The organism is Aeromicrobium sp. Root472D3 (assembly GCF_001426485.1).
GTDB lineage: Bacteria > Actinomycetota > Actinomycetes > Propionibacteriales > Nocardioidaceae > Aeromicrobium.
Genome location: NZ_LMET01000001.1, coordinates 2,827,646 through 2,939,259 on the forward strand (window position 1 = coordinate 2,827,646; position 111,614 = coordinate 2,939,259).

Genomic DNA, 111,614 nt, shown 5'->3' on the forward strand with positions numbered 1-111,614 from the left:
AGGTTGTAGCGCACCTGCGCGGGGATCTCGTCCTCGCTGCGGCGTCGGTAGCGCACCATCGCGTAGACGATGAGACCGAAGACCAGCAGGAAGATCACCAGCACGGCGATCCACGCACCGAGCCACAGCTCCCAGATGTCCTGGGTGCGATCGGTGCTTCCGACCGGCAGCGCGAGACGCGCGAGATCCGAGTCGGCGTCTGGTGCACACCCACTCAACACAACGGCGGCGAAGAACAGAACCGCCAATTTCATCCGACCCACGGGGCGCCTTTCTGGACCATGACTGTCACGAGATGACACATGAGCACCTTACTTCAGGTGAACGTGTCGGGAGCGGTGAGGTCCGCCTGACCTGGGCGCGCGTCGCCGCGCGCGGCGTCACGCCAGCGAAAGCGCTGCGTCGACCTCGGTGCGGGCGTCGTCGCCGTAGGCCAAGCCGAGCCGGTCGAGGAAGCCCGAGCGGTCGAGGACGTACTCCTGCGTGCCTGTCGTCTCGACGACGCTGGCCGCGATCGTGCAGCCGATCTGGGCCGAGCGCTCGAAGCCGAGGCCCGCGGCGATGCCGGCCAGGAACCCGGCGCGGAAGCTGTCGCCGACGCCCGTGGGATCGACCGCCGTGACGCCGGCGATGGCCTTGACCTCGACGGGCTCGCCGTCGGCCGGCAGGACCGTCACGCCGTCCTTGCCGCGGGTGATGACCTGCGTGCCGACGTGCGAGCGGACGTCGTCGGCGCTCCAGCCCGTCTTCTGCTGGATCAGGGACGCCTCGTAGTCGTTGCTGAACAGGTACGTCGCCCCGTCGATCAGCTCGCGGATGACGTCGCCCTCGGCCCAGGCCAGCTGCTGCGAGGGGTCGGCGGCGAACGGAATGCCGCCGTCACGGCACGTGCGCGTGTGGCGCAGCATGCCCTCGGGGTCGTCGGGGCCGATCAGCACGAGGTCGTAGCCGGAGCCGACCGCGAGCAGGTCGATGTCGCGGGCCTCGGCCATCGCGCCGGCGTAGAACGTCGCGAACTGGGCGAGCTCGGTGTCGGTCGTGCAGACGAACCGCGCGGTGTGGCGGGTGTCGGAGACGAGCACGCCGCTCGTGTCGACGCCGGCGGCGTCGAGCCAGCCGCGGTACTCGGTCTCGAAGTCGCGGCCGACGGCGCCGACCAGCAGGGGGCGGTGACCCAGCTTGGCCAGCGCGAAGGCGATGTTGGCGCCGCACCCGCCCCGGCGGACGTCGAGGTCGTCGACCAGGAACGACAGCGAGATCTTGTCGAGCTGGTCGGGCACCAGCGAGTCGACGAACTTGCCCGGGAAGGTCATGAGGTGGTCGGTCGCGATGGATCCGGTGATGGCGAGGTGCACCCGCCAACCATAGACAACGCCCCCCTGCGGCGCAGGGGGGCGTCGTGTGACGCATCTCGGCCGACCGGTCCGTGACCTCCGACGAGCTCGCTCGTCGGCGTCGGCGGAGCCGGCCGCCGTGAGGGCCTAGTGGAAGCTGTCGCCGCAGGCGCAGGAGCCCGTGGCGGCGGGGTTGTCGATCGTGAAGCCCTGCTTCTCGATCGTGTCGACGAAGTCGATCGTCGCGCCGCCGAGGTACGGCAGGCTCATGCGGTCGACGACGACGTTGACGCCGCCGAAGCCGAAGGTCTGGTCGCCGTCGAGCGAGCGCTCGTCGAAGAACAGCTGGTAGCGCAGGCCCGAGCAGCCGCCGGGCTGCACCGCGATGCGCAGCGCGAGGTCGTCGCGACCCTCCTGGGCGAGCAGGCTCGCGACCTTCTCGGCGGCGCCGTCGCTCAGGCTGACGCCGGACGCGACCTCCGTGGTCGGCTCGGAGGCGGTGGTCTGGTCGGTCTCGACTGTCATGTGTACTCCCGAAGGTGTGGTCTGCGGACTCGTCACGAGGGACGCTTCACGAAAGGCAACGAAGCGTGTGGCGATTCCATTCCATCGTACGCCGTCAGCCCAGCGGTCGGGGCGACCACGTGCGGGCGACGCGCTCGGCCAGGTCGGCCAGGTGCCGGGCCGGCTCGCCCATCGACTCCTCGACGGTGACCCGCTCGGTGACGCCGTAGGCCGACTCGACGCCCATCGCCCGCATCTCGCGCGAGCCCACGAGCACCTGCCCGGCCAGGACGATGCAGGGGCGTGCGGCCGCGGCGGCCACCGCGGCGACCCCGTGCACGACCTTGCCGGCCCGCGACGAGAAGTCGTACGTGCCCTCCCCCGTCACGACGAGGTCGTGGGCACCGGCCTCCGCGGTCAGCCCGACCGTCTCGGCGACGAGCTCGATGCCCGACACGACCGTGCCGCCGAGCACCATCAGCGCGAATCCCAGCCCGCCCGCGGCTCCGGCCCCCTTGGCGTCGGCAGGGCGGCGCTGCGCCGGCGACGGGCCGCACACCGCCACCACGAACCGGTCGAGCCAGCCGTCGACCTCGACGACCTGGGCGTCGGTCAGGCCCTTCTGCGGTCCGAAGGTCTTGGTGGCGCCGAACATGCCGAGCAGCGTGACGTCGACGTCGGCGGCCACGACCAGCTCGACGGCGCGCAGCCGCTCGACGGCCGGGGCCACGTCGACGGACCCGACGTGCGCGAGGGCCGCGGGGCCCGCGTCGAGCGGCACGTCGGCCGTCGCGCCGAGGGCGGCCAGCAACCCCGCTCCCCCGTCGTTGGTCGCGCTGCCCCCCAGGCCCACCACGACGCGCGACGCGCCGGCGTCGACCGCCGCGGCGACGGCCTGGCCGACCCCGTACGTCGAGGCGTGCAGGGGGTCCTTGGCCTCGACGAGGTGCAGCCCGCACGCCTGCGCGCTCTCGACGTACGCCGTGCCGTCCGCGTGCAGGACCGTGACCGGGACGTCGGCCCCGAGAGGTCCGCGGACCGTGACGACGTCGAGCCGCCCTCCGGTCGCGGCGTGCAGGACGTCGACGAGCCCGGGGCCCCCGTCGGCCATCGCCGCGGCGGTCAGGACGTCGTCGGGCGCGTGACGCCGCCAGCCCTCGATGATGGCGCGCGCAGCCTCGGGGGCCGACAGGGTGCCACCGAAGGAGTCCGGTGCGACGAGGACCCGCACGGCCCGCCCCGCCTACTCCGCGAGGGCGTGCTCGGCGGCCGCGATCAGGACGCTCGTCGCGAGCGCGTCGATCGCGAGCGCCAGCTCGTCGGGCGACGGGTACGACGGCGCGATGCGGATGTTGCGGTCGCGGGGGTCGTCGCCGTAGGGGAACGCGGCACCGGCCGGGGTCATCGCGACGCCCGCCTGGCGGGTCAGCTCGATGACGCGCGAGGCCGTGCCGTCGACGACGTCGAGGCTGACGAAGTAGCCGCCCTTCGGCTCGGTCCAGCTCGCGACGCCGTAGGGGGCGAGCCGGTCGGCCAGGATCGAGACGACGGCGTCGAACTTGGGGGCGAGGATCTCGCGGTGCCCGGCCATCAGGGCGTGCACGCCGTCGACGTCGCCGAGGTGGCGGGCGTGCCGCAGCTGGTTGACCTTGTCGGGGCCGATCGTCCGCTTGCCCAGGTGCGACAGGTACCAGGCGACGTTGTCGGCCGAGCTGCCGAAGAAGCAGACCCCCGAGCCGGCGAACGTGATCTTGGACGTCGAGGCGAAGATCACGGCCCGGTCGGGGTGCCCCGACGCGACGCACAGACCGAGGATGTCGGCGGTCTTGGTCTGCTCGTCGGTGAGGTGGTGGACGGCGTACGCGTTGTCCCAGAAGATGCGGAAGTCGGGTGCCGCGGTCTCCAGGGCCGCGAGCTCGGCCGCGACGGCCTCGCTGGTGACGGCGCCCGTGGGGTTGCTGTAGGTGGGCACGAGCCACATGCCCTTGACGGAGGGGTCCTTGACGGCCTCGCGCACGGCGTCGACGTCGGGGCCGTCCTCGTTCAGCGGCACCGGCACCATCTCGATGCCGTACTCCTCGAGCAGGGCGAAGTGGCGGTCGTAGCCCGGCACGGGGCAGATGAACTTGACCGACTCCTCGACGCCCCACGGCTGCTCAGACCCGGGGACGCCGTGGAACAGGGCGAAGACCAGGTTGTCGTGCATCATCGCGAGGCTCGCGTTGTCGCCCGCGACGACCTGCTCGACCGGCACCTGCATGATCGGCGCGAAGATCTCGCGCAGCTCGGTCAGGCCCGTCAGACCGCCGTAGTTGCGGGTGTCGACGCCGTCGCGGTCGCGGAAGTCGTCGCCCGGCAGCGTCAGCAGGCCGTTGGAGAGGTCGAGCTGCTCGGGCGACGGCTTGCCGCGCGTGAGGTCGAGCTTGAGGCCTCGCTCCTGCAGGGCGCGGTGCGCGGCCGTCTGCTCGTCGAGGAGGGTCTGGACCTGGTCACGGGAGAGATCGTCGAGGCTCACGGACCCAACCTATCGCCCGGACGGAATCAGGCCAGACCGGGCGCGCCCCAGATCGCGAGCCACCGGGCGAGGTCGGGCTCCACCGGCACGTCGCCACCGACGACGCCCCTGAGCTGCAGCTCGAGCGCGTTGTCGCGTCGCTCGGAGCCGTCGGGCGCGAACGGGTAGAACGTGCCGCGCTTGTAGAGGTAGACCAGGCCGACCGGCTTCCCGGCGGGGCTGGTGAACACGAACGTCGAGCACAGCAGCGCGGTGCCGAAACCGGCGTCGGCCAGCGAGCTGTTGACGGCGTGCAGGTCGGTGACGAGACCCGACACGTCGGCGTCGGCGCGCGTGACGGTGAGCCAGTGGAAGCCGAACCGGTCGTCGCTGCGGGTCACGGTCGACCCGGGCGTCGACGTGATGATCTTCTCGGCGTCGGCCATCACGGCGTCGTCGGCCTGTCCCTCCATGTCGCGGAAGCACACGGACCCCGACCCGGTCGGCACGAAGCCCTCCAGCTGCAGCGAGATGACCGCCTGCGGCACCGAGAACAGGACGTCGAGATCGGCCTCGGGCGGCTTGGACCGACCGAGGATGCCGTCGAGGAAGCCCATCAGCCCTGCTCGGAGAGCTCGGCGCTGACCTTGGCCAGCTGGTCGAGACGCTGCTGCAGCGGCGGGTGCGTCGAGAAGAGCGCGCCGATCGACTCGCGGTTGATCGCGGGCGCGAAGAAGAACGCGCTCATGGCCTGGCTCTCGCGCAGGTCGCTGTTGGGGATGCGCGACATGTCGCCCGAGATCTTGACGAGCGCCGACGACAGCTTGGACGGACGGCCCGTCATGTAGGCGCCGCTGCGGTCGGCGCTGAGCTCGCGGTAGCGCGACAGGCCCCTGATCAGGACGAAGCTGACGGCGTAGACCAGCAGGCTGACGAGGAACACCACGATGAACGCGGGCCCCCCGTTGTTGTTGCGGTCGCGGTTGCCCCCGCCGAACATGCCGCCGAAGTACATGCCGTAGCGCGTGATGAAGCCGGCCAGCAGGCCGATCGACGAGGCGACCGTCATGACCGTGACGTCGCGGTTGGCGACGTGCGACAGCTCGTGCGCCAGCACGCCCTCGAGCTCGTCGGCGTCCAGGCGCTGCATGATGCCGGTCGTGACGCACACCGCCGAGTGGTTCGGCGTGCGCCCCGTCGCGAAGGCGTTCGGCATGTCGGTCACGGCGATCGCCACGCGCGGCTTCGGCATGTCGGCCAGCGCGCACAGGCGGTCGATCATGGCGTGCAGCTCGGGCGCCTGGTGCGGCTCGACGACCTGCGCACGCATCGACTTGAGCGCCAGGGAGTCCGAGAAGTACCACTGCCCCCACGCCATCGCGAGCACGACGACGAAGCCCAGCGCGCCCAGGGGCGTCTGGTAGAGCACCGCCGCGAACAGCAGGTAGAGGACGCCCAGCCCGAGGCTCACGCCGCCCATGCGCAGCGAGAGCCCCCGATCAGTTCTGAACCGGCTTCTGGTCATCGTCACCCTCCACGTCTTGATCGGGTCGAGCCTGGTCGTGCGAGATCTGCTCGAGCTGGCGGTCGACCTCGGCCGTCGTGCCCGCGTCGAGGACGGGACCGGCGTCGGTGTCGGTGCCGAGCGCGGCGTCGAACTGCCGGGCCAGCGCATCGTCCGCCGACTCGCCCGCCGTGCCGATGACGCCCTCCTGCACGAGCTCGTCGACGGCGTCGGACCTCGCCTCCATCTCGCGCGTGCGCCGCTCGGCGGCCTCCATCGCCTGCCCGACCTCGCTGACGGTCGAGTTGATGCCGCTCGTCGCGCTGTTGATCTCGGCGCGCGCGGAGGCCGCCGTGTGGCGGGCCGAGAGCGTGTCCTTGCGGATGCGGAAGCTCTCGACGTCCTGCTCGATCGTCAGGGCCGACTGCTCGAGCTTGCGCTCCTCGGCCAGCAGGTCGTCGCGTCGGGCGCGCAGCTCGTCGGCGGTCTTCTCGAGCGCGACCTTGCGGGTCAGGGCCGCGCGCGCGTCGTCGTCGCGACCCGCGGCGACGGCGTCGCTCGCCTGCCGGTCGAGCTGCGCGGCCTGCTGGGCGATCGTGGTCAGCTGCAGGTCGACCCGCTTGCGGCTCGTCGCGACGTCGGCGACCCCGCGTCGCACCTGCTGCAGCAGCGCCGTCTGGGTGCGGTAGGTCTGGTCGAGACGGTCCTTGAGGGCACCCGCGTCGTCGGTGCCGGACTGCCGCGATCCCCACCACTTGGCGAGGCGATTGCCGATGCTCATGCTGTCCGCTCCGTGAAAAGGCAAAGATACGGAGCAGACACCATGAGGCGGTGCTGCCCGTTCACTCGCTGACGCTCGCTCATGCTGTCAAGCCTACGGGTAGGGTGTCGCGGGTGGCTGACGAGACAGAAGCAGGCAAGGGCCGTCCGACCCCCAGTCGCCGGGAGGCCGAGGCTGCCCGCAAGAAGCAGATGAAGACCCCCATGACCCGCAAGGAGCAGGCCAAGCGCGACCGGGCCGCCCGCGAGGAGATCCGCCTCAAGCAGCGCGATGCGCTGAAGTCGGGCGACGAGCGCTACCTGCCGGCGCGCGAGCAGGGTCCCGTCCGCCGCTTCACCCGCGACTACGTCGACCGTCGACGCAACTTCGCCGAGTACCTGCTGCCGTTCCTGGTGGTCCTGCTGGTGCTGTTCGCCGTCGCCGGCAGCATCAGCAGCAACGCCTCGGCCGTCCTGACGGCCTTCGTCTACCCGTTCCTGATCGTCGGCACGGTCCTCGACGAGATCATCATGGTGCGCGGCCTCAAGAAGCAGCTCAAGGAGCGCTTCGGCCCCGACAACGTCAAGGGCTCGACGACGTACGCCGTGCTGCGCAGCACGCAGCTGCGCCGCTTCCGCCTGCCCAAGCCGCAGGTCAAGCGCGGCGAGGTGCTGAGCGGCACCTACCGCTGACGCGGGCCCCGGCCGGCCTACGTGTCGGGGTGCAGCGACATCGGGCCGTAGATCTCGGCCTCGCCGTCGAACAGGCGCACCTGGTCGACGCCCTGCTCGAGCAGCTCGCCGAACGCCTCGCCGACCCACGACTCGGCGTCGCCGCGGCTCTCGAAGGCCTCCGACCGGCCGGTCACGTCGCCGGCCGAGGTCTCGAACGTCCAGGTCCAGCTCATGTCATGACTCCTTGGTCGACGGTTGCACGAACGGCGGCTTGGTCACCGTGAACGCCTCGGACCGGCCGCGGACGTCGACGACGACGGTGGCGCCATCCTCGACGGACTGGTCGAGGAGCGCAAGCGCGACGCCCTGCCGCAGGGTCGGCGAGAACGTGCCCGACGTGATCTCGCCGAGGGAGCCACCGTCGAGGTCGGCGACCACCATGCCGGGGCGCGGGATGCCGCGCTTCTGGGCCAGCAGGCCGCGCAGCGTGCGGACGGTCTTCCCGGCGCGCTGCGCCTCGAGTGCCGCCTTGCCCCAGAACGCGGGCTTCTTCCAGCCCACGGCCCAGCCGGCGCGGGCCATGACGGGGCTGATCTCGGCCGACAGCTCGTGCCCGTGCAGCGGGTAGCCCATCTCGGTGCGCAGCGTGTCGCGCGCGCCCAGGCCGCAGGCGCGGATGCCGAACGGCTCGCCGGCCGCGACGACGGCGTCCCAGACGTCGACGGCCGCGGCGGCCGGGACGACCAGCTCGTACCCGCGCTCGCCCGTGTAGCCGGTGCGGCACACCGTGATGGCGGCACCGGCGACCGTCGCGTCGGCGAACGACATGTACTCGTGGTCGACCGGCAGGTCGAGCGCCTGCAGGACCTCGTCGCTCGACGGGCCCTGGATCGCGAGCACCGCGAACTCGCGGTGCTGGTCGACGACGTCGATGCCCTCGGGTGCCGCAGCCTGCAGACGGGCCACGACCGCGGCGGTGTTGGCGGCGTTGGGGATCAGGAAGACCTCGAAGTCGCTGCGCAGGTAGGCGATCAGGTCGTCGACCGTGCCGCCGTCGTCGTCGCAGCACAGCGTGTACTGGGCCTTGCCCGGCGCGATGCGCTCGAGGTCGTTGGTGAAGCACGCGTTGACGAACTGCGCGGCGCCCGTGCCCCGCACCAGCGCCTTGCCGAGGTGGCTGACGTCGAACAGCCCGACCCCCTCGCGGACGGCCTTGTGCTCGGCGAGGACGCCTCCCCCGGCGTACTCGAGCGGCATCTCCCAGCCGCCGAACTCGGCGAGCTTCGCGCCGAGGGCCACGTGACGGTCGTGCAGCGGGGAATGAAGCAGATCCATGGTCCTCAACCTAGGGGACGGTTCCCCGACCCGAACCGGCAACCTTAGAGTGGCTGGCATGCCGTCCGTCACCCTGAGCACGTCCAAGCCGACCACCGCCAGCGCCGACGTCCTGATCCTGGGGATCCGGGGGGACGAGGACAAGGGCGACCTGGCCGAGACCCTCGACCTCCTGGGCTTCTCGGGCGAGAAGGGACAGAGCGTCCGCTTCCCGTCCGGAGGGCTCGTCAAGGCACCCGTCGTCGTGGCCGTCGCGCTGCCCGACGAGCCGACCGCCGAGGACCTGCGACGCGCCGCCGCGCGCGGCATCCGTGCCGCCAAGAACGCCACGACCGTCGCGATCGCCCTGCACCCCGCCGGCGTCGACGAGGTCGAGGCGATCGCCGAGGGCATCGACCTCGGCGCCTACCGGTTCGACACCTACAAGACCAGGAGCGCGGCCAAGGACGCCGCGCCCGTCGAGATCGCCAGCGCCGTGATCCTGACGCCCTTCGCGCGCCAGACCACCGCGACCAAGGCCGTCGAGCGGGCCTCGACCGTCGCGCTCGCGGTCAACACGGCCCGCGACTGGGTCAACACGCCGCCCGGCGACAAGCGCCCGGCCGATCTCGTCGAGGCCATCACGACGCACGTCACCGCGGCGGCCGGCACCGCCGTGAAGGTGTCGGTGTGGGACGAGAAGCGTCTCGCGAAGGAGCGCTGCGGCGGCATCCTCGGCGTCGGCCAGGGCTCCGACAGCCCGCCGCGCCTCGTGACGCTGTCGTACGAGCCGGAGAACGCGGTCGCGCACCTCGCGCTGGTCGGCAAGGGCATCACGTTCGACTCGGGCGGACTCTCGATCAAGCCCGGCGCCTCGATGCAGACCATGAAGCTCGACATGGCCGGTGCCGCCGCGGTCGTCGCGGCGACCGTCGCGATCGCGACGCTGGGGCTGCCCGTGCGCATCACGGCCTACGCGTGCCTCGCCGAGAACATGCCCAGCGGACGGGCGACCCGTCCGGGCGACGTCCTGCACATGCGCAGCGGCGCGACGGTCGAGGTGCACAACACCGATGCCGAGGGTCGCCTCGTGCTGGCCGACGGGCTCGCCCTCGCGGCCGAGGCTCAGCCCGACCACATCGTCGACGTCGCGACGTTGACGGGCGCGTGCATCGTGGCCCTCGGCTCGCACACCAGCGGCATCCTGGGCAACGACGACGACTTCTCCGAGACCGTGCTGGCGGCCTCCGCCGCGGCGGGCGAGTCGATGTGGCGACTGCCCATCACCGAGGAGATGAAGGGGATCGTGACGTCCTCGACCGTCGCCGACCTGCGCCAGCACAACCCCAAGCCGTACGGCGGCGCGCTGTTCGCGGCCGCGTTCCTGCGCGAGTTCGTCGGCGACGTGCCGTGGGCCCACCTCGACATCGCCGGCCCGTCGTTCAACGAGGGCTCGGCCGTCGACTACACGCCCGTGGGCGGCACGGGCACGGGCGTCCGCACGCTCGTGCGGCTCGCGACGGAGCTGGCCGGCTCGCGATGACGCTCGACGCCGCGACGGCGCGGGCCCTCGACCACCGTCTCGCCGTCGAGCAGTCGAAGCAGCGCCTCCCCTCGGTCGTCGCCGGCGTCGTGAGCGGCGGCGAGCTCGTCTGGTCGGGAGCGGCCGGGACGCTCGACGGTCGCGCCGACGGGGAGTCGCCGGGCGCCGACACGCAGTACCGCATCGGCTCGATCTCGAAGACCTTCGTCGCGGTCGAGGTGCTGCGGCTGCGCGACGCGGGGCTGCTCGACCTCGCCGACACGATCGGCGCCCACCTGCCCGAGGTCCCGTTCGGCCACGTGACCGTCGCGCAGCTGCTGACCCACACGTCGGGGCTGCAGGCCGAGACCGACGGCGAGTGGTGGGAGCGCAGCCCGGGCGGCACCTGGGACGACCTGCTGGCGTCCGGGGTGGCGGTCCGGTTCACCCCCGGCACGTCGTTCCACTACTCCAACACCGGCTACGGCGTGCTGGGCGAGCTGATCGCACGACGTCGACGCGTCCCGTGGCACGAGGCGGTCCAGGTCGGCATCCTCGACCCGCTCGGCATGGACCGCACGACGCGACGTCCCGTCGCCCCCGCCGCCCCCGGGCTGGCCGTGCACCCCTTGGCCGACCTGGTGCACGTCGAGCCCGAGCACGACCACGTCTCGATGGCGCCTGCCGGCCAGCTGTGGTCGACGACGACCGACCTCGCGCGGTGGGCGGCGTTCCTCGGCGGGCACACCCGCGACGTCCTCGACCGCACGACCCTCGCCGAGATGCTGCGGCCCGTCGCCGTCAACGACGTGCCGGGCGCCGCGTGGACGGGCGCCCACGGGCTCGGGTGGCAGACGTGGAACGTCGCGGGGCGCCGCTCAGCCGGTCACGGCGGGTCGATGCCCGGATTCCTCGCGAACCTGCGGGTCGACCTCGCGACCGGTGACGGCGTCGTGGCGATGGCCAACGCGACCAGCGGCATGGGTCCGCTCGCGGCCGACCTGCTCGACCTCCACCGCGATCGCGAGCCCGCGCGTCCGGCCCCCTGGCACGCCGACGCCGGCCACGCCGACGCCCTCGACGTCGTCGGGCCGTGGTTCTGGGGCACGTACCCGTTCACGCTCGCGCTGGAGGCCGACGGCGGCCTGCGGCTCGGCGAGCCGGGCGTCGGACGCGGTGCCCGCTTCTCGCGCGATGCCGAAGGCGACGGCTGGACGGGCCGCGAGGGCTACTACCGCGGCGAGCCCCTGCGCGTCGACCGCGACGCCGACGGGACGCCGCAGCGGCTCGTGCTGGCCAGCTTCGTGTTCACCCGCACGCCGTACGCCGCGGACGCCGACGTACCGGGAGGGCTCGACGCCCACCACTGGCACTGAGCCGTCGCACGACGGGGTCAGTCGGGCAGGCCGAGGGCGCGGGCGGCGTCCTCGACGGTGTCCCACTTCTCGCGGGCCCCACCCTGGCGATCGGGGTGCGCCTGCGACCTGGCCTTGCGGTAGACCTTCATGAGCTGGTCGAACGACGGGTCGTCGGGCAGCGGCTCGGTGCCGGCGACCGACTCGAGCGTCATGATCGCGCGCATCTCGCGCGGTGAGCGGCGGGCGGGAGCGGCCGGCGCCGGGGCGGACGTCGGCGTGGTCCGGGCGGACGTCGGCCCCGACGACGTCGTGCGCCCGGACGACGTCGCGCCGGCCTTGCGCAGGTCGTAGTCGCGCTTGCGGGCGGCGATCGGGACGAGGTTGGAGTCGTACACGGGGATCTTCAGCTTCTTGCGGGCGAAGTCGTGCCCCGCCTGCGCCGACGTGACCCGGCGGCGGATCGACTCGCCGTCGTGGGCGACCAGCAGGAGCGTCGTGTGGGTCACCGACGTCTGGGGCTCGATCCAGCCCTCGACGCCCTGGCGCGTCTGCACGAACTGCTTCAGCGCGTCGAGGTCGGCCCGGCTGGAGCCGCGGTCCGAGACGACGGCGCCGCCGTCCGTCCTGGCCTTCCGGCCTCCGAAGATTCCCATGCGTCAAGTGTGCCCGATGGTGGCCGACACCCGGTGAACCCCGGTGGTGCGCCGGTTGCGCGCAGTGACAAGATGACGATGCACACACTTTCTGGGAGGACACCGTGGCGGACGGCGCCGGCAACACCTTTGACATCGTGATTCTCGGCGGCGGAAGCGGCGGCTACGCCTGCGCGCTGCGCGCCGTCCAGCTCGGCAAGTCGGTCGCGCTGATCGAGAAGTCCAAGCTCGGCGGCACCTGCCTGCACTGGGGCTGCATCCCGACCAAGGCGCTGCTGCACTCCGCCGAGGTCGCCGACCTGGCGCGCGAGGGCGAGACCTTCGGCATCAGGTCGACGTTCGACGGCATCGACATGGCGCGGGTCAACACGTACAAGGACGGCGTCATCGACCGCCTGTACAAGGGCCTGCAGGGCCTCATCAAGTCCGGCGGCATCACGGTCGTCGAGGGCGAGGGCAGGCTCGTGTCGACCGACCCGAACGGCGGCGGCACGGTCGAGGTCGACGGCCAGCAGTACACCGGCACCAACGTCGTGCTCGCGACCGGCTCGGTCTCGCGCACGCTGGGCCTGGAGATCGGCGGCCGGGTCATCACGTCGACCGAGGCGCTGTCGATGACCGAGGTGCCCGAGAAGGTCGTCATCATCGGCGGCAGCGTGATCGGCGTCGAGTTCGCGTCGGTCTGGAAGTCCTTCGGCGCCGACGTCACGATCATCGAGGGCCTGCCCACGCTGGTCCCGCTCGAGGACCCGGCGCTCAGCAAGGGCCTGGAGCGCGCGTTCCGCAAGCGCAAGATCAACTTCAAGACCGGCGTCAAGTTCGACTCGGTCAAGCAGACCGACTCCGGCGTCACCGTCACGCTCGAGAACGGCGACACGATCGAGACCGACCTGGTCCTGGTGGCCGTCGGGCGCGGCCCCAACTCGGCCGGCATGGGCTACGAGGAGGCCGGCGTCACGGTCGACCGCGGCTGGGTGCCGACGAACGAGCGCCTCGCGACCAACGTCAAGGGCGTCTTCGCCGTGGGCGACCTGGTGCCCGGCCTGCAGCTCGCGCACCGCGGCTTCGCGCACGGCATCTTCGTCGCCGAGGAGATCGCGGGCCTCGAGCCGCAGGTCGTCGTCGACGCCGGCATCCCCCGCGTCACGTACTGCGAGCCCGAGATCGCCTCGGTCGGCATCACCGAGCCGCAGGCCAAGGCCAAGTACGGCGACGACAACGTCGAGATCGTCGAGTACAACCTCGGCGGCAACGGCAAGAGCCAGATCCTCGGCACCGCCGGCACCGTCAAGCTCGTCCGCGAGAAGGACGGCCCGATCGTCGGCGTCCACATGCTCGGGTCGCGCTTCGGCGAGCAGGTCGGCGAGGCATCCCTCATCGTGAACTGGGAGGCGTACCCCGAGGACGTCGCGCAGTTCATCCACGCTCACCCGACCCAGAACGAGGCCATCGGCGAAGCCGCCCTCGCGCTGGCCGGCAAACCCCTTCACTCGCACGCCTGATCCGGAGACCACCCATGGCAACTGAAGTCACCCTCCCCGCTCTCGGCGAGAGCGTCACCGAGGGCACCGTCACCCAATGGCTCAAGCAGATCGGCGACACCGTCGCGGTCGACGAGCCGCTGCTCGAGATCTCGACCGACAAGGTCGACACCGAGATCCCCTCCCCCGTGGCCGGCGTGCTGCTGGAGATCAAGGCCGAGGAGGACGAGACCGTCGAGGTCGGTGCGGTGCTGGCCGTCGTCGGCGAGGAGGGTGAGACGACCGACGACTCGGCCACCGCCCCCGTCTCGGACGAGAACCTCGTCGAGGAGAAGTCCGACACGTCCGGCGAGCAGGCCTCGGCCGGCGACGAGCCCGAGCCCGCGTCGGTCGGCGAGGAGCGGTCCAACCAGCCGTCCGACAGCGCCGAGGAGCAGCACGACGCCGCCGAGACGGCCGCCGCCCCCCAGGCCGAGACCGCTCCGGCGTCCGGTGGCGGCACCGAGGTCACGCTGCCCGCACTGGGCGAGAGCGTCACCGAGGGCACCGTCACGCAGTGGCTCAAGCAGGTCGGCGACGACGTCGAGGTCGACGAGCCGCTGCTCGAGATCTCGACCGACAAGGTCGACACCGAGATCCCGTCGCCCGTCGCGGGCAAGCTGCTCGAGATCCGCGCCGACGAGGACGAGACCGTCGAGGTCGGCGCCGTCCTGGCCGTCATCGGCGCCGAGGGCTCCACGACCACCGACTCGGCGACCGCGCCGGTCTCCGACGAGAACCTCGTCGAGGAGAAGAAGCCCGAGGCCGAGGCCGCGCAGGAGAAGGCTCCCGAGCCGGAGAAGGCCCCGGAGCCCGAGCCGGAGAAGGCCCCCGAGCCCACCCCGGCGCAGCCCGAGACGCAGGGCTCCCCCGAGCCCGCCCCGGCGCCCGCGGCGCCGAGCGACAGCGGCAACGGCAACGGCAGCGGCGGCTCGAGCGAGGGTGGCGACACCTACGTCACCCCGATCGTCCGCAAGCTCGCCAAGCAGCACGACGTCGACCTCGCCGCCGTCACCGGCACCGGCGTGGGCGGACGCATCCGCAAGCAGGACGTGCTCGACGCCGTCGCCGCCAAGAAGGCCGCCTCGGCCCCCGCCCCGGAGGCCCCCGCCCCCGCCGCCGCTCCCGCGGCCACCGCACCGGCCGCCGAGCCGTCGGCCCTGCGGGGCAAGACCGAGAAGGTCACCCGCCTGCGCAAGGTCATCGCCTCGCGCATGGTCGAGTCGCTGCAGGTCTCGGCCCAGCTGACGCAGGTGCACGAGGTCGACGTCACCGAGGTCGCCCGCCTGCGGGCCCGCCACAAGGACGCCTTCCTCGAGCGCGAGGGCGTCAAGCTGACGTTCCTGCCGTTCTTCGCCAAGGCCGCGATCGAGGCGCTCAAGTCGTACCCGCAGCTCAACTCGGCGCTCGACCTCGAGGCGGGCACGATCACGTACCCGGCCGGCGAGCACCTGGGCATCGCGGTCGACACCGAGCGCGGGCTGCTCGTGCCGACGATCAAGGACGCCGGCGACCTGTCGATCGCGGGCCTGGCCCGCAAGATCGCCGACGCCGCCGAGCGCACCCGCACCAACAAGATCACGCCGGACGAGCTGTCCGGCGCGACGTTCACGATCACCAACCTGGGCAGCAACGGCGCTCTGTTCGACACGCCGATCATCAACCAGCCCCAGGTGGCGATCCTCGGGACGGGTGCCGTCGTCAAGCGTCCGGTCGTCATCACCGACGACCACGGCAACGACAGCATCTCGGTGCGCAGCATGGTCTACCTGGCCCTGACGTACGACCACCGCATCGTCGACGGTGCCGACGCCGGTCGCTTCCTGACCGCGGTCAAGCAGCGCCTGCAGGCCGGTTCGTTCGAGTCCGAGCTCGGGTCCTGACGTCGTGCACGTGGTGGTGGGAGGGGCCTCGGGCTTCCTCGGCACGGCCCTGACCACCCACCTGCGTGCGCGCGGGCACGAGGTCACCCGGCTGGTCCGGTCGGGTGACGCCTCGGCCGACGCGTCCCGGTGGGATCCCTACGCCGGGAGCGTCGACCAGCGGCTGATCGACCGGGCCGACGCCGTCGTCAACCTGACGGGTGCGTCGATCTCGAAGTGGCCCCGCACCGCCAGCACGAAGGACGAGATCCGGTCGTCGCGCCTCGCCGCGACCACGACGCTCGCCAAGGCCGTCGCCGCCTCGGCGACGCCGACCGTGTTCATCTCGGGGTCCGGCATGTCGTGGTACGGCGACGACCGCGGCGCCGAGGAGCTCACCGAGGCCAGCAGCCCCGGCACGGGCTTCCTGGCCGAGGTCTCGCAGGCGTGGGAGGCCGCGGCGCAGCCGGCGGTCGACGCGGGAGCCCGCACGTGCTTCGTGCGCACGTCGCTCGTGCTGAGCAAGGACGGTGGCGTGCTCAAGCTGATGCTCCCCGTCTGGAAGCTCGGCGGCGGGGCCAGGCTCGGCACGGGACGTCAGTACATGTCGCTGATCTCGCGCCACGACTGGGTGCGCGGGGTCGAGTTCCTGCTCGAGAACGACCACGCCAGCGGACCGTTCAACTTCTCGAGCCCCGGTGCGGCGACCAACGCCGAGTACACCGACGCCCTGGGCGAGGCGGTGCACCGTCCGACGTTCCTGGCCGTCCCGCGGTTCGCGATCAAGGCGGCGCTCGGCGGCATCGCCGACGACCTGATCGGATCGCTGCGGGTCTCCCCCGACGCCCTGGTCGACGCCGGCTTCACCTTCGCCGACCCCGACCTGCGGGCCGTGCTCGACTCCGCCCTGGCCTAGACGGCCGGCGCAGGACGCTCAGCCGGCGTCCTGCGCCGGTCGGGTGCCCGCGATGCGCCACCGGGCGTCCTGCCCGGGCGCCCGCACGAGCGTGACGGCTCGGCGGGTCGGCCGGTCTCGCGGCAGCGCGGTCGACGTGCCGTCGTCCCACCGCGCCCGGGCCGGCCCCAGCTGGTCGACGACCTCGAGCCGCACCCGGTGCCGGCCCTCGCGCACCACCCGGCAGTCGAGCACCCGCAGCTCGGCGCCGACGACCCGGCCGCCACGACGTGCGTAGGCCGCGATCAGCCGCGCGTCGGCACGACGGGCCGCGCTGGCCTCGACGTAGACGTCGCGCAGCAGCGAGGCGTCGGCCGAGGCGAACGCCTGCTCGCGCACGTCGTCGAGGGCGGCCAGGTGCACCGCCCACCGGTCGTCCGGCGACGGCGACAGCACCCGCACCGCGACGAGGAGCACCCACAGCCAGTCCATGCACCCACTGTCGTCGTGGACGCCGGCGGCCGCCTCGCTCCGTCCACAGGCGCGTCGACCGCGGGGCTACGCTGGAGGCGTGACGCTTGAGATCATCGACGACTGGTTCGGCTCCTCCGCGATCGACTTCGTCGACGCATGGGACCTGCAACGCGATCTGCACGCCCGCCGCGTCGCCGACGAGGTCGGCGACACCGCGCTGTTCCTCGAGCACCCGCCGGTCTACACGGCCGGACGTCGCACCGAGCCGTTCGAGCGTCCTTTCGACGGCACACCCGTCGTCGACGTCGACCGTGGCGGCAAGATCACGTTCCACGGCCCCGGCCAGCTCGTCGGCTACCCCATCACGAAGCTGCCCTCGCACGTCCTGGTCGTCGACTTCGTGCGACGCGTCGAGGAGGCCATGATCCGCGCGGCCGCCGACCTGGGCGTGACGACGGGACGTGTGCCCGGACGGTCGGGCGTGTGGCTCGGCGCCACGCCGACGCGCGCCGAGCGCAAGGTCGGCGCCGTCGGCATCCGCGTGGCGCGCGGTGTCACGATGCACGGCTTCTCGCTGAACGCCGACGTCGACCTGTCGTTCTACGACCGGTTCGTGCCGTGTGGCATCGCCGACGCCGGCGTCACGTCGCTGTCGGCCGAGCTCGGCCGCGACGTCACGGTGCCGGAGGCGGCAGCCGCGATCGCGCCCCACCTGAGCGAGCTGCTCGAGTGGCACCCGTACACGCCGGGGCCCGATCTCGCCGAGCAGGCCGAGACCGGGCCCTCCGTGCCGGTGCTGGGGCTCACTCGCTGAGCCGCAGCGCCTCCCCGAACCCGATCTTGCGCTCGGTGCGCATCAGGGTCCGCTCGTAGAGCCGTGCGGCCAGCCGCACGATCAGCACCGCGCCCACGACGTTGACGACCACGGCCACGACGATCTGCCACACGGGGACACCGCCCTCGGCCATCCTCGACGGCATCAGCATCGCCGACATGATCGGCAGCATCGACACGACGGTCTTGACGCCGGCACCCGCCGAGAAGGCGATGATGTACGGCGCGAACAGCAGCACCTGGCCCGGCATCGTGGTCGACTGCAGGTCCTCCTGCCGCGACGCCAGCGACCCGGCCACGGCCCACAGGCCGGCCAGCGCGACGAAGCCGAGCACGAAGAACACGACGTACATGCCGACCGCCGGGCCGAGCGACGACAGCAGGCCGGTCTCGCCGGTCAGCGCCAGCGCGCCGATGCCCGCGACGGCCAGCAGCAGGATCTGCGCGAACGCCAGCAGCGTGTTGCCGGCGATCTTGCCCCACAGCATCGCCCGGATCGGCACGGCCGCGGCCAGGATCTCGACCACCCGGCTCTCCTTCTCCTGGACGACGCTCTGCGCGATCGACATGCCGAACGTGATCGCGGTGATGTAGAACAAAATCAGGAACACGTAGGCCGCGAGCTGGCGCGCGCCGGCGTCGCTCTCCGCGGGGTCGAGCAGGCGCTCCGACACGGTCGAACCGGCCTGCAGCTCGTCGAGGTCGACCCCGAGGCGCTCCGCATTGGCCTGCAGCGCCTCGCTCGTGCCGACCGCCGTGAGCGCGGCCGAGAGGGTCGAGTCGACCTCCTCGTCGCCGACGACCTCGTAGCCCGTCCCGGTCGCGACGAGGGCGGCGTCGACGTCGCCGTCGCGGACCGCCTCCTCCGCGGCCGCGGTCGACGTGAACTCCCGCGGCTCGGCGGTCGACCCGTCGTCGGACCGGTTCACGACGTCCGATGCCGACGACACGATCGCGGCGGACGCCTGGTCGGTCACGGCGACGGTGTAGTCGGTCGGGCGGCCGCCCAGGATCGACGTCAGCACGACCGTCGCGACGACGCCGACGACCATGAACAGGGCGCTGTAGACGTACGACTTCTCGCGGACGCGGGTCGTGACCTCGCGCTCGGCGACGACGCGCCACGCGCCACGGACCTCGTCGTCGGCGGACGTCCGGTCGTCGGTGCGTGCAGGGGTGACGGTGCTCATCGGTTGACCTCCCGGAAGATGGCGGACAGGGGCTGACGGACGCGGCTGAACTCGGCGACGGGCTCCCTCGCGACGACCTGCGCGAGCAGGTCGGACGCGGTCGTGCCCGCCAGGTCGACCAGCGCCGTGCCGCCGTCGACGTCGCGGACCTCGATGCCGCGCAGGCCACGGATCCAGGCCGCGTCGGAGCCCGGCCCGTCGAGGGTGATGCGGTAGCGGTCGGCCCCCGTGCCCCGCAGCTCCTCGACCGAGCCCGCCGCGACGACCCTGCCCTTCGACAGGATCACGAGGTCGTCGCACAGTCGCTCGACCAGGTCGAGCTGATGGCTCGAGAACAGCAGCGGCTTGTCGCCCGCCTCCTTCGCCAGCAGGGACGCCATGGCGTCGACCGCGACGGGGTCCAGCCCGCTGAACGGCTCGTCGAGCACCAGCGCGTCGGGGCGGTGGATCAGCGACGCGGCGATCTGCACGCGCTGCTGGTTGCCGAGCGAGAGCGTGTCGAGCACGTCGTCGGCGCGGTCGGCGAGGTCGAAGTGGTCGAGGAGCTCGCGCGCCCGACCGTCCGCCTCGGCGCGGTCGATCCCGTGGAGCCGGGCGAGGAACACGAGCTGGTCGGTGATCCGCATGCGCGGGTACAGGCCCCGCTCCTCCGGCATGTAGCCGAAGCGTCGGCGCTGACCCGTCGTGATGGGGCTGCCGTTCCACAGCACCTGGCCCGCGCTCGGCGCCAGGACGCCGAGGATCATCCGCATCGTCGTGGTCTTGCCGGCGCCGTTGGCCCCGACGAACCCCGTCATGCGGCCGGGCACGACCCGGAAGGTGACGTCGTCCACGACGACGGTGCCGTCGTACGACCTGCTGAGGGAGGAGATGTCCAACATGCCGTCCACGCTAGGAGCCGGACGCGCGTCGCACATCGGCCACGAGGATGAAGAGGCCTCATCCCAAAGGTGGGGTCAGGCGGTGCCGTGCTCGTCCATCAGGCCCGACTCGTGCGCGACGATGACGGCCTGCACGCGATCGCGGACCGCGAGCTTGGTCAGCACCTTCGAGACGTGCGACTTGACGGTCGCCTCGCTGACGAACAGGTCCTTCGCGATCTCGCCGTTGCTCCGACCGCGGCCCATCGCCACGAGCACGTCCTGCTCGCGCTCGGTGAGCTCGGCCAGCCCCGGCGCGACGACTCCCCGTGGACGTCCGGTCGAGCGGGCGATGACCCGCTGCGTCACCTCGGGCGCGAGCAGCGAGTGCCCCTGCGCGACGACGCGGATCGCGGCCACCAGGTCGGAGGGCGGGCAGTTCTTGAGCATGAACCCGCTGGCACCGGCGTGCAGCGCCGCGAACAGGTAGTCGTCGTCGTCGAACGTCGTCAGGATCAGCACCTTGCAGTCGGGCACCGCCTCGATGACCCGGCGCGTCGCCTCGATGCCGTCCATGCGGGGCATCTGCACGTCCATCAGGACGACGTCGGGACGCAGGGCGCTCGCCTGCCGCACCGCGACGTCGCCGTCGTCGGCCTCGCCCACGACCTCGAGGTCGTCCTCGGCGCTGAGGATCATGCCGAAGCCCGTGCGGACCAGTGCCTGGTCGTCGGCGACCAGCACCCGCGTCGTCGTCATGTCGCCACCGGGATGCGGACGCGGACGCGGAAGCCGCCGTCGGGCCGCGCACCGATCTCGGCCTCGCCGCCGTGCATCGCGGCCCGCTCGCGGATGCCGGTCAGCCCGAACCCGCCCGAGGACGACGTCGGGGCCGAGCCGGCGCCGGACGTCGTGGCCGAGCCGTCGTCGATGACCTCGACCTCGACGGCGGCGGCCTCCTGCTCCCCCGCCGGGACGAACCGCAGCACGATCTCGCCGGCGCACGCGCCCGCGTGACGGCGCAGGTTCGACACGGCCTCCTGCGCGATGCGGAACATCGACAGGCCGACGGTCGGCGGCACCTCGAAGGGGTCACCGACGCGCCGGAACGTCACGGCCGGGCGGTCGTCCGGCGACGCGAGCGACGCGATCTCGGCCAGCCCGGGCTGCGGCACCCGGTCGCCGCGCTCGTCGTCGGCGCGCAGCAGCCCCACGAGCTGGTGCATCTGCTGGACGGCCTGGCGCGACGAGGTCTCGATGACGGACAGGGCCTCGCGGGCCACCTCGGGGCGGGCGTCCATGACGCGTCCGGCACCGGCGGCCTGCACGCCGATGCCGCTGACGTGGTGGGCGACGACGTCGTGGAGGTCGCGGGCGATGCGCACCCGCTCGGCCTGCACGGCGCTGTCGCGGTCGCGGTCCTGCGCGTGACGCTCCGCGACGATGCGATCGGCGATCTCGGCCCGCTGACGCGCGCTGCGCCACGCACCGTGACCCCAGGCCATCGCACCGAAGAAGTAGATGACGTTGATTGCCAGCGAGTACGCGATCATCGCGCCGTACTGCGGCAGCAGGCCGACCCGGGGGGCCGTGGGCGGGTCCTCGCGCACGAACTGCCACACCAGCCAGCCGAACATCGCGACGATCACGACGACGCTGGTCGCCATCAGCGCGCGCGGGCGCCGCGACCACGCCCAGGCCGAGTAGAGCGCCACGAACAGCACGATCTGGAGCGTGAAGACGACGCCGAGCTGCGCCTGGTGCTCGCCGATCACGATGAAGATCACGGACTCGAGGATCAGCGTCGTCAGCGGGAACCGTCGACGTCCGGCGAACAGCAGGCCCGCCAGGGCGAACAGCCCGTAGACGAACAGCGGGTCGGACAGCTCGATGCGCGCGCCGCTGCGCCACACCTCGACCGACACCACGGAGGCGACCGCCGCGACGACGCCGCCGACGACGTCCGCCCGCACCTGTGCCCGGTCGGGTGCGGGGCGGGCCCACGCGCGGTCCAGGTCGAGCACGTGACCGAGCCTAGGGCACGTTTCCGGACAGGCGTACCCTTGAGCGCGTGACCATCGCACCTGAGGGACGCAAGATGCTTCGGCTCGAAGTCCGCAACGCCGAGACTCCGATCGAGAAGAAGCCCGCCTGGATCAAGACCCGCGCGAAGATGGGTCCTGAGTACAACGAGCTGATGAAGCTCGTGAAGGGCGAGGGCCTGCACACGGTGTGCCAGGAGGCCGGCTGCCCCAACATCTTCGAGTGCTGGGAGGACCGCGAGGCCACGTTCCTCATCGGCGGCGAGCAGTGCACCCGTCGGTGCGACTTCTGCCAGATCGACACCGGCAAGCCCGACCCGATCGACCGCGACGAGCCCCGCCGCGTCGCCGAGTCCGTCCAGAAGATGGAGCTGCGCTACGCCACGATCACCGGTGTCGCGCGCGACGACGTCCCCGACGGCGGTGCCTGGCTGTACGCCGAGACCGTCCGCAAGATCCACGAGCTCAACCCGAACACGGGCGTCGAGAACCTGATCCCCGACTTCAACGGCATCCCCGAGCTGCTGACGCAGGTCTTCGAGTCGCGTCCCGAGGTGCTGGCGCACAACGTCGAGACCGTGCCGCGCATCTTCAAGCGCATCCGTCCGGCGTTCCGCTACGAGCGGTCGCTCGACGTCATCACGCAGGCCCGCGACTTCGGCCTGGTCACCAAGTCCAACCTGATCCTGGGCATGGGCGAGACCCGCGAAGAGGTCTCCCAGGCCCTGGTCGACCTGCACGAGGCGGGCTGCGACCTCATCACGATCACGCAGTACCTGCGTCCGTCGGTGCGTCACCACCCCGTCGAGCGGTGGGTCAAGCCCGAGGAGTTCGTCGAGCTCAAGACCGAGGCAGACGAGATCGGCTTCGCCGGCGTCATGTCCGGCCCCCTCGTCCGTTCGTCGTACCGCGCCGGATCGCTCTACCAGCAGGCCCGCGAGTCAGGACGCGGCATGGGCGCGGCGCCCGTCGCGCCGTAGACTGCCCCCCATGTCGAACTCCGTCCCCACGCCGGCCACGGGCCGCCTCGGCCAGATGCGCCAGGCGTACCAGATCACCAAGCGCAGCGACCGCAACATCGGTCTGATCCTGCTGCTGACCTTCCTCGTGGTGGGTGGGGTGTTCGCGGCGCTCGGCTACTTCCTGTTCGGCACCGGCTGGATCGGGCTCACGATCACGATCGTGTTCGGCCTGCTCACCGGCACCCTCGGCGTCCTGATCGTCTTCGGTCGTCGCGCCGAGAAGGCCGCCTACGCCCAGGTCGAGGGCCAGCGCGGAGCCGCTGCCGGCGCGCTGCAGATGCTGCGCCGCGGCTGGGAGGTCAAGCCGGCCGTGTCGTTCAACAAGAACCAGGACGTCGTGCACCGGGTCGTCGGCCGTCCCGGCATCGTCCTGGTGGGCGAGGGCAACCCGACCGCGGTGCGCGGTCTGCTGGCTTCCGAGGTCAAGAAGCACGCCCGCGTGGGCGGCGAGTCGGTGCCCGTCACCGGCATCATCGTCGGCAAGGACGAGGGCCAGGTCCCCCTCACGAAGCTCGTCAAGCACGTCAACAAGCTGCCGAAGAAGATCAAGCCGGCGCAGATGAGCGAGCTCGTCTACAAGCTCAAGGCCCTCGACGCGATGCGTCCGGCCGCCCCCATGCCGCGCGGCCCCGTGCCGACCAGCATGAAGGGCAACCGCAAGGCGATGCGCGGCTGACCGACGCCGCCTGCGGCGTCGCGTCAGCCGCGCGCCAGCGGAGCGTGAGCGTCCCGCGGCGAAGCCGCCGGTCTGCGAGGCGTGGCGAGTGATCGGGCTTGCGTCAGGCCCCTTCGCTCCGCTCACGGTCGGCCGCAAGCGGCCTCCCTAGGGGCCGTCAGTCCTTGACGACGCGGGAGCCGGCTGCGAGGTCGTGGATGCCGCGCTTGTCGTCGGTCATGACGATCGCGGGCAGGACGGTGCAGAGCAGCACCGTGCGCAGCAGGGCACGCGGGATGCCGATCGGACGCCCGTCGGGGTTCTCGATGCGCATGCCCAGCAGGCGCTTGCCGATCGAGCGTCCGACCAGGCCGGTCAGGATGCCGACCTCGGCGACGAAGAAGCCGATGATGATGAACGTCTGGCTCGGGTCCTCGTCGAGCGGCGCGGGCGGGTAGCTCACCCCGGCCAGGGTCACGGCGCTGAGCGCGGCGATGATCCAGTCGATCAGCAGGGCGCCGAGGCGACGGATCAGCGAGGGGATCTCCACGCCGCGAGCCTATCGAGCGGACCCTCGGACGGCGCGGACGGGCACTTGTAACACTCCCGAAACACTTCGGACTCCGCCGGGTAACTGCATCCTCCTAGCGTCGACGATACGGTGCAGTGACGCACTTTCCTGCCGGTTCGACAAACGAAGGCCGCCCCCCGCGGTCTAGGAGGCCACATGTTCGGCAATGCCGACGAGCTGTTCAAGTTCATCAAGGACGAGGGTGTCGAGTACCTCGACGTCCGTTTCACCGATCTGCCGGGCATCCAGCAGCAGGTCACGCTGCCCGCGTCGACGTTCGACGCCGACATGGTCGAGAGCGGTGTGGCGTTCGACGGCTCGTCGATCCGCGGATTCCAGACGATCGACCAGTCCGACATGGTGCTGTTCCCGGACATCAAGACCGCGTACGTCGACCCGTTCAAGGCCCGCAAGACCATCGCGATGGACTTCTTCGTCCACGACCCGATCACGGGCGAGGCGTACTCGCGCGACCCGCGCAACATCGCCCGCAAGGCCGAGGCGTACCTCGCGACCACCGGCATCGGCGACACCGCCTTCTTCGCCCCCGAGGCCGAGTTCTACATCTTCGACCGCGTCAACTACGGCACGGCCGCCAACAAGTCGTTCTACGAGATCCAGTCGTCCGAGGCCGCTTGGTCGACCGGCGACAGCATCGACGACAACCGCGGCTACCAGGTTCGCTACAAGGGCGGCTACTTCCCGGTCGCGCCGACCGACAAGACCGCCGACCTGCGCAACGACATGATGACGAACCTGACCAACGCCGGTCTCGTCCTCGAGCGCGGTCACCACGAGGTCGGCACGTCCGGCCAGGCCGAGATCAACTACAAGTTCGACACCCTGCTCAAGGCTGCCGACGACGTCATGAAGTTCAAGTACATCGTCCGCAACACCGCGTGGGCCAACGACAAGACCGTCACGTTCATGCCGAAGCCGATCTTCGGCGACAACGGTTCGGGCATGCACGTGCACCAGTCGATCTGGAACGACGGCAAGCCGCTGTTCTACGACGAGTCGGGCTACGGCGGACTGTCGGACCTCGCGCGTCACTACATCGGCGGCATCCTGAAGCACGCGCCGTCGCTGCTGGCCTTCACCAACCCGTCGGTCAACTCCTACCGTCGTCTGGTGCCGGGCTTCGAGGCCCCCATCGCGCTGGTCTACTCGGCCCGCAACCGCTCGGCGTGCGTCCGCATCCCGATCACGGGCTCGAACCCCAAGGCCAAGCGCATCGAGTTCCGCTGCCCCGACCCGTCGGCGAACCCGTACCTCGCGTTCTCGGCGCTGCTCATGGCCGGCCTCGACGGCATCAAGAACAAGATCGAGCCCGCTGCCCCGATCGACAAGAACATCTACGAGCTGCCGCCGGAGGAGTACGACGCCATCAACATGGTGCCGACGTCGCTCAACGCCGTCCTCGACTCGCTCGAGGCCGACCACGAGTTCCTCACCGCCGGTGACGTGTTCACGCCCGACCTGATCGAGACGTGGATCGACTACAAGCGCACCGAGGAGATCCTGCCCGTGCAGCTGCGGCCGCACCCGCACGAGTTCGAGCTGTACTACGACATCTGATCGGACGGGCCGAGCAGGCCCCGACGTGCACGATTCAGCAGCCCTCGTCGGCGGCTCCTCCGGGAGCCCGCCGGCGGGGGCTGCTCGCGTGTGCTCGCACGCGCCTGACGGTCGCTAGCGGTCGAGCCGAGCGGCGCGGGCGTAGTTGGCGGCCAACCGCTGCACCGGACCGGTCTCGCTCATCGCAGCCTCGTAGGCCGGCGCAGGGACCGCGTCGGCCCACGCGTTCATGGCCTCGAGCACGTCACGCAGCTGCAGGCCCACCGGGGTCAGCTCGTACACGACCCGCGGAGGAATCTCGGCGTACGCGGTGCGCGTGACCAGCCCATGCGCCTCGAAACGCTTGAGGCGATGCGTCAGGGTGTGAGCACTGATGCCGGGCAGCGCCTCGACCAGCTCGTTGAAGCGGTGGGGGCCGTGCAAGAGCTCCCGGACGATCAACGTCGCCCAGGGCCCGTCGAGGAGCATCAGGAACCGAGCGACGCCGCACTCGGGCACACAGACCTGTTCATTTCCCATGACCTCCACGATAGGCCATTAGTGCAGTTGACGTAACCGATGCATCATATGCACTAATGGCTGCATGACCTACCTCGTCCACGGCGCCACCGGCGCCCAAGGCTCCCCCGTCCTGTCCTTCCTGCGCGCCGCCGGCCATTCCGCCACGGCCGCGGTCCGCGACACCTCGTCGACCGACGGCCCCGCCGTCAGTGTCGACGTCGCGTCCGTCGACTCGCTGACCTCCGCCTACCGCGGCGCGACCGGCGTCTTCGTCCACCTGCCCGTCGGCAGCGCCGAGCAGCAGCTCGCGGCCGGGCAGAACATCGGCACCGCCGTGGTGAGTGCGGAGGTCCCGCGAGTGGTGGTCTCGACCAGCGGCTACCCGCTGGAACCGGGGTCAGGCCTGGCGGCCCTCGTGGACGCGCTGACCGCGGACGACGTCTCCTTCGCGGTGGTCCAGCCGCGCCTCTTCCTCGAGAACCTGCTGCTGCCGCCCGTGACCGAGGCGGTGCAGGCCGAGGGCGTCCTGCGCTACCCGGTGCGAGCCGACTACCCGCTGTCGTGGGCGTCGCACCTGGACGTCGCGGACGCCGTCGTGGCGCTGCTCCTCGACCGGACGATCACGGGTCGCATCGGCGTCGGCGCGCTCCCGCCGCTGGTGGGAGCCGACCTGGCCGCGGGATTCGCCGAGCACCACGGCACCGACATCGCCTTCGAGCCCCAGGACCCCGAGGACTTCGGACGCGACATCATCCCGATGTTCGGCGAGGCCGGCGCACGTCCGGTGATCGACTCCTACGCATGGCGCCAGACCCAGCCGTCGGACGTCATCGACGCCGCCACCTCGGCCCAGCGGCTGCTCGGGCTCTCCCCGCGCGGCGTCGCGGCGTGGCTCGACGAGATCGGCGCCTGACGCCACGACGGGTCGCGGGACCGCTGGTCGACCTTGAGGACCCGACCCGGTCGGCAGCGGCCCCCGTCGGGGGTTCCCCGGGAGCCTGCCGGCGGGGCCTGCCGTCGTGCTTGATCCAGGGGAGGCGCGGCCCTACGATGTTCACATTACGAACGTCTGTACGTAGAGCGAACAGGATCACCGTGACTGACGCATTCCTCCTCTCAGCCGCCCGCACGCCGTTCGGCCGCTTCAACGGCGCCCTGGCCGGGGTCCGGCCCGACGACCTCGCGGCCGCCGCGCTGCGCGGCCTGACCGCTGCGCACACCGATCTCGACCCCGCGACGATCGACGAGGTCGTCTGGGGCAATGCCAACGGCGCGGGAGAGGACAACCGCAACGTCGGACGCATGGCGGTCCTGCTCGCCGGCCTGCCGACGTCCGTGCCGGCCACGACGGTCAACCGCCTGTGCGGCTCGAGCCTCGACGCGGCCATGATGGCGTCCCGCTCGATCGAGACGGGTGACGCCGACCTCGTCGTCGCCGGGGGCGTCGAGTCGATGACCCGGGCGCCGTGGGTGCTGCCCAAGCCGTCCCGGGGATTCCCGGCCGGCGACACGACAGCCGTGTCGACCACCTTGGGCTGGCGGCTCGTCAACGACCGCATGCCCGCCGAGTGGACCGTCTCGCTGGGCGAGTGCAACGAGCAGCTCCAGGAGAGGTTCTCGATCTCGCGCGACCGGCAGGACGCCTTCGCGGCCCGGTCTCACGAGCTCGCCGACGCGGCCTGGGAGACCGGGTTCTACGACGACCTCGTCGTGCCGGTCGACGGCGTCGACCTCGTCCGCGACGAGGGCATCCGACCCGGCACCGACGTCGAGAAGCTCGCCGGCCTGAAGACCGTGTTCCGTCCCGACGGCACCATCACCGCCGGTAACGCCTCGCCGCTCAACGACGGGGCCGCCGCCCTGCTGCTCGGATCGGCCGGTGCCGCCGAGCGGCTCGGCACCCCTCCCCTGGCCCGCGTCGCCGGCCGCGGTGCATCCGCGCTCGACCCGCAGATGTTCGGCTTCGCGCCGGTCGAGGCCGCCGACACCGCGCTGCGCCGTGCGGGCATCACGTGGTCCGACGTCGGCGCCGTCGAGCTCAACGAGGCGTTCGCGGTGCAGTCGCTCGCCTGCGTCGACGCGTGGGACATCGACCCCGCCATCGTGAACGTCAAGGGCGGCGCGATCGCGATCGGGCACCCCCTCGGCGCCTCCGGCGCCCGCATCATCGGCACGCTGGCGCACGTCCTGCGGGAACGCGACGAGCGGTGGGGCGTCGCCGCCATCTGCATCGGCGTCGGACAGGGCCTGGCCGTCGTGCTCGAGAACGTCGAGGCATCGCGATGAGCACGGTCACGATCCACGACGACGCCGACGCCGCGGTCGCCTCGGTGGCCGACGGCGCGACCGTGCTGGTCGGCGGCTTCGGGATGGCTGGCATGCCGGTCACCCTGATCGACGCGCTGATCCGGCAGGGCGCGACGGACCTGACCGTCGTCAGCAACAACGCCGGCAACGGTGACACCGGCCTCGCCGCGCTGCTGTCTGCCGGGAGGGTGCGCAGGATCGTCTGCTCCTTCCCGCGCCAGAAGGACTCATGGGTCTTCGACGGCCTCTACCGCGACGGCAGGATCGAGCTCGACGTCGTGCCGCAGGGCAACCTGGCCGAGCGCATGCGCGCCGCCGGGGCCGGCATCGGGGCGTTCTTCAGCCCCACGGGCGTCGGCACCCCGCTGGCCGAGGGCAAGGAGACCCGCACGATCGACGGACGCGACTACGTGCTCGAGATGCCGATCAGGGGCGACGTCGCGCTGATCGGCGCCCACCGGTCCGATCGTCTCGGCAACCTCGTCTACCGCCGGACGGCCCGCAACTTCGGCCCCGTCATGGCGACCGCCGCCGCGACGACGATCGTCGAGGTGCGCGAGGTCGTGCCCACCGGCGCCCTCGACCCCGAGTCGGTCGTCACGCCCGGCATCTACGTCGACCACGTGCTCGACCTGTCGGCACTCGAGGGGGACGTCGCATGAGCGGCACGCTGGAGCACCTCGACCGCGGGCCGCTCTCGAAGGACGAGATCGCCGCGATGATCGCACGCGACATCCCCGACGGGTCGTACGTCAACCTCGGCATCGGCCAGCCGACCCTCGTCGCCGACCACCTCGATGCCGACAGCGGCGTCGTCCTGCACACCGAGAACGGGATGCTCGGTATGGGCCCCGCCGCCACGGGCGACGACGTCGATCCGGACCTCACGAACGCCGGCAAGATCCCGGTCACCGAGCTGGCGGGCGCCTCGTACTTCCACCAGGCCGACTCGTTCGCCATGATGCGCGGCGGGCACCTCGACGTGTGCGTGCTCGGGGCGTTCCAGGTCTCGGGAGGCGGCGACCTGGCCAACTGGCACACCGGGGCACCCGACGCGATCCCGGCGGTCGGTGGCGCCATGGACCTCGCGATCGGCGCCAAGGAGGTCTTCGTCGTGATGAGCCTGTTCGCGAAGGACGGCACCGCCAAGCTGGTCCGCGCGTGCACGTACCCGCTCACCGGCCTCGCCTGCGTGAGCCGCGTCTACACCGAGCACGCCACCTTCGTGGTGGGCCCCGACGGTGCGACCGTGGTCGAGACCTTCGGCATCGGCGTCGACGAGCTGCGGGGCCGTCTCGACGTCGACCTGCACCGCCTCACGACCTGAGCACGCGCCCTGCAGCCCGTCGCCGACGACCAGGACGTCCGGTCGCCGGCGCACGGGTTCGGCGCGACCACGAAGCCGTCGTGACGACGTCGCGCCGGTGCGTCCGGCTCAGACGCCGGTGGCACCGTGCGGAGCGACGACGGCACGACCGCTGAGCTCACCGGCCTCGAGCGCACGGTAGGCCTCGAGCGCGTCGTCCAGCGAGTACACGGTCACGTCGGGCGTGACCTGGCCGGCGCGGTAGAGGTCGACGACCTCGTGCAGCTCCTCGATCGTGCCCCAGTAGGTGCTGGTCAGCTCGACCTCGTACGGGACGGCGTAGAAGTTCCACTCGAACGTCCCGTTGGCGATGCCCACGACCGTGACCCGTCCGCGCAGCGCCACGACGCCCATCGCGAGGGCGATGGTGGGCGTCGCGCCGACGAAGTCGAAGACCGCATCGACGCCCTTGCCGCCGGTGAGCTCGCGGATGGCGTCGGACTGCCCCTCACCGCCGGGGACGGTCACGGCCCCGTTGGCGGCGGCCCGCTCCATCGCGTCCTGCTTGGTGTCGGTCGCGATGACGGTCGCGCCCGTGAGAGCCGTCAGGATCTGGACGGCGATCTGACCGAGCCCGCCGAGCCCGATGACCAGGGCGAACGTGCCGCCACCTGCCAGGACGGGCAGCGACTTCTTGATCGCGTGGTACGGCGTCAGCCCGGCGTCGGAGAGCGGTGCGGCGGCGACGGGGTCGGCGTCGCCCAGGGGCACCAGGTTGCGAGCCGGCACCGAGACGTACTCCGCCATGCCGCCGTCGCGGCCGAGGCCTGCGGCGAGGTGGGGCATCGTCGCCGCGTTCTCGCAGTACGTGTCCTGGCCGCGCGAGCAGGCACGGCAGTGGCCGCACCCCATCGGGCCGTAGACGAGGAAGGCGTCGCCCACCGTGATGCCCTCGACACCCTCGCCGAGCGCCTCGGCCCAGCCGGAGTTCTCGTGCCCGAGGACGAACGACGGCTTGAGCTGCGCCGGGCCGAACGACTCGTCGAAGTCGCGGAACACCGCGACGTCGGAGTGGCACGCTCCCGCGCCGGCGACCTTCAGCAGCACCTCGCCGGGGCCGGGGGTCGGCTTCTCGACGTCCTTCAACGTCGGGGTGGTCTTGTACTGGTCGAACACGACTGCCTTCACAGGTCCTCCTGGAGATGATCGGCAGCACACCTGCCGATAATTGAAAATTGTACTACTATGTCCCACTCGACTCGCCGACCCGTCGCCCCGCTGGCAGGCTGCTGAGGTGCCCGCTCTCGCCCCGCTCCCCGCCGTCGACGACACCGAGGCCGTGCGGGCGTGGGTGGCGTCGGAGCTGGGTCACCTGAGCCTCGAGGGCGCCGACGGCGTGCGCCCCGGAGGCCACCGCGGTGGGCAGACCGCCGCCGACGCCGCCCTGGCCTCGCTCGACGTCACGGCGTACGCCCGCGCGCGCTCGACGGTGCTGCCCGAGGGCCGACGCGGGGCGACGCGTCTCTCGCCGTACATCTGCCACGGCCTGCTCGACCTGCCGACCGTGTGGGACGCCGTGGCCGACGCCCCGTCGTCCGACCGTCGCCGCTACCGCGACGAGCTGCTGTGGCAGGAGTACGCACGCCACCTCTACGCCCGGCTCGGCCCGGCCCTCGCCGAGCCGCTCCGCAACGAACCGCCCGCCGCAGCGGAGGGACCGTCGTGGGACGAGCGGATGGCCTGCACCACCTGGGTGCAGGACGAGCTCGAGACCGACGGGTGGCTGGTGAACCAGACCCGCATGTGGTGGTCGTCGCACTGGACCGTGCGGCACGGCCGCGACTGGCGCGAGGGCGAGGACTACTTCTTCCAGCACCTGCTCGACGGCTCGCGGGCCGCGAACCGCCTCGGCTGGCAGTGGACCGTCGGCACCGGCTCGGGCAAGCCCTACGGCTTCAGCCGCTGGCAGGTCGAGAAGCGCGCGCCCCAGCTGTGCCGCTCGTGCGCCCTGCGCGACGACTGCCCGATCCAGGAGTGGCCCGAGACGTCGACCGGGCCGCGCGTGGAGGACAGCCCCGTCCGCACGGGGTGGTCGCGCGGCGCGTCCGGCCCCGGACCCGAGCACGTCGTCACGGACGGTGACCCGTCCGCCGTCTGGCTCACCGCCGAGTCGTTGGGCGACGCCGATCCCGCCCTCGCGGCGCACCCCGGCCTGCCGGTCGTCTTCGTGTTCGACGAGCCGGGTCTGCGCGCCCTGCCGCTGTCGGGCAAGCGCCTCGTGTTCGTCACCGAGTGCCTCGCCGACCTCGCGGCACGGCGGGACGTCGAGGTGCGCCTCGGCGACGTGCCGGCCGAGCTGGCGGGGACGCCCTTGGCCGTCACGTTCGCCCCGGTGCCGATCTTCGCCCGGCGCTCGGAGGCGCTGTCGCTCGCGGCCGTCCACCCGTGGCCCTGGCTCGAGCGTCCGGGCTCGCAGCGCCTGACGTCGTACAGCGCGTGGCGCAAGGGCGTCCCGCGCTGACGCGCTGCGCGGACGTGGACCGTCAGGCAGCGGCGGGGGTCAGCCGCAGCAGTCGGCCCGACCCCTCGTCCTCGAGCAGCCAGATCGCGCCGTCGGCGGCCTGCTCGACCGCCCGGATGCGCTCGCCCATCTCGAACAGCTCGTCGTCGCCCGCGGTCGTGCCCTCGAGGTCGACGTGCACGAGCCCCTCGCCCGACAGCGCGCCGAGGAAGGCGTCGCCCGTCCAGTCGGGGAACAGGTCACCGGTGTAGACCATGAGGCTGCCGGGCGAGATCGACGGCGTCCACGACGCGGTGGGAGCGACGAAGCCGTCGCCGGGAGCGTGGTCGGGGATCTCGCCGCCGCCGTAGTCGCTGCCGTTGGACGCCTCGGGCCAGCCGTAGTTGCCACCCGCCTCGACGAGATTGAGCTCGTCGCCGCCCTCGGGACCCATCTCGCTGGCCCACAGGGAGCCGTCGGCGGCGACCTCGAGGCCGAGGACGTTGCGGTGCCCGTAGCTCCAGATCTCCGGGGACGCTCCGGCGTCCTCGGCCAGCGGGTTGCCGGGAGCGGGCTCGCCGTCGAGCGTCAGCCTCACGATCGTGCCGAGGGTGTTGGAGGTGTCCTGCGCGGGATCCTTCTTCTGCCGGTCGCCGGACGAGACGAACAGGTGCTCGCCGTCGGGCGCGACCGCGATGCGGTGCGAGAAGTGACCCGTGCCCGACACCTTCGGCGCCTGGCGCCAGATGACCTCGAGACCGTCGAGCGAGGCGGCCGCGTCGGACGTCCGCAGCCGGGCACGACCCACGACCGCTCCCGAGGTGCCGTCGCCCGCACCGCTCTCGACCCAGCTCAGGTAGACCGTCCCGTCGTCCTCGAACGTCGGCCCGGCCACGACGTCGCCGAGACCACCCTGCCCGGCCACCGTGACGTCCGGGACGCCGGCGACCTCGACCCGCTCGCCGGTGTCGGCGTCGCGCAGGTGCAGGGTGCCGCTGCGCTCGGTGACGAGCAGGTCGCCGCTGCCGGGCAGGAACGTCATGGCCCACGGGTCGTCGAAGGCGTCGACCTCCTCGACGTCGAAGGGGCGCTCGCCCTCGCCGATGCTGGCCGGCACCGAGGCCGACGAGGCGTCGTCGCCGCCCGACCGTTCGGTGTCCGCCGAGCAGCCCGCCACGAGCACCGCTGCCAGTCCGAGTCCGATGAATCGCATGCGTCGAGTCTGGCCGGGCGCCCCAAGCCCCGCGAGTGGTGCATTCCGGCCCGCGAGTGCTGCGGCGTGGTCAGACACGCCGTCCCAGAATGTCCAGTCCACACCACTCGCGGTTCCGGGGTGGGGCGGGTGGCTAGGCTCGGAGGATGGATGCGGACGGCTGGACCCGGTGCGACCAGGGCCACCGTCACTGGGGCCTGGTCGGTGCGGCGGGTCTGCTGGTCGTCCACGACGCGGACGCCGAGCGGCGGTTCCTGATGCAGCACCGCTCCGAGCAGGTGCACCACGGCGGCACGTGGGCGATCCCCGGCGGTGCCCTCGCCCACGGCGAGACGCCCGAGCGGGGTGCGCTCCGCGAGGCCGAGGAGGAGCTCGAGGACCTGCCGGGTGGACTGGCCCACGTCGCGACCTTCACCGACGACCACGGCGGCTGGGCCTACAGCACCGTCATCGTCCGGTCGCCCGCGAGCTTCGCCGCCGTCGAGCACGGCTGGGAGACCGGGCCGGAGGGGTTCGCCTGGCTCACGGCCGACGAGATCGCGGGCATCCCCCTGCACGCCGGCTTCGCCGCGTCGTGGCCCGCGGTGCTCGAGGCCGTCACGAGCCTGCCGGCTCCCTGAACGCGCGCCGGCGGACCTTGCCGGTGTCGTCGCGCAGCGGTTCGCGCGTCAGCTCCCACGACCGGGGCGTCTTCTCGGGGTCGAGCCGCGCCCGCGCCCAGACGTCCAGCTCGTCGGTCGTCACCGAGCCCGCCGCGACGTCGACGACCGCGTGCACGGCCTGCCCCCTCACCTCGTCCGACCGGGGGACGACCACGGCCGACCGCACCTGCGGGTGCTCCTCCAGCACGGCCTCGACGTCGGCCGGCTGCACCTTCACCCCTCCCGTGACGATGACGTCGTCGAGCCGGTCGTCGATCCAGAGGTAGCCGTCGGCGTCCATGCGACCCGCGTCGCCCAGCGTGTGCCAGCCGTCCCGGACGACCGACTCGGCCCCGACGTACGAGTACGTGGGCGGACCGTCCCGCCGCATCACGACCTCTCCGGGCTCCCCCGGTGCGGCGGTCGTGCCGTCGGCCCGCAGCACCCGGAACCGCGAGCCGGAGACGGCTCGGCCGACCGATCCGGGGCGCTCGAGCCAATCGCGCCCCGTGATCATGGTCAGGCCCTGCGACTCCGTGCCGGCGTACACCTCGACGACGCGGTCGGGCCCGAGCCACTCGATCCACGACCGCTTGAGCCACGGCGCGCACCGGGCACCCAGGTGCAGGACGCTCTCGAGCGACGAGACGTCGTGGGCCTCGCGCACCGACTCCCCCAGGCGCCAGATGCGGTGCATCATCGTCGGCACGAGCATCGTCCACGTCACGTGGTGCCGCTCGACCGCCCGCAGGGCCTCCTCGGCGTCGAACCGTCGCATCACGACGAGCTCGTGGCCGGTCATGAGTCCGCGCATCGCGTAGACGAACGGCGCGGCGTGGAACAGCGGCCCGGCCACGAGCTGGACGGCCCGGCGCGGCACGAACGGCGCGACCGCCCCCGCCGGGTCGACCGTCGCCGCAGCGGCGGCCCGGACGATCTTCGGCCGGCCCGTGCTGCCGCTCGACGTCGGCGCCTTCCACGACGACGCCGCCCGGTCGGGCAGCGGCGAGTCGTCATCCGACCCGTCGACGGGCCCGTCGACCACCATGGCAGGACGGGCCAGGTCGAGGATCGCGGCACGCTCCCCCGCGCCGATGCGCGGCGAGAGGGGCTGCGGCGTCGCCCCGAGCTTCCACGCCGCCACGCAGGCCACGACGAAGTCGGTGCCGTTCGGCAGGGCGATCGTGACCAGGTCGTCGTGCGACACGCGGTCCGCCCAGCCGTGCGCCACCCGGTTCGAGGCGAGGTCGAGCTCGCGCCGGGTCAGCGCGTCGTCGCCGCAGCGGACGGCGACCGCGTCGGGTGCCTCGTCGGCCAGGTGCGCGAAGGCACGGCCGATCGACATCGACGTCACGCGCGACCGCCGCCCTCCGACAGGTGCTGCGCGTAGAACGCGAGGTGAGCGGCCGCGGCCGCCTCCCAGGTGTACGACGCGGCCAGCGCGCGCCCGGGGGCCGGGTCGGGCGGCTCCGCCAGGACGGACGCCAGCGACCCCCCCATCGCCATGGGCTCGGCGGCGAACCGGACCGCGTCGCCGAACACCTCGCGCAGCACCGGGAGGTCGCGTGCGACGACGGGCACACCGGCCGCCAGGGCCTCCATCGCCGCGAGCCCGAAGCCCTCCTTGGTCGAGACGAACGCCATCGCGGACGCGCCGGCGACGAGCCCCGGCAGGACGTCCTCGTCGACGACGCCGAGCATCTCGTGGTGCACGCCGAGCTCGGCGGCCCGCCGCTCGAAGGCCGCCCGGTAGTCGCGGTAGTCGAAGAGCGTCTCGCCGCCGGCGAACACCAGGCGCACGTCAGGACGGCGCCGGCGGATCAGCGCGTAGGCCTCGAGCAGGTCGATGCTGCCCTTGCGGGGCTCGATCCCGCCGAGCGCCAGCACGTACGGCCCGAGCCTGGACCGCCACATCGCCCGGTCGGCGTCGCCCGCGGGCCCGGCGGCACGCGCGAACCGGTCGGCGTCGACGCCGTTGGGGATGACGGTCGGCGTCAGCCCCCAGCCGGCCTTGACCTCGGCGGCGACCGACTCCGAGACGCACACCCGTCCGACGGGCTCGACGACGGCCCGCTCGTGGCACGCGACGAGGGCGGGCGTCGTGAAGGTGTCGAGGTGGTGGATCGTGCGCAGGCACGGCAGCGCGGCGTTCGCGCTGATGCAGTCCTGCGCGTGCACGACGTCGTAGTCCCCGGGCGTGAACGCGTCGCGCAGCACCGCGATCGACCGCTGGATGCGGGCGCCGACGTCCTCGCCCGGCACCTCCGGGAACGGCACCGCCCGCACCCCGACGGCGGGGTCGACGGGACGGTAGAACGTCGAGTCGCCTCCGCGCCCGAGCGTCCAGACGTCGACGTCGGCACCGGCGCGGCTCAGCGCCTCGGCCAGCGCGAGGGTGTGGACGACCCCCCCGCGCGGCTTGGTCGAGTACGTCAGCAGGGCGATCCTCACGACCCGCCCCGCATCTCCACGACGTAGCTCGCGGGCGCCCGCTCGTCCAGGTGGTGCAGCAGCCGGCGCGAGCGCGTGATCTCGGCCTCGACGTCGACCTCGGCCACCGCCAGGGCTCCCTTCGACCAGGTGCGGGCCAGCACGTCTCCGCCCGGACCGACGACCTTGGCCTGGCCCAGGAACCGCAGCCCGCCCATGACGCCCGTCTGGTTCGACGAGATCCAGACGATCTGGTTCTCCGCCGCGCGGGCGCTGTCGTACAGGTCGAACAGGCGCGACTGCCGGTCCTGCGGCAGGCGGGACGCCCGGTCGGTCACGCTCGCCGGCCACGCCGACAGGCACGCGACGACGTGGGCGCCGTCCAGCGCCAGCGACCGGGCCGACTCCGGGAACGTCTTGTCGTAGTCGATCAGCATGCCGAGCCGTCCGACCGGTGTGTCGAACGCGGCGAAGACGTCACCGGCGCGGTACACGAGCGCCTCGCCCGCCGGCTGGTGCACCTTGCGGTGGCGGCCGAGGACGCCGTCCCCCGTGACGCACAGCGCCGCGTTGTAGTGCACCTGCTCGCCGTCGAGACCGGTGCCCGCGTCCTCGGTGTACCCGAAGCAGACGACCATGTCGCCGGCCATCGCGATGACGCGTCCGACCTCGAACGAGTCCTCCCGCAGGGCCGGCGGCAGGGCGTGCGCGTCGGGATGACGCAGGTCGGACAGGTAGCCGCCGAGCGTCGCGTCCGGGAAGACCAGCAGGTCGACGGCGGCCGCCCGCGCATCGGCCACGATGCCGGCCATCTTCTGCAGCGACCGGTCGATGTCGCGCCCGAAGTGCGCGGCGACGGAGGCGAGGCGCACGGCCTAGCGCTCGACCGGGGCCGGGCGCCTCGCGCCGACGATGCAGCCGAAGACGTGCTCGGCGTCGCGCGCGATGCCGGCGAACCGGCCCGAGCCCCACGTGTGCATCCACGGCAGGCCGAGGAAGTAGAGCCCCGGCACCGACGTCACGCCCCGCGTGTGGGTCGGCGCCGCGGCGCCGTCGAAGACGCCGACCTTGACCCACCGGTAGTCGGGCCGGTAGCCGATGCCCCACACGATCGAGGTGATGCCGGCCTCGCGCAGGTCGAGCACGCGCGGCTCGTGGTCGGGCGACCAGACGGGCTCGTACCGGCTGCCGGGCGGTGCGTCGACGCCCTCGCGCTCGATGTACGCGTCGATGTCGCGACAGATCGAGTTGTAGACGGCGTCCGCGGAGTCGAGCGCGCCGGTCAGCGTCGGCTCGAACGACAGGCGCGTCCCCTCGGCACCCGACATCAGCCCGTACAGCCGCATGCCCTCGGCCGCGAACTGCCGCAGGTCGATGTCGCGTCCGCCGTCGCGTCCCGTCACGTAGTGGTTGGTCTTCTCCCGGGCGGCCCGACCGCCCGGGTACTGCTGCACCGGGGTGTCGTACAGCCCCATGTCGGCGAGCCACGTCATGCAGTCGCGCCCGCGGTAGGTGCGCGCGACCCGCGGCGCGTCGCCCAGCGCGAGGTGCACCCGGCGTCCCTCGATGTGCAGGTCCTCGGCGATCTGCGCCCCCGACTGCCCCGAGCCGACGACCAGCACGTCGCCGTCGGGCAGCTGCGCGGCGTTGCGGTAGTCGGCCGAGTGCACCTGCGTGATCGACGGATCGATCGCGGCGGCGAACGCCGGGACGATCGGCAGGTGGTAGCCGCCGGTCGCCAGCACGACGTGCTCGGCCTCGAGCGTCTCCGCACCGTCCGGACCCGCCAGCTCGAGGACGAACCCGCCGCCCTCGCGCTCGGTCAGCAGGGTGACGGCGGTGTGCTCGCGGACCGGTGGGTCGAAGGACGCCGCGTAGCCGGCGAGCCAGTCGGCGACCTGCTCGCGGGTCATGAACCCGTCGGGGTCGTCGCCGTCGTAGGCGTGGCCCGGCAGGCGGCAGTGCCAGTTGGGGGTGACGAGCGTGAAGTTGTCCCACCGGCGGTCGGTCCACTCGTGGGCGGTCGTCGACGCCTCCAGCAGCACGTGGTCGACGCCCTCGCGCGTCAGGAACCAGCTGACCGACAGACCGGCCTGGCCGGCACCGACGATCGCGACGGGGATGCTCATGGGGTCTCCTCGGACGCGGGCGGCAGGGGTGGTTGCATGGCGAGCACCTCGACCAGGTCGGCGGCGTCGAAGCGCGACGCCGTGGCCCGGATCCGGTCGAGCGACGCGGCCGAGGCCGAGCACGTGAACCCGTACCTCGCGCGCACCCGCTCGCTCGCCTCGGCCAGCGCGGTGGACGACCGGCGCGTGAACTCGTCGATGCGGTAGGTCGCGCCCGGCTCGAGGTGGTCGTGCATGACGAGCGAGGGCGAGTAGCAGTCGGCGACGCCGCCGTCGGGCCAGCGGACCGTCACGGTCATCTCAGGCATGGGCCGGCACCCCCGCGTGCACGGGGTACGTCTCGGGACGGCGGTCGCGCAGGTGGAACATCGCCCGCCGTGCCGTGCCGAGCGCCTCGTCGAGGTCGACCCCCGCGATCGCGAGCCCCGCGTCGGCGCCCGTCGTTGCGAGCACGTCGCCGCCGGGGCCCACGACCTTGGCGTTCGCGACGAACCGCATCGACCCGAACGTGCCCACCTGGTTCGCGGCGACCCAGACGATCTGGTTCTCCAGGGCGCGGGCCTGGTCGAACAGGTTGAACCGCTTGGTCCACCGGTCCTCGGCGATGTCGGCCGCACCGGCGGTGCGCGACGACGGCCACGCCGAGATGCAGGCCACGACCTGCGCACCGTCGAGGGCCAGCGCACGGGCCGCCTCGGGGAAGGCCTTGTCGTAGCAGATCAGCATGCCGAGAGGACCGATCGGCGTCTCGAACGTCTGGTAGACGTCGCCGGCCTCGTAGTAGAGGTTCTCGCCGAGGGGCTGATGCACCTTGCGGTGGACGCCGATGACGCCGTCGCCGGTGAGCGCGGCGGCGCTGTTGTAGCGGGTGCCCCCGTCGGCCTCGCAGAACCCCAGGACGAGCGTCATGTCGCCCGCCATCTCGGCGACCCGGCGCAGCTCGGGGCCGTCGAGGTCGATGATCGGCGGCAGCGAGTCGGGTCCGTCGCCGTCGGTGTGCAGCGTCGACAGGTAGCCGCCCAGCGTGGCCTCCGGCAGCGCGAGGAGGCGGACGTCCCGCGACCGGGCCTCCGCGACGAGTCGGGCGATCTGCGCGTACGCCTCGTCGAGGTCGCGCCCGAAGGCGGCCGAGGCCGCGGCGAGATGGGTGATGGTCATGACCAGTCCTTTCCGGTGGGGCCGAGCCCCGTGACGGGGCCGGTGATCGCGGACGTCACGAGACCGTCGGGCCAGCGCAGGCCGACCCCGCGGCCCTCGGTGAGGCGTCCGCAGACGGAGGTGTCGACGAAGCCCGGCAGCGTCGCCCGGGCAGCGGTGCGCTCGGCCGAGACCATCGCGAACCCGGGGAAGCAGGTCAGCCAGTCGCCCGCCGTCGCGGCGTGGAGCGGCGGCATCGGGACGTGGGCGACGTCGAGCACGGCCCGGCACCCGCTGGCCTCGGCGAGCATCCCGGTCGTGCCGATGACCCCGGTCATGCTGACGTCCTTGGCGGCGGTCGGGTGCAGCGACGGCACGACGCCGGCCAGCGCGCGCAGCTCGTCCGACCGGCGGTGCGACGACGAGTCCCACTGCGAGCCGGTGTAGCCCGGGCGCCACTGCCCGCCGAGGTCGGCGGTCAGCCGCAGCGACTCACCGGGAGCCGCGCCGCCGCCCGCGACCGGACGGTCGGTGCGGCCGAGGGCCGTGACGCTCAGCGAGGCGGGCACGCCGAGCTGCGTGTGGCCGCCGATGACCGGCACGCCCCACGCCTGCGACGCGGCGCGCAGGCCGCGGAGGATCCGACGGGCGAACGAGGCGTCGCGGGCGCCGACGGCGTCGAGCAGGCCGACGGGCGAGGCGCCCATCGCGGAGACGTCGTTCAGGTTGACCAGGACGCCGCACCAGCCCGCCCACTCGGGATCGCGCTCGACCATCGACGGCAGGATCGCGTCGCAGGCCGCGAGCAGGTCGCTGCCGGGCACGGGAGCCGCGTCGTCGCCGACGAAGCCGGCACCACCCAGGGCGCCGTGGGCGCCCCCGAGGTCGAGCAGCAGCGAGCCGAGGACGGCCTTGGTGGCGTCCGCGAGCCGCTGCGCGCGGTCGATCGGCCACAGCATCTGCGCGTGCGGGCGACCGTGGACGTCGAGGGTGGCCAGCGTCGTCCACCCGAGACGCCGGAACAGGCCCTCGTTCTGCGCCTGGACGGTCGCGTCGAAGCGCAGCGCGCCCTCCCGCTCGGCCCGTGCGCAGGCAGCGCGGACGAGCGCGGCGCCGATGCCGGCGTGCGTCCTCGCGGTGGTGCTGACGGCCAGGCGGCTGCCCGACCACCAGCCGATGTCGCGTCCCTCGACGGCCGGCGCGAGCCGCACACCGCCGAGCAGCGTGCCGTCGGTGGCCCGCGCGACGAGCACGACGCAGCGTGGGTCGTCGTCGACGCGGTCGGAGTCGTCGCGGTCGAAGATGCCCTGCTCGGCGACGAACACGTCGCGCCGCAGCGCGCGGTAGGCGTCGAGGTCGGCGCGTCCGACCGCCTGCGAGACGAGGAACGTGGGCGCGGGCGACGGACGGGTGCCCGTGAGGATGCCGCGGTCGAGGTCGACGATCGTCATGGCCTACGCCCCCTCGCTCTGCAGCACGCTGCAGGCCCCGCACGCGGCGCAGCCGGCCGCCTGGTCGGCGCCGTGCATGCCGGCCTGCATCAGCGCGTGCGCCACGCGCCGGGTGACGTCCTGCAGCACTTCGGCCGGTGGCGGCGGGACGCCGTCGACGTCGGTCGCGAGGGTGCCCGCGAGCGGACGGAACGGCACGACGAACGGGTAGACGCCCATGTCGACGAGCTCCTCCGCGGCCGCGACCATCTCGTCGGGGTCCTCGCCGAGACCGACCAGCAGGTACGTCGACACCTGGTTGTGGCCGAACACCCGGACGGCCTCGCGCCACGCGGCGCGATACTCGTCGAGCGGCACCGACGACTTGCCCGGCATCCAGCGCCGGCGGACGTCGTCGTCCATCGACTCGACGTGGATGCCGATCGAGCGGGCGCCCGCCTCGTACAGGTCGGTGATGGTGCGCAGGTCGGCGGGCGGCTCGCACTGCACCTGGATCGCGAGGTCGGGCAGCACCTCGCGGACGGCCCGCACGCAGCGGGCCAGGTGCGTCGCACCCCGGTCGCGCCCGTTCGACGTGCCCGTCGTCATGACCATCTGCGTGATGCCGTCGAGCTCGTGCGCGGCCCGCGCGACCTCGGCGATCTGCGACGGGGTCTTCACCGCGATCGTCGAGCCCGCCTCGAGCGACTTCTCGATCGCGCAGAAGCGGCACCGCTCGGCCTCGTCGTACCGCACGCACGTCTGCACGACGGTCGTCGCGAGGACGTTCGCCGAGTGCAGGCGCGCGATCTTCTCGTACGACACGCCGTCCGTGGTCTCGAGGTCGTAGAAGCGCGGACGGCGCACCGGCTCGACGCCGAGGCCCGTGTCGGCCCCGTCGAGCAGCAGACGTCCGCGGTTGACGGTGAACGGGCTGCTCGGGTTGATCGGGACCGCGGTGCCGACTCCTCCGAGCAGCACGTGCCCGTCGTCGCTGGGCCCCGCACCCGACTGCCGGCTGACCGGCGCGTCGAGCAGCCGGATGCCCTGGATCGCGACGTCGACGCGGGTGTCGACCGTCGTGCGCGTGGCGGTGGATCCGCCGCAGGCGGGTGCGTTCATGGGGTCTCCTCCTCGTTCCGTGCTGGGTCCGGCCGGGATCAGAGGTTGTAGACGGAGTTGATGATCGCGCCCTTGCGGGCGTAGTGGATGATCGCGTCCTGCACGTCGAGGGGGTGGGCGGGGATGACGCCCTCGATGAGGTCCTCCTCGCGGATGCCGTGCAGCGCCAGGCCGAAGCGGCAGCAGTAGACCGTGCCGCCCTCGGCGATGTACGTCTCGAGCGAGGCGTTCATGTTGAGCTCGCCCGGGAAGCCCGCGTCGCCGGTCGTCGGGAAGCCGCGGTTGGCCGAGCAGGCCAGCGTGCCGGGGCCGTAGAAGTAGATCGCGGTCTCGAAGCCCTTGCGCAGCGCGCGGGTCGCCTGCAGGATCGCGACGAAGCTGACCGACGACTCGTGCGGGATGCCGTGGATCAGCGTGAAGTACGACTGCCCCTCCTCGGCCTGGTAGTCGGGGAACAGCTTGGTCGAGCCGTACAGGTTCGTGCCCTTGGGCAGCGAGGGGTGCTGGATCTCGGCGAGCGAGGCCTCGATGTTGGCGGCGAGCTGGTCGTCGATCTCGGTCATGGTTCTCCTGGGGTGAGGGTGAGGGTGGGGTCGTGCACTGGCCGCTGCGGACCAGGGATCAGGGGTGTCGCGTCAGCCGTAGAGCGAGGTGAAGTTGCCGCGGAAGAACGCCTCGGCGAGCTCGGGGTCCTTGGCGACCGCCGACAGGCGCGCGTGCTCGCCCTCGAAGTCGCCCCACGGGCAGTCGGTCGCGAAGAGGATGCGGTCGTGACCGACGCCTCGCCGCTCGATCTCCTGCACGAGCCAGACCGGGGCGAAGCCGATCGTCCAGCTCGTGTCGGTGTAGACCTGCTTGCCGGCCTCGATCCAGTCGAACAGCCGGCCGCCGATGAGCTTCATGTGCCCGCTCATGCCGCCGCCGAGGTGGACGAGGTGGATCTTGGTGTCGTCGCCGTAGCGGTCGACGAGGGTGCCGACCTGGTCGACGTCGGACGCCGCGCCGGGCGAGGTGTGCACGTGGACGACGAGGTCGTGCTCGGCGGCGGTCGTGAAGATCCGGTCGATCTCGTCGGCGCAGTCGGGGTCGGTCGGGCTGCCGCCCAGCAGGAAGCTGGTCTTGAGCGCCTTGACGCCCGACTCGCCGACGAGCTTCAGCGCCTCGGTGTTGCGGTCCGCGTCGGACGCCTTGGGCGAGACCCACAGCCCGCAGCTGACACGGTCGTCCTTCTGCGCCGCCTCGATCGCCAGGGGGTTGAGGTCGAAGGCCGCGTCGGGGGCGGGGACGCCGTAGTTGGGCAGCACCAGGGCGCGCTCGGTGCCCTCGCGGTCGAGATCGGCGAAGAACGCGCCGACGGTCTCCTTGGCCGTGACGTCGGCGCGGATCGCCGGCCCGCCGTAGAAGGGGAACTCGGGCAGCGCGCCGATGTGGCGGTGGCTGTCGAAGACTCGCTGGGGCATGCATCCAGTCAGCGCCCGCGATGTTTCGGGATGGTCACGCTCGGAACAAAGGCCCGTGAAGAGGGTGTTTCCCCACATTACGTCGCGGGATGAGATGGTTGAAAGGTGAAGAACTTCCACCGCTTCGTGGCCGTCGGCGACTCGTGGACCGAGGGGGTCGGCGATCCCGACCCCACCCGGCCGAACGGGCTGCGCGGCTGGGCCGACCGGGTCGCCGAGGTGCTGGCCACCCGCACCGACGACTTCGGCTACGCCAACTTCGCGATCCGCGGCCACCGCGTCGGTGAGATCGTCGAGCAGCAGCTCGGCCCCGCCCTGGACCTGCGCCCCGACCTGCTCACGCTGCAGGGCGCCGGCAACGACATCCTGCGCACCCGGGTCGACCTCGACGCCCTGGTCGGCGAGATCGACACGGCGGTGGGGCGGGCCAACGACGTCGGGGCGACCGTCGTGCTGTTCACCCACGGGTCGCCGGCCTCCGGACCCTTCGCGGCGCTGCGCGGACGCATCGCGATCTTCAACGAGCTGGTCCGCGAGGTCGTCGACACCCGCGACGCGGTGCTCGTCGACAACTGGCGCATCCGCGAGGCGCGCGACACGCGCCTGTGGGACGTCGACCGCGTCCACCTCTCGCCCCTGGGCCACCACCGGGCCGCGCTGGAGGTGCTCGACGTGCTCGGCGTCCCCCACGAGCACCCGGTGTTCGAGCTCTCGGTGGCCGAGGCCGCGACCCGGCAGGCGCGCCTGCGCGCCGACCTCGGCTGGGCCCGCACCTTCGTGGGCCCGTGGGCGTACCGCCGCCTGACCGGACGCTCGACGGGCGACGGCGTGCAGCCCAAGCGCCCCGGCCTGTCGCCGATGTGAGCCGCGCTCCCCGCGACGGCCGGGTCGTACGATGGCGACGATGACCGTGCCCGCCCCCGACCGTCCCCGCCGGCTGCTGGTGGTCGTCGACGCCCCGTCGCTGCTGCACCGCAGCCACCACGCCCGCGCCCACACCGGCACGACGGACCGTGCCGGGCGCCCGGCGTGGGCGCTGCACGGCATGCTGGGGCAGATCCTCGAGGTCATCGACGGCTTCGCCCCCGACGCCGTCGTCTTCGGGCTCGACGACCGGCGTGCGTCCGAGCGGGCCGATCTCTACCCCGCCTACAAGGCGGGCCGCGCCGAGAAGGACCCCGCGCTGGTCGAGCAGCTCGACCGCGCCGGCGCGATGCTCGACGCCCTGGGTCTCGCGACGCTGACTCCCCCGGGGCTCGAGGCCGACGACGTCAGCGCGTCGGCGGCCACGTGGGCCGGCGCCCACGGGTGGGACTGCGTCATCGTGACGTCCGACCGCGACGCGTTCGCCCACATCAGCGACCACACCCGGGTGCTGCGGCTCATCAACGGCGGCGTCAGCGCCTCGCCCCTGCTGACCCCGGCCCGGCTCGTCGCGATGTACGGCGTCCCCGCCGAGCACTACCTCGAGTTCGCGGCGCTGCGCGGCGACGCCAGCGACAACCTGCCGGGCGTGTCCGGCATCGGCGAGAAGACCGCCGCGACCCTGCTCACGCAGGTCGGGTCGATGCGGACGGTGTGGGCCGACGTCGACCGCAACGAGGGCCGCGGGGTGGCCTCGACGCTCGACTCGTGGGCCACCGAGACCGGCGCCCGCCGGATCGGCCGCACGGTCGTCCGCCGTCTGACCGCCGACGGCGCCCGTGAGCGGTACGACTTCAACGTCCGCATCATGTCGGGCCGCGACGACCTCGACCTCGGCCTGACCCCCGACGTCCCCGGGACCCCGGGACTGCTGCCGCTCGACGCCCACCGGATCGCGACCGTCGTCGGCTTCCTGGGGGTCGAGGCGACGACGTCGCTCGCGATCCGGGTGCTCAGCACCGACCCGGCCTCGGCGGCGTCGGGCTCGGACCGGTAAATTCGGCAGGTGTCCGACAACCGCCCCCGCCGCACGTTCGCCGTCATCAGCCACCCCGACGCGGGCAAGTCGACGCTCACCGAGGCCCTCGCGCTGCACGCCCGGGTCATCACCGAGGCCGGCGCCGTGCACGGCAAGGGCGACCGGCGCGCCACGGTGTCCGACTGGATGGCGATGGAGAAGGCCCGCGGCATCTCGATCACGTCCGCCGCGCTGCAGTTCGTCTACCGCGACCACGTCGTCAACCTCGTCGACACCCCGGGCCACAGCGACTTCTCCGAGGACACGTACCGCGTCCTGTCGGCCGTCGACTCCGCGGTCATGCTGGTCGACGCCGGCAAGGGGCTCGAGCCCCAGACCCTCAAGCTGTTCCGGGTGTGCGCCCTGCGCGGCATCCCGGTCATCACGGTCATCAACAAGTGGGACCGCCCGGGCCTGTCGCCCCTGGGCCTGATGGACGAGATCGAGCGGCAGATCAAGCTGCGCCCCACTCCCCTGACCTGGCCCGTCGGCGAGGCCGGCGACTTCCGGGGCGTCCTCGACCGGCGCACGGGCGAGTTCGTCAAGTACACGCGCACCGCGGGCGGCGCGACCCGCGCGCCCGAGCGTCGCATGGCGTCGTCCGAGGTCGAGGACGTCGACGCGCAGGCCTGGTCGGACGCCGTCGACGAGCACGAGCTGCTGTCGCTCGACGCCGCCGACCACGACCAGGAGCGCTTCCTGGCCGGCGAGACGACCCCCGTCATGTTCGCCTCGGCCCTGCAGAACTTCGGCGTCGCGCAGCTGCTCGACCTGCTGCTCGACCTGGCGCCCGCCCCCAGCGCGACCGAGGGCGTCGACGGATCGGTGCGCCAGGTCGACGACCCGTTCAGCGCGTTCGTGTTCAAGGTGCAGTCGGGCATGAACAGCTCGCACCGCGACCGCATGGCGTACGCCCGGGTCGTGTCCGGCACGTTCGAGCGCGGCATGGTCGTGACGCACGCCTCGACGGGGCGACCGTTCGCCACGAAGTACGCGCAGTCGCTGTTCGGCCGCGAGACCAGCTCGGTCGAGCAGGCCTCGCCCGGCGACATCATCGGCTTCGTGAACGCCCAGGCCCTGCGCGTCGGCGACACGGTATACGACGGCGAGCCGATCGACTTCCCGCCCGTGCCGAGCTTCGCCCCCGAGCACTTCATGGCCGTGAGCGCGCGCGACATCGGCCGCTACAAGCAGTTCCGGCGCGGAATCGAGCAGCTCGACCAGGAGGGCGTCGTCCAGGTGCTGCGCTCCGACCTGCGCGGCGACCAGAGCCCCGTGCTGGCGGCCGTCGGCCCCCTGCAGTTCGAGGTCGTCGAGGAGCGGATGACGCACGAGTTCACGTCACCGATCCGGCTCACCCGCCTCGACTACTCGGTGGCGCGCCTGACCGACGCCGACGGCGCGCGGACGCTCAGCGGCTTCCGGGGCGCCGAGGTGCTGCAGCGCACCGACGGCACCTACCTGGCCCTGTTCATCGACAAGTGGCGGGCCAACAACGCGGCCCGCGAGTTCCCGGACGTCCTGCTCGACGAGCTGCCCGCCGGCGGCAGCTGAGCCGCCCGTGCCGGTCGTCTCGCTGGTCCTGGTGCTGGTGCTGCTGGCGTGCGCGGCGCTGCTGCCGATCCGCCGCCTGCCGTCGTGGCTCAACCTCTACGTCGGCGTCGCGATCGCGTCGGCCGTCCTGGTCGTGCTGGCGGCCCTGCTGGCCTGACACCCGTCAGGCGCGCTCAGGCGACGAGCGCCGTGATGACCACGACCGCCGGCACCGACGCCAGCGTGCTGACGAAGATCGCGTCGCGCGCCATGAGCTGCGCCCGCTCGTAGCGCGACGCGATGATGAAGACGTTCTGGGCCGTCGGGAGCGCCGACAGCACCGTCACCGCCAGCAGCGCGGGGGTGTCGAGGTCGAGCGCGAACCGGCCCACGAGGTACGCCACCGCCGGCTGGACGACGAGCTTGAGCGCGACCACCAGGCCGAGCCGGCCGACGGGGACGCCGCGCCCCGGCAGCGGGCCGAGCCGCAGCGACACCCCGTAGGCCAGCAGCATCGACGGCACCGCCATGCCCCCCACCAGCTCGAGGGGGTCGTGGACGGTCGCGGGAAGGCTCGTGCCCGTGACGGCCAGCACCAGGCCGAGGAACGAGCCGATCGTGATGGGGTTCTTGAGCGGACGGGCGAGCACGGCGCGCCACGACAGCCGGTTCTCGCTGGCGTCGGCGTCGAGCAGCACCAGCGCGAGGGGCTGCAGCACCAGCAGCTGCATCAGGATGACGGGCGCCACGAGGGCCGGGTCGCCCAGCACGTAGGACGCGATCGGGAGGCCCAGGTTGCCCGCGTTCACGTAGGCCGAGCACAGCGTCCCGACGACCGTCTCGCCGAGGGGCTCGCGGCGCACCACGGCGATGGCGACGAACACGGCCCCCGTCACCAGGACCGCCGCGACCGTCGCGAGCAGGGCGCCCGAGAAGATCTCCGCGACGTCGCTCGACTCCAGCACCGTCACGAGCAGCGCGGGGCTCGCGACGAAGAACGCGAGGGTCGAGAGCGTCCGCTGCCCCGCCTCGTCGATGATCCCCAGGTGCGCGAGCAGGATGCCGAGGGCGATCAGGATGCCGATCGTCGCGAACCCCTCGAAGACCCCCGTCACGCATCGACCCTAGTGCGGGGGCACGACCGTCACAGGCGCGGGTCGACGGCCTCCGACTCCATCGCCAGCACCGCGAAGACGCACTGGTGCACCCGCCAGACGGGCTCCCCCGCCACCGCCCGCCGCACGGCCTCCAGCCCCAGCGCGTACTCGCGCAGCGCCATCGACCGCTTCTGGCCGACGTTGCGACCGCGCAGACGCTCGAGCGTCGCGGGATCGGTGTAGTCGGCGCCGTAGATGATGCGCAGGTACTCGCGTCCGCGCACCTTGAGACCGGGCTGGACCAGGCCCTTGGGCCCGCGGACGAGGTTGTCGAACGGCTTGACGACCATCCCCTCCCCGCCGCCGGCGGTCAGCTCCTCCCACCACGCGACGCCGGCGGACCTCGACTCGTCGTCGGACGTGTCGACCACCAGGCGGCGGGTCGTGCGGACGAGCTCGGGATCGGCGGCGGCCAGGCGGTCGGCCACGTCGAGGTGCCAGCCGTGGGCGAGCTGCTCGTACGTGCCGGCGTCGCTGCCCAGCACCTGGAACGGCGCCACCTGCACCCCCAGGTCGTTGTCGACCGGCTGGACGTAGCGGCGGTAGGAGTCGACGAAGCGCGAGGCGTTCGCCGACCGCGACCGGGTGCGCTCGAGCAGATCGGCGACGTCGATGCCCCGCGCCGACGCCGACTCGAGCACGGCCACGGCGTCCGGCAGCGCCGTCGTGGCGGCGGCACCGACCCGGGCGTACTGGTCGCGCACCATGGCCTCGGCCTTGGCGGTCCACGGCAGGATCTCGGTGTCGAGCAACAGCCACGTGGCGCCCAGCTCGTCCCAGAGGCCGGCCGCCGAGGCGGCCCGTGCGATGCGGGCCAGCACGGCGTCCTGCCGCGCGGGCGCGAAGAACGACCGCCCGGTCCGCGAGTGGACGACGCCCGTGCCGTCGGCGCGCACGTGCACGACGGCCCTCGACCCCATGTGCTTCTCCTCGCACACGACCCGCGTCACCGATCGCCTGGCGTAGTGGTCGAAGGCCTCGTCGGGGTGCTCCAGCAGGCCCTCACGGGTCGAGCTGTCGACCGGCGACATCGTCGGCGGCAGGTACAGCAGGTCGGCGGGGGCCACCGCGAAGCGGCTCATGACCTCGAGGGCGCCCGCGGCGTCGTCGGCCCGCAGCGTGATCCTGCCCAGGTGCCGGGTCTCGACGACGCGGTGCCCCAGCACGTCGTCGAGCGCGAGCGTGCCCGCCTCCCGCTCCGGCGGTGCGAGGGGACGGACGGGCTCGTAGTACGTCTGGTGGGCGGGCACCGACACGACCTCGCGCTCGGGGTACCGCAGCGCCGTCAGGTCGCCACCGAACACGCACCCCGTGTCGAGGCACATCGTGCCGTTGACCCACTCGGCCCCGGGCACCGGCGTGTGGCCGTAGAGCACCGTCGCCGCGCCCCGGTAGTCGTCGGCCCACGGGTATCGCACGGGCAGGCCGAACTCGTCGGTCTCGCCGCTGGTGTCGCCGTAGAGCGCGAAGGCCCGCACCCTGCCGGAGGCACGACCGTGGTACTTCTCCTTCAGGCCCGCGTGCGCGACGACGAGCCGTCCGCCGTCGAGCACGTAGTGGGCGACCAGGGCGTCGCAGAACTCCCGCACCGCCACGACGAACTCCGGGTCCTCGAGCGCCAACTGGTCGAGCGTCTCCTGCAGCCCGTGCGACGTCGTGACGTCGCGGCGCCCGAGCGCCCGCACCAGCTTGGCCTCGTGGTTGCCCGAGACGCACAGGGCGTGGCCGGCCGCGACCATGCCCATCACGAGGCGCAGGACGCCCGGCGAGTCGGGCCCGCGGTCGACGAGGTCGCCGACGAACACGGCGCGCCGTCCGTCGGGGTGCGATGCGTCGACCGCGCGTCCCCGGTCGTCGCGGACGATGCCGTAGCCGAGGCGATCGAGCAGCTCCTCGAGCTCGACCCGGCACCCGTGCACGTCGCCGACGACGTCGAACGGACCGGTCTCGTCGCGACGGTCGTTGAACAACCGGGTGCGCGTGAACGACGCCTCCGCGACCGCCTCGACCGAGTCGAGCACGTGGACCGTGCGGAACCCCTCGCGCCGCAGCCCCCTGATCGACCGCCGCAGCTGGTCGTGCTGCCGCTTGACGACGTGGGCGCCGAAGTCGCGGTCGGGACGTGACGCGTTGCGCTCGACCGCGACGCCGGCCGGCACGTCGAGGACCACCGCGACCGCCAGGACGTCGTGCTCCTTCGCGAGGGCGAGCAGCGAGCGACGCGCCGAGGCCTGCACGTTCGTCGCGTCGACGACCGTCAGCCGGCCGCGCTCGAGGCGCTTGCCGACGATGAACTCCAGCACCGCGAACGCGTCGGACGTCGCGTCCTGGTCGTTGGCGTCGTCCGACACCATCGCACGGCACTCGTCGCTCGAGACGACCTCGGTCGGTGCGAAGTGGGTCGCCGCGAACGTCGACTTGCCCGACCCGCTCGTGCCGACCAGCACGACGAGGCACAGCTCCGGCACCTCGAGCGTCGTCATGACGCCACCTCCGCGGCGCGCCGGGCGAAGACCGCCATCTGGGTGGGCGGACCGACCTCGGGGTCGTCGTCGCCGACGGGCCGCAGCTCGACGTCGTACCCGTACGCCCGACCGACCGACGCGGCCCAGTCGGCGAGCTCGGCGCGCGTCCACTCGAACCGGTGGTCCGGGTGCCGGAACCCTCCGTCGCGCAACGCCGGGTAGCGGGCGTTGTGCTCGACGTTGGGCGTCGTGACGACGACGTGCCGCGGTCTCATGGCGCCGAAGACATTCGCGACCACGGCGGGCAGACGGCCCGGGTCGACGTGCTCGACCACCTCCATCAGGATCGCGAGGTCGACGTCGGCCAGGCGCGGGTCCTCGTACTGCAGCGACGACAGCAGCAGGGTCAGCCGGTCGGACTGGCGCTCGGTCATGCGGTCGACGTGCAGCCGCGTGGCCGCCCTCGACAGCGACGCGTCCGACACCTCGGTGCCCACGACGCGGACGACGCCCTGCATCTCGAGCAGGGCCGCCAGCAGGGCGCCCGACCCGCAGCCCAGGTCGGCGACCGACGCGGGACGGATGCGGCGCACCTCCTCCAGCACCGCGTCGTGGCGCAGGCGCACCAGGGGGCGGGTGGTGGCGACGACGTCGTCGTCCTCGAGCGACTCGACGACCGGACGGTCGTCGAGCTCGACGAGCCGCTGCATCGCGGCGTCCTTCAGGCCCCGCTGGTGAGCGAGGTAGCGGTGCGTCACGAGCTCACGCTCGGGGTGCGTCGCGAGCCAGCCCGATCCCGCCCGCACGAGCTTGTCGACCTCGTCGTCGCCGACCCAGTAGTGCTTGGCGTCGTCGAGCACCGGCAGGAGCACGTAGAGGTGGTTGAGCGCCTCGGCCAGGCGCATCGAGCCCGTCAACGTCAGCGAGACGAGCGGGGCGTCACCCCACTCCGGCCGCGTGTCGTCGAGCGCGACGGGCGTCGCGACGACGGTCCAACCCATCGGCTCGAACAGCCGTCCCAGCAGGTCGGGGTCGCCCGGCACCGCGGGCAGGGCGATCGTCAGGTCGAGCGGGCTCGCCACGAGGTCGTCGTGGCCCCGGCACCGACCGTTCAGCGCCGAGCGGAACACCTTGCCCATCGCGACCGAGAGCAGCGACGACGCGACGTACGGGCGGTCGTTGACGTACTGGCCGAGTGCGAAGCCGTCGTGCGAGCCGTTGCGGCCACGCACCAGCGCGACCGGGTCGACCTCCAGCAGCATCGCCGCGGTGCACCGTTCGGGCCCGACCTCGGGGTAGAAGACGTGCGCCGTGCCCCCGTAGACCTCGAAGGCCTGCGCCCGCTCCGGGTGCTTGTGCAGCAGGTACCCGAGGTCGGCGGGGTCGTCGAGTGCCGGCGATCGCCGGGCCGAGACCGTCAGCAGCATGCGGACAGTCTGCCCCAGACCGGGACGAGGCGGTTCAGGCGACGCGCGCGGCGTCCTCGGCCAGCTCGAGGTAGACCGTCATGCACGCCGAGCACGTCGCCAGGTGCGTGTGGACGCGCTCCTGGTCGCGGGCCGTAGCGGTGCGACGCAGCACGCGGACGAACAGGGCGCGCACCTCGGTGTGCGCCTCGCCCTCGGGCGCCTCGGTCTTGACGTGCTGGCGCAGGTAGGCCTCGCGGAGCCCGGCCCGGGCGCGGTAGACCAGCGCCGAGACGCTGTTGGGGCTCAGGTCGAGCATCGCGGCGATCTCCTGCGGCTTGCGGCCGTCGACGTCGAGCGCCCAGAGGACCTCGCGCCACCGGTCGGGCAGCGAGGCGTACGCGGCGCGGACGGTCTCGCGCTCGAACGCGTCGAGCGTGCCGGCGCCGAACTCGACGGCCGAGTCGATCTGCGTGTCGTCGTCGGTGGGACGGACGCGCTTCTCCTGCTTGGCGCGCGCGCCGCACTCGTGGCGGATCGTCGTGAACAGGTAGGCCCGGAACGACTCGGTGGGGCCCTTGCCGCGCTGCAGCAGGTCGAGCACGCGGGCGAACGCCTCGTTGACGACGTCGTCGGCCTCCTCGCGCCGCCCCAGGTGGCGGGCCAGACGGAAGGCGCTGTACTCGTAGCGGCGGTAGAGCTCGGAGTACGCGTCGTCGCTGCCGGCGCGGGTCCGCGCGATCAGGACGGCGTCGTCGACCTCGCCCTCGGCGTCGTCGATGTACGCGTGGACGTGAGCGGTACTGCCGTGCATGTTCTTCCCCTGGGGTCGTCCGTCCCCCGACGGCACATGAGCTGTATGTCTATGTCCAACGATTCGGAGCCGCGCATGGGGAAGATTGCTCGTATGAGGAGCATCACGCATACTCGGCCGCCAGCGTAACCCGACGTCCTACCGGCGGGTACGGACCGAAGTCCCGACCCGGGTGTGACCTGTGGCACGTCGCCGACGTGCACGACACCGGCGGCCCCGCGACACGGCTAGGATGGGACCAGCACCGGGTCGCCCTATCTAGCGATCACGGGCTCGACGTCCCCGGCCGCACCAACGGCGCGGGGACACTCTCTTTCCCGGCGTGTTCCCGGCGTGGCGTCAGGCGGGTTCGGCGGGGTCGGCATCGGCGAAGACCGCCGCGAGCGTCGGGCGGAGGCGGAACAGCTCGTCGAGGCCCGAGATCCGGAAGATCGCGACGACCCGGCGCGTGGGGGCGACGATCGCGACCGACCCCTGCCGCAGCAGCATCTTCTTGCGCGCCAGCACGAAGACGCCCAGGCCGATCGAGTCGACGAACGTCACGCCCGACAGGTCGAAGACCAGACGGTCGGCCCCCGCGTCGGTGACCTCGACGACGACGTCGCGCAGCTGCGGCGCGGTGTCGATGTCGATCTCGCCCGCGACCTCGATCACGGTGAAGGGGTCCTCGTGCCGGACTCCCACCGTCAGCTGCTGCGTCATGCCTCATCCCCGATACGTCGAAACGCCGATGCGTCGAACCACGGCGGGACGAACGGCCCGCCGCCTGGCTGCTGCACAACCGCCCCGATTCTAGTCACGCGCTGCTGCGAGGATCGACACATGGTCACCGACACGTCGCAGCAGATCGTCGACCAGTGGCTCGCCGCCTGGACGCACACCCGCGACCTCACCACGTCGCGCCTCGACGGCTGGCCCCTGGTGCGCGTCGCCGCGCCGTCGCGCGAGACCGAGCTGGTGTGCGTCGACCCCGGGGTCGAGACGTGGCAGGACCTCACGCATCACGTCGCCGGCGACCCGCGCGCGATGCTGACGGTGATGGCCCACGACGTCGGCCCCTACCTGACGGCGAGACGACGCGACGGCGTCCGTGTCGACCGCGACGACGAGGCGCTCATGTCGGTGCGACTCGACGACGCGCCCGTGCCGGCGCCGCCGGACGGGCTGACGTCCCGCTGGGACGTCGACGAGCACCACGTGACCTACACGCTCGAGTCGGGCGACGCCGTCGCTGCGGTCGGCACCGTCGGGATGCTCGGCGACGTCGCGACGTTCGACCGCGTCGAGACGATGCCCGCCTTCCAACGGCGAGGGCTGGGCCGGCACGTCATGGCCGTCCTCACGGCGCAGGCCCACGGCCGGGGCGCGACCCTCGGGCTGCTGGCCGCCAGTGCGCAGGGCCGCGCCCTCTACACGACGCTCGGCTGGCGGACGCGCCTCGAGATGCTCTCGGTCATGGGCGCCTGACCCTTCCTCCCCGTGTCCCGCCGGACGCGGCCGGCGGGTGAAGGCCTGTCGCAGGTGAGGTACGCCTCATGCGAAAATGGGGCGGACGACCCCCGCTCGGGGTTGAATGTCACGACACCCGGACCACCGCACCAGAGGACATCCATGCCCCGCATCTCCCGTCGCACGTTCGTCGCCGCTCCCGCCGAGGTGGTGTGGTCCCTGGCCGGCGACTTCGCCGAGTGGCACCCGAAGCTGCGCATCTACACCAACGGGCCCGAGGCGTCGGCCGAGCTCGTCGTGACGATCGTGTCGAAGGACGACGAGGCGCGCACGCTGTCGTACTCGATGCCCGAGCCGCCGTTCCCGATCAAGGACCACCGCGCGACGATCCTGGTCGAGCAGGCCGCGCACGAGGGCACGTCCTACGTGACCTGGTCGGCCGAGTTCACGGCCGACGAGGCCGACCTGCAGGAGCTCGAGGACTCCCTGGGCGACGACGTGTTCAAGCAGGCCCTCGACCGGCTCGCGACGGCGGCGCAGGACTCCTACGGCGCCGAGCAGGTCGCCAAGGCGCGCTGAGCCCCTCCCGCCCCCGCGGGCGCCGGGTCGGCCTCAGCTGCGCCAGTCCTTGAAGCCGACGACGATCAGGCGCATCTGCCGTCGCGCGCCCTCCTTGATGCGCTCCTCCAGGTCGGGCCGGCCGTCGGGCATCTCGACGACCTCCTCGGCGTTGGAGACCATGTTGCGGACGAACAGCCGCGACACCATCTGCACGTCCTCGGTCGACCACGTCTCGATGTTGGGCAGACGCGCCAGGACCACGGCCAGCTCGCTGACGAACAGGTCGAGCTCGTGGCGGATGGCGCGCCGGACGGCCTCGGAGCCGCCGACCCGCTCGCGCGCGACGAACGCGAAGTGCGCCTTGCTGTGCTTGACCGCCTCGACCAGCACGTCGGCCGCGGCGTCGATGATGTTGTCGAAGACCTTGGGATCGCGCTGCGCCTCGCGGATCATGCGGCGCAGCGTCGAGAACGACTGCTCGACCAGCGCGAGCCCCAGCTCGTCCATCGAGTCGAAGTGCCGGTAGAACGCCGTCGGCACGATCCCGGCGTGGCGGGCCACCTGGCGCAGGCTGATCTGGGCGAATCCCTGGTGCTGGGTCAGCTCGAGCGCGGCCGCCAGGATCGCCTGCCGCGTGCGCCCCTTCTGCTCCTGGCGCGAGGCAGCCTGCACGGACTCGGTCATGGCGACAGCGTATCGCGCCGATTTGGGTGAACACCTGTGTTCACCGTGCCTCACCTCACGCGGCGCGTCGGTTGCCTCGGCGGCATCGGTCGGGCACACTTTGAGTGTACGCACGTTCACTGAATCGACGGGGGCCACGCATGGGCATCATCCGCACGGCGCTGACCTCCACGGCGGTCCGGTCCCTGACCTCGCCCAACTCGATCGACGACTACCTCGAGCAGGTGCACCCCATGCTCGCGGCCGACCACGTGCGGGCCCGCGTCGTCGAGGTGCGCCGCGAGACCGGCGAGGCCAGCACCGTCGTGATGCGCCCCAACGGCGCCTGGCGTGGGTTCCGCCCCGGCCAGCACGTGCAGTTCGGCGTCGAGGTCGACGGAACCCGCCGCATCCGCGTCTTCTCGGTCTCCAGCGCCCCCTCGTCCCGGCGCCGTGACCGGACCTTCAGCGTCTCGGTCAAGGCCCACCCCGACGGCTACGTCTCGCAGTTCCTGCACCGCGAGCTCGCCCCGGGCACGATCGTCTACCTGTCGCAGGCCGAGGGCGAGTTCGTCCTGCCCGAGGCCGTCCCGTCGACGCTGCTGCTGGTCAGCGGCGGATCGGGCGTCACGCCCGTCATGTCGATGCTGCGCACGCTGCGCGACCGGGGACACGCCGGCGACGTCACGTTCCTGCACTACGCCCGCAGCCGCGACGACGAGATGTTCACCGACGAGCTCGACGAGATCGCGGCGACGACGTCGATGCGGGTCGTGCGGGTGTACACCCGGGCCCCCGAGTCCGATGCCGAGCTGGCCGGACGCTTCCACGTCGACCACCTCGAGCACCTCGGCATCGACCCCGCCACGACCCTGACGTACGTGTGCGGTCCCGCGGGCCTCATCGCGTCCGTCCGCGACACGTACGACGAGCTCGGAGCGGCCGACCAGCTGCGCCAGGAGTACTTCAAGGTGCCGAGCGTCGACGTCGACGCCGCCGACGCGACCGGCACCCTGGCCTTCGACGACTCGCTCGTCGAGGCCCCGAACACGGGTCAGACGATCCTCGAGCAGGCCGAGGCGGCGGGCCTCCAGCCGGACTTCGGCTGTCGCATGGGCGTCTGCAACACGTGCGCCCTCAAGAAGAACAGCGGCGCCGTCCGTCACGTCGTGACCGGCGAGATCAGCGCCGACACCGACCAGACCATCAAGATCTGCGTGCAGGTCCCCGTCGGCGACGTCAACGTCGCCCTCTGAGACCCGACCGCCTCCCACCCCACCGACCCACGATCTCGCCCACCACGAAGGACGTCACATGGCCATCACGCTCCGCCGGTCCAAGAAGGCCGCGATCAAGCCCCGCAGCGCCAGCTCGCACAACGCGGCACCCCTGACGCTGATCAACCCGTTCTCCGACAAGCCGGCCACGATCGGCCTCGACCACATGACGTACGAGCAGCTCGACGAGTTCGGGCGCGAGCTCGACGCCGTCCGCCAGCGCGTCCTCGACGACCTGGGCCAGAAGGACGCCGACTACATCCGCCGCGTCATCCGCGCGCAGCGCGCCAGCGAGGTGCTGGGTCGCATCGGCATCTTCATGCCGTTCTTCCCGCCCGCGTTCATCGCCGGCATCGTCTTCCTCGGCCTGGCCAAGATCCTCGACAACATGGAGATCGGCCACAACGTCATGCACGGCCAGTACGACTGGATGAACGACCCCATGGTCAACGGCGCGCGCTACGAGTGGGACAACATGGCGCCCGCCCAGGACTGGAAGCACGGCCATAACTACATTCACCACACGTACACCAACATCCACGGCATGGACCGCGACATCGGCTACAACCTGCTGCGCATCGACGCCGACCAGCCCTGGTACGGCACGCACCGGTTCAACCTGCCGCTCGCCTTCGTCCTGATGATCGTGTTCGAGTGGGGCGTCATGTACCACGGCATCGAGCTCGACCAGTACCTCCAGGGCAAGATCAGCAAGGCCGACTTCCAGGCCCGCAAGAAGCGCGCGATGCAGAAGATCCGCCGCCAGGTGTTCAAGGACTACGTCGCGTGGCCCGTCGTCGGACTGGCGCTGGTCCCGTTCGTCGGCTGGTGGGCCCCCCTGGCGATCCTGGGCGCCAACGTCGTGTCGAACATCATGCGCAACATCTGGACGTTCCTGATCATCTTCTGCGGCCACTTCCCCGCCGAGGTGCAGACGTTCGCCGAGGAGGACGCGCAGAACGAGTCGCGCGGCCAGTGGTACCTGCGCCAGCTCCTGGGCTCGGCCAACATCTCGGGCCACGCCCCCTTCCACGTCCTCACGGGCAACCTGAGCTACCAGATCGAGCACCACCTGTTCCCCGACATCCCGGCCCGTCGCTACCCCGAGGTCGCCGAGGACGTCAAGCGTCTCGTCGAGCAGTACGGCCTGACCTACAACACGGGTCGTCTGTCCAAGCAGCTCGCCAGCGTGGCCCGCCAGCTCGCGGTCTACGGACGCAAGCCGAGCGATCCGCTCAAGGTCGGCAACAGCCCCGAGTCCAAGGCGCTGCGCCGCGCCAAGCGCGAGGAGGCCGCCCGTCGCGTCGAGGCCCTCCGTGGGACACAATTGACCTCGTAGTCACCTGCGAGCGAGAAGAGGCACCACGATGGCGCTGAGCCGGCGAGAGATCGCCAAGGACGTCGTCCAGCAGTCGACCGAGGCGGCGATCGGCAGCGCAGGGCACGTCGTGGCGATCCTGTTCGAGACGGCTCGCAAGATCACGGCCGAGATCGGCGCCTTCGGCACCGAGATCTTCGAGATCGCCGAGGCCAGCAAGCGTGCCGGCGAAGACCTCGACGACACCAATCCCGTGCGCCCCTAGCGACGAATCAAAGACATGCAGAAAGACAGTCACCGACGCAGCGTCGCCGTCGTCGGATCAGGGGTCTCGGGACTCACCGCGGCCTACGTCCTGCGCGACGAGTGGGACGTCACGGTGTTCGAGGCCGACGACCGCGTCGGCGGACACGCGCACACCCACACGATCGCCGATCCCGGTGCAACGCACCGCGTCGACACGGGGTTCATCGTGCACAACGACCGCACGTACCCGCTGCTGCGCCGCCTGTTCCGCGAGCTCGACGTCGAGGTCCACCCGACCGAGATGAGCATGAGCATCCACTGCGACGGGTGCGGTCTGGAGTACGCCGGCGGCCGTGGCGGCAAGGGCATCTTCGCGCAGCGCCGGCGCCTGCTCGACCCCCGCTACCTCGCGATGCTGGTCAACGTGAAGCGGTTCGGCCGCCTCGCGCACGCCCTGCTCGACAGCCCGGCGGACGACCGCGAGCCGCAGACGTACGGCGACTTCCTCCAGGCCCACGGCTTCAGCGACTACTTCGTCTCGCACTACGCCATCCCGGTCGTCTCGTGCGTCTGGTCGTCGGGGCACGAGACGGCGCTCGAGTACCCCGCGCGCTACCTGTTCGAGTTCCTCAAGCACCACGGCTTCCTGTCGATCAAGGGCTCGCCGCAGTGGTTCACGGTCGTCGGTGGCTCCGGCACGTACGTCGACAGGGTGCGGGCCGCGATCTCCGAGCGCGACGGCTGCGGCGTGCAGGCGTCCAGCGCGATCACCTCGATCACCCGCACGGCTGACGGGGTCGAGCTGGTCGACGCCTCGGGCACGACCCACCGGGCCGACGCCGTCGTCATCGCGACCCACGCCGACGACGCCCTGGCGCTGCTGACCGATCCCACCGACGACGAGCGCAGCGTCCTCGGAGCGTTCGAGTACTCCGACAACGAGGTCCAGCTGCACCGCGACCCGTCGTTGCTGCCGTCGGCCCCCGCGGCCCGCTCGGCGTGGAACTACCGCATGGACGGCTGCTCCGACCGCAGCGACCACTCCGCCGTGACGTACTGGATGAACCGCCTGCAGGGCATCGAGAGCGCCGAGCCCTTCCTCGTGACGCTCAACTCCGCCGAGAGCATCGACCAGTCCACCGTGCTGGCGACGATGGCCTACACGCACCCCATCTACACGCCGTCCTCCGTCGCGGCGCAGGGCGAGCTCAAGCGCCTGTTCTCCGACCGCACGGTGTACGCCGGCGCGTACCACGGGTGGGGGTTCCACGAGGACGGCTGCCGGTCGGGCGTCGACGCGGCGGCCGCCCTGGGCACTGCATGGTGACGACGGGGCTGCCCCCGCTCCCGGCGCTCGTCGAGGGAACCGTCGGGCACACCCGCCGCACTCCCCTGCGGCACCGCTTCTCGTACCGCATCTACCAGTGGCTCGTCGACGTCGACGACCTCCCTCGCATGGCGCTCCCCCTGCGTCCGTTCTCGACGTTCAAGGCGTCCGACCACATCGGCGACCCCGACGACACGATCCGCGCCAACATCGAGCGGTTCTGCGCGGCGCAGGGCGTCGACGTGTCGGGCCACCGCCTGATCATGCTGGCGAACGCCCGGGTCCTCGGCCACACCTTCGACCCGCTCAGCGTCTTCTGGGCCCTCGCCCCCGACGGATCGCTGACGTGCATCGTCGCCGAGGTGCACAACACGTACGGCGAGCGCCACGCGTACGTCCTGCGCCCCGACGCCGACGGCCGCGACTCGGTCGACAAGGCCTTCTACGTCTCCCCGTTCTTCACCGTCGAGGGCTCGTACGACCTGCAGTTCGCGCTGACGCCCGACAAGGTCTCGTCGACGATCATCCTGCGTCAGGGCGGCGAGGCCGTTTTCAGCGCGACGTTTCGGGGAACACCCCGGCCAGCCACGGGCGGCAGGCTCGCACGACTTCTCATCAAATTGCCGCTCATGACCCATCGCACCAGCGCCCTGATCCGAATACAAGGTGTCTGGCTCTGGATGAGACGGCTGCCGGTCGTCCGACGTCCGGCTCACGAACCGCAGGAAGGCACCCGATGACGCAGCTCGCCACCTCTCGATGGCCCGGCATCGCGAACACCCCCCGTACGCCCTTGAGGGCGCGAGTGGCCCAGGCGATCCTGCGGCCCACGGTCGACCGCGTGCCGGTGCGGCTCACGTTCGCCGACGGCAGCACGTGGGGCGCCGGTGGACCCGACTCCCCCGAGATGCGGGTCGTCCGCCCGAAGGCGTTCTTCTCGCGCCTCGGCGCCGACACCAAGATCGGCTTCGGCGAGGCGTACATGGCCGGCGACTGGACGACGGGCGACTCGACCGACCTCGCCGACCTGCTGGCCCCGTTCGCGGAGCGGCTGACCGCGATCGTCCCGGTGCCGCTGCAGAAGTTCCGCGTCTTCGTCGACAAGAAGCTGCCGCACGCGCAGCGCAACTCCGTCGAGGGCTCGAAGAAGAACATCGAGGCCCACTACGACCTGTCGAACGACCTGTTCGCGCAGTTCCTCGACCCGAGCATGAGCTACTCCGCCGCGTGGTTCGAGAGCGCCGAGCAGGACCTCGAGTCGGCGCAGCTGCGCAAGATCGACGGCATCCTCGACCAGGCGGGCGTCACCGAGGGCACGCGCGTGCTCGAGATCGGCAGCGGCTGGGGTGCGCTCGCGATCCGCGCCGCGCAGCGCGGCGCGAAGGTCACCACGATCACGATCTCGAACGAGCAGGCCGCCCTGGCCGAGGAGCGGTTCGCCGAGGCCGGCGTCGACGTCGACCTGCAGCTCGTCGACTACCGCGACGTGACGGGCGAGTACGACGCGATCGTCAGCGTCGAGATGATCGAGGCGGTCGGCGAGGAGTACTGGCCGACGTACTTCCACACCATCGACCGCCTGCTCGCCCCGGGCGGCAAGGTCTCGATCCAGGCCATCACGATGGAGCACCACCGCTACCTCAAGACCCGCAACTCGTACGGGTGGATCCAGAAGTACATCTTCCCGGGCGGCCTGATCCCGTCGCTCGACGCGATCGACGAGACCCTCGCCGGTCACACGACGCTCGAGGTCACCGAGCGGCGCTCGCTGGGCCAGGACTACGCCCGCACGCTGCACGAGTGGCGCGACGCGTTCAACCGCAACTGGGACACGATCAACGCCCAGGGGTTCGACGAGACGTTCCGCCGCATGTGGGAGTTCTACCTCGCGTACTGCGAGGCCGGCTTCCGCGTGGGGTACATCGACGTGTTCCAGCTGCAGATGACCCGCCCGAAGGAGGCCTGACCATGGCCGCGATCTCCCGCCTTCCGATGCCCATCCAGGAGACCTACGAGTGGCAGTACGACGGTGCCTGCCGCGGGGTCGACCCGGAGACGTTCTTCTCGCCCGACGCCGAGCGCGGACCGCGCCGGCGCGCTCGCGAGTCGGCGGCCAAGGCCCTGTGCGCGGTGTGCCCCGTCGTGCAGGAGTGCCTCAACCACGCCCTGACCGTCCGCGAGCCGTACGGCGTGTGGGGCGGGCTCACGATCAACGAGCGCGACCAGCTGCTGCGCGAGACCGCCTGACGAGCGCGGCGAGCCACGTCACCAGCCGTAGCGGGGGGCGTGCAGCTCGTTGCTCTTGGGCCACGGGTTGATCGAGCAGCCCTTGAGGCCCTTCGACTGCTGCTGCATGACGGGTGCCTTCTGCCCCTTGCCGCCGCACGAGACGTGGCCGCGTCCGAACCAGTGGCCGGTCTCGTGGTTGACGACCATGTGGCGGTAGTCGCGCAGCGTGCCGTCGCGGTCGTCCCACGCCGGCGTGGCCCGCTGCCACCGCGTCTCGTTGATCACCACGTTGCGGCCGACGCGGCAGCTGTAGGTCGTGCTGCAGGCCGACGAGAAGCTCGGCACCTTGGACGCCTGGCTGAGCCACAGCGTGAAGTCGCCACCCGACGACACCCGCTTGAACCGGACGCCCATCGCTCGCCACCCGCGCGGGTCGTCGTACGTCTCCTGCGCGAGCCTCTTGAACGTCGCGACGCTCGCCGAGACCGAGCCGCGCGTCCGCACCGAGTACGTCACGGTCTTGCGGACGCTGCGCAGGTTGGTGGCGGTCCTGGCCTGCGACACCGCCGTCACGGTCGAGAAGCCCGGACGCGAGGCCTTGACGCGGAACGTGATGCGGTGCCCGACGTCGGCGGACCGCACGCGGTGGTGACGGCCCTTCGCGCCGCCGATGGGCCGGCCGTCGCGCAGCCACCGGTAGTCGAGGTCGGCCCGGCGCGAGAACGAGCCGGTGCGCCCCGTCAGCTTCCTGCCGTACTTCGGGCTGCCCGTGATGCTCGGAGGGCGCGTGCTGGCGAACGTCCCCTTGGCGACCGGCCCGGTCGGGGCGCTGGTGACCGAGACGGGCGCGGCTCCCGGACGCGTGCCGGTCACCCGGACGGCGTACGTCGTGCCGACGTCCGCGACGTCCGACAGCGCGCGGGTCGTGTTGGCGGGCGAGTCGGTCCCGACCGGCGCGCCGTTGCGCAGCCACTGGTACGAGAACGACACGTCGCCGGGCGTCCACGTGCCCGGCTGCGCCGTGAGCGTCTGCTCGAGCTGCGCCGTGCCGGTGACGGCCGGCGGCGCGGTGCTGACGACGGCCTCGTCGGCGACGGCCGGCGCCGCCAGCAGCAGCGACGCCGTCAGCACGGCGCCGGTGACGAGGGCCGCGGCACCCCTGATGGACATGGTCATGATCGGCACCTTCCGTGGTCGACGACCCCCTGACGATACCTGCCGGCGATCGTGCCGGGTCTCCGCGAGGGCTCAGGCGTAGAAGATGCGCTCGACGACCTGCCGCGCGTGACGCGTCGTGCGCAGGTAGTCGTCCATGAGCCGCTCGCTGTGCTCCATGCCGTAGCCGAGCAGGTGCGCGACGCCGGCCCGCTCGCCGGCCTGCTCGACCATCGACGCGGCGGGCTTGCCGCGCATCAGCACGACGGCGTTGCGGATGCGGCTGACGAGCCGCCACGCCGTCTCGAGCGTCTCGGCGTCGTCCGGCGGCACGAGCCCGGCCTCGACCGCGGCGTGCAGGGCGTCGAGGGTGCGGGTCGTCCGCATGCCGGGCACCGCGTGGGCGTGCTGCATCTGCAGCAGCTGCACGGTCCACTCGACGTCGGCGAGCCCGCCGCGACCCAGCTTGAGGTGCGTCTTGGCATTGGCGCCGCGCGGCAGCCGTTCGGAGTCGACCCGCGCCTTGATGCGGCGGATCTCGCGCACCTCGGCCGCCGTCGCGCCACCGACGGGCCAGCGCAGGGGGTCGATCAGCTCGGTGAAGCGCGCGCTGAGGTCGGCGTCGCCGATCGTCGCGCTGGCCCGCAGCAGCGCCTGCGCCTCCCACACCGCCGACCACTTCTCGTAGTACGCGCGGTACGACGCGAACGAGCGCACGAGCGGCCCGTTCTTGCCCTCCGGGCGCAGCTCGGCGTCGACCTCGAGCGCGGGGTCGTCGCCGGGCGCGGCCAGCATCTTGCGCAGTCCCTGGGCGACGGCCATCGCGGCCGATGCCGCGGCACCCTCGTCCGCACCCTCGAGCGGGTCGTGGACGAACATGACGTCGGCGTCGGAGCCGTACCCCGCCTCGCCACCGCCGAGGCGGCCCATCAGGATGATCGCCATGCGCGTCGGCATGGGCCCACGGTCGGCCTCGACCGCGGCGGTCGACGCCTTCAGCGCCCCGGCCAGCGTCGCGGTCGAGATGTCGGTCAGCGCCTCGCCGACCTCCGTGATGTCGAGCCGTCCCAGCACGTCCGCGATGCCGACGCGCGACAGCTCGCGGCGGCGCACGCGGCGGACGGCGCGGATCGCGTCGGCCGAGCTGTGGTGCCGGTCGGCCGCGAGGTCGACCTCGGTGCGCAGGCGCTCGCGCTCGAGGGGCCGCAGCTCGGCGTCGTCGCCCAGCAGCGCGACGGAGTCGGGCGCGCGCAGGATCAGGTCGGTGACGTAGCGGCTCGACGACAGGACGTGCGCGAGCTGCTCGGCTCCCGCACCCTCGTCGCGCAGCTTGCGCAGGTACCAGTGCGTCTCGCCGAGTCCCTCGGAGATCTTGCGGAACGCCAGCAGGCCGCCGTCCGGGTCGGGCGAGGCCGCGAACCACGCGAGCATCGCCGGCAGCAGCGACTTCTGGATCGACGCCCGGCGCGACAGCCCCGAGGTCAGCGCCTGGATGTGCGTCAGCGCCCCCTTGGGGTCGATGAAGCCCAGCGCGGTCAGCCGCTGCTCGGCCGCGAGCGGGGTCAGGCGCAGGCCGTCGGTCGGCAGCGAGGCGACGGCCTCGAGCAGCGGCTGGTAGAACAGCTTCTCGTGCAGGCGCCGCACGATGCGGCGGTGCGCCTGCCACTCCTTGACCAGGCTGTCGGCCGGGTTCGACCGGAAGCCCATGCTGCGGCCGATGCGGCGCAGGTCCTCCATGTCGTCGGGGACGATGTGGCTGCGCCGCAGGCGGTAGAGCTGGATGCGGTGCTCGAGGGTGCGCAGGAACTCGTACGCCTCCTCCATCGCGGCGCCGTCGCGGCGACCGACGTACCCGCCGTCGATCAGCGCCGTCAGTGCCGTCAGGGTCGTGGGGCTGCGCAGGCTCTCGTCGGCGCGGCCGTGCACGAGCTGCAGCAGCTGCACCGCGAACTCGACGTCGCGCAGCCCCCCGGCCCCCAGCTTGAGCTGACGCTCGCGGTGCGCCGAGGGGATGTGCTCGATGACGCGCTTGCGCATCGCGCGGACGTCCGGCACGAAGTTCGGGCGGGTGCTGGCGAACCAGATCATGGGCGTCAGGGCGTCGACGTAGGCCCGGCCGAGCTCCTCGTCGCCCGCCGCGAACCGGGCCTTGAGCAGCGCCTGGAACTCCCACGTGCTGGCCCACTTCTCGTAGTACGCGACGTGGCTGCCGAGCGTGCGCGAGAGCGAGCCGTTCCTGCCCTCCGGTCGCAGGTCGGCGTCGACCTCCCAGATCGTCCCCTCGCCGGTGTGCTCGCGACACAGCTTCATGACGGCCGACGCCAGCCGGGTCGCGGCCGTCGCGGCCTCGTGGTCGTCGGCGCCCTCGGCGGGCTCGTGGACGAAGATGACGTCGACGTCGCTGAGGTAGTTGAGCTCGTGACCGCCGGTCTTGCCCATCGCCATGATCGTCAGGCGGCACCGGTCGGCGGCCGGCTCGTTGGCGCGGGCGATCGCGAGGGCCGCGCCGAGCGTCGCCACCGCGAGGTCGGACAGCTCGGCCGACGACTGCTCGAACGTCGTCAGCGCCGTCAGGTCGCGTGCCGCGACGTGCAGCAGCTTGCGGTAGTAGGCCACGCGCAGCTCGTCGGCCGTCGTCGCCTCCTCCATCTGCCGGCGCCTCTGCTCGAGCGCGATCGGCACGGGCGACAGCTCGTCGGACGCGAGGTCGCGCACGTGCTCGGGCCGCTTGGCCAGGAAGTCGCCGAGCGCCTCGCTGGTGCCGAGCACGACCAGGAGGCGCTGGCGCAGCTCGGCGTCGCCCTCGAGCAGCGCGAACAGCTCGGCGGCACCCATGCGACCGGCGATGCCCGCCAGCGACGACAGCGCGGTGTCGGGGCTCGCGACCGTCGCGATCTGGTCGACCAGGTCGGGGGGCACCTCGCCCATCGAGGCGAGCAGGCCGACGGCCCCCTCGCCGTCGCGGAAGCCCTTGCGGACGAGTTCTCGTGCGTCGATGACCACCGGCTCAGGCTACCGTCCGACGGACGGCGACCCGCCGGGCCGCGTCAGGCTGCCTCACACCATGGGCATGAGGCGGTCGATCTCGAACTGCGTGACCTGCGACCGGTAGTCCTGCCACTCGGCGCGCTTGTTGCGCAGGAAGAAGTCGAACACGTGCTCGCCGAGCGTCTCGGCGACCAGCTCGCTGGCCTCCATCGTGCGGATGGCCTCGTCGAGGTTGCGCGGCAGCGGGGCGATGCCCATGGCCTTGCGCTCGTTCTCGCTCAGCGACCAGACGTCGTCCTCGGCCTCGGGCGGCAGCTCGTACTTCTCCTCGATGCCCTTGAGACCCGCGGCGAGCACCAGCGCGAACGCCAGGTACGGGTTGCACGCCGCGTCGATGGCACGGTTCTCGACCCGCGCCGAGTTGCCCTTGTGCGGCTTGTACATCGGGACCCGGATCAGGGCCGAGCGGTTGTTGTGGCCCCAGCACACGTAGTTGGGCGCCTCTCCCCCGCCGGCCAGGCGCTTGTAGGAGTTGACCCACTGGTTGGTCACGGCCGTGATCTCGGGCGTGTGGCGCAGGACGCCGGCGATGAACGCGCGACCGGTCTGCGACAGCTGGTACTCGGCGCCCGCCTCGTAGAACGCGTTCTCGTCGCCCTCGAACAGCGACACGTGCGTGTGCATGCCCGAGCCGGGGTGCTCCGTGAAGGGCTTGGGCATGAACGAGGCCCACTTGCCCTGGCTCAGCGCGACCTCGCGCACGACGGTGCGGAACGTCATGATGTTGTCGGCCGTCGAGAGCGCGTCGGCGTAGCGCAGGTCGATCTCCTGCTGGCCGGGGCCGCCCTCGTGGTGGCTGAACTCGACCGAGATGCCCATGTTCTCGAGCATCGTGATGACCTCGCGACGGAAGTCCTGGCCGCCACCCTGGGCGGTGTGGTCGAAGTAGCCGCTGTCGTCGACCGGGACGGGGCGGTCACCCTTGTCGGGCTTGCCCTTGAACAGGAAGAACTCGATCTCGGGGTGGGTGTAGAACGTGAACCCGGCCTCGGCGGCCTTCTGCAGCGCCCGCTTGAGGACGTGGCGCGGATCGGCGTACGACGGGGTGCCGTCGGGCAGCAGGATGTCGCAGAACATGCGGGCCGTCGCGGGCGTCTCGCCGCGCCACGGCAGGATCTGGAACGTCGACGGGTCGGGCATCGCCAGCATGTCGGCCTCGTGCACGCGGGCGAAGCCCTCGATCGCCGAGCCGTCGAAGCCGATGCCCTCGGCGAAGGCACCCTCGAGCTCGGCCGGGGCGATCGCCACGGACTTCAGCGATCCGAGGACGTCGGTGAACCACAGACGCACGAATCGGACGTCGCGCTCCTCGAGCGCACGCAGCACGAAGTCTTCCTGTTTTCCCATGCCGTCATCCTCGCATGCACCGTGTTACGGCGAGGTGAACCGGGGCGCTTCGTCCCGTGCCGACCGGTGGCGGCGCGGGACGGGCCCCGTGGGCCGACGATAGGCTCCTCGCATGCCCCAGCTCCGCCTCGCCCTGGCCCAGGTCAACGCGACCGTCGGCGACCTGCCCGGCAACGCCGATCTCGTCGTCGAGCACTGCCGCGACGCCGCCGCGCAGGACGTCCACCTCGTGGTGTTCCCCGAGATGGTGCTGACGGGCTACCCGATCGAGGACCTCGCGATGCGGGCCTCGTTGATCACGGCCTCGCAGGCCGCGATCGAGGCCCTCGCGGCCCGGCTCCTCGACGAGGGGTGCGGTGACGTCGTGGCCGTCGTCGGCTACCTCGACCGCGCCGAGGGCCTCGCCGAGGGGCTCGGCATCCCCAAGAACGCGCCGACCAACTGCGTCGCCGTGCTGCACGGCGGACGGGTCGTGGCGCGTCAGGCCAAGCACCACCTCTGGAACTACGGCGTCGGCGACGAGATCCGCAACTTCGTCCCGGGCCACACGATCAACGTCGTCCAGATCGGCGGCATCGACGTCGCCCTCGCGATCTGCGAGGACCTGTGGCGCGACGGCCCGTCGGCGGCGGCCAAGGCGGCCGAGGCGGCACTGCTGGTCGTCCCCAACGGATCGCCGTACGAGGCCGACAAGGACGACGTGCGCCTCGAGCTGTGCTCGCGCCGCGCCGCCGAGGGCGACTGTGTGCTGGCCTACGTCAACCTGGTCGGCGGCCAGGACGAGCTGGTCTTCGACGGCGACTCGATCGTCGTCGACCAGCACGGAGAGGTCCTCGGGCGCACGGGCCAGTTCGAGCCCGAGCTGCTCGTGGTCGACCTCGAGCTGCCGGCGGCGACCCCGTCCATGCCCGACTCCGACGAGCGCTTCGGCGGGCTCGAGATCAAGCGCACGATCATCTCCGCCGAGCCCTTCGACGCCTACGAGCCGCTGCCGACCGTCACGAACGAGCGGCTGCCGCGGCACCAGGAGATCTGGACGGCGCTCGTGACGGGCCTGCGCGACTACGTCGGCAAGAACGGCTTCTCGTCGGTCCTGTTCGGCATGTCCGGCGGCATCGACTCGACCCTGGTCGCCGCGATCGCGGTCGACGCGCTCGGGGCCGACCGCGTCTTCGGCGTGTCCAACCCCAGCGCGTGGTCGACCGAGCACTCGACGTCCGACGCGGCCGAGCAGGCGCGCCGCACGGGCCTGACGCTGCAGACCGTGCCGATCGCGCCGATCTTCGACCAGTACCAGCAGGCGCTGCACCTCGACGGCCTGGCCGAGGAGAACCTGCAGGCGCGCATCCGCGCCGTCATCTGGATGGGGCTGTCGAACCAGCACGGCCACCTCGTGCTGGCGTGCGGCAACAAGTCCGAGCTCGCGACGGGCTACTCGACGATCTACGGCGACGCGGTCGGCGGCTACGCGCCGATCAAGGACGTCCCCAAGACCCTGGTCTGGGAGCTCGCGACCTGGCGCAACGCGTACGCCGCCGAGCGGGGTGAGACGCCGCCGATCCCCGAGGACACCATCAGCAAGCCGCCGTCGGCCGAGCTGCGCCCCGGGCAGCTCGACTCCGACTCGCTGCCCCCGTACGACCTGCTCGACGCCGTGCTCGACGCCTACGTCGAGCGCGACCTCGGCTCGGCCGACGTCGTGGCCGAGGGCTTCGACCCGGCCCTGGTCGAGCGCGTCATCGGGCTGGTCGACCGCGCCGAGTACAAGCGCCGCCAGTACCCGCCGGGACCCAAGGTCTCGCGCCGCAACTTCGGCCGCGACCGCCGCGTGCCGATCACGCACCGCTGGCGCGAGAAGCTCTAGCGGACGTCACCGCCCGGGTGTCGACGCGGCGGCGGACGGCGCGCGGGATCCGATCGTCAGCACCTCGTCGATGCGGTCGAGCACGCGGGGCGAGTGGGTGACCACCACGATGCTCCGTCCGGGTCCGAGCGCCAGGACGTCGTCGAGCAGCTCGTCGCCGGCCCGTTCGTCGAGATGCTCGGTGGGCTCGTCGAGCACCAGCACGCGGTGACCGCCCAGCACCAGCCGCGCGAGGCACAGGCGCTGGCGCTCGCCGCCCGACAGGCGCCCGCCCCGCTCGCCGACCTCGGTGTCGAGACCGCCGGGCAGCGACCGCACGAAGTCGCCGAGACCGGCCCGCCCGAGGGCCACCAGCAGGTCGGCGTCGGTGGCGGACGGGTCGGCGATGCGCAGGTTCTCGCGGATCGTGGTGTCGAACACGATCTCGTCCTGGCCCAGGTACCCGATCGTCGAGCGGACGTCCGAGGCCGCCAGCGTCCGCACGTCGACACCACCGAGGCGCACCGTGCCGGCGCGTGGCTCGATCAGGCGCGCGATCGTCAGCGCGAGGGTGCTCTTGCCCGACCCGCTGGGCCCCCTGACGGCGACGACCCCGCCCTCCGGCACCACGAGGTCGATGCCGGAGACCAGCGTCGAGTCCCAGCCGATCGCGAGACCCTCGAGCTCGAGCGCGAACCCGGACGGTGCCCCGACCGGGCGCGCGGGATCGGTGACGGCCTCGGACGCCTCGGCGAGCTCGGCCAGGCGCCGCTCGGCGTCCTCGATGCCGGGCCGCAGCCCCTCGGCGTCGGCGACGGCCGTCAGCGGCTCGACCAGCGCGAGGGGCGCCAGCACGACGACGCCCACCAGCACGGGGTCGAGCCCCCCGGACAGCGCCGCGACCGCGGCGACCGCGACCCCCGCGCCGACCAGGACGATCGCCTCGCCGACGCCCGCGAGCCGCGACGTGCGCCGCTGCGCGTCCGACAGCAGGTCGATGCTGCGGTGCGCCGACGCGCGCAGCAGGTCGGTCGCGCCGTACGCGACGAGGTCGGGCGCGGCCACGACCCCGTGGCTGACGTCGGCGGCCAGGTCGCCCCGCCACCCCGACGACCGGTCTCCCGATCGGCGCACCGCCCGGGGCACGACGACGCGCACCAGGACGAGCACGACGGCGGTGCCAAGACCCACCACCAGACCGGAGACGGGATCGACGACCACGAGCAGCGCGACCGTCAGCAGCGACGACGCGAGCGCCACGATCCACGGGCTGCGGAGCCGCAGCATGCGGTCCTGCACCGCGTCGACGTCGGACACGACGCGACTCACGAGGTCGCCCCGCCGTCGTCCCGGCACGCCGACCGGCGCGACGCGGTCGAGGTCGCGGTACGCCGCGACCCGCGCCTCGGTGACCCGGGCGAGCGCGACGTCGTGCGTCAGCAGCCGCTCGACGTAGCGCAGTGCGGCCCGGCTCAGGCCGAAGAAGCGCACCGCGACGATCGCGACCATCAGGTACAGGACGGGCGGCTGCTCCGCCGCCCGCACGATCAGCCACGCCGACACCAGCAGCAGCCCGATCGCGGCGAGCTGCGACAGCACCCCGAACGTGCGACCCCACGCCAACTTCGTCATGCCCGCGCCTCCTCCAGCTCGCTCGCGACCTGTCGGTCGAGCCGCAGCTCGCGGTCGGCCGCGCCGATCGTCTCGGGCCGGTGCGCCACGACGACGACCGTGACGGCGAGCCCCCGCAGGGTCGCCAGCACCGCCGCCTCGCGGACGCCGTCGAGACCCGCGGTCGGCTCGTCGAGCAGCAGGAGCCGCGCGTCGCCGCGCCGGATGCGCAGCACGGCGCGGGCGATCGCGATGCGGCGACGCTCCCCCGCCGACACGTCGTCGCCGGACTCGCTGACCACCCGGTCGAGCCCGAGGTCGTCGGCGCCGGCGCTCCGCAGGGCCGCGACGACGTCCGCCCGGGACGATCCGCGGTCACCCAGCCGCACGTTCTCCTCGATCGTCCCCTCGACGAGACCCGGCACCTGCGGCACCCAGGCGACCTGCTCGCGCCACGCGACGGGGTCGATCGCCGCGAGGTCGACGTCGTCGACGAGCACGTGGCCGGACGTCGGCCGCTCGAAGGCCATCAGCAGCGACAGCAGGGTCGACTTGCCGCTGCCCGACTCCCCCGTCACCGCCACGAACTCGCCGGGGCGGATGCGGTGGTGCGACAGCGCGAGACTCGCCGACGAGCGTCCGCCGTGGCGCACGACCAGTCCGTCGAGGACGATGTCGGCCGACCCGAGGTCGGGCGCGGGGAGCGTCCCGGTGTGCCGGTCGTGCTCCAGCAGCGCGAGCAGCCCGGACGTCGCCTCGGCCCCCTCGGTGCTGTCGTGGAACAGCGACCCGAGCCGCTTGATCGGCGCGAACGCCTCCGGCGCGAGCAGCAGCACGAACAGGGCCGGCGCGAGCGCCAGGTGGCCCTCGACGACCCGCAGCCCGACGCTGACCGCCACGAGCGCCACCGCGAGCGTCGAGAACAGGTCGAGCACGAACGACGACAGGAAGGCCAGCCGCAGGGCACGTCCCGACTCGCGGCGGTGCCGGTCGCCGACCTGTCGCAGGCCCTCCTCCTGCCGACGTCCGAAGACCTTCAGGACCGTCAGTCCGTCGAGGACGTCCGCGAAGTGCCGGCCGACGCGCTCCAGCGCCTGCCAGCGCCGATCGATGCGGTCCTTGGTCACGAGACCCACCAGCACCAGGAACACGACAGTCATCGGCAGGGTCACGCCCACGACGACCGCCGACAGCGGGTCGGCGACGGCGATCGCGACGACCATGGTCGGCGGGACCAGCGCCGAGAGGACGACCTGCGGCAGGAACCGGCCGACGTAGCCGTCGAAGGCGTCCAGGCCGGGACCGAGCAGCGTCACGACCCCCGCGCTGCTCGGCCGCGGGCCGAGCCGACGCGGGTCCATCAGGTCGTCGACGACCTCGCGGCGCAGCTCGGCCTTGACGGTCGCCGCGGCGCGGGCGGCGACGGCGGTGTGCACCCAGGCGATCGCGGCCCGCAGCGCGAGTCCGGCCAGGATCGCGAGCGGCACGGCCGCGACGGGCTCGGCGTCGAAGCGCCGGGCCACGACGTCGGCGACGAGGTACGCGACTCCGACGACGGTCGCGGCCGTGCCGACGCCGAGGGCGACGCTGGTGGCGAGCAGCCGGCGGACACCGCGCGAGCGACGCACGAGGCGGGGGTCGAGAGGAGGCATCGCCGTCACCCCGGGATGTGCTGGACGCCGATGCGCCGGCGGAACACCCAGTACGACCAGCTCTGGTAGCCGACGACGATCGGGGTGAAGGCCACCGCGACCCACGACATGATCGTCAGCGTGTAGGGCGTCGATGCGGCGTTCTCGGTGGTCAGCGACCACGCCGGGTCGAGCGACGACACCATGACGTCCGGGAACAGCGCCGCGAAGAGCATCACGACGAGCAGGCCGATCGCGACGGCGGTCCCGACGAACGCCCACCCGTCCCGGCCGGCCGTGGCCGCTGCGAGCGCCAGGACGAACGCGACCAAGACGCCCGCGGCGGCGGCCCACACCTGCAGGGTGTCGTCACGCATCGCGGTCCAGCCCACGAAGACCGTCGTGAGGAAGGCCGCGAACACGCCGACCCGCAGGCCCATCGCGATCGCCCGCTCGCGGATCGGGCCGGTCGTCTTGAGCCCGACGAAGAACGCGCCGTGGACCAGGAACACCGTGAGGGTCACCAGGCCGCCCAGCACGCCGTACGGGGTGAACAGGTCGAGCAGCCCGCCGACGTACTCCTTGTCGGCGTCGATCGGCACGCCGCGGACGATGTTGGCCAGGGCGACGCCCCACACCAGCGCGGGCACCACCGAGCCGAACACGATCGCGATGTCGCAGCGCAGCTTCCAGGCCGGCTCGGGACGCTTGCTGCGGAACTCGATGCCGATGATCCGCACGATCAGTGCCAGCAGGATCAGCAGGAGCGGCACGTAGAAGCCGCTGAACAGCGTCGCGTACCACTCGGGGAACGCCGCGAACGTCGCGCCGCCGGCGACGATGAGCCACACCTCGTTGCCGTCCCAGACCGGGCCGATCGTGTTGAGTAGCACGCGCCGCTCCTTGTCGTCGCGCGCGAGCAGCGCCATCAGCATCCCGACACCGAAGTCGAAGCCCTCGAGCACGAGGTAGCCGATCCACAGCACCGCGATGACGATGAACCAGAAGGTCGTCAGCTCCATGGGATCTGTCCTGTTCTCTCGGTCGGCTCAGTACGCGAACGCGAGGGGCGCGTCGGCGTCGTCGGGGTCGGACGGCGGCTCGAGGTCGGGCAGGCCGGCCTGGACGTAGCGCAGCAGCAGCCTGACCTCGATGACCGCGAGGACGCCGTAGAGCGCCGTGAACATCGCCAGCGACGTCGCCACCTCGGCCACCGACGTGCTGGGCGACACCCCGGCGGACGTCGGCATGAGGCCGAAGACGACCCACGGCTGGCGTCCCATCTCGGTGAAGATCCAGCCGAACGAGTTCGCCGCCATCGGCAGCAGCGGCAGCACGATAGCCGACCGGAGCAGCCACTTCGAGGTGGGCGTGCGGCCCCGGCGGGTCGCCCAGAGCATGACCGCGCCGGCCGCCATCGCGAGCCCGCCGGTCGTGATCATGAGCCGGAAGGTCCAGTAAGTCACGGGGATGTTGGGGGCGTAGTCGCCGGGTCCGTACTTCTGCTCGTACTCGGCCTGCAACGAGTCGATGCCGCGCACCTCGCCGTCGAAGCTGCCCGTGCCGAGGAACGACAGGAGCTTCGGCACCTCGAGCTTGTAGACCTCCTGCGATCCGTCCAGCGTCCCGATCGTCAGGATCGAGAAGGGGGCCGGCTGGGCGTCGTCGTAGAGCCCCTCGGCGGCGGCCATCTTCATGGGCTGCACCTCGGTCATGACCTTGCCCTGGAAGTCGCCCGAGATCATGGTGCCGAGGCCCGCGACGAGCAGCACGACCGCGCCCATCCGGAACGCGGGGCGGAACGCCGAGGCGTCCGCGTGGTCGGGGCGACGCATCATGTGCCACAGCGCGATGCCGGCCACGAAGGCGCCGGCCACCATGAAGCAGCCGAAGATCTGGTGCGGGAACGTCACGACCAGCACCTTGTTGGTGAGGACGGCACCGAAGTCGGTCAGCTCGGCGCGTCCCTTCTCGGCGTTGAGCGTGTAGCCGACGGGGTTCTGCATGAACGAGTTGGCCGCGAGGATGAAGTAGGCCGAGAAGACCGTGCCGAGGGCCGCGATCCAGATGCAGGCCAGGTGCAGGCCGGGCTTGAGCCGCTCCCAGCCGAAGATCCACAGACCGAGGAACGTCGACTCGAGGAAGAACGCCAGCAGGCCCTCGATCGCGAGCGGGGCTCCGAAGATGTCACCGACGAAGCGCGAGTAGTCGCTCCAGTTCATGCCGAACTGGAACTCCTGGACGATGCCCGTCGCGATGCCCATCGCGAAGTTGATCAAGAAGAGCTTGCCGAAGAACTTGGTGAGCCGCAGCCACCGCTCGTCCCCCGTGCGCCACCACACCGTCTGCATCGTCGCGACCAGCACCGACAGGCCGATCGTCAGCGGCACGAAGAAGAAGTGGTACACCGTCGTGATGCCGAACTGCCACCGCGCGAGGTCGAGGACTTCCATCTCAGCTCCTTGTTCTACTACGTGCCGTAGTAACTACTACCGACTGTAGTAAGAACTGGGGGTCACGGGCAAGGCGAATTACTACCCCACGTAGTAGATTGGGTCACATGCCCCGACTCGGAGAGCTCGAACGCTCCGTCATGAACGTCCTGTGGGACGCGCCCGCGCCGCTCACGGTGCGCGAGGTCCTCGACGCCCTCGGCGAGCGCGACCTCGCGTACACCACGATCATGACGGTGCTCGACCGTCTCGGCACCAAGGAGATGGTGCGCCGCGAGCGCGACGGCCGCGCCTTCCACTACGCCCCCGCACTGAGCCGCGACGAGGCCACGTCCGAGCTGCTGCACGCCGCGCTCGACGAGGCCGGCACCGACCGCACCGCGGCGCTGGTGCACTTCGCCCGCACCGTCGACCCCGACGAGGCCAAGGCCCTGCGCGCCGCCCTCGACGAGATCGTGTCGCGGACCTCGCCGTGACCCCCGTCCTGCTCGGCCTGATCGGGCTGGCGCTGGCGCTGCCGGTGCCGGCCCTCCTGGCCCGCACCTCGTGGCCGATGCTCGTCCCCCGGGCCGGCATCGTGCTGTGGCAGTCGTTCGCGCTGGCCGCCGTGCTGGCGATCTCGGGCGCGGCCCTGTCGACGGCCCTGTGGCTCGTGACCCACGACGAGCTGACGTGGTGGCGGGTCGCCCTGCACCTGACGATCATGGCGATCGGCGTCCTGGTGTGGGCGCGCTTCTGGTGGGCCGCGTGGACGGTCTACCGCGAGACGCAGGCCCGCCGGCGCCGGCAGCGCGCGCTGGTCGACCTGCTGGGCGACGCCGACGGCATGGCGCCCGCCCTGCGCATCCTGCAGGAGGAGACGCCCATCGCGTACTGCGTCCCGGGCATCGGCTCGCCGCGCATCGTGGTGTCGCAGGGCACGATCTCGACGCTGTCCGCCACGGAGTACGCCGCGGTCCTCGAGCACGAGCGGGCGCACGTGCGCCGCCGCCACGACCTCGTCCTCGAGGCGTTCACGGTGCTGCACCGCGCGTTCCCCCGGTTCCTGCGCACCGACGCGCCGCTGGTGCAGAGCCAGATCATGGTCGAGCTGCTCGCCGACGACGTCGCGCGCCGCTCGTTCGGTCAGGCCCCCGTGGCGGGCGCGCTGGTGGCGCTGGCCGGGTCGCCGACCCCGGCGGGCGCGCTGGGCGTCGGCGGCGCCGCGACCGTGCGCATGTCACGCCTGCAGGAGCCCGACCCGCGCCACCCGTGGGCGTCCGCCGCGGCCTACGCGATCTCGGCGGTCGTGCTGGTGGCGCCGACCGTCCTGCTGGCCGTCCCCTGGATGTTGCACGCCTGGCAGACCCTCACCCTCTGACCCCAGGCCGCCGACGAGTCACTGGCGCCCACCCGCGAGTCAATCCTGCCCGGCATGCGCGACTCGTCGGCGGGCGTGGGTGACTCGTCGGCGAAGGGTCAGAGGAACTCGTTGGGGTCGAACTCGGCGATCGGGATGACGCGGATGCGCGGCAGCTTGTCGTTGAACGCGCGGACGTCGTACTCGAGGTCGTGGAACTCCAGGCCCCGGTCGAACAGCGGGACGTAGCCCGAGCTGCGGAACTCGTGGAACGCCAGCAGCGCCGTGCGCCGTCCGTCGGTCACCAGCGGCGCGAGCTGCTCGATGAAGTCGCCGTCGTTGCTCGCGAGCATGACGTCGGCCTCGCGCCGCGCGAGCTCCTCGAGCGTGCGCTGGATCGCGATGTCGACGACCTTCTCGTCGGCGCGCCCCGACAGCGGCACGGGCCGGAAGCCCATCGACGTCAGCGCCTGCACGAACGGCATCGGCAGCTCGCCGTTGGCGGCGAGGAAGAACAGACCGCGCGTCTGCTGGTCCCAGTGGTCCTCGGCGAACTGCAGCAGCCGGTCCCAGCGCGGACGCTCGTGCGGCTGGGGACGCCGGCCCAGGATCGACTGACCGAGGGTCGCGTCGATGTTCTCGCCGTCGACCAGGACGTACGTGGTGCGATCCGTCATGCTCGGACCCTACGCGAGCCCACGCGTCACGCCACCACGAGCGGCGTCACGGCGGCGCGGACGGCGTCGGGCACGGGCGTCACGGCCCGCGTCGAGGCGTCGACGTAGACGTGCACGAACCGGCCGATCGCCGCCGGCTCGTCGGTGTCGCCCTGGAAGATCGCGAGCCGGTAGACGATGCTCGACGTGCCGAGGCGCGCCACCGCGATCCCGACCTCGACGTCGCCCGGGTAGCGCAGCTCGCGCAGGAACTCGCAGCGCGTCTCGGCGACGAGCCCGACGGCGTCGAGGCGCCGGATGTCGGTGCCCGTCGCGTCGATCAGGAAGCCGTTGACGGCGGTGTCGAAGTACGAGTAGTAGACGACGTTGTTGACGTGGCCGTACACGTCCTCGTCCTCCCACCGCGTCGTGATGGTGCGCAGCGCGGCGAACTCGGTGCGCAGCCGCGGTCCGGTCGTGTCGTCGGTCATCCGGCGGACGCCTCCTCGTCGCGCAGGCGCTGGCTGATCACGGCCGACACGCCGTCGCCGCGCATCGAGACGCCGTAGAGCGCGTCGGCGACCTCCATCGTCCGCTTCTGGTGGGTGATGACGACGAGCTGCGAGTTGGCGCGCAGCTCCTCGTACAGCTCGAGCAGGCGGCCGAGGTTGGCGTCGTCGAGGGCCGCCTCGACCTCGTCGAGGATGTAGAACGGGCTCGGACGCGCCTTGAACAGCGCCACCAGGAAGGCCACGGCCACGAGCGAGCGCTCGCCGCCCGACAGCAGCGAGAGCCGCTTGACCTTCTTGCCGGCGGGTCGCGCCTCGACGTCGATGCCGGTCGTCAGCATGTTCTGCGGGTCGGTGAGGATCAGCGCCCCCTCGCCGCCGGGGAACAACCGGGTGAAGACGTGCTGGAAGGCGCTCTCGACGTCGTACCAGGCCTCGGTGAAGACCTGCTCGACCTTGGCGTCGACCTCCTCGACGATCTCGAGGAGGTCCTTGCGGGTGCGGCGCAGGTCGTCGAGCTGCTCGGAGAGGAACTGGTGCCGCTCCTCGAGCGCCGTGAACTCCTCGAGCGCCAGCGGGTTGACCTTGCCGAGCATCGCCATCGACCGCTCGGCACCCCGCAGGCGCTTGACCTGCGCCTCGCGGTCGTACGGCACGGGCTCGGCGGGCAGCGACTCGTCCTCGCCCTCGACCGTCACCGGGGGGACGAGCTGGTCGGGCCCGTAGTCGGTCACGAGGGTCTCGACGTCGAGGCCGAGCTCGTCGAGCGCCCGGCTCTCGAGGCCCTCGAGGCGCAGGCGCAGCTCGGCACGGGCCATCTCGTCCTTGTGGACCGAGTCGGTCAGCCCGTCGAGCTGGCCGATCAGCTCGCGCAGCTGGGTGCGGACGGTGCGCAGCGTCTCCTCGCGGCCCGAGCGCGACTGCTCGATCGCGGCCCGCAGGGCCGACGCCTCGGCGATCGACACCTCGATGCGCGCCAGCACGTGGTCGCTGGCGACGATGACGGCCCGCGCGGTCTCGGCCTCGCGCAGCTGGCGAGCCCGACGCTCGGCGGCCCGTGCGCGGGCGACGCGCTCGGCCTCGGCAGCCTCGAACAGCGACGTCACCTGCGCCGCGAGGGCCCTGGCACGCTCCTCGTTGGTGCGCAACGCGAGACGCGCCTCGGTCTCGGCGCGTCGCAGGGCGGACGCCGCCTCGGCCAGCTCCTCGAGCAGGGTCGTGTCGGGCTCCTCCTCGGGGGCCGACTGCGCCTGGCTCAACCGGTCCTCGAGCTCGGCGAGCCCCGCGAGGTCGCCGGCCATGGCCTCCTCGGCGGTCGCGATCGCCGTCGTCAGCCGGTCGGCCTCGCCGCGCGCGGCCCGCGAGGTCGCACCGAGGTGGCCGAGGTTCTCGGCGACGGCGGCCATCGTGGCGTCCGACTCGTGCAGCTCGCCCAGCGCCGCGTCGACCCGCTCCTGGGCCGCGGCGCGGGACGCCTCGAGCCGCCCCTGCTCGAACCGCAGGCGCTCGATCGTGTGGGCCGCGGCGGCCAGATCGGTCTCGGCGGCGTCGAGCGCGGCCTGCACCTCGATCAGGCTCTGCTTGGACGTCGACCCGCCGGCCGCGAAGTGCGCACCGAGCAGGTCGCCGTCGCGCGTCACGGCCGTGACGTCCGGCGCCACGCGGACGACCTCCTGCGACTGCTCGAGCGTGTCGACCACCGCGACCTTGAACAGCAGGCGTCGCAGCGCGCCCTGCAGGGCGGGCGGGCCCTCGACGACGTCGATCGCGTAGGTCGCGACGTCGGGCAGCCCGGGCCACGTCGAGTCGTCGACGTCTCCCCCGCCCAGCAGCATGCCGGCCCGGCCGAGGTCGTGGGCCTTGAGCCGCTGCATCGCCGAGACCGCGGTGTCGAGGTGGTCGACCGCGACGGCGTCCGCCGCCGAGCCGAGGGCTGCGGCGATCGCGGCCTCGAAGCCGCTGCGGACCGTCAGCAGCGCGGCGACGGAACCGAGCAGGCCGCTGATCTCGTCGGTCGCGGCGAGCAGCGCGCCGGCGCCGTCCTTGCGCGACAGCCCCAGCTCGAGCGCCTCCTTGCGGGCCGACAGACCGGCCTGCTGACGCTCGGCCGCGTTGAGCTCGTCGGCGACCGACGTCAGGCCCGCGGTCGCCTGCTCGAGCTCGGCCTCGGCGGCCTCGAGCTTCTCGTCGAGCCCCGACTCGCCCGCGTTGAGGCCCGCGATCTGGTTCTCGAGGGCCGTGAACTGCTTCTGCGCCTCGACGGCCCGCGACTCGGCCTCGTCGCGCGCCGCCGTCAGGCGCCCGATCTCCTCGCCGGCCGCCGTGGAGCGGCTGCGCAGGGCGTTGACCTGGCCGTGCAGACGGGCCAGCCCCTCGCGCTGGTCGGCTGCGGCGCGCAGCAGCCCGGCGACCCGTCGCTCCTCGGCGGTGTAGGCCGTCTCGGCCTCGCCCCGCTCGGCGATGACGGCCTCGAGCGCCTCCGTCGCCGCGGCGACCCCCGCGCTGAGCTGCTCGTGCTGCTCCTGCGCGCGCCGTGCCTCGGCCTCGAGCTCCTCGGGATCGCGGCCGTCGCGCCGGTCGTCGGACTCGACGGCCGCCAGGCGGATGCGCTCGTTGGCCAGGCCCGCGGTGCCGCGCAGCCGCTCCCGCAGGCCCGAGAGCCCGTACCAGGTCTCCTGCGCCGCCGAGAGCCGCGGCGAGTCGTCGCGCAGCTGGTCCTCGAGCTCGGTCTCCTGCTCGCGGGCCGCGGCGATGGCCTGCTCGACCGACTGGCGCCGCTGCTTGAGGGCGGCCTCGTCGGCGAGCTCGGTCTCGATCGTGGTGCGGGCCGTGACGATGTCGTCGGCGAGCAGACGCGCGCGGGCGTCGCGGACGTCGGCCTGGATCACCGCGGCGCGACGGGCGACCTCGGCCTGACGACCCAGCGGCTTGAGCTGGCGTCGCAGCTCGGTCAGGACGTCGTTGAGGCGCGTCAGGTTGCCCTGCGTGGCGTCGAGCTTGCGGAGCGCCTTCTCCTTGCGCTTGCGGTGCTTCAGGACGCCTGCGGCCTCCTCGATGAATCCGCGGCGCTCCTCGGGGGTCGCGCGCAGGACGCTGTCGAGCTGTCCCTGCCCCACGATGACGTGCATCTCGCGCCCGATGCCGGAGTCGCTCAGCAGCTCCTGGACGTCGAGCAGGCGGCACGTGCTGCCGTTGATCGCGTACTCCGAGCCGCCGTTGCGGAACATCGTGCGCGAGATCGTGACCTCGCTGTACTCGATCGGCAGGGCACCGTCGGCGTTGTCGATCGTCAGCACGACCTCGGCGCGTCCGAGCGGCGGCCGGCCCGACGTGCCGGCGAAGATGACGTCCTCCATCTTGCCGCCGCGCAGCGACTTGGCCCCCTGCTCGCCCATGACCCACGACAGGGCGTCGACGACGTTGGACTTGCCGGAGCCGTTGGGACCGACCACGGCCGTGATGCCCGGCTCGAGCTGCAGGGTCGTCGAGGACGCGAACGACTTGAACCCACGCAGGGTGAGGCTCTTGAGGTACAACGTGGCTCCTACGACGGACGGTGACCGCGCACGCGGCGCTAGGCAGTCACCCTAGTGCCGCGCGTGTCCGGTGCGCGACGTCCGTGACGCGTCGCGCGCCTCAGCGCGAGACGGGCTCGGCGAGGTCGCTGGCCGAGACCAGGTCGACGCGCTCGCGCAGGGCGGCCAGCAGGCCGTCGTTCTCGACCTTGAGCCGCAGGACCTCGTTCTCGAGGTCGGCGATGCGCCGACGCAGCGAGGCGGTCTGCTGGTGCTGCGCCGAGGTGGGTCCGCCGAGGTATCCGACAAGTGCTTTGGCCATGGCTGTTCTCCGCGAGCTCGGCTGCTGGTGTGGCGTGCTCAGGAGCTGCTGGGCACGCGGCAGGATCGACGATCCGCGTCTATCAGTCTCCCACCGCGTCCTGCCCCCGGTCAACTCCGCTCCGCGTGGCTAGGGTGATCGGATGGACAACCTCTTCGCCCCGGTCTCGGGGGCGTGGCAGCCGGTGTCGCCCCGTCTGGCGACCGTCCGCCGCCTCGTGATCGGCGGCTGCGCGGTCGTCGTCGTGCTCGTCGGCGTCGTGCTCCTGGCCGTGATGCCCGACTTCTGGTGGATCGGCACGCCCGTGGCGGTCGTGGGTCTCGTCGTAGGCGTCTGGGGGCTCGTGTGGGCCGGGCGCAACCAGCGCAGCTGGGGCTACGCCGAGAACGTCGACGACCTGCTCGTGACGCGCGGCGTGATGTTCAAGCGGCTCGTCGCGATCCCCTACGGACGCATGCAGTTCGTCGACGTCCAGGCCGGTCCGCTCGCGCGGGCGTTCGGCATCGCGACGGTCACGCTGCACACCGCGAGCACCGAGACCGCGGCCGACATCCCGGGGCTGCCGTCCGACGAGGCGACGAGGCTGCGCAACCGGCTGACCGAGCTGGGCGAGTCGCGTGGCGCCGGACTCTGACGTCGCGGTGTCCTCCCCGGCAGCGTCCGAGACGCGCGGGCAGCGCACGCACCCCCTCACGGCGGTCGTCCGCGGGGCGCTCTTCGCGGTCGCGGCCGTCGTCGGCCTGGCCGGCTCGGTGTTCTCCGGCGACTCGTGGGGCAGGCTGTCGCCCCTGCTGAGCCTCGGCATCGCGCTGGTCGCGGGGCTCGTGATCGGCATGGTCGTGGGATACGTCGGCTGGCTGTTCACCCGGTACGTCATCGACGGCTCCGAGCTGCGCATCAACACGGGCCTGGTGACGAAGGCGTCGCGGCGCATCCCGTACGAGCGCATCCAGTCCGTCGACATCGCCGAGCCGCTCGTCGCGCGCGTCCTGGGCCTGGCCGAGCTGCGCATCGAGATGGCCGGCGGCAAGGACTCGCGCACGACGCTGAAGTTCCTGAAGCTCGACGACGCGCGCGACCTGCGCCGAGTCCTGCTGTCGCGCGCGCACGGCGAGGCCGACGAGCAGCCGGCCGACGAGCACCGCAGCATCATCACGCGGGTGCCGCCCGAGCGCGTCATGATCGGCACGCTGCTGTCGCTCGACTTCCTGTTCGCGGCCGTCGGCTCGGTCGTCCTGGTGGTGCTGGGCGTCTGGTTCGGCGGCATCGTCGTGCTGCTCGGCGGCATCGTCCCGCTCGCGACGTGGCTCGCGCAGATCGTCGCGCGCCGCGTGCTGCAGCAGTGGAACTTCACGCTGTCGCGGGGCGAGCGGGGGCTGCGCATCGAGCGGGGCCTGCTGTCGCGCACGTCGCAGACGATCCCGGTCGACCGGGTGCAGGGCATCGCGATCAAGGAGCCGTTCGTGTGGCGGCGTCTCGGCTGGCAGCGCCTCGAGGTCGACGTCGCGGGGTACGCGGCGCACGGCGACGAGCAGGGGGGCGACTCGTCGTCGATCCTGCTGCCGATCGCCGACCCGGCGCTCGCGGCCGCCGTCATCGCCGAGCTGATGCCGGCCGCGACGGTCGCCGTCCCTCGCACGGCCGCGCCACGCCGCTCGTGGTGGTTCGCCCCGATCGGATGGCGCTACCGGTGGGCGGGAGCCGACGACGCGTCGTTCGTCGCGCACGAGGGCTGGGTCGAGCGGACGACGAGCATCGTCCCGCACCGCCGCACCCAGTCGGTCGAGCTGCGCCAGGGACCGCTGCAGCGCGTGCGCCGCGTCGCGACGGTCGAGGTGCACACGCCCAAGGGGCCCGTCGACGCCGACGGTCGCCACCTCGACGCGGAGGAGGCCCGCGCCCTGATGCTCGCCCAGCTCGAGCGCGCCCGCGCGTCCCGCGCCTGACCCGCGCTTCGCGAGGCCGCGGACGTCAGCCGCCGGAGGTGCCGTCCTCGGCGAGGGGGTCGAGCGGGCCCTCCACCGAGCGCGTGTCGAGCCAGCCGTCCGGGACGACGACGCGCTTGGGCGTGCCCTGACGTCCGCGCGGCGTGCCGAGCTCGGCGACGGGGAACGACTCGGTCGGGTCGAGCCGGCCGAGCAGCTCGTCGAGCGCGGCGAACGACGAGACCATGCCGAGACGGCTGCGGATCTCGCTGCCGGCCGTGAACCCCTTGAGGTACCACGCGATGTGCTTGCGGAACTCGATGCAGCCACGCTCCTCGCCGAGCACGCCGCCGAGCAGCTCGGCGTGCCGCCGCATCATCGCGGCGACCTCGCCCAGCACCGGCAGGCCCACGACGGTCTCGCCGGCGAAAGCGGCCGCGAGGTCGCGGAACAGCCACGGACGTCCGAGGCAGCCGCGCCCCACCACGACCCCGTCGACCCCGGTCTCCTCGACCATGCGGATCGCGTCGGACGCCTCCCAGATGTCGCCGTTGCCGAGCACGGGGATGTCGACGGACGCCTTGAGCTCGGCGATCGAGGCCCAGTCGGCGCGCCCCGAGTAGTGCTGCACCGCGGTGCGCCCGTGCAGCGCGATCGCGGCGCAGCCGGTGTCCTGGGCGATTCGTCCGGCGTCGAGGTACGTCAGGTGGTCGTCGTCGACGCCCTTGCGGGTCTTCATCGTGACGGGCACGCCGTAGGGCGCGGCCGCCGCGACGGCCTTGGTCAGGATCTGGCCGAGCAGCACGTCCTTCCAGGGCAGCGCCGCTCCCCCGCCCTTGCGCGTCACCTTCGGCACGGGGCAGCCGAAGTTCAGGTCGACGTGGTCGACGCCGTGGTCGGCGCACAGGATCTCGACGGCGCGACCGATCGTGTCGGGGTCGATGCCGTAGAGCTGCACCGAGCGGAACTGCTCGTTGGGCGCGAACGTCAGCATGTTGAGGCTCGTGCGGTCGCCCTCGACGATGCCGCGCGACGTGATCATCTCGCACACGTACAGGCCCGCGCCCTGCTCGGCGCACAGCTGACGGAACGGCGCGTTCGTGACCCCGGCCATCGGCGCGAGCACGACCGGCGTGGCGACCTCGAGGTCGCCGAGCCGCAGGGAGCGGGGCAGGGCAGCTACAGACACTCCCCCATTGTCGCCCACCGGGCCCCAGCCCAGAAATGCGCGGGACCACCGCTCGCGGGCCCCGCGCACTCGGCGCGGGGTCGGCGTCGGGTCAGGGCTTCCAGGCGATGGCGTCGGCGGTCGTGCCGGTCTGCAGGTTGATCGACGTCAGGGTGCGTCCCTCCGGCAGCAGGTAGACCAGGCACAGCCGCGCCGTCGCGCCCGGCAGGAAGCTCGCGGGCAGCGCCCGCGTCGGGCAGGGCTTGAACGTGCCGACGATGTCGTTCGCGGGGACGTTCGTGGTGGTCGAGTCGAGCGCGAACAGCGGCAGCGCCGTCCCGCCCAGGCCCGCCGGCCCGTCGTTCGTGACGGTGGCGCGGACGTAGTACGGGCTCGACTTCTTGGTCGCGGCATCGAGCGAGAAGAAGCGGAAGTCGTCCATCGACCCGGCCTCGACCTTCGTCACGGTGACGGTCACGGCGCTGGTGGCGCCCTCGACCTCGTAGACGACGGTCGCGGGCCTGCCGACCGCGAGCCTCGTCCCGCCCGGCGTGATCGTGACGCCCGCCGGGACGTCGAAGCCACGGGGCGTCGCGGCCGTGGGGGTCGCCGCCGCCGGCGCCGGGTCGGACGACGAGCAGGCCGCCGTGACCAGCGCGAGGGCCGTCGCCGCGAGAGCGGCGGCGGCCCTCGCGGGTCGTGTCGTGGATCGCGTCACGCGCCGATTGTGGCGCACCGCGGGTTCAGCAGCCCGGAAGGCGCGCCGCCAGGTATGCCGTCACCTGGTCGAGCGCGACGCGCTCCTGCTGCATCGTGTCGCGCGAGCGGATCGTGACGGCCTGGTCGTCGAGCGTCTCGAAGTCGACCGTGATGCAGAACGGCGTGCCGATCTCGTCCTGGCGGCGGTACCGCTTGCCGATGGCCTGCGCGTCGTCGAACTCGACGTTCCAGAAGCCGCGCAGCTCGGTCGCCAGGGCACGCGCCTTCGGCGACAGGTCCTCATTGCGCGACAGCGGCAGCACCGCGGCCTTGACCGGCGCGAGCCGGTGGTCGAGCTTCAGCACCGTGCGGGCGTCGGTGCCGCCCTTGGCGTTGGGCACCTGCTCCTCGGTGTACGCGTCGATCAGGAACGCCATCATCGACCGGTTGACGCCGGCGGCGGGCTCGATGACGTACGGCGTCCACCGCTCGTTGGCGGCCTGGTCGAAGTACTGGAGGTCCTTGCCCGAGTGCTCGGCGTGGGTCTTGAGGTCGAAGTCGGTGCGGTTCGCGATGCCCTCGAGCTCGCCCCACGTCGACCCCGCGAACTCGAAGCGGTACTCGATGTCGACGGTGCGCTTGGAGTAGTGCGAGAGCTTCTCGGCGGGGTGCTCGAAGAAGCGCAGGTTGTCGGGCGAGATGCCGAGGCCCGTGTACCAGTCCATCCGGATCTTCATCCAGGTCTCCTGCCACTCCTCGTCGGTGCCGGGCTCGACGAAGAACTCCATCTCCATCTGCTCGAACTCACGGGTGCGGAAGATGAAGTTGCCGGGCGTGATCTCGTTGCGGAAGCTCTTGCCGATCTGGCCGATGCCGAACGGCGGCTTGCGACGCGACGTCGTCATGACGTTGGCGAAGTTCACGAAGATGCCCTGGGCCGTCTCGGGACGCAGGTAGTGCAGTCCCTCGTCGGACTCGACGGGGCCGAGGAACGTCTTGAGCAGGCCGTTGAACATGCGCGGCTCGGTCCACTGGCCGCGGGTCCCGCACGCGGCGCAGACGATGACGTCCATCTCGACGGCGTCGGGGTCGTCGAGGCCCTTCTTCTCGGCGTACGCCTCCTGCAGGTGGTCCTGGCGGTAGCGCTTGTGGCAGTTCTGGCACTCGACGAGCGGGTCGACGAAGGCCGCGAGGTGGCCCGAGGCCTCCCAGACGGCGGTCGGCAGGATCACCGAGGAGTCGAGGCCGACGACGTCGTCGCGGCCCTGCACCATCGAGCGCCACCACTGGCGCTTGATGTTGTCCTTGAGCTCGACGCCCAGCGGCCCGTAGTCCCACGCGGACTTGGTGCCGCCGTAGATCTCGCCGCACTGGTAGACGAATCCCCTGCGCTTGCTGAGGCTGATGACGTGGTCGACGGTCGTTGCCATGGGGGATGTTTCCAATCCGGCTGGGTGTCGGCGGGCCTGTGCGCGACATCGTGATGTCCCGCACCCGAGGTGCACCCGAGTCTATCGAGCCCCCGCCCCCGACCGTCCCGCGGCCGCGGTTTCCCCGGTGGACCCCGGAAGGTTCGGCGGTCCACCCCGCCTCCCGGCACCTCACCCCGGTCGCACCAGGGGTGAGGTGCCGGCTTCCGGGGTGCGGCGGACCGCACGACGGTTTCCCGCGCTCACCTGGGAAACCGCCACGAGCACGATTTGACAACGGTTGTCATGACGATTGAACATGGTTCTCATGAAGAAGTCGTGGGCGCTGGCCGCCACCCTCCCCCTGGTCCTGTCGCTCGCCGCCTGCGGTGGTTCCGAGGACGGCGCGGCCGCCGACGGGAAGATCTCGGTCGCCGCGTCCTTCTACCCGTTCGCCTACGCCGCGCAGCAGGTCGGTGGCGACCTCGTCGACGTCGACAACCTCACCGCACCGGGTGTCGAGCCCCACGACCTCGAGCTCAAGCCCAAGCAGGTCGCGGCGGTGCAGGACGCCGACCTCGTCGTGTTCGAGGAGCACTTCCAGGCCGCCGTCGACGAGGCCGTCGACCAGGCCGACCGCTCCGACGACGACACGCTCGACGTCGCCTCCGTCGTCCGGCTCAAGCCCACCCAGGCGGGCGCCGAGGAGGAGCACGAGGGCGAGGACCACGCCGAGGAGGACGACCACGACCACGGCGACGAGGACCCGCACACGTGGCTCGACCCCCAGAACATGATCGCGATCGCCAAGGCGCTCGAGACGAAGCTCGCGGCCGTCGACCCCGACAACGCCCAGACCTACGCCGAGAACACCACGGCCTTCGTCAACCGCCTGGCCTCGCTCGACGAGGACTTCCAGTCGGGGCTCGCGACGTGCAGGACCCGCACGATCGTCACGAGCCACGCCGCCTTCCAGTACCTCGCCGCGAGGTACGACCTGACCCAGGTGCCGATCGCCGGCATCGACCCGTCGAACGAGCCGTCGCCGTCGCAGCTGGCCGACATCACGCAGCTCGTCAAGGACCAGGGCATCACGACGATCTTCACCGAGGAGCTCGTGAGCCCGGCGATCGCCGACACCATCGCGAAGGAGACCGGGGCGACGACCGCTACGCTCGACCCGATCGAGGGACTGTCGGAGAACACGGCCGACGAGGACTACGTGAGCCTGATGCTGAAGAACCTCGACACCCTGGAGAAGGCCAACAGCTGTTCATGACACACGCTTCGCGCACCACACCGTCGACCGCACCGCTCCCCCTGGCGGTCCGCGGCATGACCGTGGCACTCGACGGTCGACCTGTCCTGCGACAGGTCGACCTCGACGTGTCCGCGGGTGAGTTCGTCACCCTGCTCGGCGCCAACGGGTCCGGCAAGTCGACGCTCGTGCGCGCCGCCGTGGGCCTCGTGCCGTTCGGGGCCGGCACGGTCGAGCTCTTCGGCACCCCGTTGAGCCGCTTCCGCGACCGGCAGCGCCTCGGCTACGTCCCCCAGCGGTCGCGCGCCGTCGCGGGCGTGCCGGCCACGATGCACGAGGTCGTCATGAGCGGTCGCCTCGCACGCCGCCGGTTCGTCGGCTGGCGCACGAAGGACGACCTCGCCGCCGTCGAGGCCGCGATCGCCCGCGTCGGCCTGTCCGACCGCACCCGCTCGGCCGTCAGCGAGATGTCGGGCGGCCAGCAGCAGCGGGCCCTCATCGCGCGCGCCCTGGCGGCCGGAGCCGAGCTGCTGATCATGGACGAGCCGACCGCCGGCGTCGACCACGACAACCAGGAGACGCTCGCCGAGCTGCTCGCGGGCCTGGTCGCCGAGGGCACCTCGATCCTGCTCGTGGCGCACGAGCTCGGCCCCCTGCGTCCCCTGATCCACCGCGCCGTCGTGCTCGACGGCGGAGCGGTGACGTACGACGGGCCCGTCGACGCGATCCGCGACGCCGAGCACGTCCACGTCCACCAGCACAGCGGTCAGCCCGAGAAGGCCGACGGCTTCAGCGGCAACCCGGTGGGGCGGCACGATGTTTGAGGCACTGCAGTACGACTTCATGCGGTACGCGCTGGTGGCGGCGGTCTTCACGGGCCTGGCCGCACCGGCCATCGGCACGTTCCTGGTGCAGCGGCGCCTCGCGCTGCTCGGCGACGGGCTCGGGCACGTCGCACTGACCGGCGTGGCACTGGGGCTCCTGGTCAACGTCGCCCCCATCCTCACGGCGGTCGTCGTGGCAGCGCTCGGAGCGGTGCTGATCGAGCTGCTGCGCATGTACGGACGCACCAGCGCCGACGTGGCCCTCGCGATGCTGTTCTACGGCGGCATCGCGGGCGGCGTGCTGCTGACCAACCTCGCCGACGAGAGCGCCAACTCGCTCAACGCCTACCTGTTCGGTGCGATCACGACGGTCAGCAGCTCCGACCTCGTGCTCGTGGGGATCCTGGGCGTCGTCGTCATCGCGCTGTCGCTCGGGCTCTCGCCCCAGCTGTTCGCGGTGTGCCAGGACGAGGAGCACGCCAAGGTCAGCGGCGTGCCGACCCGCGCCTACAGCATCCTGATCGCGGTGCTCGCCGCCGTCACGATCACGGTCGCGATGAAGACCGTCGGCCTGCTGCTGGTCTCGGCGCTGATGGTCGTGCCCGTGGCGGCCTCGCAGCAGCTGACCCGCAGCTTCCGCACGACGCACCTCGCAGCCATGGCGATCGGCCTGTTCGCGGCGGTCGGGGGGCTCTTCACGAGCTACCAGGCCGACACCGCCCCCGGGCCCACGATCGTCATGATCGCGCTCGCGGTGTTCGCCCTGGCCTCGCTCGCCGCCGCCGTCATCGCCCGCACCCGCCCCCAGCGCCACCGGGTAGATTCGCAGTAGGAGGACGTCATGGTCGATGCACCCCGCAACACCCGTCAGCGCCGCGCCGTCGTCGCGATCCTCGAGGACCTCGACGGATTCGCCAGCGCCCAGGAGATCCACGACATCCTGAAGAGGCGCGGCGAGTCGGTCGGCCTGTCGACGGTCTACCGCAGCCTGCAGGTGCTCGCCGACGCCGCCGAGGTCGACGCGCTGCGCAACGACGACGGCGAGGTCCTCTACCGCCAGTGCAGCGCCGGTCACCACCACCACCTGGTGTGCCGGTCGTGCGGCCGCACCGTCGAGATCGAGGGACCGTCGGTCGAGCGCTGGGCCGACAAGATCGCCGACGAGAACGGCTTCCGCGACGTCGCGCACACGCTCGAGATCTTCGGCACCTGCTCGTCCTGCCCCGCCTGACGCGTACCTGCCGCTCCCCCGTCAGTCGGCGCGGGTGACGTGCGTGCAGAGGCAGACCTTGTTGCCCTGGGGGTCGGCCAGCACCCAGAAGCGCGGCGCGTGCTCGTCGGTGACCAGCGTGCCGCCCGCCGCGAGCGCGGCGGCGATGCGGCGGTCGACGACCTCGGGCGGCACCCGCACGTCGAGGTGCCAGCGCTGGCGCGGCTCGTCGTGCGGGTCGCCGGCCTGGAACCAGATGGTCGGGATGCGCCCGCGCGGGTCGACGACCTCGTCGCCGCCGGTGTCGCGAGCGTCGAGGACCGCGGCCCAGAACGGCCGGATCTCGTCGACGTCGGCCGTGTCGAGGGCCAGCTCGAGCCGCTGGACGTCCGCGGGCTCCGCCGGGACGCCGAGGTCGGCGGCGAGCGCGCTGACCCGGCGCGCCAGCTCGACGTCGCGCGCGGTCTTGCCGCCCGCGTCGTGCGTCGTCAGCAGCACGTCGACGTGCGTGGGCCGCAGCTCGACGTCGGGGTGGTGCTGCGCGACCTGCGCCGCCTCGCCGATCGCGGCGACGAGTCGCAGCCCCGTCGCGAAGTCGCCCGTCGCGAACCGGGCCTCGAGGGCGCCGTACATCGACCGCCAGTCGTCGAGCCCCAGCCGCGCGATGTGGTCACCGGACAGCAGCTCGTCGGTCATGCCGCCACCCTAGGCCCCGCAGCTAAGCCCCGTCGACGTCCAGGTCGAGGTCGACGTCCCCACCGTCGCCCGCTCCCCCGGCGGGCTGGTCCATCGTGCCGCTGCCGTCGTCGTAGTACGTTCCGTCGGGTCCCGTGAACAGCAGCTGCCAGAAGCCGGGACGTGGCCACGGCCGATCGGCCAGGTCCTCACGCGAGATGTCGACCCGTGCCTCCTCGACCGCCGCGCGCAGCCGCAGGTACGGCTCGGCGATCGACCCGTGGTTGACGAGCAGCGACACGAGCTGCGCCGCCCGCGCCTCGGCCACGACGTCCGGCACCAGCAACCGGCGCAGCGGCCGCACGGCGCGACGAACCCGCACCGCGACGTAGACGGCGCGCACGCCGTAGCCCGCGCCGACGCCGAGAGCGATCCCGTAGACCACCGCCGACCAGCGCAGGATGCCGGTTGCCGAGAACCAGCCGGCCGTGACCAGCACGAGGCTCGTGGCGGCCGCCGTCCACCACGTGACCGCCGCGGCCCGGTCGAGGACCCGGGTCACGGACGTCGTCGCGCGGTCCCACTCGTGCCGAGGCATCGACGCCACGACGGTGCGCTCGCCCATCGGTTCCTCCTCGTCCCGGACCGTCCCCGAGACATGATCGACCGTCGAGGCTCCGTCCGCACCCTGCGGCGACCCATCGCCGCCTACGCTGGGGTCATGACGATTCGGGCCGTGACGGGCGACGAGCTGACGGCGCAGGACGTCCACGACATCTGGCGCATCCGCGACGCGGTGTTCGCCGTCGAGCAGCAGTGCGACGAGGTGGACGTCGACGGGCGCGACCTGCTGCCGACCACGACGCACCTGTGGCTCGTCGACGACGACGGCATCACGAGCTACCTGCGCTCGTTCGTCGAGGACGGCGGGCGTCACGTCGGCCGCGTGTGCACGCGGCGCGACCAGCGCGGGCTTGGCCTGTCGGGCCGTCTCGTCGCGGAGTGCACCCGCCGGTGGGGCACGGGCACGCTCGAGCTGAACGCCCAGGCGTACCTCGAGCAGTGGTACGGACTGCACGGCTACGTCCGGTCGGGCGACAACTTCGTCGAGGCCGGCATCGACCACGTGCCGATGGCGCGCAGGCCGTCGACGTCCGCGCTCACCGGCAGCGACGTGCCCGACGTCGCGGGTCACGACGTCTAGCGGACGTCCCCCAGCGCCGCGACCGCCTCGGCGAGGTCGCCCTCGACCGTCGTGGCGTAGTCGTCGACCGCCGCGATGGCGGCGGTGAACTCCTCGGCGTACGAGAACGAGAAGCTGCGGTTCGCGTCGATGCTGTCGGCGAGCACCGTGGCACGGTCGATGACGACCTGCAACGCGTCGCGCACCGTGCTCGCCAGAGCCTCCTGACCCCGCGGGACACGCACCCGCGCCAGCTCGTCGCGCGCCGCGACGAACGCCGGGATCAGCCGCGACCGCACCGCCGCGCTGTCACCGATCGGGCCGAAGCCCACCAGGTCGGTCGCCCGCAGCGCCAGCGCGTCGCGGGCGGCACCGACGAAGTCGAGCGCGACCTGGGCGCGGCGCAGCTCGCGGTCCAGCCGCTCGTACCGGTCGAGCAGCGTCTCGGCGGTCTCGAGCGCGGTCGCGTACGTCTCGGAGCGCTCGACGCCCTCGGGTGGCGGCGCGGGCAGCGTCGGCGGATCGGCGATCGCGGTGCGCAGCGCCCGCCGGAGGGCGGCCGGGTCGTCGGCCGCGACGGCGCCGACCTCGCGCGCGACGTCACCGCGGAACATCCCGACGTCCGACAGGTAGTCCTCGGCGGCCTCGTCGGCCCGCGCGACCTGCTGCGACTCGCGGTGGTCCTGGACGACGACCAGCGCCCCGACGACCGCCGCGATCAGGAGCGTCACGACGATCGGCAGGACCGTCACGAGCCGCCGTCCGACCGATGTCACCCGAACACCGTGCCACCCTGCGCGGCGCCGGGCAACGCCATCGGGTCAGCCGTCGATGCTGGGCCGGACGCCGTGCAGGCGCAGGCCGTACGTCAGCGCGTCGACGAGCGCCTCCCACGAGGCCTCGATGATGTTCGCGCCCACGCCGACCGTGACCCACACGGCCTTGCCGTCGGTCGTCTCGATCAGCACCCGCGTGACGGCGTCCGTGCCGTGGCCCTGGTCGAGGATCCGCACCCTGAAGTCGGTCAGGTGGAACCGTGCGACGTCGGGGTAGACCTGCTCGATGGCCTGGCGCAGCGCGTGGTCGAGGGCGTTGACGGGGCCGTTGCCCTCGCCGATCACGGCCAGGCGCACTCCCCCGGCCCGCAGCTTGACGGTCGCCTCCGACAGCGCGTCGGCACCGCGCGCCGACTCGGCCAGCACGCGCCACGACTCGACGTCGAAGAACGACGTGCGGACGCCGTCGACCTCCTCGGCCAGCAGCAGCTCGAACGACGCGTCGGCGGCCTCGAACGTGTAGCCGGACTGCTCCATCTGCTTGACCCGGTCGGTGACACGCGCCAGCAGCGCGGGATCGCTCGCGAGGTCGTAGCCGAGCTCCTTGCCCTTGAGCTCGATCGTGGCCCGGCCGGCCATCTCCGACACCAGCAGCCGCATGTCGTTGCCGACCAGCGACGGGTCGATGTGCTGGTAGAGGTCGGCGTCGACCCGGATCGCGCTGGCGTGCAGGCCGGCCTTGTGCGCGAAGGCCGAGACGCCGGTGTAGGGCTGGCGGGCGTGCGGCGGGTAGTTCGTGATCTCGGAGATGGCGTGCGAGATGCGCGTGGCGTCGGCGAGGCGGCCCTCCGGCAGCAGCGACATGCCGAGCTTGAGCTCGAGGTTGGCGACGCACGTGACGAGGTCGGCGTTGCCCGTCCGCTCGCCGTACCCGTTGATGCAGCCCTGCAGGTGGGTCGCGCCGGCCTGCACCGCGGCCATCGAGTTGGCGACCGCGCACCCGGTGTCGTTGTGCGCGTGGATGCCGAGGCGCGCGCTGGTCGTCATGACGTCCTCGACGATCTCGGTGACCCAGTGCGGCAGCATGCCGCCGTTGGTGTCGCACAGCACGGCGACCTCGGCGCCCGCCTCGGCGGCGGTGCGGACGACCTCGAGGGCGTAGTCGCGGTTGGCCCGGTAGCCGTCGAAGAAGTGCTCGAGGTCGACGAAGACCCGCTGCCCGGCGTCGCGCAGGTGCGTGACGGAGTCGCGGACCATCGCGAGGTTCTCCTCCAGCGTCGTGCGCAGGGCGAGCTCGACGTGACGGTCGTGGCTCTTGGCCACGAGGGTCACGACCGACGCTCCCGACTCGCGCAGCGCCGCGAGCAGCGCGTCGTCCGCCGCGGCGACGTTCGGGCGACGGGTCGCCCCGAAGGCCGCGAGCGTCGCGTGCCGCAGCTCGAGCTCCTTGGACGCGAGCTGGAAGAACTCGGTGTCCTTGGGGTTGGAGCCGGGCCAGCCGCCCTCGATGTAGCCGACGCCGAGGTCGTCGAGGTGCCGCGAGATGTGCAGCTTGTCCTGGACCGAGAGGTTCAGGCCCTCCTGCTGCGCGCCGTCGCGCAAGGTCGTGTCGTAGACGTGGAAGTCACTCACGTGCTGGTGGCCTGCGTTCACAGCTTCGTCCTTCGTCCGGGTCGGCGTCTCGGGCACAAAAAAACCTCCCACGATCGGGGAGGCAGCGCGTCGGGAGCGGTGGTCAGCTCGCGGCGCGCCTGTGGGTAATGATCGAGATGCTCGGCATGCGCGCCAGTCTAGACTGAGCCGCCTATGACCGCCAGACCCGTCCCGCGTCCCGAGCAGACGCGCGTCATGTACGCCGTCATGACCGCCGAGCCGCTCGCGACCGACGACCTGATCCCTCCGCCGTCACCCGAGCTGCTGCGCCGCTACGGGACGTCCGAGGTCGCGCTGCGGAGGCTCCGGTCGCGGCACCACCAGACGCTCCTGCTGCGCACCGCCGACGCCGAGGGTGCCGCGTTCGCGCAGCGCGACGCGCGGGTCGAGGCGCTCTCGATCGCCGAGGACCACGACGGGGTCGTGATCGACCTGGCGGTGCCCCGCGTCGTCGACGGACGTCCCGGCGAGGTCTCGCTGGCGCACGCGACGCAGTGGTACGTCGTCGACTACGCCGAGCTGGGCTCGGGACGGCTCGCGACCGTCGGGCTCGTGTCGTTCGGGCTGCCCGAGATCGTCGTTGAGGGCGTCGAGCCTGACCAGCACGCGATGCTCGGCGCCGTGCTGGCCGGCCTCGTGCACCGCGTGATCGCCGAGTGGCCCGCCAACGACCCGGTCGGCCGCGCGACCGTCACGCTGCGCGACATCGCCTACGGCCTCGGCGACCCGGCCGCCGCGCAGACGCCGAACGACCGCACGATCGACGTCGACATCGCCTACGACCCGGCCGCCGAGCACCTGGTCGTCCGCCTGCTGGGCGACCCCGCCGTCACCCTGTTCGCCCCCTGACGAGTCCCGGGGCGGTGCCTGAGCGACCTTTCGCGTCCGAGGGCGGTGCCCCAGCGACGTGTCGTGGCCGCTGACAGGTCGCTGAGCCACCGCTCCAGGGCCCGCGGGTCGTCTCAGGCGCCCGCTCAGCACTCGGGGCGCTTGGCCAGGTTGGCGAGCACCTCCGGACGCAGGATCGCCTCGAGCTGCTCGCGCGGCAGCAGGCCGCGCTCGAGCACCAGCTCGGCGACGCCGCGCCCCGTCGCGAGGGCCTCCTTGGCGACCTCGGTCGCCGCGGCGTACCCGATGTACGGGTTGAGCGCCGTGACCAGCCCGATCGAGTTCTCGACCTCGGCGCGCAGCAGCTCGGCATTGGCCGTGATGCCGTCGACGCAGCGGTGCGCCAGCGTCAGCACCGCCTGCTCGAGCCGCGAGATGCCCGCCGACAGCGAGTAGCAGATGACCGGCTCGAAGGCGTTGAGCTGCAGCTGGCCCGCCTCGGCCGCCATCGTGACGGTCATGTCGTGCCCGATGATCTGGAACGCGACCTGGTTGACGACCTCGGGGATGACCGGGTTGACCTTGCCGGGCATGATGCTCGACCCGGCCTGGACGGCCGGCAGGTTGATCTCGTTGAACCCCGCGCGCGGCCCGGACGACAGCAGCCGCAGGTCGTTGCAGATCTTCGACAGCTTGACCGCGACGCGCTTGAGCGTGCCCGACAGCTGCACGAACGCGCCGCAGTCCTGCGTCGCCTCGATCAGGTCGACCGCGGTCTCCAGCGGCAGGCCCGTGATCGCCGCGAGGTGCCCGCACGCCGACGGGACGTAGCCGGTCGGGGCGTTCAGCATCGTGCCGATCGCGGTGGCGCCGAGATTTATCTCGTGCAGCAGCAGCACGGCCTCGCCGAGGCGCGCCCGGTCCTCGCCGATCATCAGCGAGTACGTGCGGAACTCCTGGCCCAGCGTCATCGGGACGGCGTCCTGCAGCTGCGTGCGACCCATCTTCAGGACGTCGTGGAACTCGTCGGCCTTGCGGGCGAACGACTCCTCGAGCACCTCCATCGCCGCGAGCAGGTCGTGCGTCGCGAGGATGATCGCGATCTTGACCGCGGTCGGGTAGACGTCGTTGGTCGACTGGCTGAGGTTGACGTGCTCGTTGGGGTGGACGACCGCGTAGTCGCCCTTCGCGTGGCCCATCAGCTCGAGGGCCCGGTTGGCGATGACCTCGTTGGCGTTCATGTTGGTCGACGTGCCGGCGCCGCCCTGGATGACGTCGACGACGAACTCGTCCGCGAGCCCGCCGGCGCGGATCTCCTGGCACGCGTCGCGGATCGCCGCGAACCGCTCGTCGTCGAGCAGCCCGAGGTCGTGGTTGGCGGTCGCGGCCGCCTGCTTGACGGCCGCGAGCGCCTCGACGAGGTACGGGCTGGCGGCGATGGGGATTCCGGTGATGGGGAAGTTCTCGAGGGCGCGGAGCGTGTGCACTCCCCAGTAGGCCTCGAGAGGAACCTCACGGTCTCCGATCAGGTCGTGCTCGGAACGTGTGGCGACGGACATGCGCTCTCCTGAGTTGCTGTGACGGTGGTCACAGCCACCCAATCACAGGTGCTCTCAGACGACGCGGGTGAGCCAGCCGTGGCGGTCCTCGGCGCGTCCGTACTGGATGTCGACCAGCGCCGAGCGGATGTCGGTCGTGACCTTGCCCGGCTCGCCGTCGCCGCTGACGGCCTCGCCGCCGTCCCACTTCAGCGAGGCGACGGGGGTGACGACCGCGGCGGTGCCGCACGCGAACACCTCGGTGATCGTGCCGTCGGCCGCGCCCTGGCGCCACTCGTCGATCGACACCCGCCGCTCGACGACCTCGTGGCCGAGGTCGCGCCCGATCTGCATGATCGAGTCACGCGTGATGCCCTCGAGGATCGACCCCGACAGCGCCGGCGTGACGATCGAGCCGTCCGACTGGACGAAGTACAGGTTCATCCCGCCGAGCTCCTCGATCCACTTCTTCTCGGTGGAGTCGAGGAAGGCGACCTGCGCACAGCCGTGCTCGGCGGCCTCCTGCTGCGGCAGCAGCGACGCCGCGTAGTTCCCGCCGCACTTGGCCGCGCCCGTGCCGCCCGCTCCGGCGCGCGAGTACTCCGACGACAGCCAGATCGAGACGGCCTGGACGCCGCCGGCGAAGTACGCCCCGGCCGGCGAGGCGATGACCGAGTAGGTCACGTGCTGCGAGGGCCGGACGCCGAGGAACACCTCGGACGCGAACATGAACGGGCGCAGGTAGAGGCTCTTCTCGCCCCCGGCCGGGATCCACTCGCGGTCGGCCTCGATCAACGAGCCGATCGACCCGAGGAACCAGTCGGTCGGCAGCTCGGGCAGCGCGAGGCGGCGGGCCGAGCGCTGCATGCGGGCCGCGTTGGCCTCGGGACGGAACAGCCACGCCGAGCCGTCGTCGTGGACGTACGCCTTGAGGCCCTCGAAGATCTCCTGCGCGTAGTGCAGGACAGCCGTCGCCGGGTCGATCTGCAGGGGGCCGTACGGCACGACGCGGGCGTCGGCCCAGCCGGTGTCGGGCGTCCACTCGGCCAGGAACATGTGGTCGGTGAAGTGGTTGCCGAAGCCGGGATCGGCGAGGATCGCGTCACGCTGCTCGGCGGACCTCGCCGCCGGATTGGGCTCGAACGTGGCGGCGTAGGTGGTGGAGGTCATGCTGGTCACGGTACAACTCTCTGGTTCGCAGGGATGGGGTCGCTAGGCGACCGATACGCCTCCGGCTGCGCCCAGTCCGTCTGCCACGCGCTGCGCGAGAGCCTCACCCACCTCCTCGGTCGAGCGGACCGACGCGCCGCGGTCGGCGATGTCGGCCTCGACGGCCGCGGTGATCTGCGCCGCGGCCTCGGGGAAGCCCAGGTGCTCGAGCAGCATGCCGCCCGAAAGGATCGCGGCGGTCGGGTCGGCCTTGCCCTGACCCGCGATGTCGGGCGCCGATCCGTGGACCGGCTCGAACATGCTGGGCGCCGTGTGGTCGGGGTTGACGTTGCCGCTGGCGGCCAGCCCGATGCCACCCGTGATCGCGGCGGCGAGGTCGGTCAGGATGTCGCCGAACAGGTTGTCGGTCACGATGACGTCGAAGCGGCCCGGGTCGGTCACGAGGAAGATCGTCGCCGCGTCGACGTGCAGGTAGTCGACCGACACGTCGGGGAACTCCGTCGCGACGGCGTCGACCGTCCGCGTCCAGAGGTGACCGGCGTGCACGAGGACGTTGTTCTTGTGCACCAGCGTCAGCTTCTTGCGGGGGCGCGCCTGGGCGCGGGCGAAGGCGTCGCGGACGACCCGCTCGACGCCGTAGGCCGTGTTGATGCTGACCTCGGTCGCGAGCTCGTGGGGCGTCCCGACCCGGATGGCTCCCCCGTTGCCGACGTACGGCCCTTCGGTGCCCTCGCGGACGACCACGAAGTCGATGACGCCGGGATCGCCCAGCGGCGTCGCGACCCCGGTGAACAGCTTGGACGGTCGCAGGTTGACGTAGTGGTCGAGCGCGAAGCGCAGCTTGAGCAGCAGGCCGCGCTCGAGCACGCCCGACGGCACGCTCGGGTCGCCGACGGCGCCCAGGAGGATCGCGTCGTGCCCGCGGATCTCCTCCAGCACCGAGTCCGGCAACGTCTCGCCCGTCGCGTGGTAGCGGCGCGCTCCGAGGTCGTAGTCGGTCGTGGCGAACGAGATGTCGTGGTCCGGGGCGATGACGTCGAGGACCTTGAGGGCCTGGGCGGTCACCTCGGGTCCGATGCCGTCACCGGCCACGACTGCGAGCGAGAAGGAGGAGGTCATGCCGACCATCCTAGGAGTCTCGTCTCAGGATGTGAAACCACCATCCCGGGATGTGAGAACACCCGGTGCCGTCAGTTGTCGTCGGGGCGGTCGCTGAGCTCGAGCTCGTGCTGGATCGCCTCGTCGCGCAGGTGCGCCGGTCCCCACTCGATGAGCGTGCTGGACGTCGAGAAGCTGTTCATGATGGTTCTCCTTCGGTGAAGTCGATCAGTCGGACGGTCAGGCGCGGGTCCGGCGTAGGTCCGCCGTCCAACAACGCCTCGAGATCCGGGATCACCGGGAGAGTGCGAGAAGTGCTGAGACCAGGTCGTGGTCTCTGTACCCTGCTGCGGAACGGCGGGCCAACGCCGAAACACCGCGGCAGGGTGTGGCCCTAAGAGGCCCTGCCGCGGCAAGCGATGAGTACCAGCTGCTTCCGCATGCCGACGAGCGTACTGCAGGGATCTGCGCGGCGCAGCGTCATCCGCCGCGTGTCTCAGCCGACGAGACGTCGCCCGACGGCCGCCGCTCCCGTCCGTGAAACACTGACCGCGTGAGTGCACCCGCCGAAGTCCCCGATCTCGTCGCGAGCACGCTCGACCTCTCGCGCCAGCGTGGATTCATCACGTCGATCCGCAACGAGACCGGCCGCCTGCTCGCATCGCTGGCCGCCTCGCGCACCGGCACCCTCGCCGAGCTGGGCACCGGCTGCGGCGTCGGATCGGCCTGGCTGTCGAGCGGAGCACCCCGGGACGCCCGCGTCGTCAGCGCCGAGCTCGACCCCGCGCTGGCCGGCGACGTGCAGAAGATCTTCGCCGGCACCGACAACGTCGACGTCATCGCCGGCGACTGGTCGACCCTCGAGCAGTACGCACCGTTCTCGCTGCTGTTCATCGACATCCGCGAGGTCATGGAGAGCATCGACGTCATCGCCGACCTGCTCGAGCCCGGCGGCATCGCGGTGCTCGACGACTTCGTGCCGTCGGCGTTCTGGCCCCCGATCGTCGAGGGGCGCGTCGACACCGTGCGCGAGCAGTGGCTGACCGACGAGCGGTTCGCGGCGGTCGAGATGCTGATCGACGTCGACGCGTCGCTCATCATCGCGACTCGGCGCTGACCTCCTCGCCTCCCCGACGCCTCGGGGGCACCTCGACCTGCACCAGCGGCAGGAACGCCTGCACGATCGGTCCGATCGTCACGGCGTAGAGCACCGTGCCGACACCGACCGTGCCGCCGAGCGCGAAGCCGACCGCCAGCACCGTCACCTCGATGACGGTGCGCCACAGGCGGACGCTGCGCCCCGTGCGGCGCACCAGCCCGAGCCACAGCCCGTCGCGCGGGCCCGGTCCCAGCGCGGCGCCGATGTAGAGGGCCCCGGCGAAGCCGTTGCCGACGATCCCGCCGACCAGCAGCAGGGACCGCAGCCACAGGTCGTCCGGCTGGGCGATCACGGCGATGCCGAGGTCGGCGGCCAGACCGATCACGACGACGTTGGCCACCGTCCCGACGCCGGGCAGCTGGCGCAGCGGTATCCAGAGCAGGAGCACGACGGCACCCGTCGCGATGACGACCTGGCCGAACGACAGACCGACGTGCCGGGTCACGCCCTCGTGGAAGACGTCCCACGGGTCGAGCCCCAAGGTCGACTCGACCATCATCGCCATCGTGAAGCCGTACAGGAACAGGCCGACGAACAGGCGCACGAGGCGCGCGGGCAGGCCGGTCGTCGTCATGGAGGTCATCGTCGCAGCTCCCGGTCGACCCACGTGCCGAGCTCGGCGGCGTGGCTGCGGGGCGTCGCGGTCGACCCCAGCCCGTCGCAGCGCACGAGACGCGCGAGGAGGATGCCGATCACGCCCAGCGCGATGAGCCCGATCAGGGCGAGGAACTCGTTCATGGCCCCAGCATGATCCACGATTGGCATCGCGATCCATAGCCAGTTGTGGAACAGTGGCCTCATGGCTCCCATCGTCTCCGCCCGCCGGCTGGCCGAGCTGCTCGGCGGCCTCGACCGCGTTGGCCCCGCCTACCGCGAGATCGCCGACCGCCTGCGACTCCTCATCGTCGACGGCCGCGTCGCCGACGGCACGCGCTTGCCGTCCGAGCGCGAGCTGGCCGTCGCGATGGACGTCAGCCGCACCACGACGACCCGCGTCTACGCTGAGCTGCGGGACGCCGGGCTGGTCCGGTCGCGGCAGGGGTCGGGCAGCGTCGTGCGGCTGCCGCTCGAGAGTTCGACCGCCAGCAGCCTGATCGTCGACGCCGACGACGCCGACACCATCGCGCTGACGTACGCGGCGCCGATCGGTCCACCGGGCCTGGCCCGGGCGTTCGAGACCGCGGCTGCCAAGCTGCCGGGCCTGCTGTCGACGACGGGCTACCTCCCGGACGGCCTGCCGGTGCTGCGCGAGGTGCTGGCCCAGCGGTACACCGACGGCGGCCTGCCCACCGATCCCGACCAGATCGTCGTCACCAGCGGCGCGATGGGCGCGATCTCGTTGCTGGCACGGACGCTCGTCAGCCCCGGGCAGCGCGTCGTCGTCGAGGGCACCGGCTACCCGCACGCGCACGAGTCGTTCGCGGCGGCGGGGGCGCGGCTGTCGCCCCTGCCGGTCGACGGGTCCCCGTGGGACACCGAGGCGCTGACGTCCGTCCTGGCGGGGTCGCCCCATCGCGCGGCGTACCTCGTCCCCGACTTCCACAACCCGACCGCCGCGATCATGAGCGACGCCGAGCGCACGACGTGGGCCCGCGAGCTGCGGCGGCACGACGTCGTGCCGGTCGTCGACGAGTCGCTGCGCGAGCTCAACCTCGACGGGATCGACCTGCCGCCCGTGTTCGCGACCTACGACCCCCGCGCGATGCTGATCGGCTCGTCGTCCAAGTCGTACTGGGGCGGGCTGCGGGTCGGGTGGATCCGGGCGCCCCGCGACGCCGTCATGCCCCTCGTGCAGGCGCGCATGATGGACGATCTCGGCTCGTCGGCGTTCGACCAGCTCGTGCTGTCCGAGCTGCTGGTCGAGGGCGGACAGACGGCCGCGGCGGGTCGGGCGCGCCTGCGGGCGGCCCGTGACCACCTGCTGGCCGAGCTCGCGCGCGAGCTGCCCGACGTCCAGGCACCCTGCCCCGCCGGAGGGCTGAGCCTGTGGGTGACGCTCCCCCACCGCATGTCGTCGCGACTCACGACGGCCGCGGCGCGGCACGGCCTGCTGCTGACACCCGGCCCCCGGTTCTTCACGCGTCCGGGAACGGCGGGCGAGCGGCACCTGCGGCTGCCGTACAACCAGTCGCACGAGACCATGACCGAGGCGGTCGCGCGGTTGCGGTCGGCCTACGACGAGGTCACCGGCGCCCGTCCTGCCGACACGTCGTCCCCGTCAGCGCCCGCCAAGACCCTCGAGATGATCGCCTGACCCCGTCCGCCGACGAGTCACCGACGCCCCGCGACGAGTCGCTCGTGCGGGGCAGGAGCGACTCGTCGGCGGGCCTGCGTGACTCGTCAGCGACGGGGGGCGGGGTCGATGACGATCATCTCGGTGTCGTCGGGCGTGCCGGGACGTCGCGCGGAGTTGCCCGGGTAGTTGTTGTCGTTGGCGATCATCAGGCGTCCGCCCGCCAGCGGGACGAGGGTCTCGACCGACTGGAAGCCGAACGAGAACTGGCGTCCCGTGCCCCAGCCGCCGCCTGTGCTGATGCCTCGGCGGTCGGAGATGTCGAGCAGGTCGACGACGAGCGACTTGGACGTCGTCCCACGCGTGCCGAGCCGCACCGCGTAGACCTTCTTGGTGACGGCCGCGGCCCCGTCGGCGTTGTCGCGCTCGAGCACCAGCAGGTCGCCCCGCGAGGTGATCTGCGCGTCGGCGACCAGGTTCGCGTCGGCGTCGACCCGGTAGTCCCACGTCCGTCCGGTGTAGCGGCCGGTGCGCGTGTCGAGCTCGGCGACCACGCGCCGCCGCTTGTCGGCGTCCCCCACGAGCGCGTTCTCGAGGATCGGGTAGAGGTGGCGCCCGTCCTTCGACTGCGCCATCGCCTCGAAGCCACCGCTCTGCTGCGTCCGGGGCTGCTCGCTGCCGAGCAACGGGTTCTGCGGCGACTTGCCGAGCGGCGAGGCGACGGGGGCCGACAGCACGCGACCCCTCGCGTCGACGTGGACGATGAACGGACCGAACTCGTCGCCGATCCAGAACGTGCCGTCCCTGCCGCGCTGCACCGACTCGATGTCGAGGTCGTCGCCGGTCAGCAGACGGTCGGGGGTCGACTCGTTGACGATCGGGAATCCGATGCGGTGCTGCGGGTCGGACAACGAGATGTGGCGCAGCACCGTGACCTCGCCCGAGCCGCCACCGGCGGTCTTCCAGTGCGGCCGCACCAGGTAGAGCCGCAGCAGGAAGTCGGCGGAGTTGCCCTTCGCGCCGAAGCCGTTGTCGGGCTGGGCCCAGAACGTCCCGTCGCCGTTGTCGATCGCGGCGGAGAACCCCGGCACGACCTGGCCGGGGAACGGGCCCTGTCGCCCGTTGGCCGGGGTGGCGAGCGCGCCGGACGGCGGGCCGGGCGCCTGGTAATCGGCCGACAGCGTGGCGCGGGCCAGGAGCCTCGCCTGACCGCTGCCGTCGTGGTGGTGGTCGTGGCGGCCGGACGCCGCGGCCGGCGAGACGCTCGCCGCGGCGAGCGCGACGACGAGAGCGCCGACGAGACGGGGACGTGAAGGACGTGGCATGGTGCTGCTCCTCTGGTTCGGTGGACCGGACCCCCCGGGACACCTCACCAACCAACCCGACCGGGACGACGACCGGACGACGCCCACGCGAACACTTCGCGCCCGACGTGGCCGCCGTCCTCACGTCAGGAGGCGGGAGCGGGCCACGGATCGGACCGCCACGCGGCGTCCCAGAACATCCACTCGAACCGGGTCGACCGGCGATAGGCCGCGACGACCGCGGCCCGGTCGGTCGTCCACGCGTCGAGGTACGCCTCGGCGCGCCGCACGGCCTCGTCGAACTCCGGCGCCGCGTAGGTGTCGATCCACGCGCCGTACGGGTGCTCGCCGGGCGCACGACGCGCCATGACGTGACGGCCCACCTCGGCGTAGACCCGGAAGCACGGCAGCACCGCCGCCAGGGCCACGTCGAACGGCGCGGAGTGCGCTGCCGCCTCCAACGACCCCGTGTAGGCGACGCACGTCGGTGACGCCTCGGGCACGGCACCGACACCGGCGGCGGCATCGGGGTCGAGACCCCGCGGCGCCAGGTAGGTCCGGTGCAGCTCGCGCTCGGCGGCGACGGCCCCGACGGCGGACGCCGCCAGCAGCTCGATGCCGGCCGCGTCGGGCGCCCGGCCCGCGAGCTGCGACAGCACCCGGGCGTAGCGGTCGAGGTAGTGGGCGTCGTCGACGAGGTAGCGGACGAAGACGTCCTCGGGCAGCGACCCGTCCGTCAGGCCGACGACGAACGGGTGCCGGCAGATGGCCGCGAACCAGTCGTCGACCGACGTCCAGCAGTCCTGCGCCGTGGAGCTCACGCGGGCACCCGGTGGTCGACCGGGCCGTTGCCGCCGCCCAGCTCGAGGCTCGCGCCCGCGACCAGGGCGCGGTGCAGGTAGGCCTTCGCGGAGGTCACGGCGTCGACCAGGTCGAGCCCCAGCACGAGGTACGACGCGATCGCCGACGACAGCGTGCACCCCGTGCCGTGCGTGTGCCGCGTGCGCACGCGGGACGCGTCGAGGTGGTGCGCGCCGTCGGCCGTCACCAGGACGTCGGTGCAGCGGTCGCCGTCGAGGTGTCCCCCCTTGGCGAGCACCGCGCCCGGCCCGGCACCGAGCAGCGCCCGCGCCGCCGCCTCGAGGTCGTCCGGCGACGCGACCGGCAGGCCCGTCAGCACCGCGAGCTCCGGCACGTTGGGCGTCACGACGGACGCCAGGGGCACCAGCAGCTCGCGGATCGCCGCGACGGCGTCCTCGGGGACCAACCGGTCGCCGGACGTCGCGACCATGACGGGGTCGAGCACGACGACCGGCACGGGGTGCTCGCGCAGCATCGACGCGACGGCCTCGACGACGTCAGCGCCGCCGAGCATGCCGATCTTGACCGCACGGACGTCGAGATCGGTGACGACCGACGCGTACTGGTCGGCGACGAACCGTGCGGGAACGGCGTGGATCCCCGTGACGCCCAGCGTGTTCTGCACCGTCAGCGCCGTCAGCACGGCCGCCCCGTAGACGCCGATCGCGCTCGCGGTCTTCAGGTCGGCCTGGATGCCGGCGCCGCCGGACGGGTCGGAGCCGGCGACGCTCAGCATGACCGGGGTGCGCGTCATCGGCCCGCCCTTTCCACCGCGGCGCGCAGCGCGCCGTCGACCGCGCGCCTCAGGTCCGCGGCGGCAGACGTCGGGTCGGCGGCGGCGCAGATCGCGCTCACCACGGCGACCCCGCTCGCGCCCGCCTCGACGACCAGGCCGGCGGTGGTGCTGTCGATGCCGCCGATGCCGACGACCGGCACCCGGCCGCCAGCCCGCTCGACCACGGCGCGGACGCCGTCGAGACCGAACGGCTCCGACGCGTCCGGCTTCGTGGCCGTGGCCCACACGGGGCTGACCGCGACGTAGTCGGACGCCGACATCTCGACGTCGTCGTCGAGCTGGGCCAGGTCGTTGACCGACCACCCGATGACCGCGTCGGGGCCGAGGACCGCTCGGGCGGTGCTCGGTGCGACGTCGTCGACCCCCACGTGCAGGCCGTCGGCCCACCGGGCGGCCTCGAGGTCGTCGTTGGCGATGACCGCGACGTGGGCGGGCAGCGCGTCCCGCAGGCGCCGGACCAGGTCGATCCTCTCGTCGGGCGCCGCGTCCTTGTGACGTACCTGGACGCTCGTCACTCCCCCGGCGACGGCCCGCGACACGACGTCGAGGAGGTCGTCGGTGCGGGGGTCCGTCACGAGGTAGACCCGCAGGTCGACGCTCATGACCGGTCGACCCGGACCGAGGAGATGCGCGCGTCGTCGAGCTGCGCCAGCTCGTCGAGCAGCGCGACCCGGAACGAACCCGGTCCGGCCGACGCCGCCCCGGCTCGATCGCCAGCCGCTGCGAGCATCGCCATCGCGGCGACGGACGCCTCGACGGCATCGTCCTCGACGGCGCAGCACGCCGCGACCAGGGCGGTCGCCGAGCAGCCCAGCGCCGTGACCATCGGCATCCACGGGTGGCCGCCGTGCACCACGGCCCGGCGCGTCCCGTCGGTGACGACGTCCTCGACGCCCGTCACGACGACGACGGCCGACAGATCGCGCGCGAGCGCCGTCGCCGCCTCGACGGCGTCGGAGGTCGCCGCGTCGCTGTCGACCCCGCGACCACTGGTCTGCGCCGTGGCGATCGCGAGGATCTCGCTCGCGTTGCCGCGCACGACCGTCGGCCGGTGCTCGAGCAGCCCGTCGACGATCTCGCGGCGGTAGGCGGTGGCCCCGACGGCGACGGGGTCGAGCACCCACGGCGTGCCGGACTCGTGCGCGGCGCGTGCCGCCTCGGTCATCCCCTCGACCCACGACGGCGACGGCGTGCCGATGTTGACGCCGACGGCCGACGCGATGCGGGCGAACTCGCCCGACTCGTGCGGGTCGTGGACCATGGCGGGCGAGGCGCCGACGGCGTTCAGCACGTTGGCGGCGACGTCCATCGAGACGAAGTTGGTGATGTACTGCACCAGGGGCGACCGCTCGCGCACCGCGGCGACGATCGCCGCCGTGGTGGTCGATGGCGTGCTGGTGGATGGCGTGACAGGACTACTCATGACAGCTCCCTAGCGCCGGTGCTAACCGGATCAGGTTCGTCGGGTCTCATCTCAGCCCCTCGTGGGGCACCCCGGCCGTGTGCCGTCGAGCCTACACACCGCCCACCCCCCTGCGCCGACGAGTCACCCACGCCCCGCGAGGAGTCACCCACGCCCCGCGGCGAGTCACCCAGACCCGGTGACGAGTCACTCAGACCGGGCGTACGCGACTGGTCGGCGGGCCTGCGCGACTCCTCGACGGGCGTACGCGACTCATCGGCGGGCGTACGTGACTCGTCGGCGGGTGTGGGGAGGGTGCGCGAAGGGGCGCCGCACCTGTCGGTGCGGCGCCCCTCGATGGTGCGGTGGTGCGGGTGACTAGCGGGCGGCCTGGCCGTCGACGTAGTCGGTGTCCTGCTGCTTCCACGAGAAGTGCGAGCGCAGGATCTTGCCGGTCTTCTCGATCGGGTGCCCGGCCTCCTCCTCGCGCAGGCGCAGGAACTCCGGCGCGCCGGCGTCCTGGTCGTCGATAAAGCGCTTGGCGAAGGTGCCGTCCTGGATCTCGGCCAGCACCTCCTGCATGCGTTCCTTGACCGAGGCATCGATGACCCGCGGCCCCGACACGTAGTCGCCGTACTCGGCGGTGTCGGAGATGCTCCAGCGCTGCTTGGCGATGCCGCCCTCCCACATGAGGTCGACGATGAGCTTGAGCTCGTGCAGCACCTCGAAGTACGCGATCTCGGGCTGGTAGCCGGCCTCGGTCAGCGTCTCGAAGCCCGCCTGGACGAGGTGCGACATGCCGCCGCACAGCACGGCCTGCTCGCCGAACAGATCGGTCTCGGTCTCCTCGGTGAACGTCGTCTTGATGACGCCGGCGCGGGTGCCGCCGATGGCCTTGGCGTACGACAGCGAGAGGTCCCACGCCTTGCCGCTGGCGTCCTGCTCGACCGCGATGATGTCGGGGATGCCGCGACCGTCGACGAACTCGCGGCGGACGGTGTGGCCGGGGGCCTTGGGCGCGACCAGCACGACGTCGACGCCCTTGGGCGGCGCGATGTAGCCGAAGCGGATGTTGAAGCCGTGGCCGAAGACGAGGGCGTCGCCGTCGACGAGGTTGGGCTCGATGTGCTCGGCGTAGACGTGGCGCTGCACCTGGTCGGGCGCCAGGATCACGATGACGTCGGCCTCTTCGACCGCCTCGGCGACGTCGCGGACGCGCAGGCCCTCGGCCTCGGCCTTGGCACGGCTCTTGGAGCCCTCGGGCAGGCCGACGCGGACGTCGACGCCGGAGTCGCGCAGGTTGAGCGCGTGCGCGTGCCCCTGGCTTCCGTAGCCGATGACCGCGACGTTGCGGCCCTGGATGATGCTGAGGTCGGCGTCGTCGTCGTAAAAGAGTTCAGCCACGGGTCATGTCTCCTAGTGAGGGGCTTGTGGAACGGTCGGGGGTGGTCAGCTCGCCTGCGTGCCCGGAACGGTGCGCAGCGTGCGGTCGGTGATCGAGCGGGGCCCGCGGCCGATGGCCACGCGCCCGGACTGGGCGATCTCGCGGATGCCGAACGGCTCGAGGACGTTGAGCATCGCGGCGAGCTTGCCCGCATCGCCCGTCGCCTCGATCGTGACGGCGTCGGTGGCCACGTCGACCACCTTAGCCCTGAAGAGATTGACGGTCTCGAGCACCTGTCCGCGGGTCTGCGGGTCGGTGCGCACCTTGATCAGCATGAGCTCGCGCTCGACCGCGCTGCCCGAGTCGAGCTCGACGATCTTCAGGACGTTCACGAGCTTGTTGAGCTGCTTGGTGACCTGCTCGAGGGGCAGCTCGTCGACGTTGACGACGATCGTCATGCGCGAGATCTCGGGGATCTCTGTCTGGCCCACCGCGAGCGACTCGATGTTGAAGCCGCGGCGCATGAACAGGCTCGAGACGCGCGCGAGCACGCCGGGCGTGTTCTCGACCAGGACGGAAAGGGTGTGCTGCGTCGTCATCAGATGTCCTCGTCGTCCCAGGTGGGGGCCAGATCGCGGGCGATCTGGATGTCGTCGTTGGAGGCGCCGCCGTGGACCATCGGCCACACCATGGCGTCGCGCTCGACCACGAAGTCGATCACGACGGGTCGGTCGGTGATCGCCAGGGCCTTCTCGATCGTGGCGTCGAGGTCGGCCTCGCTGTCGCAGCGCAGGCCGACGCACCCGTAGGCGTCCGCGAGCTTGACGAAGTCGGGGATGCGACGCGCGCCGATCGACTCCGGCCCCGTGTTGAGGTCGGTGTTGGAGTAGCGGCCCTCGTACAGCAGCGTCTGCCACTGGCGCACCATGCCGAGCGAGGAGTTGTTGATGACGGCGACCTTGATCGGGATGCCCTCGAGCGCGCACGTCGCGAGCTCCTGGTTGGTCATCTGGAAGCAGCCGTCGCCGTCGATCGCCCAGACCACCGAGCCGGGCAGGCCCACCTGGGCGCCCATCGCCGCGGGGACGGAGTAGCCCATCGTGCCGGCGCCGCCGGAGTTGAGCCACTGGCGGGGACGCTCGTAGTCGACGTAGTGCGCGGCCCACATCTGGTGCTGGCCGACACCGGCGACGTACGTCGCGTCGGAGCCCGACAGCGCGCTGAGCCGCTCGATCACGGTCTGCGGGGCGAGGCCCTCGGCGGGCTTGTCGTAGCCGACCGGGAAGCGCGCCTTGATGCCCAGCACCTGCTCGCGCCACGCGGCGTAGTCGCCCTCGACGCCGTCCTCGTCGGCCTGCTTGCGCAGCGTGCCGATGAGCTCGGAGATGACCTCGCGGCAGTCACCGACGATCGGGACGTCCGCCGTGCGGTTCTTGGAGATCTCGGCCGGGTCGATGTCGGCGTGGATGACCTTGGCGAGCGGCGCAAACGACGACAGCTGGCCCGTGACGCGGTCGTCGAACCGCGCGCCGAGCGAGATCAGCAGGTCGCTGCGCTGCAGCGCCGTGACGGCGGCGACGGTGCCGTGCATGCCCGGCATGCCGAGGTGCAGCTCGTGCGAGTCGGGGAACGCGCCCCGCGCCATCAGCGTCGTGACGACCGGGATCTGGGTCAGCTCGGCGAGCATCTTGAGCTCGGCGGACGCCTCGGCCTTGATGACGCCGCCTCCGACGTACAGCACTGGCCGCTCGGCGGCGGCGATGAGCCGTGCCGCCTCGCGCACCTGCTTGCCGTGCGGGCGCGTGGTCGGCCGGTAGCCCGGCAGGGCCAGCTCGGACGGCCAGTGGAACGTCGTGGACGACTGCAGGGCGTCCTTGGCGATGTCGACGAGCACGGGGCCCGGGCGCCCGGTGCCGGCGATGTGGAAGGCCTCGGCGATGACGCGCGGGATGTCGGCGGCGTCGGTGACGAGGTAGCTGTGCTTGGTGATCGGCATCGTGATGCCGCGGATGTCGGCCTCCTGGAAGCCGTCGGTGCCGATCAGGTGCGTCGCGACCTGGCCCGTGATCGCCACGATCGGGACGGAGTCCATGAAGGCGTCGGCGATCGCGGTGACCAGGTTGGTCGCGCCCGGGCCCGACGTCGCCATGCAGACGCCCACGCGACCCGTGACCATCGCGTAGCCCTGCGCGGCGTGGCCCGCACCCTGCTCGTGGCGGACGAGGATGTGACGGATCTGCTCGGAGTCGAACAACGGGTCGTAGGCCGGCAGGATCGCGCCGCCGGGGATCCCGAAGATCGTGTCGACGCCGGCGTGCTCCAGCGACCTGACGAGGCTCTGGGCCCCGGTCAGCTGCTCCGCGATCTGCTCTGTCATGTCTGGTGCTACCTCACTGCTCGGTTCTTCGGAGGCCGGTCGGACCGGCACCTCCCCGTCTGCGACCCCGTCAAGCACGGAGCCATAAAAAAATCCCCCGGCCCCAGAAGCATTCACTGGGTGCGATCGAGGGAGACGCGATGCCTGGTGGGGCGCCGCGTCAGTGGCGTACTACGAGAAGGTGCGCATGCATGCCCCCAGCATGGGCCGTGCGCGCGCAGATATCAAGTCGCGAGACGACTCGTACCACCATGTGGACTGTTGGACGCGGGATCGGCTCCCCGATTGGCACCGACCTGTCTCGATGCGATGAGATGGGGGCGACCTGCACGAAGATGGCAGGCGCCTATCGAGGGGGAACCCACATGAAGAAGACCCTGACCGCGTTGTTCGCAGTCGCCGCCCTGTCGCTGACGTCGGCCTGCGGTGGCGGCGGAGGCGACCGCCCGACGAAGGCCGAGCTCAAGACGGCCATCACGAGCGACGACAGCGTCTTCGGCACCAAAATCCCCGAGGCGGCGGCCGACTGCATCGCCGGCGCGCTCGAGAAGTCCGACGTCTCCGACAAGACGCTGAACGCGATCGTCGAGGGCGACGAGGACTACAAGGGCAGCGACAAGGACAAGGACGCCCTCACCGGCCTGCAGTCCGACCTCACGAAGTGCGCGACGTCCGGCAGCTGATGCCGGCCGCCGGGTGACCGGCACCGCGACGACCCGGCGGGAGCCCACCTCCCGCCGGGTCTTTGGCTGCCCGGGCCGACGCGGCACGGCGGACGATCGGGTGCGACCATGAATGCTGCCCGTCCGCTGCGTCCCTCCGTCGCGGACCCGAATCCTGGAGATGCCATGAAGAAGACCCTGAGCGCGGCGTTCGTCGTCGCGGCACTGACCCTCACCTCGGCCTGCGGCGGTGGCGGCGGCGACCGCCCGAGCGCCGACGACGTCGCCGCGCAGCTGAAGAAGTCCGCCGGCAGCGCGATCACCGACAAGCAGGCCGACTGCGCCGCCAAGGCGATCGTCGACTCCGACCTCTCGGACGAGGCCGTCAAGGCCGTCGCCGAGAACGACAC

General features: G+C 72.0%; 111 protein-coding genes and 1 riboswitch (2 of these 112 running past the window's edge). Of the genes, 44 read left to right on the plus strand and 67 right to left on the minus strand.

Annotated elements, in window-relative coordinates; genetic code table 11:
* The 8 genes from coxB to ASD10_RS13930 all read right to left on the minus strand — a co-directional run.
* A protein-coding gene (coxB, locus tag ASD10_RS13895) for a cytochrome c oxidase subunit II (protein ID WP_056609396.1) crosses the window boundary here: on the minus strand, window positions 1-254 show its 5' portion. It extends 604 nt beyond the left edge of the window; the window shows 254 of its 858 coding nt (coding positions 1-254); the start codon lies at window positions 252-254; the stop codon falls past the left edge of the window.
* Window positions 255-380: 126 nt separating this feature from the next.
* A complete protein-coding gene (locus ASD10_RS13900; protein ID WP_056609398.1) occupies window positions 381-1,355 on the minus strand; it encodes a carbohydrate kinase family protein in 975 nt (324 codons plus the stop codon).
* Between the two features lie 126 nt (window positions 1,356-1,481).
* Entirely contained in the window at window positions 1,482-1,859 is a 378-nt protein-coding gene (locus tag ASD10_RS13905) for an iron-sulfur cluster assembly accessory protein (protein ID WP_056609400.1), read from the minus strand.
* A 94-nt stretch (window positions 1,860-1,953) separates the two neighbouring features.
* Window positions 1,954-3,069, minus strand: a complete 1,116-nt coding sequence (locus ASD10_RS13910) for a glycerate kinase (protein WP_056609401.1) — start codon at window positions 3,067-3,069, stop codon at window positions 1,954-1,956.
* A gap of 12 nt (window positions 3,070-3,081) precedes the next feature.
* Entirely contained in the window at window positions 3,082-4,353 is a 1,272-nt protein-coding gene (locus ASD10_RS13915) for an aminotransferase class I/II-fold pyridoxal phosphate-dependent enzyme (RefSeq protein WP_056609403.1), read from the minus strand.
* A gap of 26 nt (window positions 4,354-4,379) precedes the next feature.
* Complete coding sequence (locus tag ASD10_RS13920; RefSeq protein WP_056609405.1) at window positions 4,380-4,949, minus strand: hypothetical protein; 570 nt, start codon at window positions 4,947-4,949, stop codon at window positions 4,380-4,382.
* Window positions 4,949-5,857, minus strand: a complete 909-nt coding sequence (gene htpX / locus ASD10_RS13925; protein ID WP_056610573.1) for a zinc metalloprotease HtpX — start codon at window positions 5,855-5,857, stop codon at window positions 4,949-4,951. Before htpX ends, ASD10_RS13920 begins: the two co-directional genes overlap by 1 nt.
* Window positions 5,832-6,617, minus strand: coding sequence for a PspA/IM30 family protein (locus ASD10_RS13930; protein WP_056609407.1), 786 nt, complete (start codon window positions 6,615-6,617; stop codon window positions 5,832-5,834). The genes htpX and ASD10_RS13930 overlap by 26 nt, the downstream gene beginning before the upstream one ends.
* Window positions 6,618-6,730: 113 nt before the next feature.
* Here ASD10_RS13930 and ASD10_RS13935 point away from each other — a divergent pair, with 113 nt between their 5' ends.
* The gene (locus ASD10_RS13935; RefSeq protein WP_235501881.1) at window positions 6,731-7,288 is read left to right on the plus strand and encodes a DUF3043 domain-containing protein; all 558 of its coding nucleotides are present in this window, start codon (window positions 6,731-6,733) and stop codon (window positions 7,286-7,288) included.
* A gap of 17 nt (window positions 7,289-7,305) precedes the next feature.
* On the opposite strand, the gene ASD10_RS13940 is transcribed toward ASD10_RS13935, so the two are convergent.
* Together ASD10_RS13940 and gcvT are read right to left on the minus strand one after the other, a co-directional pair.
* Window positions 7,306-7,503 carry a hypothetical protein gene (locus ASD10_RS13940; protein ID WP_056609412.1) on the minus strand — a complete coding sequence of 66 codons (198 nt, stop codon included), beginning with the start codon at window positions 7,501-7,503 and terminating at the stop codon, window positions 7,306-7,308.
* A 1-nt stretch (window position 7,504) separates the two neighbouring features.
* Window positions 7,505-8,605, minus strand: coding sequence for a glycine cleavage system aminomethyltransferase GcvT (gene gcvT, locus ASD10_RS13945; RefSeq protein ID WP_056609414.1), 1,101 nt, complete (start codon window positions 8,603-8,605; stop codon window positions 7,505-7,507).
* 58 nt (window positions 8,606-8,663) lie between these two features.
* On the opposite strand from gcvT, the gene ASD10_RS13950 reads away from it, so the two are divergent.
* Both ASD10_RS13950 and ASD10_RS13955 read left to right on the plus strand, forming a co-directional pair.
* Window positions 8,664-10,127, plus strand: coding sequence for a leucyl aminopeptidase (locus tag ASD10_RS13950; RefSeq protein WP_056609416.1), 1,464 nt, complete (start codon window positions 8,664-8,666; stop codon window positions 10,125-10,127).
* Window positions 10,124-11,482 (plus strand): serine hydrolase, encoded by a 1,359-nt coding sequence (locus ASD10_RS13955; protein ID WP_056609418.1) that lies wholly within the window; start codon window positions 10,124-10,126, stop codon window positions 11,480-11,482. The genes ASD10_RS13950 and ASD10_RS13955 overlap by 4 nt, the downstream gene beginning before the upstream one ends.
* Window positions 11,483-11,499: 17 nt before the next feature.
* Here ASD10_RS13955 and ASD10_RS19230 read toward each other — a convergent pair whose 3' ends face one another.
* Window positions 11,500-12,117, minus strand: a complete 618-nt coding sequence (locus tag ASD10_RS19230; protein ID WP_056609420.1) for a hypothetical protein — start codon at window positions 12,115-12,117, stop codon at window positions 11,500-11,502.
* Window positions 12,118-12,221: 104 nt separating this feature from the next.
* On the opposite strand from ASD10_RS19230, the gene lpdA reads away from it, so the two are divergent.
* The 3 genes from lpdA to ASD10_RS13975 are packed head-to-tail and all read left to right on the plus strand — an operon-like array spanning window position 12,222 to window position 16,415.
* Window positions 12,222-13,619, plus strand: coding sequence for a dihydrolipoyl dehydrogenase (gene lpdA, locus ASD10_RS13965; protein WP_056609423.1), 1,398 nt, complete (start codon window positions 12,222-12,224; stop codon window positions 13,617-13,619).
* A 14-nt stretch (window positions 13,620-13,633) separates the two neighbouring features.
* A complete protein-coding gene (sucB, locus tag ASD10_RS13970) occupies window positions 13,634-15,520 on the plus strand; it encodes a 2-oxoglutarate dehydrogenase, E2 component, dihydrolipoamide succinyltransferase (RefSeq protein WP_056609425.1) in 1,887 nt (628 codons plus the stop codon).
* 4 nt (window positions 15,521-15,524) lie between these two features.
* Window positions 15,525-16,415 carry a TIGR01777 family oxidoreductase gene (locus ASD10_RS13975; protein ID WP_056609426.1) on the plus strand — a complete coding sequence of 297 codons (891 nt, stop codon included), beginning with the start codon at window positions 15,525-15,527 and terminating at the stop codon, window positions 16,413-16,415.
* Window positions 16,416-16,433: 18 nt separating this feature from the next.
* On the opposite strand, the gene ASD10_RS13980 is transcribed toward ASD10_RS13975, so the two are convergent.
* Window positions 16,434-16,886: a hypothetical protein gene (locus ASD10_RS13980; protein ID WP_056609428.1), complete on the minus strand. Its 453-nt coding sequence runs from the start codon at window positions 16,884-16,886 to the stop codon at window positions 16,434-16,436.
* A 79-nt stretch (window positions 16,887-16,965) separates the two neighbouring features.
* On the opposite strand from ASD10_RS13980, the gene lipB reads away from it, so the two are divergent.
* On the plus strand, window positions 16,966-17,682 hold the full coding sequence (gene lipB / locus ASD10_RS13985) for a lipoyl(octanoyl) transferase LipB (RefSeq protein ID WP_056609431.1): 717 nt from the start codon (window positions 16,966-16,968) through the stop codon (window positions 17,680-17,682).
* Here the strand turns inward: lipB and ASD10_RS13990 are convergent.
* The 4 genes from ASD10_RS13990 to ASD10_RS14005 form a co-directional block, all read right to left on the minus strand.
* Window positions 17,672-18,892, minus strand: coding sequence for an ABC transporter permease (locus tag ASD10_RS13990; RefSeq protein WP_056609433.1), 1,221 nt, complete (start codon window positions 18,890-18,892; stop codon window positions 17,672-17,674). The two genes, lipB and ASD10_RS13990, sit on opposite strands and share 11 nt — an antisense overlap.
* On the minus strand, window positions 18,889-19,773 hold the full coding sequence (locus tag ASD10_RS13995) for an ABC transporter ATP-binding protein (protein WP_056610577.1): 885 nt from the start codon (window positions 19,771-19,773) through the stop codon (window positions 18,889-18,891). Before ASD10_RS13995 ends, ASD10_RS13990 begins: the two co-directional genes overlap by 4 nt.
* Before the next feature lie 75 nt (window positions 19,774-19,848).
* Complete coding sequence (locus ASD10_RS14000; protein ID WP_056609435.1) at window positions 19,849-20,511, minus strand: response regulator transcription factor; 663 nt, start codon at window positions 20,509-20,511, stop codon at window positions 19,849-19,851.
* Window positions 20,508-21,776 carry a sensor histidine kinase gene (locus ASD10_RS14005; RefSeq protein ID WP_056609437.1) on the minus strand — a complete coding sequence of 423 codons (1,269 nt, stop codon included), beginning with the start codon at window positions 21,774-21,776 and terminating at the stop codon, window positions 20,508-20,510. The genes ASD10_RS14000 and ASD10_RS14005 overlap by 4 nt, the downstream gene beginning before the upstream one ends.
* A gap of 74 nt (window positions 21,777-21,850) precedes the next feature.
* On the opposite strand from ASD10_RS14005, the gene lipA reads away from it, so the two are divergent.
* Window positions 21,851-22,774 carry a lipoyl synthase gene (lipA, locus tag ASD10_RS14010; protein WP_200938327.1) on the plus strand — a complete coding sequence of 308 codons (924 nt, stop codon included), beginning with the start codon at window positions 21,851-21,853 and terminating at the stop codon, window positions 22,772-22,774.
* A 10-nt stretch (window positions 22,775-22,784) separates the two neighbouring features.
* Window positions 22,785-23,492 carry a DUF4191 domain-containing protein gene (locus ASD10_RS14015; protein ID WP_056609442.1) on the plus strand — a complete coding sequence of 236 codons (708 nt, stop codon included), beginning with the start codon at window positions 22,785-22,787 and terminating at the stop codon, window positions 23,490-23,492.
* Between the two features lie 157 nt (window positions 23,493-23,649).
* On the opposite strand, the gene ASD10_RS14020 is transcribed toward ASD10_RS14015, so the two are convergent.
* Window positions 23,650-24,021: an RDD family protein gene (locus ASD10_RS14020; RefSeq protein WP_056609444.1), complete on the minus strand. Its 372-nt coding sequence runs from the start codon at window positions 24,019-24,021 to the stop codon at window positions 23,650-23,652.
* Between the two features lie 177 nt (window positions 24,022-24,198).
* Here ASD10_RS14020 and glnA (ASD10_RS14025) point away from each other — a divergent pair, with 177 nt between their 5' ends.
* Entirely contained in the window at window positions 24,199-25,620 is a 1,422-nt protein-coding gene (gene glnA, locus ASD10_RS14025) for a type I glutamate--ammonia ligase (protein ID WP_056609447.1), read from the plus strand.
* Between the two features lie 114 nt (window positions 25,621-25,734).
* Here glnA (ASD10_RS14025) and ASD10_RS14030 read toward each other — a convergent pair whose 3' ends face one another.
* Window positions 25,735-26,139 (minus strand): helix-turn-helix domain-containing protein, encoded by a 405-nt coding sequence (locus ASD10_RS14030; protein ID WP_056610580.1) that lies wholly within the window; start codon window positions 26,137-26,139, stop codon window positions 25,735-25,737.
* Between the two features lie 64 nt (window positions 26,140-26,203).
* On the opposite strand from ASD10_RS14030, the gene ASD10_RS14035 reads away from it, so the two are divergent.
* The 4 genes from ASD10_RS14035 (at window position 26,204) to ASD10_RS14050 (ending at window position 29,755) form a co-directional block, all read left to right on the plus strand.
* Complete coding sequence (locus ASD10_RS14035) at window positions 26,204-27,034, plus strand: SDR family oxidoreductase (protein ID WP_056609448.1); 831 nt, start codon at window positions 26,204-26,206, stop codon at window positions 27,032-27,034.
* A 182-nt stretch (window positions 27,035-27,216) separates the two neighbouring features.
* The gene (locus ASD10_RS14040; protein ID WP_056609451.1) at window positions 27,217-28,407 is read left to right on the plus strand and encodes a thiolase family protein; all 1,191 of its coding nucleotides are present in this window, start codon (window positions 27,217-27,219) and stop codon (window positions 28,405-28,407) included.
* Window positions 28,404-29,090 carry a 3-oxoacid CoA-transferase subunit A gene (locus tag ASD10_RS14045; protein WP_056609452.1) on the plus strand — a complete coding sequence of 229 codons (687 nt, stop codon included), beginning with the start codon at window positions 28,404-28,406 and terminating at the stop codon, window positions 29,088-29,090. The genes ASD10_RS14040 and ASD10_RS14045 overlap by 4 nt, the downstream gene beginning before the upstream one ends.
* A complete protein-coding gene (locus tag ASD10_RS14050; protein WP_056609454.1) occupies window positions 29,087-29,755 on the plus strand; it encodes a 3-oxoacid CoA-transferase subunit B in 669 nt (222 codons plus the stop codon). Before ASD10_RS14045 ends, ASD10_RS14050 begins: the two co-directional genes overlap by 4 nt.
* A 108-nt stretch (window positions 29,756-29,863) precedes the next feature.
* Here ASD10_RS14050 and ASD10_RS14055 read toward each other — a convergent pair whose 3' ends face one another.
* A complete protein-coding gene (locus tag ASD10_RS14055; protein WP_056609456.1) occupies window positions 29,864-30,922 on the minus strand; it encodes an NAD(P)-dependent alcohol dehydrogenase in 1,059 nt (352 codons plus the stop codon).
* A gap of 106 nt (window positions 30,923-31,028) precedes the next feature.
* Here ASD10_RS14055 and ASD10_RS14060 point away from each other — a divergent pair, with 106 nt between their 5' ends.
* Window positions 31,029-32,255, plus strand: coding sequence for an FAD-binding domain-containing protein (locus tag ASD10_RS14060; RefSeq protein WP_056609458.1), 1,227 nt, complete (start codon window positions 31,029-31,031; stop codon window positions 32,253-32,255).
* A 22-nt stretch (window positions 32,256-32,277) separates the two neighbouring features.
* Here the strand turns inward: ASD10_RS14060 and ASD10_RS14065 are convergent, their stop codons facing one another.
* A complete protein-coding gene (locus ASD10_RS14065) occupies window positions 32,278-33,447 on the minus strand; it encodes a PQQ-dependent sugar dehydrogenase (protein ID WP_056609460.1) in 1,170 nt (389 codons plus the stop codon).
* 146 nt (window positions 33,448-33,593) lie between these two features.
* Here ASD10_RS14065 and ASD10_RS14070 point away from each other — a divergent pair, with 146 nt between their 5' ends.
* Complete coding sequence (locus ASD10_RS14070; protein ID WP_056609462.1) at window positions 33,594-34,067, plus strand: NUDIX domain-containing protein; 474 nt, start codon at window positions 33,594-33,596, stop codon at window positions 34,065-34,067.
* On the opposite strand, the gene ASD10_RS14075 is transcribed toward ASD10_RS14070, so the two are convergent.
* The 10 genes from ASD10_RS14075 to ASD10_RS14120 form a co-directional block, all read right to left on the minus strand.
* The gene (locus ASD10_RS14075) at window positions 34,045-35,433 is read right to left on the minus strand and encodes an AMP-binding protein (protein WP_056610582.1); all 1,389 of its coding nucleotides are present in this window, start codon (window positions 35,431-35,433) and stop codon (window positions 34,045-34,047) included. The two genes, ASD10_RS14070 and ASD10_RS14075, sit on opposite strands and share 23 nt — an antisense overlap.
* A 5-nt stretch (window positions 35,434-35,438) precedes the next feature.
* Entirely contained in the window at window positions 35,439-36,539 is a 1,101-nt protein-coding gene (locus ASD10_RS14080; protein ID WP_056609464.1) for an MSMEG_0565 family glycosyltransferase, read from the minus strand.
* The gene (locus ASD10_RS14085; RefSeq protein WP_056609466.1) at window positions 36,536-37,390 is read right to left on the minus strand and encodes a carbon-nitrogen hydrolase family protein; all 855 of its coding nucleotides are present in this window, start codon (window positions 37,388-37,390) and stop codon (window positions 36,536-36,538) included. Before ASD10_RS14085 ends, ASD10_RS14080 begins: the two co-directional genes overlap by 4 nt.
* Before the next feature lie 3 nt (window positions 37,391-37,393).
* On the minus strand, window positions 37,394-38,647 hold the full coding sequence (locus tag ASD10_RS14090) for an MSMEG_0569 family flavin-dependent oxidoreductase (protein WP_056609468.1): 1,254 nt from the start codon (window positions 38,645-38,647) through the stop codon (window positions 37,394-37,396).
* Window positions 38,644-38,955, minus strand: a complete 312-nt coding sequence (locus tag ASD10_RS14095; RefSeq protein ID WP_056609469.1) for an MSMEG_0570 family nitrogen starvation response protein — start codon at window positions 38,953-38,955, stop codon at window positions 38,644-38,646. Before ASD10_RS14095 ends, ASD10_RS14090 begins: the two co-directional genes overlap by 4 nt.
* Window positions 38,948-39,805, minus strand: coding sequence for a carbon-nitrogen hydrolase family protein (locus tag ASD10_RS14100; RefSeq protein WP_056609471.1), 858 nt, complete (start codon window positions 39,803-39,805; stop codon window positions 38,948-38,950). The genes ASD10_RS14095 and ASD10_RS14100 overlap by 8 nt, the downstream gene beginning before the upstream one ends.
* On the minus strand, window positions 39,802-41,235 hold the full coding sequence (locus ASD10_RS14105; RefSeq protein WP_056609473.1) for an MSMEG_0567/sll0787 family protein: 1,434 nt from the start codon (window positions 41,233-41,235) through the stop codon (window positions 39,802-39,804). The genes ASD10_RS14100 and ASD10_RS14105 overlap by 4 nt, the downstream gene beginning before the upstream one ends.
* Window positions 41,236-41,238: 3 nt before the next feature.
* Window positions 41,239-42,336, minus strand: a complete 1,098-nt coding sequence (locus tag ASD10_RS14110; protein WP_056609475.1) for an MSMEG_0568 family radical SAM protein — start codon at window positions 42,334-42,336, stop codon at window positions 41,239-41,241.
* 38 nt (window positions 42,337-42,374) lie between these two features.
* Window positions 42,375-42,899, minus strand: a complete 525-nt coding sequence (locus tag ASD10_RS14115; protein WP_056609476.1) for an MSMEG_0572/Sll0783 family nitrogen starvation response protein — start codon at window positions 42,897-42,899, stop codon at window positions 42,375-42,377.
* A gap of 72 nt (window positions 42,900-42,971) precedes the next feature.
* Window positions 42,972-43,796: an amidohydrolase family protein gene (locus ASD10_RS14120; protein WP_056609478.1), complete on the minus strand. Its 825-nt coding sequence runs from the start codon at window positions 43,794-43,796 to the stop codon at window positions 42,972-42,974.
* 105 nt (window positions 43,797-43,901) lie between these two features.
* On the opposite strand from ASD10_RS14120, the gene ASD10_RS14125 reads away from it, so the two are divergent.
* The 4 genes from ASD10_RS14125 to ASD10_RS18880 are packed head-to-tail and all read left to right on the plus strand — an operon-like array spanning window position 43,902 to window position 47,449.
* On the plus strand, window positions 43,902-44,660 hold the full coding sequence (locus ASD10_RS14125) for an SGNH/GDSL hydrolase family protein (protein ID WP_056609481.1): 759 nt from the start codon (window positions 43,902-43,904) through the stop codon (window positions 44,658-44,660).
* Between the two features lie 40 nt (window positions 44,661-44,700).
* On the plus strand, window positions 44,701-45,717 hold the full coding sequence (locus ASD10_RS14130) for a 5'-3' exonuclease H3TH domain-containing protein (protein ID WP_082556316.1): 1,017 nt from the start codon (window positions 44,701-44,703) through the stop codon (window positions 45,715-45,717).
* A 9-nt stretch (window positions 45,718-45,726) separates the two neighbouring features.
* A complete protein-coding gene (locus tag ASD10_RS14135) occupies window positions 45,727-47,292 on the plus strand; it encodes a peptide chain release factor 3 (protein ID WP_056609482.1) in 1,566 nt (521 codons plus the stop codon).
* A 7-nt stretch (window positions 47,293-47,299) separates the two neighbouring features.
* The gene (locus ASD10_RS18880; RefSeq protein ID WP_157432609.1) at window positions 47,300-47,449 is read left to right on the plus strand and encodes a hypothetical protein; all 150 of its coding nucleotides are present in this window, start codon (window positions 47,300-47,302) and stop codon (window positions 47,447-47,449) included.
* Window positions 47,450-47,465: 16 nt separating this feature from the next.
* Here ASD10_RS18880 and ASD10_RS14140 read toward each other — a convergent pair whose 3' ends face one another.
* The 5 genes from ASD10_RS14140 to ASD10_RS14160 all read right to left on the minus strand — a co-directional run bounded on the left by ASD10_RS14140 (window position 47,466) and on the right by ASD10_RS14160 (window position 53,815).
* Window positions 47,466-48,386 carry an AEC family transporter gene (locus ASD10_RS14140; protein ID WP_056609484.1) on the minus strand — a complete coding sequence of 307 codons (921 nt, stop codon included), beginning with the start codon at window positions 48,384-48,386 and terminating at the stop codon, window positions 47,466-47,468.
* A 29-nt stretch (window positions 48,387-48,415) separates the two neighbouring features.
* Window positions 48,416-50,911 carry a polynucleotide kinase-phosphatase gene (locus tag ASD10_RS14145; RefSeq protein WP_056609486.1) on the minus strand — a complete coding sequence of 832 codons (2,496 nt, stop codon included), beginning with the start codon at window positions 50,909-50,911 and terminating at the stop codon, window positions 48,416-48,418.
* Window positions 50,908-52,320, minus strand: a complete 1,413-nt coding sequence (locus ASD10_RS14150; RefSeq protein ID WP_056609488.1) for a 3' terminal RNA ribose 2'-O-methyltransferase Hen1 — start codon at window positions 52,318-52,320, stop codon at window positions 50,908-50,910. Before ASD10_RS14150 ends, ASD10_RS14145 begins: the two co-directional genes overlap by 4 nt.
* 34 nt (window positions 52,321-52,354) lie before the next feature.
* The gene (locus ASD10_RS14155; RefSeq protein WP_056609490.1) at window positions 52,355-53,113 is read right to left on the minus strand and encodes an RNA polymerase sigma factor; all 759 of its coding nucleotides are present in this window, start codon (window positions 53,111-53,113) and stop codon (window positions 52,355-52,357) included.
* A gap of 339 nt (window positions 53,114-53,452) precedes the next feature.
* Window positions 53,453-53,815 (minus strand): STAS domain-containing protein, encoded by a 363-nt coding sequence (locus ASD10_RS14160; protein WP_056609492.1) that lies wholly within the window; start codon window positions 53,813-53,815, stop codon window positions 53,453-53,455.
* Window positions 53,816-53,935: 120 nt separating this feature from the next.
* On the opposite strand from ASD10_RS14160, the gene ASD10_RS14165 reads away from it, so the two are divergent.
* Window positions 53,936-54,580 (plus strand): GNAT family N-acetyltransferase, encoded by a 645-nt coding sequence (locus ASD10_RS14165; protein WP_056609495.1) that lies wholly within the window; start codon window positions 53,936-53,938, stop codon window positions 54,578-54,580.
* A gap of 144 nt (window positions 54,581-54,724) precedes the next feature.
* A complete protein-coding gene (locus ASD10_RS14170; protein ID WP_056609497.1) occupies window positions 54,725-55,141 on the plus strand; it encodes an SRPBCC family protein in 417 nt (138 codons plus the stop codon).
* A 33-nt stretch (window positions 55,142-55,174) separates the two neighbouring features.
* On the opposite strand, the gene ASD10_RS14175 is transcribed toward ASD10_RS14170, so the two are convergent.
* Window positions 55,175-55,807, minus strand: a complete 633-nt coding sequence (locus tag ASD10_RS14175; protein WP_056609499.1) for a TetR family transcriptional regulator — start codon at window positions 55,805-55,807, stop codon at window positions 55,175-55,177.
* Window positions 55,808-55,947: 140 nt separating this feature from the next.
* Here ASD10_RS14175 and ASD10_RS14180 point away from each other — a divergent pair, with 140 nt between their 5' ends.
* The 7 genes from ASD10_RS14180 to ASD10_RS14210 all read left to right on the plus strand — a co-directional run bounded on the left by ASD10_RS14180 (window position 55,948) and on the right by ASD10_RS14210 (window position 62,201).
* Window positions 55,948-57,042, plus strand: coding sequence for a ferredoxin reductase (locus tag ASD10_RS14180; RefSeq protein WP_056609501.1), 1,095 nt, complete (start codon window positions 55,948-55,950; stop codon window positions 57,040-57,042).
* Window positions 57,043-57,100: 58 nt separating this feature from the next.
* Window positions 57,101-58,402 (plus strand): acyl-CoA desaturase, encoded by a 1,302-nt coding sequence (locus ASD10_RS14185; protein WP_056609503.1) that lies wholly within the window; start codon window positions 57,101-57,103, stop codon window positions 58,400-58,402.
* 28 nt (window positions 58,403-58,430) lie between these two features.
* Window positions 58,431-58,646, plus strand: coding sequence for a hypothetical protein (locus ASD10_RS14190; RefSeq protein WP_056609505.1), 216 nt, complete (start codon window positions 58,431-58,433; stop codon window positions 58,644-58,646).
* Between the two features lie 15 nt (window positions 58,647-58,661).
* The gene (locus ASD10_RS14195) at window positions 58,662-59,954 is read left to right on the plus strand and encodes an NAD(P)/FAD-dependent oxidoreductase (RefSeq protein ID WP_056609507.1); all 1,293 of its coding nucleotides are present in this window, start codon (window positions 58,662-58,664) and stop codon (window positions 59,952-59,954) included.
* Complete coding sequence (locus ASD10_RS14200) at window positions 59,948-60,694, plus strand: DUF1365 domain-containing protein (RefSeq protein WP_056609509.1); 747 nt, start codon at window positions 59,948-59,950, stop codon at window positions 60,692-60,694. The genes ASD10_RS14195 and ASD10_RS14200 overlap by 7 nt, the downstream gene beginning before the upstream one ends.
* Window positions 60,695-60,759: 65 nt before the next feature.
* Window positions 60,760-61,920, plus strand: coding sequence for a cyclopropane-fatty-acyl-phospholipid synthase family protein (locus ASD10_RS14205; protein ID WP_235501882.1), 1,161 nt, complete (start codon window positions 60,760-60,762; stop codon window positions 61,918-61,920).
* 2 nt (window positions 61,921-61,922) lie between these two features.
* A complete protein-coding gene (locus ASD10_RS14210) occupies window positions 61,923-62,201 on the plus strand; it encodes a WhiB family transcriptional regulator (protein ID WP_056609514.1) in 279 nt (92 codons plus the stop codon).
* 18 nt (window positions 62,202-62,219) lie between these two features.
* Here ASD10_RS14210 and ASD10_RS14215 read toward each other — a convergent pair whose 3' ends face one another.
* The 3 genes from ASD10_RS14215 to glnA (ASD10_RS14225) form a co-directional block, all read right to left on the minus strand.
* Window positions 62,220-63,359, minus strand: a complete 1,140-nt coding sequence (locus ASD10_RS14215; RefSeq protein WP_157432610.1) for a DUF3152 domain-containing protein — start codon at window positions 63,357-63,359, stop codon at window positions 62,220-62,222.
* 72 nt (window positions 63,360-63,431) lie between these two features.
* Window positions 63,432-66,341 (minus strand): bifunctional [glutamine synthetase] adenylyltransferase/[glutamine synthetase]-adenylyl-L-tyrosine phosphorylase, encoded by a 2,910-nt coding sequence (locus ASD10_RS14220; RefSeq protein WP_056609518.1) that lies wholly within the window; start codon window positions 66,339-66,341, stop codon window positions 63,432-63,434.
* Window positions 66,342-66,395: 54 nt separating this feature from the next.
* Window positions 66,396-67,733: a type I glutamate--ammonia ligase gene (glnA, locus tag ASD10_RS14225; protein WP_056609520.1), complete on the minus strand. Its 1,338-nt coding sequence runs from the start codon at window positions 67,731-67,733 to the stop codon at window positions 66,396-66,398.
* Window positions 67,734-67,845: 112 nt separating this feature from the next.
* On the opposite strand from glnA (ASD10_RS14225), the gene ASD10_RS14230 reads away from it, so the two are divergent.
* Window positions 67,846-69,597, plus strand: a complete 1,752-nt coding sequence (locus tag ASD10_RS14230; protein WP_056609521.1) for an NAD+ synthase — start codon at window positions 67,846-67,848, stop codon at window positions 69,595-69,597.
* A gap of 6 nt (window positions 69,598-69,603) precedes the next feature.
* Here the strand turns inward: ASD10_RS14230 and cydC are convergent, their stop codons facing one another.
* Genes cydC through ASD10_RS14250 form a run of 4 tightly spaced genes read right to left on the minus strand, consistent with a single transcriptional unit; the run spans window position 69,604 to window position 75,271 of the window.
* Window positions 69,604-71,208: a thiol reductant ABC exporter subunit CydC gene (cydC, locus tag ASD10_RS14235; RefSeq protein ID WP_056609522.1), complete on the minus strand. Its 1,605-nt coding sequence runs from the start codon at window positions 71,206-71,208 to the stop codon at window positions 69,604-69,606.
* The gene (gene cydD, locus ASD10_RS14240; RefSeq protein ID WP_157432611.1) at window positions 71,205-72,839 is read right to left on the minus strand and encodes a thiol reductant ABC exporter subunit CydD; all 1,635 of its coding nucleotides are present in this window, start codon (window positions 72,837-72,839) and stop codon (window positions 71,205-71,207) included. The genes cydC and cydD overlap by 4 nt, the downstream gene beginning before the upstream one ends.
* 5 nt (window positions 72,840-72,844) lie before the next feature.
* Window positions 72,845-73,840, minus strand: coding sequence for a cytochrome d ubiquinol oxidase subunit II (gene cydB, locus ASD10_RS14245; protein ID WP_056609524.1), 996 nt, complete (start codon window positions 73,838-73,840; stop codon window positions 72,845-72,847).
* 27 nt (window positions 73,841-73,867) lie between these two features.
* The gene (locus ASD10_RS14250; RefSeq protein WP_056609525.1) at window positions 73,868-75,271 is read right to left on the minus strand and encodes a cytochrome ubiquinol oxidase subunit I; all 1,404 of its coding nucleotides are present in this window, start codon (window positions 75,269-75,271) and stop codon (window positions 73,868-73,870) included.
* A 107-nt stretch (window positions 75,272-75,378) separates the two neighbouring features.
* Between ASD10_RS14250 and ASD10_RS14255 the strand changes: the two genes are divergently transcribed.
* Window positions 75,379-75,747, plus strand: a complete 369-nt coding sequence (locus ASD10_RS14255) for a BlaI/MecI/CopY family transcriptional regulator (RefSeq protein ID WP_082556217.1) — start codon at window positions 75,379-75,381, stop codon at window positions 75,745-75,747.
* Window positions 75,744-76,631 (plus strand): M56 family metallopeptidase, encoded by an 888-nt coding sequence (locus tag ASD10_RS14260; protein ID WP_056609530.1) that lies wholly within the window; start codon window positions 75,744-75,746, stop codon window positions 76,629-76,631. Before ASD10_RS14255 ends, ASD10_RS14260 begins: the two co-directional genes overlap by 4 nt.
* Before the next feature lie 98 nt (window positions 76,632-76,729).
* Here ASD10_RS14260 and ASD10_RS14265 read toward each other — a convergent pair whose 3' ends face one another.
* From ASD10_RS14265 to ASD10_RS14280, 4 genes are all read right to left on the minus strand, one after another.
* Window positions 76,730-77,287, minus strand: coding sequence for an NYN domain-containing protein (locus tag ASD10_RS14265; protein WP_056609532.1), 558 nt, complete (start codon window positions 77,285-77,287; stop codon window positions 76,730-76,732).
* Window positions 77,288-77,313: 26 nt separating this feature from the next.
* The gene (locus tag ASD10_RS14270) at window positions 77,314-77,757 is read right to left on the minus strand and encodes a thioesterase family protein (RefSeq protein ID WP_056609534.1); all 444 of its coding nucleotides are present in this window, start codon (window positions 77,755-77,757) and stop codon (window positions 77,314-77,316) included.
* Window positions 77,754-81,311 carry a chromosome segregation protein SMC gene (gene smc, locus ASD10_RS14275; RefSeq protein ID WP_056609536.1) on the minus strand — a complete coding sequence of 1,186 codons (3,558 nt, stop codon included), beginning with the start codon at window positions 81,309-81,311 and terminating at the stop codon, window positions 77,754-77,756. Before smc ends, ASD10_RS14270 begins: the two co-directional genes overlap by 4 nt.
* 100 nt (window positions 81,312-81,411) lie before the next feature.
* Complete coding sequence (locus ASD10_RS14280) at window positions 81,412-81,612, minus strand: hypothetical protein (RefSeq protein ID WP_056609538.1); 201 nt, start codon at window positions 81,610-81,612, stop codon at window positions 81,412-81,414.
* A gap of 142 nt (window positions 81,613-81,754) precedes the next feature.
* Here ASD10_RS14280 and ASD10_RS14285 point away from each other — a divergent pair, with 142 nt between their 5' ends.
* A complete protein-coding gene (locus ASD10_RS14285; RefSeq protein ID WP_056609539.1) occupies window positions 81,755-82,246 on the plus strand; it encodes a PH domain-containing protein in 492 nt (163 codons plus the stop codon).
* 7 nt (window positions 82,247-82,253) lie between these two features.
* The gene (locus ASD10_RS14290) at window positions 82,254-83,558 is read left to right on the plus strand and encodes a PH domain-containing protein (protein WP_056609541.1); all 1,305 of its coding nucleotides are present in this window, start codon (window positions 82,254-82,256) and stop codon (window positions 83,556-83,558) included.
* A 25-nt stretch (window positions 83,559-83,583) separates the two neighbouring features.
* On the opposite strand, the gene dusB is transcribed toward ASD10_RS14290, so the two are convergent.
* From dusB to ASD10_RS14305, 3 genes are all read right to left on the minus strand, one after another.
* Window positions 83,584-84,726, minus strand: a complete 1,143-nt coding sequence (gene dusB, locus ASD10_RS14295) for a tRNA dihydrouridine synthase DusB (RefSeq protein WP_056609543.1) — start codon at window positions 84,724-84,726, stop codon at window positions 83,584-83,586.
* A 91-nt stretch (window positions 84,727-84,817) separates the two neighbouring features.
* Window positions 84,818-85,423, minus strand: a complete 606-nt coding sequence (locus ASD10_RS14300; RefSeq protein ID WP_056609545.1) for a hypothetical protein — start codon at window positions 85,421-85,423, stop codon at window positions 84,818-84,820.
* A 25-nt stretch (window positions 85,424-85,448) separates the two neighbouring features.
* Window positions 85,449-86,834: a glycine--tRNA ligase gene (locus tag ASD10_RS14305; protein WP_056609547.1), complete on the minus strand. Its 1,386-nt coding sequence runs from the start codon at window positions 86,832-86,834 to the stop codon at window positions 85,449-85,451.
* Window positions 86,835-87,132: 298 nt separating this feature from the next.
* Between ASD10_RS14305 and ASD10_RS14310 the strand changes: the two genes are divergently transcribed.
* From ASD10_RS14310 to ASD10_RS14325, 4 genes are read left to right on the plus strand one after another with little or no spacing between them, the layout of a single operon-like run.
* Window positions 87,133-88,092, plus strand: a complete 960-nt coding sequence (locus ASD10_RS14310) for a metal ABC transporter solute-binding protein, Zn/Mn family (protein WP_056609549.1) — start codon at window positions 87,133-87,135, stop codon at window positions 88,090-88,092.
* A 56-nt stretch (window positions 88,093-88,148) separates the two neighbouring features.
* Window positions 88,149-88,895, plus strand: coding sequence for a metal ABC transporter ATP-binding protein (locus ASD10_RS14315; RefSeq protein ID WP_235501892.1), 747 nt, complete (start codon window positions 88,149-88,151; stop codon window positions 88,893-88,895).
* The gene (locus tag ASD10_RS14320; RefSeq protein ID WP_056609553.1) at window positions 88,888-89,727 is read left to right on the plus strand and encodes a metal ABC transporter permease; all 840 of its coding nucleotides are present in this window, start codon (window positions 88,888-88,890) and stop codon (window positions 89,725-89,727) included. Before ASD10_RS14315 ends, ASD10_RS14320 begins: the two co-directional genes overlap by 8 nt.
* A gap of 9 nt (window positions 89,728-89,736) precedes the next feature.
* Window positions 89,737-90,126: a Fur family transcriptional regulator gene (locus ASD10_RS14325; protein WP_056609555.1), complete on the plus strand. Its 390-nt coding sequence runs from the start codon at window positions 89,737-89,739 to the stop codon at window positions 90,124-90,126.
* A 21-nt stretch (window positions 90,127-90,147) separates the two neighbouring features.
* On the opposite strand, the gene ASD10_RS14330 is transcribed toward ASD10_RS14325, so the two are convergent.
* Window positions 90,148-90,801: a VOC family protein gene (locus ASD10_RS14330; protein WP_056609557.1), complete on the minus strand. Its 654-nt coding sequence runs from the start codon at window positions 90,799-90,801 to the stop codon at window positions 90,148-90,150.
* Window positions 90,802-90,823: 22 nt separating this feature from the next.
* Window positions 90,824-91,405: a hypothetical protein gene (locus ASD10_RS14335; protein ID WP_056609559.1), complete on the minus strand. Its 582-nt coding sequence runs from the start codon at window positions 91,403-91,405 to the stop codon at window positions 90,824-90,826.
* Between the two features lie 96 nt (window positions 91,406-91,501).
* On the opposite strand from ASD10_RS14335, the gene ASD10_RS14340 reads away from it, so the two are divergent.
* Complete coding sequence (locus tag ASD10_RS14340) at window positions 91,502-91,984, plus strand: GNAT family N-acetyltransferase (protein WP_162248860.1); 483 nt, start codon at window positions 91,502-91,504, stop codon at window positions 91,982-91,984.
* Here the strand turns inward: ASD10_RS14340 and ASD10_RS14345 are convergent.
* Both ASD10_RS14345 and cimA read right to left on the minus strand, forming a co-directional pair.
* Window positions 91,981-92,739 carry a hypothetical protein gene (locus tag ASD10_RS14345; protein WP_056609563.1) on the minus strand — a complete coding sequence of 253 codons (759 nt, stop codon included), beginning with the start codon at window positions 92,737-92,739 and terminating at the stop codon, window positions 91,981-91,983. The genes ASD10_RS14340 and ASD10_RS14345 overlap by 4 nt on opposite strands.
* A 45-nt stretch (window positions 92,740-92,784) precedes the next feature.
* Window positions 92,785-94,371 carry a citramalate synthase gene (gene cimA / locus ASD10_RS14350; RefSeq protein ID WP_056610588.1) on the minus strand — a complete coding sequence of 529 codons (1,587 nt, stop codon included), beginning with the start codon at window positions 94,369-94,371 and terminating at the stop codon, window positions 92,785-92,787.
* A 174-nt stretch (window positions 94,372-94,545) separates the two neighbouring features.
* On the opposite strand from cimA, the gene ASD10_RS14355 reads away from it, so the two are divergent.
* Complete coding sequence (locus ASD10_RS14355; protein WP_056609564.1) at window positions 94,546-95,241, plus strand: hypothetical protein; 696 nt, start codon at window positions 94,546-94,548, stop codon at window positions 95,239-95,241.
* Window positions 95,242-95,366: 125 nt separating this feature from the next.
* Here the strand turns inward: ASD10_RS14355 and ASD10_RS14360 are convergent, their stop codons facing one another.
* Genes ASD10_RS14360 through ASD10_RS14370 form a run of 3 tightly spaced genes read right to left on the minus strand, consistent with a single transcriptional unit; the run spans window position 95,367 to window position 99,047 of the window.
* Window positions 95,367-96,779 carry an aspartate ammonia-lyase gene (locus tag ASD10_RS14360; protein ID WP_056609566.1) on the minus strand — a complete coding sequence of 471 codons (1,413 nt, stop codon included), beginning with the start codon at window positions 96,777-96,779 and terminating at the stop codon, window positions 95,367-95,369.
* 54 nt (window positions 96,780-96,833) lie between these two features.
* Window positions 96,834-97,928: a branched-chain amino acid aminotransferase gene (locus ASD10_RS14365; RefSeq protein ID WP_056610591.1), complete on the minus strand. Its 1,095-nt coding sequence runs from the start codon at window positions 97,926-97,928 to the stop codon at window positions 96,834-96,836.
* A 42-nt stretch (window positions 97,929-97,970) separates the two neighbouring features.
* Window positions 97,971-99,047 carry a 3-isopropylmalate dehydrogenase gene (locus tag ASD10_RS14370; protein WP_056610594.1) on the minus strand — a complete coding sequence of 359 codons (1,077 nt, stop codon included), beginning with the start codon at window positions 99,045-99,047 and terminating at the stop codon, window positions 97,971-97,973.
* A 532-nt stretch (window positions 99,048-99,579) separates the two neighbouring features.
* Here ASD10_RS14370 and ASD10_RS14375 point away from each other — a divergent pair.
* The gene (locus ASD10_RS14375; RefSeq protein ID WP_056609568.1) at window positions 99,580-100,143 is read left to right on the plus strand and encodes an O-methyltransferase; all 564 of its coding nucleotides are present in this window, start codon (window positions 99,580-99,582) and stop codon (window positions 100,141-100,143) included.
* On the opposite strand, the gene ASD10_RS14380 is transcribed toward ASD10_RS14375, so the two are convergent.
* Window positions 100,124-100,759, minus strand: a complete 636-nt coding sequence (locus tag ASD10_RS14380) for a YitT family protein (RefSeq protein ID WP_056609569.1) — start codon at window positions 100,757-100,759, stop codon at window positions 100,124-100,126. The genes ASD10_RS14375 and ASD10_RS14380 overlap by 20 nt on opposite strands.
* A 5-nt stretch (window positions 100,760-100,764) precedes the next feature.
* Window positions 100,765-100,923, minus strand: coding sequence for a hypothetical protein (locus ASD10_RS18885; RefSeq protein ID WP_157432613.1), 159 nt, complete (start codon window positions 100,921-100,923; stop codon window positions 100,765-100,767).
* Window positions 100,924-100,984: 61 nt separating this feature from the next.
* Here ASD10_RS18885 and ASD10_RS14385 point away from each other — a divergent pair, with 61 nt between their 5' ends.
* Complete coding sequence (locus tag ASD10_RS14385) at window positions 100,985-102,439, plus strand: PLP-dependent aminotransferase family protein (protein ID WP_056609571.1); 1,455 nt, start codon at window positions 100,985-100,987, stop codon at window positions 102,437-102,439.
* An 86-nt stretch (window positions 102,440-102,525) separates the two neighbouring features.
* Here ASD10_RS14385 and ASD10_RS14390 read toward each other — a convergent pair whose 3' ends face one another.
* The 8 genes from ASD10_RS14390 to ASD10_RS14425 all read right to left on the minus strand — a co-directional run bounded on the left by ASD10_RS14390 (window position 102,526) and on the right by ASD10_RS14425 (window position 110,542).
* The gene (locus ASD10_RS14390; RefSeq protein WP_056609573.1) at window positions 102,526-103,743 is read right to left on the minus strand and encodes an esterase-like activity of phytase family protein; all 1,218 of its coding nucleotides are present in this window, start codon (window positions 103,741-103,743) and stop codon (window positions 102,526-102,528) included.
* Window positions 103,744-103,868: 125 nt separating this feature from the next.
* On the minus strand, window positions 103,869-104,543 hold the full coding sequence (locus tag ASD10_RS14395; protein WP_056609575.1) for a TenA family protein: 675 nt from the start codon (window positions 104,541-104,543) through the stop codon (window positions 103,869-103,871).
* Window positions 104,540-105,337, minus strand: coding sequence for a bifunctional hydroxymethylpyrimidine kinase/phosphomethylpyrimidine kinase (gene thiD / locus ASD10_RS14400; protein WP_056609577.1), 798 nt, complete (start codon window positions 105,335-105,337; stop codon window positions 104,540-104,542). The genes ASD10_RS14395 and thiD overlap by 4 nt, the downstream gene beginning before the upstream one ends.
* A complete protein-coding gene (gene thiE / locus ASD10_RS14405) occupies window positions 105,334-105,981 on the minus strand; it encodes a thiamine phosphate synthase (protein WP_056609579.1) in 648 nt (215 codons plus the stop codon). Before thiE ends, thiD begins: the two co-directional genes overlap by 4 nt.
* Window positions 105,978-106,802 carry a hydroxyethylthiazole kinase gene (gene thiM, locus ASD10_RS14410; protein WP_056609581.1) on the minus strand — a complete coding sequence of 275 codons (825 nt, stop codon included), beginning with the start codon at window positions 106,800-106,802 and terminating at the stop codon, window positions 105,978-105,980. Before thiM ends, thiE begins: the two co-directional genes overlap by 4 nt.
* A riboswitch (TPP riboswitch) is annotated at window positions 106,792-106,886 on the minus strand. Its footprint overlaps the gene before it by 11 nt.
* 273 nt (window positions 106,887-107,159) lie before the next feature.
* Complete coding sequence (gene ilvC / locus ASD10_RS14415; protein ID WP_056609582.1) at window positions 107,160-108,185, minus strand: ketol-acid reductoisomerase; 1,026 nt, start codon at window positions 108,183-108,185, stop codon at window positions 107,160-107,162.
* Between the two features lie 45 nt (window positions 108,186-108,230).
* Window positions 108,231-108,764 (minus strand): acetolactate synthase small subunit, encoded by a 534-nt coding sequence (ilvN, locus tag ASD10_RS14420; RefSeq protein ID WP_056609584.1) that lies wholly within the window; start codon window positions 108,762-108,764, stop codon window positions 108,231-108,233.
* Window positions 108,764-110,542 carry an acetolactate synthase large subunit gene (locus ASD10_RS14425; protein ID WP_082556219.1) on the minus strand — a complete coding sequence of 593 codons (1,779 nt, stop codon included), beginning with the start codon at window positions 110,540-110,542 and terminating at the stop codon, window positions 108,764-108,766. Before ASD10_RS14425 ends, ilvN begins: the two co-directional genes overlap by 1 nt.
* A gap of 365 nt (window positions 110,543-110,907) precedes the next feature.
* Between ASD10_RS14425 and ASD10_RS14430 the strand changes: the two genes are divergently transcribed.
* Both ASD10_RS14430 and ASD10_RS14435 read left to right on the plus strand, forming a co-directional pair.
* Entirely contained in the window at window positions 110,908-111,225 is a 318-nt protein-coding gene (locus ASD10_RS14430; RefSeq protein ID WP_056609586.1) for a hypothetical protein, read from the plus strand.
* 165 nt (window positions 111,226-111,390) lie between these two features.
* Window positions 111,391-111,614, plus strand: partial view of a hypothetical protein gene (locus ASD10_RS14435; protein WP_056609590.1) — the 5' portion only. It continues 115 nt past the right edge of the window; 224 of the gene's 339 nt are visible here — the first part of the coding sequence; it begins with the start codon at window positions 111,391-111,393; its stop codon lies off the right edge, out of view.

Bases quoted from the DNA above. Each gene is read 5' to 3' on its own strand.
- ASD10_RS13905 (WP_056609400.1), bottom strand. From the start codon at position 1,859: ATGACAGTCGAGACCGACCAGACCACCGCCTCCGAGCCGACCACGGAG.
- ASD10_RS13920 (WP_056609405.1), bottom strand. From the start codon at position 4,949: ATGGGCTTCCTCGACGGCATCCTCGGTCGGTCCAAGCCGCCCGAGGCC.
- htpX (WP_056610573.1), bottom strand. From the start codon at position 5,857: ATGACCAGAAGCCGGTTCAGAACTGATCGGGGGCTCTCGCTGCGCATG.
- ASD10_RS13930 (WP_056609407.1), bottom strand. From the start codon at position 6,617: ATGAGCATCGGCAATCGCCTCGCCAAGTGGTGGGGATCGCGGCAGTCC.
- ASD10_RS13940 (WP_056609412.1), bottom strand. From the start codon at position 7,503: ATGAGCTGGACCTGGACGTTCGAGACCTCGGCCGGCGACGTGACCGGC.
- gcvT (WP_056609414.1), bottom strand. From the start codon at position 8,605: ATGGATCTGCTTCATTCCCCGCTGCACGACCGTCACGTGGCCCTCGGC.
- ASD10_RS13950 (WP_056609416.1), top strand. From the start codon at position 8,664: ATGCCGTCCGTCACCCTGAGCACGTCCAAGCCGACCACCGCCAGCGCC.
- ASD10_RS13955 (WP_056609418.1), top strand. From the start codon at position 10,124: ATGACGCTCGACGCCGCGACGGCGCGGGCCCTCGACCACCGTCTCGCC.
- ASD10_RS19230 (WP_056609420.1), bottom strand. From the start codon at position 12,117: ATGGGAATCTTCGGAGGCCGGAAGGCCAGGACGGACGGCGGCGCCGTC.
- sucB (WP_056609425.1), top strand. From the start codon at position 13,634: ATGGCAACTGAAGTCACCCTCCCCGCTCTCGGCGAGAGCGTCACCGAG.
- ASD10_RS13980 (WP_056609428.1), bottom strand. From the start codon at position 16,886: ATGGACTGGCTGTGGGTGCTCCTCGTCGCGGTGCGGGTGCTGTCGCCG.
- ASD10_RS13990 (WP_056609433.1), bottom strand. From the start codon at position 18,892: ATGAGCACCGTCACCCCTGCACGCACCGACGACCGGACGTCCGCCGAC.
- ASD10_RS13995 (WP_056610577.1), bottom strand. From the start codon at position 19,773: ATGTTGGACATCTCCTCCCTCAGCAGGTCGTACGACGGCACCGTCGTC.
- ASD10_RS14000 (WP_056609435.1), bottom strand. From the start codon at position 20,511: ATGACGACGACGCGGGTGCTGGTCGCCGACGACCAGGCACTGGTCCGC.
- lipA (WP_200938327.1), top strand. From the start codon at position 21,851: ATGCTTCGGCTCGAAGTCCGCAACGCCGAGACTCCGATCGAGAAGAAG.
- ASD10_RS14015 (WP_056609442.1), top strand. From the start codon at position 22,785: ATGTCGAACTCCGTCCCCACGCCGGCCACGGGCCGCCTCGGCCAGATG.
- glnA (WP_056609447.1), top strand. From the start codon at position 24,199: ATGTTCGGCAATGCCGACGAGCTGTTCAAGTTCATCAAGGACGAGGGT.
- ASD10_RS14030 (WP_056610580.1), bottom strand. From the start codon at position 26,139: ATGGGAAATGAACAGGTCTGTGTGCCCGAGTGCGGCGTCGCTCGGTTC.
- ASD10_RS14035 (WP_056609448.1), top strand. From the start codon at position 26,204: ATGACCTACCTCGTCCACGGCGCCACCGGCGCCCAAGGCTCCCCCGTC.
- ASD10_RS14045 (WP_056609452.1), top strand. From the start codon at position 28,404: ATGAGCACGGTCACGATCCACGACGACGCCGACGCCGCGGTCGCCTCG.
- ASD10_RS14050 (WP_056609454.1), top strand. From the start codon at position 29,087: ATGAGCGGCACGCTGGAGCACCTCGACCGCGGGCCGCTCTCGAAGGAC.
- ASD10_RS14065 (WP_056609460.1), bottom strand. From the start codon at position 33,447: ATGCGATTCATCGGACTCGGACTGGCAGCGGTGCTCGTGGCGGGCTGC.
- ASD10_RS14070 (WP_056609462.1), top strand. From the start codon at position 33,594: ATGGATGCGGACGGCTGGACCCGGTGCGACCAGGGCCACCGTCACTGG.
- ASD10_RS14075 (WP_056610582.1), bottom strand. From the start codon at position 35,433: ATGTCGATCGGCCGTGCCTTCGCGCACCTGGCCGACGAGGCACCCGAC.
- ASD10_RS14090 (WP_056609468.1), bottom strand. From the start codon at position 38,647: ATGAGCATCCCCGTCGCGATCGTCGGTGCCGGCCAGGCCGGTCTGTCG.
- ASD10_RS14095 (WP_056609469.1), bottom strand. From the start codon at position 38,955: ATGCCTGAGATGACCGTGACGGTCCGCTGGCCCGACGGCGGCGTCGCC.
- ASD10_RS14100 (WP_056609471.1), bottom strand. From the start codon at position 39,805: ATGACCATCACCCATCTCGCCGCGGCCTCGGCCGCCTTCGGGCGCGAC.
- ASD10_RS14105 (WP_056609473.1), bottom strand. From the start codon at position 41,235: ATGACGATCGTCGACCTCGACCGCGGCATCCTCACGGGCACCCGTCCG.
- ASD10_RS14110 (WP_056609475.1), bottom strand. From the start codon at position 42,336: ATGAACGCACCCGCCTGCGGCGGATCCACCGCCACGCGCACGACGGTC.
- ASD10_RS14115 (WP_056609476.1), bottom strand. From the start codon at position 42,899: ATGACCGAGATCGACGACCAGCTCGCCGCCAACATCGAGGCCTCGCTC.
- ASD10_RS14120 (WP_056609478.1), bottom strand. From the start codon at position 43,796: ATGCCCCAGCGAGTCTTCGACAGCCACCGCCACATCGGCGCGCTGCCC.
- ASD10_RS14130 (WP_082556316.1), top strand. From the start codon at position 44,701: ATGACCGTGCCCGCCCCCGACCGTCCCCGCCGGCTGCTGGTGGTCGTC.
- ASD10_RS14145 (WP_056609486.1), bottom strand. From the start codon at position 50,911: ATGACGACGCTCGAGGTGCCGGAGCTGTGCCTCGTCGTGCTGGTCGGC.
- ASD10_RS14150 (WP_056609488.1), bottom strand. From the start codon at position 52,320: ATGCTGCTGACGGTCTCGGCCCGGCGATCGCCGGCACTCGACGACCCC.
- ASD10_RS14155 (WP_056609490.1), bottom strand. From the start codon at position 53,113: ATGCACGGCAGTACCGCTCACGTCCACGCGTACATCGACGACGCCGAG.
- ASD10_RS14160 (WP_056609492.1), bottom strand. From the start codon at position 53,815: ATGACGCAGCAGCTGACGGTGGGAGTCCGGCACGAGGACCCCTTCACC.
- ASD10_RS14165 (WP_056609495.1), top strand. From the start codon at position 53,936: ATGGTCACCGACACGTCGCAGCAGATCGTCGACCAGTGGCTCGCCGCC.
- ASD10_RS14170 (WP_056609497.1), top strand. From the start codon at position 54,725: ATGCCCCGCATCTCCCGTCGCACGTTCGTCGCCGCTCCCGCCGAGGTG.
- ASD10_RS14175 (WP_056609499.1), bottom strand. From the start codon at position 55,807: ATGACCGAGTCCGTGCAGGCTGCCTCGCGCCAGGAGCAGAAGGGGCGC.
- ASD10_RS14180 (WP_056609501.1), top strand. From the start codon at position 55,948: ATGGGCATCATCCGCACGGCGCTGACCTCCACGGCGGTCCGGTCCCTG.
- ASD10_RS14185 (WP_056609503.1), top strand. From the start codon at position 57,101: ATGGCCATCACGCTCCGCCGGTCCAAGAAGGCCGCGATCAAGCCCCGC.
- ASD10_RS14190 (WP_056609505.1), top strand. From the start codon at position 58,431: ATGGCGCTGAGCCGGCGAGAGATCGCCAAGGACGTCGTCCAGCAGTCG.
- ASD10_RS14195 (WP_056609507.1), top strand. From the start codon at position 58,662: ATGCAGAAAGACAGTCACCGACGCAGCGTCGCCGTCGTCGGATCAGGG.
- ASD10_RS14200 (WP_056609509.1), top strand. From the start codon at position 59,948: ATGGTGACGACGGGGCTGCCCCCGCTCCCGGCGCTCGTCGAGGGAACC.
- ASD10_RS14210 (WP_056609514.1), top strand. From the start codon at position 61,923: ATGGCCGCGATCTCCCGCCTTCCGATGCCCATCCAGGAGACCTACGAG.
- ASD10_RS14215 (WP_157432610.1), bottom strand. From the start codon at position 63,359: ATGACCATGTCCATCAGGGGTGCCGCGGCCCTCGTCACCGGCGCCGTG.
- glnA (WP_056609520.1), bottom strand. From the start codon at position 67,733: ATGGGAAAACAGGAAGACTTCGTGCTGCGTGCGCTCGAGGAGCGCGAC.
- ASD10_RS14230 (WP_056609521.1), top strand. From the start codon at position 67,846: ATGCCCCAGCTCCGCCTCGCCCTGGCCCAGGTCAACGCGACCGTCGGC.
- cydC (WP_056609522.1), bottom strand. From the start codon at position 71,208: ATGACGAAGTTGGCGTGGGGTCGCACGTTCGGGGTGCTGTCGCAGCTC.
- cydD (WP_157432611.1), bottom strand. From the start codon at position 72,839: ATGCCTCCTCTCGACCCCCGCCTCGTGCGTCGCTCGCGCGGTGTCCGC.
- cydB (WP_056609524.1), bottom strand. From the start codon at position 73,840: ATGGAGCTGACGACCTTCTGGTTCATCGTCATCGCGGTGCTGTGGATC.
- ASD10_RS14250 (WP_056609525.1), bottom strand. From the start codon at position 75,271: ATGGAAGTCCTCGACCTCGCGCGGTGGCAGTTCGGCATCACGACGGTG.
- ASD10_RS14255 (WP_082556217.1), top strand. From the start codon at position 75,379: ATGCCCCGACTCGGAGAGCTCGAACGCTCCGTCATGAACGTCCTGTGG.
- ASD10_RS14265 (WP_056609532.1), bottom strand. From the start codon at position 77,287: ATGACGGATCGCACCACGTACGTCCTGGTCGACGGCGAGAACATCGAC.
- ASD10_RS14270 (WP_056609534.1), bottom strand. From the start codon at position 77,757: ATGACCGACGACACGACCGGACCGCGGCTGCGCACCGAGTTCGCCGCG.
- ASD10_RS14280 (WP_056609538.1), bottom strand. From the start codon at position 81,612: ATGGCCAAAGCACTTGTCGGATACCTCGGCGGACCCACCTCGGCGCAG.
- ASD10_RS14285 (WP_056609539.1), top strand. From the start codon at position 81,755: ATGGACAACCTCTTCGCCCCGGTCTCGGGGGCGTGGCAGCCGGTGTCG.
- ASD10_RS14305 (WP_056609547.1), bottom strand. From the start codon at position 86,834: ATGGCAACGACCGTCGACCACGTCATCAGCCTCAGCAAGCGCAGGGGA.
- ASD10_RS14310 (WP_056609549.1), top strand. From the start codon at position 87,133: ATGGTTCTCATGAAGAAGTCGTGGGCGCTGGCCGCCACCCTCCCCCTG.
- ASD10_RS14315 (WP_235501892.1), top strand. From the start codon at position 88,149: ATGACCGTGGCACTCGACGGTCGACCTGTCCTGCGACAGGTCGACCTC.
- ASD10_RS14320 (WP_056609553.1), top strand. From the start codon at position 88,888: ATGTTTGAGGCACTGCAGTACGACTTCATGCGGTACGCGCTGGTGGCG.
- ASD10_RS14325 (WP_056609555.1), top strand. From the start codon at position 89,737: ATGGTCGATGCACCCCGCAACACCCGTCAGCGCCGCGCCGTCGTCGCG.
- ASD10_RS14330 (WP_056609557.1), bottom strand. From the start codon at position 90,801: ATGACCGACGAGCTGCTGTCCGGTGACCACATCGCGCGGCTGGGGCTC.
- ASD10_RS14335 (WP_056609559.1), bottom strand. From the start codon at position 91,405: ATGGGCGAGCGCACCGTCGTGGCGTCGATGCCTCGGCACGAGTGGGAC.
- ASD10_RS14340 (WP_162248860.1), top strand. From the start codon at position 91,502: ATGACGATTCGGGCCGTGACGGGCGACGAGCTGACGGCGCAGGACGTC.
- ASD10_RS14355 (WP_056609564.1), top strand. From the start codon at position 94,546: ATGACCGCCAGACCCGTCCCGCGTCCCGAGCAGACGCGCGTCATGTAC.
- ASD10_RS14360 (WP_056609566.1), bottom strand. From the start codon at position 96,779: ATGTCCGTCGCCACACGTTCCGAGCACGACCTGATCGGAGACCGTGAG.
- ASD10_RS14365 (WP_056610591.1), bottom strand. From the start codon at position 97,928: ATGACCTCCACCACCTACGCCGCCACGTTCGAGCCCAATCCGGCGGCG.
- ASD10_RS14370 (WP_056610594.1), bottom strand. From the start codon at position 99,047: ATGACCTCCTCCTTCTCGCTCGCAGTCGTGGCCGGTGACGGCATCGGA.
- ASD10_RS14380 (WP_056609569.1), bottom strand. From the start codon at position 100,759: ATGACGACGACCGGCCTGCCCGCGCGCCTCGTGCGCCTGTTCGTCGGC.
- ASD10_RS18885 (WP_157432613.1), bottom strand. From the start codon at position 100,923: ATGAACGAGTTCCTCGCCCTGATCGGGCTCATCGCGCTGGGCGTGATC.
- ASD10_RS14385 (WP_056609571.1), top strand. From the start codon at position 100,985: ATGGCTCCCATCGTCTCCGCCCGCCGGCTGGCCGAGCTGCTCGGCGGC.
- ASD10_RS14390 (WP_056609573.1), bottom strand. From the start codon at position 103,743: ATGCCACGTCCTTCACGTCCCCGTCTCGTCGGCGCTCTCGTCGTCGCG.
- thiD (WP_056609577.1), bottom strand. From the start codon at position 105,337: ATGACGCGCACCCCGGTCATGCTGAGCGTCGCCGGCTCCGACCCGTCC.
- thiE (WP_056609579.1), bottom strand. From the start codon at position 105,981: ATGAGCGTCGACCTGCGGGTCTACCTCGTGACGGACCCCCGCACCGAC.
- thiM (WP_056609581.1), bottom strand. From the start codon at position 106,802: ATGAGTAGTCCTGTCACGCCATCCACCAGCACGCCATCGACCACCACG.
- ilvN (WP_056609584.1), bottom strand. From the start codon at position 108,764: ATGACGACGCAGCACACCCTTTCCGTCCTGGTCGAGAACACGCCCGGC.
- ASD10_RS14425 (WP_082556219.1), bottom strand. From the start codon at position 110,542: ATGACAGAGCAGATCGCGGAGCAGCTGACCGGGGCCCAGAGCCTCGTC.
- ASD10_RS14430 (WP_056609586.1), top strand. From the start codon at position 110,908: ATGAAGAAGACCCTGACCGCGTTGTTCGCAGTCGCCGCCCTGTCGCTG.